General features: G+C 61.8%; 108 protein-coding genes, 1 tRNA gene and 1 riboswitch (1 of these 110 only partly in view). Of the genes, 42 read left to right on the top strand and 67 right to left on the bottom strand.

Translation table 11 applies throughout. The features are described 5' to 3' along the window. The first annotated feature begins 28 nt into the window (after positions 1-28). The 5 genes from purB (at position 29) to ACR0NB_RS02750 (ending at position 4,463) form a co-directional block, all read left to right on the top strand. The gene (gene purB, locus ACR0NB_RS02770) at positions 29-1,333 is read left to right on the top strand and encodes an adenylosuccinate lyase (protein ID WP_480774882.1); all 1,305 of its coding nucleotides are present in this window, start codon (positions 29-31) and stop codon (positions 1,331-1,333) included. A 127-nt stretch (positions 1,334-1,460) separates the two neighbouring features. Then, on the top strand, positions 1,461-1,613 hold the full coding sequence (locus ACR0NB_RS02765) for an adenylosuccinate lyase (RefSeq protein ID WP_141138470.1): 153 nt from the start codon (positions 1,461-1,463) through the stop codon (positions 1,611-1,613). 101 nt (positions 1,614-1,714) lie between these two features. Then, on the top strand, positions 1,715-2,254 hold the full coding sequence (locus ACR0NB_RS02760; protein WP_093962431.1) for a tetratricopeptide repeat protein: 540 nt from the start codon (positions 1,715-1,717) through the stop codon (positions 2,252-2,254). Positions 2,255-2,320: 66 nt separating this feature from the next. Continuing rightward, a complete protein-coding gene (locus ACR0NB_RS02755) occupies positions 2,321-3,421 on the top strand; it encodes a flagellar motor switch protein FliG (RefSeq protein WP_480774881.1) in 1,101 nt (366 codons plus the stop codon). 118 nt (positions 3,422-3,539) lie between these two features. Continuing rightward, on the top strand, positions 3,540-4,463 hold the full coding sequence (locus ACR0NB_RS02750; RefSeq protein WP_480774880.1) for a lysophospholipid acyltransferase family protein: 924 nt from the start codon (positions 3,540-3,542) through the stop codon (positions 4,461-4,463). Positions 4,464-4,471: 8 nt separating this feature from the next. Here ACR0NB_RS02750 and ACR0NB_RS02745 read toward each other — a convergent pair whose 3' ends face one another. After that, a complete protein-coding gene (locus ACR0NB_RS02745; protein WP_480774879.1) occupies positions 4,472-5,173 on the bottom strand; it encodes a DUF1223 domain-containing protein in 702 nt (233 codons plus the stop codon). Positions 5,174-5,399: 226 nt separating this feature from the next. Here ACR0NB_RS02745 and acnA point away from each other — a divergent pair, with 226 nt between their 5' ends. After that, entirely contained in the window at positions 5,400-8,090 is a 2,691-nt protein-coding gene (gene acnA, locus ACR0NB_RS02740; protein WP_170358713.1) for an aconitate hydratase AcnA, read from the top strand. Positions 8,091-8,200: 110 nt separating this feature from the next. Then, positions 8,201-8,902 carry an SDR family NAD(P)-dependent oxidoreductase gene (locus ACR0NB_RS02735; RefSeq protein WP_480774878.1) on the top strand — a complete coding sequence of 234 codons (702 nt, stop codon included), beginning with the start codon at positions 8,201-8,203 and terminating at the stop codon, positions 8,900-8,902. Between the two features lie 8 nt (positions 8,903-8,910). Here the strand turns inward: ACR0NB_RS02735 and ACR0NB_RS02730 are convergent, their stop codons facing one another. The 10 genes from ACR0NB_RS02730 to yajC form a co-directional block, all read right to left on the bottom strand. Continuing rightward, positions 8,911-9,450, bottom strand: a complete 540-nt coding sequence (locus tag ACR0NB_RS02730) for a DsbE family thiol:disulfide interchange protein (protein WP_170432023.1) — start codon at positions 9,448-9,450, stop codon at positions 8,911-8,913. After that, entirely contained in the window at positions 9,443-9,601 is a 159-nt protein-coding gene (ccmD, locus tag ACR0NB_RS02725; RefSeq protein ID WP_005982370.1) for a heme exporter protein CcmD, read from the bottom strand. Before ccmD ends, ACR0NB_RS02730 begins: the two co-directional genes overlap by 8 nt. Next, positions 9,598-10,371, bottom strand: coding sequence for a heme ABC transporter permease (locus tag ACR0NB_RS02720; protein ID WP_170438863.1), 774 nt, complete (start codon positions 10,369-10,371; stop codon positions 9,598-9,600). The genes ccmD and ACR0NB_RS02720 overlap by 4 nt, the downstream gene beginning before the upstream one ends. A gap of 59 nt (positions 10,372-10,430) precedes the next feature. Next, positions 10,431-11,087 carry a heme exporter protein CcmB gene (ccmB, locus tag ACR0NB_RS02715; protein WP_260063188.1) on the bottom strand — a complete coding sequence of 219 codons (657 nt, stop codon included), beginning with the start codon at positions 11,085-11,087 and terminating at the stop codon, positions 10,431-10,433. Continuing rightward, positions 11,084-11,698 (bottom strand): heme ABC exporter ATP-binding protein CcmA, encoded by a 615-nt coding sequence (gene ccmA, locus ACR0NB_RS02710; protein WP_480774877.1) that lies wholly within the window; start codon positions 11,696-11,698, stop codon positions 11,084-11,086. Before ccmA ends, ccmB begins: the two co-directional genes overlap by 4 nt. 94 nt (positions 11,699-11,792) lie before the next feature. Continuing rightward, positions 11,793-12,146, bottom strand: coding sequence for an Mth938-like domain-containing protein (locus ACR0NB_RS02705; protein WP_170599460.1), 354 nt, complete (start codon positions 12,144-12,146; stop codon positions 11,793-11,795). 8 nt (positions 12,147-12,154) lie between these two features. Next, a complete protein-coding gene (locus tag ACR0NB_RS02700; protein WP_480774876.1) occupies positions 12,155-12,901 on the bottom strand; it encodes a TSUP family transporter in 747 nt (248 codons plus the stop codon). Next, a complete protein-coding gene (gene secF / locus ACR0NB_RS02695) occupies positions 12,894-13,862 on the bottom strand; it encodes a protein translocase subunit SecF (RefSeq protein WP_475144332.1) in 969 nt (322 codons plus the stop codon). The genes ACR0NB_RS02700 and secF overlap by 8 nt, the downstream gene beginning before the upstream one ends. Position 13,863: 1 nt before the next feature. After that, complete coding sequence (gene secD / locus ACR0NB_RS02690) at positions 13,864-15,525, bottom strand: protein translocase subunit SecD (protein ID WP_170338516.1); 1,662 nt, start codon at positions 15,523-15,525, stop codon at positions 13,864-13,866. Between the two features lie 33 nt (positions 15,526-15,558). Next, a complete protein-coding gene (gene yajC / locus ACR0NB_RS02685; RefSeq protein ID WP_093962445.1) occupies positions 15,559-15,846 on the bottom strand; it encodes a preprotein translocase subunit YajC in 288 nt (95 codons plus the stop codon). A 203-nt stretch (positions 15,847-16,049) separates the two neighbouring features. On the opposite strand from yajC, the gene ACR0NB_RS02680 reads away from it, so the two are divergent. Both ACR0NB_RS02680 and serS read left to right on the top strand, forming a co-directional pair. Then, positions 16,050-17,711 carry a mechanosensitive ion channel family protein gene (locus tag ACR0NB_RS02680; RefSeq protein WP_480774875.1) on the top strand — a complete coding sequence of 554 codons (1,662 nt, stop codon included), beginning with the start codon at positions 16,050-16,052 and terminating at the stop codon, positions 17,709-17,711. A gap of 85 nt (positions 17,712-17,796) precedes the next feature. Next, entirely contained in the window at positions 17,797-19,089 is a 1,293-nt protein-coding gene (serS, locus tag ACR0NB_RS02675; RefSeq protein ID WP_480774874.1) for a serine--tRNA ligase, read from the top strand. A 57-nt stretch (positions 19,090-19,146) separates the two neighbouring features. Here the strand turns inward: serS and ACR0NB_RS02670 are convergent, their stop codons facing one another. The 5 genes from ACR0NB_RS02670 to ACR0NB_RS02650 form a co-directional block, all read right to left on the bottom strand. Further along, positions 19,147-19,677 carry a helix-hairpin-helix domain-containing protein gene (locus tag ACR0NB_RS02670; RefSeq protein ID WP_480774873.1) on the bottom strand — a complete coding sequence of 177 codons (531 nt, stop codon included), beginning with the start codon at positions 19,675-19,677 and terminating at the stop codon, positions 19,147-19,149. Positions 19,678-19,767: 90 nt separating this feature from the next. Then, positions 19,768-20,754, bottom strand: coding sequence for a fatty acid desaturase (locus ACR0NB_RS02665; protein ID WP_170366361.1), 987 nt, complete (start codon positions 20,752-20,754; stop codon positions 19,768-19,770). Between the two features lie 163 nt (positions 20,755-20,917). Further along, positions 20,918-22,372, bottom strand: coding sequence for a ribosome biogenesis GTPase Der (gene der, locus ACR0NB_RS02660; RefSeq protein ID WP_170358691.1), 1,455 nt, complete (start codon positions 22,370-22,372; stop codon positions 20,918-20,920). A 48-nt stretch (positions 22,373-22,420) separates the two neighbouring features. Further along, positions 22,421-23,743 carry a PQQ-like beta-propeller repeat protein gene (locus ACR0NB_RS02655; protein WP_480774872.1) on the bottom strand — a complete coding sequence of 441 codons (1,323 nt, stop codon included), beginning with the start codon at positions 23,741-23,743 and terminating at the stop codon, positions 22,421-22,423. A gap of 46 nt (positions 23,744-23,789) precedes the next feature. After that, positions 23,790-24,461, bottom strand: coding sequence for a hypothetical protein (locus tag ACR0NB_RS02650; protein ID WP_480774871.1), 672 nt, complete (start codon positions 24,459-24,461; stop codon positions 23,790-23,792). Between the two features lie 226 nt (positions 24,462-24,687). Here ACR0NB_RS02650 and ACR0NB_RS02645 point away from each other — a divergent pair, with 226 nt between their 5' ends. Beyond that, positions 24,688-25,914: an efflux RND transporter periplasmic adaptor subunit gene (locus tag ACR0NB_RS02645; RefSeq protein WP_480774870.1), complete on the top strand. Its 1,227-nt coding sequence runs from the start codon at positions 24,688-24,690 to the stop codon at positions 25,912-25,914. Further along, positions 25,911-29,687: an efflux RND transporter permease subunit gene (locus ACR0NB_RS02640; RefSeq protein WP_480774869.1), complete on the top strand. Its 3,777-nt coding sequence runs from the start codon at positions 25,911-25,913 to the stop codon at positions 29,685-29,687. Before ACR0NB_RS02645 ends, ACR0NB_RS02640 begins: the two co-directional genes overlap by 4 nt. A 63-nt stretch (positions 29,688-29,750) precedes the next feature. On the opposite strand, the gene ACR0NB_RS02635 is transcribed toward ACR0NB_RS02640, so the two are convergent. Then, positions 29,751-31,556 carry an ABCB family ABC transporter ATP-binding protein/permease gene (locus ACR0NB_RS02635; protein ID WP_480774868.1) on the bottom strand — a complete coding sequence of 602 codons (1,806 nt, stop codon included), beginning with the start codon at positions 31,554-31,556 and terminating at the stop codon, positions 29,751-29,753. Positions 31,557-31,632: 76 nt separating this feature from the next. Further along, the gene (locus ACR0NB_RS02630; RefSeq protein WP_480774867.1) at positions 31,633-33,048 is read right to left on the bottom strand and encodes a LysM peptidoglycan-binding domain-containing protein; all 1,416 of its coding nucleotides are present in this window, start codon (positions 33,046-33,048) and stop codon (positions 31,633-31,635) included. A 126-nt stretch (positions 33,049-33,174) separates the two neighbouring features. Between ACR0NB_RS02630 and ACR0NB_RS02625 the strand changes: the two genes are divergently transcribed. Beyond that, positions 33,175-33,726, top strand: a complete 552-nt coding sequence (locus ACR0NB_RS02625) for an LOG family protein (protein WP_480774866.1) — start codon at positions 33,175-33,177, stop codon at positions 33,724-33,726. A gap of 48 nt (positions 33,727-33,774) precedes the next feature. Here the strand turns inward: ACR0NB_RS02625 and ACR0NB_RS02620 are convergent, their stop codons facing one another. The 3 genes from ACR0NB_RS02620 to ACR0NB_RS02610 form a co-directional block, all read right to left on the bottom strand. Further along, positions 33,775-34,236 carry a host attachment family protein gene (locus tag ACR0NB_RS02620; RefSeq protein WP_093962458.1) on the bottom strand — a complete coding sequence of 154 codons (462 nt, stop codon included), beginning with the start codon at positions 34,234-34,236 and terminating at the stop codon, positions 33,775-33,777. A 216-nt stretch (positions 34,237-34,452) separates the two neighbouring features. Further along, positions 34,453-35,334, bottom strand: coding sequence for a metallophosphoesterase (locus tag ACR0NB_RS02615; protein ID WP_480774865.1), 882 nt, complete (start codon positions 35,332-35,334; stop codon positions 34,453-34,455). Between the two features lie 3 nt (positions 35,335-35,337). Beyond that, complete coding sequence (locus ACR0NB_RS02610) at positions 35,338-35,937, bottom strand: superoxide dismutase (protein WP_170358674.1); 600 nt, start codon at positions 35,935-35,937, stop codon at positions 35,338-35,340. Positions 35,938-36,034: 97 nt separating this feature from the next. On the opposite strand from ACR0NB_RS02610, the gene ACR0NB_RS02605 reads away from it, so the two are divergent. Further along, positions 36,035-36,796 carry an FkbM family methyltransferase gene (locus ACR0NB_RS02605; protein WP_480774864.1) on the top strand — a complete coding sequence of 254 codons (762 nt, stop codon included), beginning with the start codon at positions 36,035-36,037 and terminating at the stop codon, positions 36,794-36,796. A 105-nt stretch (positions 36,797-36,901) separates the two neighbouring features. Further along, positions 36,902-37,291: a hypothetical protein gene (locus tag ACR0NB_RS02600; RefSeq protein WP_480774863.1), complete on the top strand. Its 390-nt coding sequence runs from the start codon at positions 36,902-36,904 to the stop codon at positions 37,289-37,291. A gap of 52 nt (positions 37,292-37,343) precedes the next feature. Here ACR0NB_RS02600 and ACR0NB_RS02595 read toward each other — a convergent pair whose 3' ends face one another. The 4 genes from ACR0NB_RS02595 to ACR0NB_RS02580 form a co-directional block, all read right to left on the bottom strand. Then, positions 37,344-37,910, bottom strand: a complete 567-nt coding sequence (locus ACR0NB_RS02595) for a sarcosine oxidase subunit gamma (protein ID WP_480774862.1) — start codon at positions 37,908-37,910, stop codon at positions 37,344-37,346. Further along, positions 37,903-40,917 (bottom strand): sarcosine oxidase subunit alpha family protein, encoded by a 3,015-nt coding sequence (locus tag ACR0NB_RS02590; protein ID WP_480774861.1) that lies wholly within the window; start codon positions 40,915-40,917, stop codon positions 37,903-37,905. The genes ACR0NB_RS02595 and ACR0NB_RS02590 overlap by 8 nt, the downstream gene beginning before the upstream one ends. Positions 40,918-40,984: 67 nt before the next feature. Then, on the bottom strand, positions 40,985-41,314 hold the full coding sequence (locus ACR0NB_RS02585) for a sarcosine oxidase subunit delta (protein WP_480774860.1): 330 nt from the start codon (positions 41,312-41,314) through the stop codon (positions 40,985-40,987). Between the two features lie 214 nt (positions 41,315-41,528). Then, positions 41,529-42,773 carry a sarcosine oxidase subunit beta family protein gene (locus ACR0NB_RS02580; RefSeq protein WP_170372272.1) on the bottom strand — a complete coding sequence of 415 codons (1,245 nt, stop codon included), beginning with the start codon at positions 42,771-42,773 and terminating at the stop codon, positions 41,529-41,531. A gap of 175 nt (positions 42,774-42,948) precedes the next feature. Here ACR0NB_RS02580 and ccmI point away from each other — a divergent pair, with 175 nt between their 5' ends. From ccmI to ACR0NB_RS02565, 3 genes are read left to right on the top strand one after another with little or no spacing between them, the layout of a single operon-like run. Further along, positions 42,949-44,178, top strand: a complete 1,230-nt coding sequence (ccmI, locus tag ACR0NB_RS02575; RefSeq protein WP_480774859.1) for a c-type cytochrome biogenesis protein CcmI — start codon at positions 42,949-42,951, stop codon at positions 44,176-44,178. After that, a complete protein-coding gene (gene ruvX / locus ACR0NB_RS02570; protein WP_480774858.1) occupies positions 44,175-44,639 on the top strand; it encodes a Holliday junction resolvase RuvX in 465 nt (154 codons plus the stop codon). Before ccmI ends, ruvX begins: the two co-directional genes overlap by 4 nt. Positions 44,640-44,657: 18 nt before the next feature. Then, entirely contained in the window at positions 44,658-44,891 is a 234-nt protein-coding gene (locus tag ACR0NB_RS02565) for a DUF1289 domain-containing protein (protein WP_170337967.1), read from the top strand. 36 nt (positions 44,892-44,927) lie between these two features. Here the strand turns inward: ACR0NB_RS02565 and ACR0NB_RS02560 are convergent, their stop codons facing one another. From ACR0NB_RS02560 to ACR0NB_RS02515, 10 genes are all read right to left on the bottom strand, one after another. Continuing rightward, entirely contained in the window at positions 44,928-45,113 is a 186-nt protein-coding gene (locus ACR0NB_RS02560) for a hypothetical protein (protein ID WP_480774857.1), read from the bottom strand. 351 nt (positions 45,114-45,464) lie between these two features. Continuing rightward, complete coding sequence (locus ACR0NB_RS02555) at positions 45,465-46,193, bottom strand: SpoIIAA family protein (RefSeq protein ID WP_480774856.1); 729 nt, start codon at positions 46,191-46,193, stop codon at positions 45,465-45,467. Between the two features lie 33 nt (positions 46,194-46,226). Further along, positions 46,227-46,946 (bottom strand): hypothetical protein, encoded by a 720-nt coding sequence (locus ACR0NB_RS02550; RefSeq protein WP_480774855.1) that lies wholly within the window; start codon positions 46,944-46,946, stop codon positions 46,227-46,229. Positions 46,947-47,005: 59 nt separating this feature from the next. Then, complete coding sequence (locus ACR0NB_RS02545; protein WP_170337959.1) at positions 47,006-47,830, bottom strand: sulfite exporter TauE/SafE family protein; 825 nt, start codon at positions 47,828-47,830, stop codon at positions 47,006-47,008. 33 nt (positions 47,831-47,863) lie between these two features. Then, complete coding sequence (dusA, locus tag ACR0NB_RS02540; protein WP_480774854.1) at positions 47,864-48,901, bottom strand: tRNA dihydrouridine(20/20a) synthase DusA; 1,038 nt, start codon at positions 48,899-48,901, stop codon at positions 47,864-47,866. A 108-nt stretch (positions 48,902-49,009) separates the two neighbouring features. Continuing rightward, positions 49,010-50,053: an ACR3 family arsenite efflux transporter gene (gene arsB / locus ACR0NB_RS02535; RefSeq protein ID WP_480774853.1), complete on the bottom strand. Its 1,044-nt coding sequence runs from the start codon at positions 50,051-50,053 to the stop codon at positions 49,010-49,012. Further along, on the bottom strand, positions 50,050-51,327 hold the full coding sequence (gene arsJ, locus ACR0NB_RS02530; RefSeq protein WP_480774852.1) for an organoarsenical effux MFS transporter ArsJ: 1,278 nt from the start codon (positions 51,325-51,327) through the stop codon (positions 50,050-50,052). Before arsJ ends, arsB begins: the two co-directional genes overlap by 4 nt. Beyond that, positions 51,324-52,322: an ArsJ-associated glyceraldehyde-3-phosphate dehydrogenase gene (locus ACR0NB_RS02525; RefSeq protein ID WP_480774851.1), complete on the bottom strand. Its 999-nt coding sequence runs from the start codon at positions 52,320-52,322 to the stop codon at positions 51,324-51,326. Before ACR0NB_RS02525 ends, arsJ begins: the two co-directional genes overlap by 4 nt. Further along, positions 52,319-53,164, bottom strand: a complete 846-nt coding sequence (locus ACR0NB_RS02520) for an arsenate reductase/protein-tyrosine-phosphatase family protein (RefSeq protein WP_170390461.1) — start codon at positions 53,162-53,164, stop codon at positions 52,319-52,321. The genes ACR0NB_RS02525 and ACR0NB_RS02520 overlap by 4 nt, the downstream gene beginning before the upstream one ends. Before the next feature lie 139 nt (positions 53,165-53,303). Next, positions 53,304-53,390: transfer RNA gene (locus ACR0NB_RS02515), tRNA-Leu, on the bottom strand. Between the two features lie 142 nt (positions 53,391-53,532). On the opposite strand from ACR0NB_RS02515, the gene ACR0NB_RS02510 reads away from it, so the two are divergent. Further along, positions 53,533-54,192 carry a DsbA family oxidoreductase gene (locus ACR0NB_RS02510; protein ID WP_170390462.1) on the top strand — a complete coding sequence of 220 codons (660 nt, stop codon included), beginning with the start codon at positions 53,533-53,535 and terminating at the stop codon, positions 54,190-54,192. A 39-nt stretch (positions 54,193-54,231) separates the two neighbouring features. Beyond that, positions 54,232-54,888 (top strand): lipoyl(octanoyl) transferase LipB, encoded by a 657-nt coding sequence (gene lipB / locus ACR0NB_RS02505; RefSeq protein WP_480774850.1) that lies wholly within the window; start codon positions 54,232-54,234, stop codon positions 54,886-54,888. Positions 54,889-55,202: 314 nt separating this feature from the next. Here lipB and ACR0NB_RS02500 read toward each other — a convergent pair whose 3' ends face one another. Continuing rightward, positions 55,203-56,156, bottom strand: coding sequence for a cation diffusion facilitator family transporter (locus tag ACR0NB_RS02500; RefSeq protein ID WP_170366413.1), 954 nt, complete (start codon positions 56,154-56,156; stop codon positions 55,203-55,205). Between the two features lie 77 nt (positions 56,157-56,233). Between ACR0NB_RS02500 and ACR0NB_RS02495 the strand changes: the two genes are divergently transcribed. Next, a complete protein-coding gene (locus ACR0NB_RS02495) occupies positions 56,234-56,680 on the top strand; it encodes a MerR family transcriptional regulator (protein ID WP_170366415.1) in 447 nt (148 codons plus the stop codon). On the opposite strand, the gene ACR0NB_RS02490 is transcribed toward ACR0NB_RS02495, so the two are convergent. Further along, a complete protein-coding gene (locus ACR0NB_RS02490) occupies positions 56,661-57,080 on the bottom strand; it encodes an HIT family protein (RefSeq protein ID WP_170366417.1) in 420 nt (139 codons plus the stop codon). The two genes, ACR0NB_RS02495 and ACR0NB_RS02490, sit on opposite strands and share 20 nt — an antisense overlap. Positions 57,081-57,372: 292 nt before the next feature. Here ACR0NB_RS02490 and ctaD point away from each other — a divergent pair, with 292 nt between their 5' ends. The 3 genes from ctaD (at position 57,373) to ACR0NB_RS02475 (ending at position 60,321) form a co-directional block, all read left to right on the top strand. Next, positions 57,373-59,031, top strand: a complete 1,659-nt coding sequence (gene ctaD / locus ACR0NB_RS02485; protein ID WP_480774849.1) for a cytochrome c oxidase subunit I — start codon at positions 57,373-57,375, stop codon at positions 59,029-59,031. 155 nt (positions 59,032-59,186) lie between these two features. Continuing rightward, positions 59,187-59,786, top strand: a complete 600-nt coding sequence (locus tag ACR0NB_RS02480) for a 2-hydroxychromene-2-carboxylate isomerase (protein WP_170337940.1) — start codon at positions 59,187-59,189, stop codon at positions 59,784-59,786. Between the two features lie 43 nt (positions 59,787-59,829). Next, positions 59,830-60,321, top strand: coding sequence for a DUF2244 domain-containing protein (locus ACR0NB_RS02475; protein WP_480774848.1), 492 nt, complete (start codon positions 59,830-59,832; stop codon positions 60,319-60,321). A gap of 6 nt (positions 60,322-60,327) precedes the next feature. Here ACR0NB_RS02475 and ACR0NB_RS02470 read toward each other — a convergent pair whose 3' ends face one another. Then, on the bottom strand, positions 60,328-60,813 hold the full coding sequence (locus tag ACR0NB_RS02470; protein WP_170434947.1) for a GatB/YqeY domain-containing protein: 486 nt from the start codon (positions 60,811-60,813) through the stop codon (positions 60,328-60,330). Between the two features lie 183 nt (positions 60,814-60,996). On the opposite strand from ACR0NB_RS02470, the gene carA reads away from it, so the two are divergent. After that, positions 60,997-62,163: a glutamine-hydrolyzing carbamoyl-phosphate synthase small subunit gene (carA, locus tag ACR0NB_RS02465; protein ID WP_480774847.1), complete on the top strand. Its 1,167-nt coding sequence runs from the start codon at positions 60,997-60,999 to the stop codon at positions 62,161-62,163. 89 nt (positions 62,164-62,252) lie between these two features. Further along, the gene (locus ACR0NB_RS02460) at positions 62,253-64,172 is read left to right on the top strand and encodes a glycosyltransferase family 2 protein (protein ID WP_480774846.1); all 1,920 of its coding nucleotides are present in this window, start codon (positions 62,253-62,255) and stop codon (positions 64,170-64,172) included. Here ACR0NB_RS02460 and ACR0NB_RS02455 read toward each other — a convergent pair. Then, a complete protein-coding gene (locus ACR0NB_RS02455) occupies positions 64,129-64,776 on the bottom strand; it encodes a GntR family transcriptional regulator (RefSeq protein WP_480774845.1) in 648 nt (215 codons plus the stop codon). The genes ACR0NB_RS02460 and ACR0NB_RS02455 overlap by 44 nt on opposite strands. Before the next feature lie 101 nt (positions 64,777-64,877). Here ACR0NB_RS02455 and ACR0NB_RS02450 point away from each other — a divergent pair, with 101 nt between their 5' ends. The 3 genes from ACR0NB_RS02450 to ACR0NB_RS02440 all read left to right on the top strand — a co-directional run bounded on the left by ACR0NB_RS02450 (position 64,878) and on the right by ACR0NB_RS02440 (position 67,164). Continuing rightward, positions 64,878-65,522 (top strand): pyrimidine 5'-nucleotidase, encoded by a 645-nt coding sequence (locus ACR0NB_RS02450; protein WP_480774844.1) that lies wholly within the window; start codon positions 64,878-64,880, stop codon positions 65,520-65,522. A gap of 122 nt (positions 65,523-65,644) precedes the next feature. Next, entirely contained in the window at positions 65,645-65,893 is a 249-nt protein-coding gene (locus ACR0NB_RS02445; protein WP_093962490.1) for a hypothetical protein, read from the top strand. A 74-nt stretch (positions 65,894-65,967) separates the two neighbouring features. Then, positions 65,968-67,164: a UbiH/UbiF family hydroxylase gene (locus ACR0NB_RS02440; protein ID WP_480774843.1), complete on the top strand. Its 1,197-nt coding sequence runs from the start codon at positions 65,968-65,970 to the stop codon at positions 67,162-67,164. Positions 67,165-67,177: 13 nt separating this feature from the next. Here the strand turns inward: ACR0NB_RS02440 and ACR0NB_RS02435 are convergent, their stop codons facing one another. Then, complete coding sequence (locus ACR0NB_RS02435; protein ID WP_480774842.1) at positions 67,178-68,305, bottom strand: aminotransferase class V-fold PLP-dependent enzyme; 1,128 nt, start codon at positions 68,303-68,305, stop codon at positions 67,178-67,180. Positions 68,306-68,536: 231 nt separating this feature from the next. Here ACR0NB_RS02435 and ACR0NB_RS02430 point away from each other — a divergent pair, with 231 nt between their 5' ends. Beyond that, entirely contained in the window at positions 68,537-69,238 is a 702-nt protein-coding gene (locus tag ACR0NB_RS02430) for a GntR family transcriptional regulator (RefSeq protein WP_170363152.1), read from the top strand. Positions 69,239-69,241: 3 nt separating this feature from the next. Here ACR0NB_RS02430 and ACR0NB_RS02425 read toward each other — a convergent pair whose 3' ends face one another. Beyond that, complete coding sequence (locus ACR0NB_RS02425) at positions 69,242-69,700, bottom strand: Lrp/AsnC family transcriptional regulator (RefSeq protein WP_170363151.1); 459 nt, start codon at positions 69,698-69,700, stop codon at positions 69,242-69,244. After that, the gene (locus ACR0NB_RS02420; protein ID WP_170366436.1) at positions 69,697-70,152 is read right to left on the bottom strand and encodes an Lrp/AsnC family transcriptional regulator; all 456 of its coding nucleotides are present in this window, start codon (positions 70,150-70,152) and stop codon (positions 69,697-69,699) included. Before ACR0NB_RS02420 ends, ACR0NB_RS02425 begins: the two co-directional genes overlap by 4 nt. A gap of 131 nt (positions 70,153-70,283) precedes the next feature. On the opposite strand from ACR0NB_RS02420, the gene ilvC reads away from it, so the two are divergent. Together ilvC and ACR0NB_RS02410 are read left to right on the top strand one after the other, a co-directional pair. After that, positions 70,284-71,306, top strand: a complete 1,023-nt coding sequence (ilvC, locus tag ACR0NB_RS02415; RefSeq protein WP_170390472.1) for a ketol-acid reductoisomerase — start codon at positions 70,284-70,286, stop codon at positions 71,304-71,306. Positions 71,307-71,378: 72 nt separating this feature from the next. Continuing rightward, positions 71,379-72,281, top strand: coding sequence for a DMT family transporter (locus tag ACR0NB_RS02410; protein WP_480774841.1), 903 nt, complete (start codon positions 71,379-71,381; stop codon positions 72,279-72,281). Here ACR0NB_RS02410 and glmM read toward each other — a convergent pair. From glmM to ACR0NB_RS02360, 10 genes are all read right to left on the bottom strand, one after another. Next, positions 72,275-73,621 (bottom strand): phosphoglucosamine mutase, encoded by a 1,347-nt coding sequence (gene glmM, locus ACR0NB_RS02405; protein WP_480774840.1) that lies wholly within the window; start codon positions 73,619-73,621, stop codon positions 72,275-72,277. The two genes, ACR0NB_RS02410 and glmM, sit on opposite strands and share 7 nt — an antisense overlap. Before the next feature lie 35 nt (positions 73,622-73,656). After that, on the bottom strand, positions 73,657-74,655 hold the full coding sequence (folP, locus tag ACR0NB_RS02400) for a dihydropteroate synthase (protein WP_480633296.1): 999 nt from the start codon (positions 74,653-74,655) through the stop codon (positions 73,657-73,659). Next, on the bottom strand, positions 74,652-75,572 hold the full coding sequence (locus tag ACR0NB_RS02395; protein ID WP_170358592.1) for a dihydroneopterin aldolase: 921 nt from the start codon (positions 75,570-75,572) through the stop codon (positions 74,652-74,654). Before ACR0NB_RS02395 ends, folP begins: the two co-directional genes overlap by 4 nt. Before the next feature lie 102 nt (positions 75,573-75,674). Beyond that, positions 75,675-77,051 carry a multicopper oxidase family protein gene (locus ACR0NB_RS02390; protein WP_480774839.1) on the bottom strand — a complete coding sequence of 459 codons (1,377 nt, stop codon included), beginning with the start codon at positions 77,049-77,051 and terminating at the stop codon, positions 75,675-75,677. 79 nt (positions 77,052-77,130) lie between these two features. After that, the gene (locus ACR0NB_RS02385) at positions 77,131-77,772 is read right to left on the bottom strand and encodes a cell wall hydrolase (protein ID WP_170418097.1); all 642 of its coding nucleotides are present in this window, start codon (positions 77,770-77,772) and stop codon (positions 77,131-77,133) included. A gap of 186 nt (positions 77,773-77,958) precedes the next feature. Continuing rightward, complete coding sequence (locus tag ACR0NB_RS02380) at positions 77,959-80,520, bottom strand: putative PEP-binding protein (RefSeq protein WP_170358587.1); 2,562 nt, start codon at positions 80,518-80,520, stop codon at positions 77,959-77,961. Between the two features lie 66 nt (positions 80,521-80,586). After that, a complete protein-coding gene (gene glyS, locus ACR0NB_RS02375; RefSeq protein ID WP_480774838.1) occupies positions 80,587-82,806 on the bottom strand; it encodes a glycine--tRNA ligase subunit beta in 2,220 nt (739 codons plus the stop codon). Positions 82,807-82,815: 9 nt separating this feature from the next. Beyond that, the gene (gene gltS / locus ACR0NB_RS02370; RefSeq protein WP_480774837.1) at positions 82,816-84,027 is read right to left on the bottom strand and encodes a sodium/glutamate symporter; all 1,212 of its coding nucleotides are present in this window, start codon (positions 84,025-84,027) and stop codon (positions 82,816-82,818) included. Positions 84,028-84,036: 9 nt separating this feature from the next. Then, entirely contained in the window at positions 84,037-84,561 is a 525-nt protein-coding gene (locus tag ACR0NB_RS02365; protein ID WP_480774836.1) for a DUF6446 family protein, read from the bottom strand. A 31-nt stretch (positions 84,562-84,592) separates the two neighbouring features. Next, complete coding sequence (locus ACR0NB_RS02360; protein WP_170455807.1) at positions 84,593-85,522, bottom strand: glycine--tRNA ligase subunit alpha; 930 nt, start codon at positions 85,520-85,522, stop codon at positions 84,593-84,595. 206 nt (positions 85,523-85,728) lie between these two features. On the opposite strand from ACR0NB_RS02360, the gene ACR0NB_RS02355 reads away from it, so the two are divergent. Next, positions 85,729-87,474, top strand: coding sequence for a serine protease (locus ACR0NB_RS02355; RefSeq protein ID WP_480774835.1), 1,746 nt, complete (start codon positions 85,729-85,731; stop codon positions 87,472-87,474). Positions 87,475-87,528: 54 nt separating this feature from the next. On the opposite strand, the gene ACR0NB_RS02350 is transcribed toward ACR0NB_RS02355, so the two are convergent. The 5 genes from ACR0NB_RS02350 to metZ all read right to left on the bottom strand — a co-directional run bounded on the left by ACR0NB_RS02350 (position 87,529) and on the right by metZ (position 93,982). Beyond that, positions 87,529-89,109, bottom strand: coding sequence for a thiamine pyrophosphate-binding protein (locus tag ACR0NB_RS02350; RefSeq protein WP_480774834.1), 1,581 nt, complete (start codon positions 89,107-89,109; stop codon positions 87,529-87,531). After that, entirely contained in the window at positions 89,109-90,557 is a 1,449-nt protein-coding gene (locus tag ACR0NB_RS02345; protein ID WP_093962508.1) for a TrkH family potassium uptake protein, read from the bottom strand. The genes ACR0NB_RS02350 and ACR0NB_RS02345 overlap by 1 nt, the downstream gene beginning before the upstream one ends. A gap of 52 nt (positions 90,558-90,609) precedes the next feature. Continuing rightward, positions 90,610-91,218 (bottom strand): hypothetical protein, encoded by a 609-nt coding sequence (locus tag ACR0NB_RS02340; protein WP_170402257.1) that lies wholly within the window; start codon positions 91,216-91,218, stop codon positions 90,610-90,612. 277 nt (positions 91,219-91,495) lie between these two features. Then, complete coding sequence (folE2, locus tag ACR0NB_RS02335) at positions 91,496-92,599, bottom strand: GTP cyclohydrolase FolE2 (protein WP_170363134.1); 1,104 nt, start codon at positions 92,597-92,599, stop codon at positions 91,496-91,498. 192 nt (positions 92,600-92,791) lie between these two features. Further along, complete coding sequence (metZ, locus tag ACR0NB_RS02330; RefSeq protein WP_170438746.1) at positions 92,792-93,982, bottom strand: O-succinylhomoserine sulfhydrylase; 1,191 nt, start codon at positions 93,980-93,982, stop codon at positions 92,792-92,794. 67 nt (positions 93,983-94,049) lie between these two features. After that, a riboswitch (SAM riboswitch) is annotated at positions 94,050-94,127 on the bottom strand. A gap of 105 nt (positions 94,128-94,232) precedes the next feature. Here metZ and ACR0NB_RS02325 point away from each other — a divergent pair. Together ACR0NB_RS02325 and ACR0NB_RS02320 are read left to right on the top strand one after the other, a co-directional pair. After that, entirely contained in the window at positions 94,233-94,931 is a 699-nt protein-coding gene (locus tag ACR0NB_RS02325; protein WP_480774833.1) for a glutathione S-transferase N-terminal domain-containing protein, read from the top strand. Positions 94,932-95,060: 129 nt separating this feature from the next. Continuing rightward, complete coding sequence (locus ACR0NB_RS02320) at positions 95,061-96,128, top strand: Hint domain-containing protein (RefSeq protein WP_480774832.1); 1,068 nt, start codon at positions 95,061-95,063, stop codon at positions 96,126-96,128. Positions 96,129-96,178: 50 nt separating this feature from the next. On the opposite strand, the gene ACR0NB_RS02315 is transcribed toward ACR0NB_RS02320, so the two are convergent. The 3 genes from ACR0NB_RS02315 to ACR0NB_RS02305 all read right to left on the bottom strand — a co-directional run bounded on the left by ACR0NB_RS02315 (position 96,179) and on the right by ACR0NB_RS02305 (position 97,884). Next, on the bottom strand, positions 96,179-96,991 hold the full coding sequence (locus tag ACR0NB_RS02315; RefSeq protein ID WP_170402245.1) for a class I SAM-dependent methyltransferase: 813 nt from the start codon (positions 96,989-96,991) through the stop codon (positions 96,179-96,181). A gap of 38 nt (positions 96,992-97,029) precedes the next feature. Further along, positions 97,030-97,467 (bottom strand): OB-fold nucleic acid binding domain-containing protein, encoded by a 438-nt coding sequence (locus ACR0NB_RS02310; protein WP_170358563.1) that lies wholly within the window; start codon positions 97,465-97,467, stop codon positions 97,030-97,032. Positions 97,468-97,569: 102 nt separating this feature from the next. Then, positions 97,570-97,884 carry a hypothetical protein gene (locus tag ACR0NB_RS02305; RefSeq protein WP_093962513.1) on the bottom strand — a complete coding sequence of 105 codons (315 nt, stop codon included), beginning with the start codon at positions 97,882-97,884 and terminating at the stop codon, positions 97,570-97,572. Between the two features lie 262 nt (positions 97,885-98,146). On the opposite strand from ACR0NB_RS02305, the gene ACR0NB_RS02300 reads away from it, so the two are divergent. Together ACR0NB_RS02300 and ACR0NB_RS02295 are read left to right on the top strand one after the other, a co-directional pair. Beyond that, entirely contained in the window at positions 98,147-98,470 is a 324-nt protein-coding gene (locus ACR0NB_RS02300; RefSeq protein ID WP_170338356.1) for a 2Fe-2S iron-sulfur cluster-binding protein, read from the top strand. A 32-nt stretch (positions 98,471-98,502) separates the two neighbouring features. Further along, a complete protein-coding gene (locus ACR0NB_RS02295; protein WP_480775617.1) occupies positions 98,503-99,249 on the top strand; it encodes an FG-GAP repeat domain-containing protein in 747 nt (248 codons plus the stop codon). Between the two features lie 79 nt (positions 99,250-99,328). Here ACR0NB_RS02295 and purD read toward each other — a convergent pair whose 3' ends face one another. Then, positions 99,329-100,591: a phosphoribosylamine--glycine ligase gene (purD, locus tag ACR0NB_RS02290; RefSeq protein WP_480774831.1), complete on the bottom strand. Its 1,263-nt coding sequence runs from the start codon at positions 100,589-100,591 to the stop codon at positions 99,329-99,331. 74 nt (positions 100,592-100,665) lie between these two features. On the opposite strand from purD, the gene xseA reads away from it, so the two are divergent. Then, the gene (gene xseA / locus ACR0NB_RS02285; RefSeq protein ID WP_480774830.1) at positions 100,666-102,159 is read left to right on the top strand and encodes an exodeoxyribonuclease VII large subunit; all 1,494 of its coding nucleotides are present in this window, start codon (positions 100,666-100,668) and stop codon (positions 102,157-102,159) included. A gap of 13 nt (positions 102,160-102,172) precedes the next feature. Here the strand turns inward: xseA and ACR0NB_RS02280 are convergent, their stop codons facing one another. Continuing rightward, the gene (locus tag ACR0NB_RS02280) at positions 102,173-102,565 is read right to left on the bottom strand and encodes a hypothetical protein (RefSeq protein WP_480726027.1); all 393 of its coding nucleotides are present in this window, start codon (positions 102,563-102,565) and stop codon (positions 102,173-102,175) included. Between the two features lie 127 nt (positions 102,566-102,692). Between ACR0NB_RS02280 and ACR0NB_RS02275 the strand changes: the two genes are divergently transcribed. The 5 genes from ACR0NB_RS02275 to ACR0NB_RS02255 all read left to right on the top strand — a co-directional run bounded on the left by ACR0NB_RS02275 (position 102,693) and on the right by ACR0NB_RS02255 (position 106,942). Further along, positions 102,693-103,328, top strand: a complete 636-nt coding sequence (locus ACR0NB_RS02275; RefSeq protein WP_170437992.1) for a lysoplasmalogenase — start codon at positions 102,693-102,695, stop codon at positions 103,326-103,328. A 57-nt stretch (positions 103,329-103,385) separates the two neighbouring features. Then, positions 103,386-104,537, top strand: a complete 1,152-nt coding sequence (gene ftsY, locus ACR0NB_RS02270; protein WP_480774829.1) for a signal recognition particle-docking protein FtsY — start codon at positions 103,386-103,388, stop codon at positions 104,535-104,537. A gap of 79 nt (positions 104,538-104,616) precedes the next feature. Next, entirely contained in the window at positions 104,617-105,519 is a 903-nt protein-coding gene (locus ACR0NB_RS02265) for an EamA family transporter (protein WP_093963009.1), read from the top strand. Positions 105,520-105,536: 17 nt separating this feature from the next. Beyond that, positions 105,537-106,142, top strand: coding sequence for an inner membrane-spanning protein YciB (locus tag ACR0NB_RS02260; protein ID WP_480774828.1), 606 nt, complete (start codon positions 105,537-105,539; stop codon positions 106,140-106,142). A 131-nt stretch (positions 106,143-106,273) separates the two neighbouring features. Further along, on the top strand, positions 106,274-106,942 hold the full coding sequence (locus ACR0NB_RS02255) for a Crp/Fnr family transcriptional regulator (RefSeq protein ID WP_093962520.1): 669 nt from the start codon (positions 106,274-106,276) through the stop codon (positions 106,940-106,942). A gap of 241 nt (positions 106,943-107,183) precedes the next feature. On the opposite strand, the gene ACR0NB_RS02250 is transcribed toward ACR0NB_RS02255, so the two are convergent. From ACR0NB_RS02250 to gor, 5 genes are all read right to left on the bottom strand, one after another. Beyond that, positions 107,184-108,677, bottom strand: coding sequence for a Do family serine endopeptidase (locus ACR0NB_RS02250; RefSeq protein ID WP_480694815.1), 1,494 nt, complete (start codon positions 108,675-108,677; stop codon positions 107,184-107,186). A 130-nt stretch (positions 108,678-108,807) separates the two neighbouring features. Continuing rightward, entirely contained in the window at positions 108,808-109,002 is a 195-nt protein-coding gene (locus tag ACR0NB_RS02245; protein ID WP_093962522.1) for a DUF2065 domain-containing protein, read from the bottom strand. Continuing rightward, the gene (gene hflC, locus ACR0NB_RS02240) at positions 109,002-109,898 is read right to left on the bottom strand and encodes a protease modulator HflC (RefSeq protein ID WP_170338336.1); all 897 of its coding nucleotides are present in this window, start codon (positions 109,896-109,898) and stop codon (positions 109,002-109,004) included. Before hflC ends, ACR0NB_RS02245 begins: the two co-directional genes overlap by 1 nt. A gap of 3 nt (positions 109,899-109,901) precedes the next feature. Then, the gene (hflK, locus tag ACR0NB_RS02235) at positions 109,902-111,050 is read right to left on the bottom strand and encodes an FtsH protease activity modulator HflK (protein ID WP_170366476.1); all 1,149 of its coding nucleotides are present in this window, start codon (positions 111,048-111,050) and stop codon (positions 109,902-109,904) included. Between the two features lie 72 nt (positions 111,051-111,122). Beyond that, positions 111,123-112,399, bottom strand: the 3' portion of a protein-coding gene (gor, locus tag ACR0NB_RS02230; RefSeq protein ID WP_480774827.1) for a glutathione-disulfide reductase. It continues 82 nt past the right edge of the window; the window shows 1,277 of its 1,359 coding nt (coding positions 83-1,359); its start codon lies beyond the right edge, outside the window — the gene reads right to left on this strand; the stop codon is at positions 111,123-111,125.

The following is a 112,399-nucleotide window of genomic DNA, read 5'->3' as shown; positions in this document are numbered from 1 at the left end:
TTGCCAACCGAAAAAGGTGCCGCCGCCCATGATTCCCCGCTATTCCCGCCCCGAAATGGTTGCCGTCTGGTCGCCCGAGACCAAGTTCCGCATCTGGTACGAGATCGAGGCCCACGCCTGCGACGCGATGGCCGATCTGGGCGTCATCCCGCGCGAAAACGCCGAGGCCGTCTGGAAGGCCAAGGACGTGAAATTCGACGTGGCCCGCATCGACGAGATCGAGGCCGTCACCAAGCATGACGTCATCGCCTTTCTGACCCATCTGGCCGAGCATGTCGGCAGCGATGAGGCCCGTTTCGTCCACCAGGGCATGACCAGCTCGGACGTTCTGGACACCTGCTTCAACGTGCAGCTGACCCGCGCCGCCGACATCCTGATCGCCGATCTCGAAGGCCTGCTGGCCGCGCTCAAGCGCCGCGCCTACGAGCACAAGGACACAGTCCGCATCGGCCGCAGCCACGGCATTCATGCCGAACCCACCACCATGGGCCTGACCTTCGCGCGCTTCTACGCCGAGATGGACCGCAACCTGTCGCGCATGCGCGACGCCCGCGCCGAGATCGCCACTGGCGCCATCAGCGGCGCGGTCGGCACCTTCGCCAATATCGACCCGCGCGTCGAAGAGCATGTCTGCGAAAAGCTGGGTCTGGTGCCCGAGCCGATCAGCACGCAGGTCATCCCGCGCGACCGCCACGCGGCCTTCTTTGCCACGCTGGGCGTGATCGCCAGCAGCATCGAGAACATCGCCATCGAAGTCCGCCACATGCAGCGCACCGAGGTTCTGGAGGCCGAGGAGTTCTTTTCCAAAGGCCAGAAGGGCTCGTCGGCGATGCCGCACAAGCGCAACCCGGTGCTGACCGAAAACCTGACCGGCCTGGCTCGGCTGGTGCGCATGACCGTGATCCCGGCGATGGAGAACGTGGCGCTGTGGCACGAGCGCGACATCAGCCACAGCTCGGTCGAGCGCAATATCGGCCCTGACGCAACCGTAACGCTGGACTTCGCCCTGTCGCGCCTGACCGGGGTGATCGACAAGCTGGTGGTCTATCCGGACAACATGCTGGCCAACATGAACAAGTTCCGCGGTCTGGTCATGAGCCAACGCGTGCTGCTGGCCCTGACCCAGGCCGGCGTCAGCCGCGAAGACGCCTATCGCCTGGTGCAGCGCAACGCGATGAAGGTCTGGGAAGAAGGCAAGGACTTCAAGACTGAACTGCTGGCCGACCCGGACGTGACCGCAGCGCTGAGCAAGGAAGAGATCGAAGAAAAATTCGACCTTGGTTATCACACCAAACATGTCGACACGATCTTCGAGCGGGTGTTCGGCGAGTAACCCTCGACGCAGGAACGGCTTTTGCCGGGGCCCGGGGCGCGCTGCGCGATCCGGGCCCCTGTCTTTTGCGGAAACGTCCGAAATCGGCTATGCTGGATGGGCAATTTCCGTTCAAGGAGAGCCCATCATGATCCGCACGACCCTCTGCGCACTGGCCCTTGCCCTGTCCGCCTCGTCCGCATTCGCCTGCCAAGGCCACAGCAAGCAATCGCAATCCTGTGCGCCCGGTACGACTTGGGATTCGGCCTCGGAAAGCTGCGTGAAAAACGCCAGCAGCTGAATTCTTGTCCTACTTGTGAATAAAAGCGAGCCCTTGGCTGTTAGCTTTTTTGAAGAACGCACTATGCTTCTTGCGAGCAGCCCTTGGAACGGAGTAGGACAATGCGCCTTTTGATGGCCACGGCACTAGCCCTTCAGACCTTTGCCTTTGCCCCCGCGGTCAGTGCCGCCGGCGGTGACAGCAGCCCCCCAAAACCGACGAATACCACCAAGAAATGCCTGTTCGGCCGCGTCTATGACGAAGCAGCCGGCCGTTGCGTCAAGCCGAACAAGACCAATTTCAGCGAAGAGCAATTGTATCAGGCCGTGCGCGAGCTTGCTTATGACGGCCAGTTCGAAAATGCGCAGAACGTGTTGCGGGTCATGGATCAAGACGATGATCGCGTTTTGACGTATTGGGGTTTCACCTACCGCAAAATGGGCGAAGCCGAGCTGGCCAACACCTATTACCAACGCGCAATCGAAACCAATCCTGACAACATTCTGGCCCGCAGCTACATGGGTCAGGGATATGTCACCGAAGGGAAAACCGAACTGGCCATCGCGCAATGGCGCGAGATCAAGGCACGTGGAGGAGAAGGCACGTGGGCCGAAGCGTCTCTGCGCGAGGCGATCCGCACGGGGCTGACTTACAGCTACTAGGTTCAGTCTTTCTTTACTCGACTCTCGCTAATCTTCCTGCGGAACAAAAATTGACACCGCAGGCAGATGCAAGATTCACATGCTTTGGTACAGACCGCGCCGGGCAATTCTGCTCCGGCCGAGAAACAGACGGATGACGCCCCTCGCGTCGTACCTCGCCAACTCACGCCCGGCCAGAAGGCCGCCATCATCGTACGCCTGCTGTTGAACGAGGGGGCCGATCTTCCGTTGGAGGAGTTGCCCGACGAACTGCAGGAACGGCTGACCCTCCAACTGGGCCGGATGGGGCTGGTTGACCGCGTAACCCTCGCAGCGGTCGCGCAAGAATTCGCAGATGCGCTGGACAGCGTCGGGCTTGCCTTTCCGCACGGCTTGGCCGGGGCGCTGGACGCGGTAAATGGCAAGATTGCCCCGGCGACCGCGGCCCGGCTTCGCAAGGTCGCGGGTGTGCGCCAGGTGGGTGACCCATGGCTGCGCCTGCGTGACACCCCTGCAGAAGACCTCGCGCGTATGGCTCAGTCGGAAAGCACCGAAGTTGCAGCCGTCATGCTATCCAAGCTCGATACGGCAAAGGCAGCAAAGTTGTTGGCGCAATTGCCCGGGCCGGTGGCCAGACGGATTACATATGCCGTTTCAAAAACCGCCAACGTGACGCCCGAGGCGGTGGAGCGGATCGGCTGGTCACTAGCCGCGCAACTCGATCAACGCCCGGTTCCGGCCTTCACCGATTCACCCGACACGCGCGTCGGGGCGATCTTGAACCAATCCCCCCCATCTACGCGTGACGGGCTGCTGGACGCGCTTGACGAGGAGGATTCTGAGTTCGCCAGCGCTGTTCGCAAGTCCATTTTCACCTTTGCGCACATCGCCATGCGTATCGCTGCACGGGATGTGCCTGCCATCCTGCGCGAAGTCGATCAATCACTTCTGATAACCGCTCTGGCTGGCGCAAGAGCCGAGGATGACAAAGCCTCGGTCGACTATCTGTTGTCCAACGTATCCGCACGGATGGCCGACAGCCTGCGCGAAGAAATTGCTGAACGCGGCAAGGTCAAGCAGGCCGAAGCAGAGGAGGCCATGACCCAGATCGTCGGGGCGATCCGCACACTCGTGGACGCCGGCACAATCACCTTGGTCGAAGCGGACGCCGATGGCAACGACGACTAAGGGCTGCCTGCCGCTGGCTCGGATGCCGTAGAACCCGGGATCGGGACAATACTTGTGGTTGTTGCGCGCCGGCTGTATGTCTGAATCCGCAATTCACAACACCCGGTGAGATCCCCCGATGCCCGTCGAAAAGTCGGAACTGAGCCGTTTTGAGCTTGGTCAATACTATGTCGCCAACCTGTTCCTAAAAGGCATGATCGGCGCAATGCGTCTTTTGCCCTATGAGCGGCGCATTGCGACGATGGGGGCGTTCGTGCGCGGGTTGGCTCCGGCGGTGGGGTTCACCAAACGCGTGCGCAGCAACCTGAAACTGACCTGCCCTGACCTGCCCGAGACCGAAGTGAAACGCATTTGCCGTGCGGTGCCCGATAACGCGGGCCGCGCGATCATGGAACACTTCTCGCCCGAGGATTTCACTGAACGGCAGAAGAACGCAAAAGTATCAGGTTCAGGAATCGCCGCCTTTGAACAAGCGGTGGCCGAAGGTCGGCCGGTGATGATGATCACCGCACATTTCGGCCACTACCTTGCTGCGCGGATCGCATTGCAGGCGCGCAGCGGCAAGCCGATTGGCTGCCTGTACCGCCGCATGGCCAATCCGTATTTCAACGAGATGTATGTCGACGCCTTCCACAAAACCGGCGAGCCGATGTTCGAACAAGGCCGGCGCGGCATGGTGGAAATGGTTCGGTCCCTGAAAAAGGGCGGCATCATCGCCATCGTATCTGACCTGCACGCCCATGGCGGTGAAGAGCTGACGTTTTTTGGCAAACCCGCAGTCACGTCGGTTTTGAACGCGGAATTGGCAATGAAATACGATGCCGTTCTCATTCCTTGTTATGCGGTGCGCCAAGCCAACGGTATCGATTTCGAGATCGTTTTGCATGATCCGGTGCCGCATACGGACCCCAAGACCATGACCCAGTTCATCAACGATGATCTGGAAGGCATAGTGCGGAAACACATGGGCCAATGGTTCTGGATTCACCGACGGTGGAAAGCCTGGAATGGGCTGGGTGTTCAGCCTCAGGACATGCCCTGAGTCGCCGTCTATTTTACCCTTGTTGAGGCGATGATCGGGCCATTGCCGGTACCCTGAATCAGAACCACCGCAGGCAGGTCCGCAGACAGTTCGATCTGAAAATCCTGTTCAGCCGACCCGTTCCATCGGCCCGCATTGTGCCATTCCTCAACGACATTCGCGTAGTCCAGATCGTGTCCGGCCAGCTCGCCCCGTCGAATCGACGCGTGGCGCAAGGGCGTGTATTGCACGACCACGACGTCATAGTTTTTCGCGTCGACGAGGTCGACCGGGGCAACGCGGACCGTAACCGTGTTCCCGGACCTCTGCGCCGAAACCGACGCGGTGGGCGCAGCAGTCAAATGCGCGTCGATCAATCGGTTCAAGTCACGGGATTTGGCACCAACGACATCCTGCTGTCCGTTGATCACCATCTGAGGGGTATAGATCATCGAACGGCCGCCGCGCCGCGCATACGCTCGTTGACGGTCCGTATGCGCCGGATCGGCATACTCGTCCTTCCAACCGATGTAGTCCCAATAGTCTACGTGCAGCGCCAAGCCGATCACGTCGTCGCGCTTGGCGAGATCGTGCATGATCGCATCTGCCGGCGGGCAGGACGAACACCCCTGCGAGGTAAACAATTCGACCACCACCGGGCTGTCCGCCCAGGCCGAAGACGCCGACAGGAATACGGTCGCAAGAACTGTGGTCAGGGCTGATCTTTTCATTTCACTCTCTGTTTGAGGAGCCTGCAAGCACCGGTGTACTCCGCCACCGGATCAAGCGCCAATCAAGGTTTCTTGAGACAGGTTTCGGCGGCAATTCGCAAAAATGTGTGCAATGGTATACAAAAATTGCCGCACCCGCCCTGTTGGACCTTGAACCGCAGGCCATGGTGATGCAGATACCGCTCAGCGAATCCCAATTCCACGTCATTTGAGAGGGAGGCCACAGATGCCCATCAAAGTCGGACAGGATACCGCCAAGACACGCCGTAGCCTGAGCGTGAATGGCAAGTCCATCTCGTATTACTCGATCCCCGCCGCGCAAGAGGCCGGCCTGGGCGATTTCTCCAAGCTTCCCGCCGCGCTGAAAGTGGTGCTGGAAAACATGCTGCGGTTCGAGGACGGCGGTTTTTCGGTTTCCGTCGATGACATCAAGGCCTTTGCCGAATGGGGCGCCAACAACGGGAAGAACCCGCGCGAGATCGCTTACCGCCCTGCCCGCGTGCTGATGCAGGACTTCACCGGCGTTCCGGCCGTTGTCGACCTGGCCGCGATGCGCGACGGCATCAAGGCGCTGGGGGGCGATCCGCAGAAGATCAACCCGCTGAACCCCGTAGACCTGGTCATCGACCACTCGGTCATGATCGACGAATTCGGCAACCCGCGCGCGTTCCAGATGAACGTGGACCGCGAATATGAACGCAACATGGAGCGCTACCAGTTCCTGAAATGGGGCCAGAGCGCGTTCAACAACTTCCGCGTGGTACCGCCGGGCACCGGCATCTGCCACCAGGTGAACCTGGAATACCTGGCCCAGACCGTCTGGACCGACACCGACCAGAACGGCGAAGAAGTCGCCTACCCCGATACACTGGTCGGCACCGACAGCCACACCACCATGGTCAACGGCATGGCCGTTCTGGGCTGGGGCGTCGGCGGGATCGAGGCCGAGGCCGCGATGCTGGGTCAGCCGATCTCGATGCTGATCCCCGAAGTGATCGGGTTCGAACTGACCGGCGAGATGGTCGAAGGCACCACCGGCACCGACCTGGTTCTGAAAGTCGTCGAGATGCTGCGCGCTAAGGGCGTGGTGGGCAAGTTCGTTGAATTCTACGGCGAAGGCCTGGACCGTCTGCCGCTGGCCGACCGCGCAACCATCGCCAACATGGCGCCGGAATACGGCGCGACCTGCGGCTTCTTCCCGATCGACAACGAAACCCTGCGCTACCTGCGCAACACCGGCCGTGACGAGGACCGCATCGCGCTGGTCGAAGCCTATGCCAAGGAAAACGGGTTCTGGCGTGGGGCGGACTATGCTCCGGTCTACACCGACACGCTGTCCCTGGACATGAGCACGATCGTTCCCGCGATCTCGGGCCCCAAGCGTCCGCAGGATTATGTGCCACTGACCAACGCCAAGGCCGCTTTCCGCCAGGAGATGGAAAACACTTTCAAGCGCCCGATGGGCAAGGAAGTGCCGGTCAAAGGCGAAGACTACACCATGGAATCGGGCAAGGTCGTGATCGCTTCGATTACGTCGTGCACCAACACCTCGAACCCCTATGTGATGATCGGTGCGGGCCTTGTCGCACGCAAGGCGGCGGCTTTGGGCCTGGACCGCAAACCGTGGGTCAAAACCTCGCTGGCGCCGGGATCGCAGGTCGTGTCCGCATATCTTGAGGCCGCTGGCCTGCAGGAAGATTTGGACAAGGTCGGCTTCAACCTCGTTGGTTACGGCTGCACCACCTGCATCGGCAACTCGGGCCCGATCCAGAAAGAGATCTCGGAAGCCATCGCCGAGGGTGACCTGGTGGCGACCTCGGTCCTGTCGGGCAACCGCAACTTCGAAGGCCGGATCTCGCCGGACGTGCGCGCCAACTACCTGGCTTCGCCGCCGCTGGTGGTGGTCTATGCGCTGGCCGGTACGCTGGACATCGACCTGACCTCGGAACCGATCGGTCAGGACAAGGACGGCAACGACGTCTACATGAAAGACATCTGGCCGACCCAGAAAGAGATCGCCGAACTGGTCGAGGCAACCGTAACCCGCGAGGCATTCCAGTCGAAATATGCTGATGTCTTCAAAGGCGACGAGAAATGGCAATCGGTCGAAACCACCGATGCCGAGACCTATGACTGGCCGCCGACGTCGACCTACATCCAGAACCCGCCCTACTTCCAGGGTATGGGAGCACAGCCGGGCACCATCTCGAACATCGAAGGCGCCAAGGTTCTGGCCATTCTGGGTGACATGGTCACCACCGACCACATCTCGCCGGCTGGTTCGTTTGCAACCACCAGCCCCGCGGGCAAATACCTGCTGGAGCGCCAGGTGCAACCACGCGAGTTCAACTCGTACGGATCGCGCCGCGGCAACCACGAGGTCATGATGCGCGGCACCTTCGCCAACATCCGCATCAAGAACGAGATGCTGGACGGTGTCGAGGGTGGTTACACCAAAGGCCCCGATGGGCAGCAGACCTCGATCTATGACGCATCGATGGCCTATCAGGCAGAAGGCACTCCGCTGGTCGTGATCGGCGGCGAGCAGTATGGCGCCGGTTCCTCGCGGGACTGGGCGGCCAAGGGCACCGCGCTGCTGGGTGTCAAGGCCGTGATCGCAGAAAGCTTCGAGCGTATCCACCGCTCGAACCTAGTGGGCATGGGGGTCATCCCGTTCGAGTTCACCGCCGGCGACAACCGCAAGACGCTGGGCTTGAAAGGCGACGAGACCTTCTCGATCCACGGTCTGGACACGATCCAGCCGCTGCAAGAGGTGCCCTGCACCATCACTTATGCGGACGGGACCGAGAAAACTATCACACTCAAGTGCCGCATAGATACCGCGCCCGAGATCGAATACATCGAAAACGGTGGCGTGCTGCACTATGTGCTGCGGAACCTGGCCAAGGCCAGCTAAGCCGGCACAAAGCCAAGAACGCAAGGGCGCCCCGACCGGGCGCCCTTTTTCGTTTCAGGTCTGGCCACTATCGCGTTGTGTTCCGTGCAGATAAGCGGTCTGCTGGGGACATGGAAAAAGTTGCCTTGATAACGGGTGGTGCTCGCGGAATTGGCCGGGCTATCGCGGTTGATTTGGCCGTGGATCATCGCGTCGCCCTGACGTGGCACAAGACCGAACCGCAGCCCTTGCCCGATGACCGACCGGCCCTGACCCTGCACAGCGATCTCACGCAAGAAGGTCAGCCCGAAGACGTGGTGCGCCGCGTCATCGACAGGTTCGGCCGGCTGGATGTGATCATCAACAATGCCGGGCTGGTTCAGGCCACGCCGAAGGACCGGTTCAGCCAAAAGGATCACAGGGCTATTCTTGATCTCAACCTGCTCGTTCCGGCCGCGCTTCTGGCTGCCGCGTTGCCTCACCTTCGGCGCGGGGCGTCGATCGTCAGTATCTCGTCAGTCAACGCCGAACTTCCCCCGCGCGACGCCGCGACCTATGGGGCCAGCAAGGCCGCGCTGAACTTGTGGACCCGCGCCATGGCGAAAGAATTGGGCCCGAACGGCATTCGCGTCAACGCGGTGGCGCCCGGAGCGATCAACATCCCCGAAGCCCCAAGGCCCGACGATCTGACCGACCTGTTCGTTCAGAACACAGCGCTGGGGCGTGTTGGGATACCCGAGGACATAGCGCGCGCAGTTCGCTTTCTAGCATCCGAAGACGCGTCCTTCATCACCGGAGAGGTGCTGACCGTCTCAGGCGGGTATCGCCTTTAACCCCGGCGTTACTGCGCGGCGGCTTTTTCCAATGCGGGTCGGATAGTGCTCTCGATCACGCGCTGGGTGATCGGGCCGGCAAACCGCAGGATGATCGTGCCGTCACCGTCGATCACATAGGTCTCGGGCACGCCGTAGACGCCCCAGTCCAACCCCATGCGGCCATTTTCATCGCGCCCGATGGCGGCGTAGGGATCGCCCAGCTCAGCCAGGAACGCATCGGCATTCGCCAGTTTGTCTTTGTAGTTGATGCCGTAGACCGGAATGCCTTCCTGCGCCAGTTTCTCGAGGTTCGGATGCTCGGCGCGGCAGGGAGCACACCAGCTGGCCCAATAGTTCACCAGCTTGACCTGGCCGTCGCGCAGGGTTGCGTCGTCGAACCCCTGTTTGCCCGGAAACTCGACCAGCACAACAGGCGGCGCGGGCTGGCCTTCGCGGGCCGAGGGCAGCGCGTTGGGATCTTCGCGGAACATGCCAATGGCCGCCAGCACTGCAAAGGCTCCGAAAATCAGTGGTGGAGCAATCATCAACGGCGAGATCTTAGCCATTGCGCGACATCCTCTGTTCGATCTTTTCCATCTCGGCCCGAACCTTGCGACCACGCAGGATGCTGAAAACCACCAGTGCCACCAGCAAAACGATCGAGGCCGCGTAGGAAGACAGAACCGTTTCCGCGTATTTTCCCAGATCAGGCATCATCCGTTTACCCTTTCCCGTGCCAGCAGCGCCTTGATGCGCCGCGCGCGGATTTCGGTGCCGGTCCGGTACAGGACCAGCGCGATGAACAGCAGCACGAAGCCGATGATGCAGGTCAGCAGCGGGTAGAAGTACACGTTGCTGACCTTCTCGGTGGTGTCCGTGCCGGTTATCGCCCCTGCGCGCATCACCGATGCGCCCTGATGCAGGCCCTGGTTCCAGAAGTTCACCGCATAGCGGCTGAGGATGGCAAAGACCGAGCCCACGATGCACAGGACCGAGGTCAGGTCCGCCGCCGTATCGGGGTCTTCGATCGCCTCCCACAGGGCGATGTAGCCCAGATAGAACAGGAACAGGATCAGGAACGAGGTCAGGCGCGGATCCCAGGCCCACCAGGTGCCCCACATGGGCTGCCCCCAGATGGCGCCGGTGGCCAGCGCGATCAGGGTCATCACGATGCCGATCGGCGCTGCGGCGCGTGCGGCAAGGGCACTGACATGGTGCCTGCGCACCAGCCAGACCAGCGAGGTGACCAGCATCATCAGCCAGCAATTGATGGCCATCAGCGCCGATGGCACATGCAGGTAGATGATCTTGACGGTAGACCCCTGCTTGTAGTCATCCGGCGTGAAGAAGAACCCCCACACCAGCCCGACGACCAGAAACAGGGCCGAGCTGATCCAGAAGAACGGCAGGACCCGCTCGCTGGTGGCGAGGAACTTGCGCGGGTTGGCGTATTCCCACAGGGCGTTGGCTTTGGCTGCTATCGACATGGGCCTTATCTAGTCCGAGTCGGGGGCGTTCTCAATTGACATCGGTCAACGTGCCCCAATCATCTGAGGTTGATGCGCAGCACCGCCGCGCTGGCAAAAGGCAGAAGGGCGACCGTGGCGGCGGTGATCCCGGCCAGCATCAGCAGCGGGGTCTGGACCTCCATCCCGGTGGCACCACGGCGCGCGACCTCGGCCCCGAAGATCAGCGTGGGCATATATAGCGGCAGCACCAGCAGCGACAGCAGCAGGCCGCCGCGCTTGAGCCCCACGGTCAGGGCTGCGCCAAAGGTGCCGATCACGCTGAGCGCGGGCGTGCCGATCAGCAGCGAGACGACCAGCCAGCCAAAACCGGGGCCGGGCAGGTTCAGCAGCACACCCAGCACCGGCGCGGCCAGCACCAGCGGCAGGCCGGTGGTGATCCAATGCGCCAGCGCCTTGATCGTGACCACCGATTCCAGCGGCAGCGGCGCGGTGGCCAGCAGATCGAGCGACCCATCCTCCCAATCCAGTGCCAGCAGGCGATCCAGCGACAGCAGGCAGGCCAGCAATGCGCCCAGCCACAGCACCCCCGGCGCGATGGTCGCCAACAGCGAGGATTGCGGACCCACCGAAAACGGCACCAGAACGGTGACGATCAGGAAGAAGGCCAGCCCGAGGCCGAACCCTCCGCCCGCGCGGAAGGACAGTTTCAGGTCACGCAACAGCAGGGCGATCACAGGAAGCCTCCGTCGAAGTCATCCAGCGCCTTCGGGCGCGCCTTGTTGGGGCCGACATCCAGGACCTCACCATCGAGACCCAGGTCGATATGGGTGGCAATCAGGGCCGAGCCGCCGTGCCCCAGATGCGCCCGCACTGCATCGGCGAACATTGCCACGGCGGTCTTGTCCAGTGACACGGTGGGTTCGTCCAGCATCCAGATCGGTCGGCCGGTCACCAGCATTCGGGCCAGACCCAGGCGGCGTTTCTGGCCCGCCGACAGGTTGCCTGCGTGACGATCGGCCAGTTCGTTCAGGGCGAAGGCCTCCAGCGCCGGCTGTATGTCACGCGTGCCAAAGACCGAGGCCCAAAAGGTCAGGTTCTCGGTCACGGTCAGGGTGGGTTTCAGCCCGTCGGAATGGGCGGCATAGGCGATCCGGTCCTCGGCCCCTTCGATCCGGCCCGAGAGCGGCGGTTGCAGACCGGCCAGCGTGCGCAGAAGGGTGGTCTTGCCGATCCCGTTCGGGCCGCGCAGGATCAGCGCCTTGCCCGGGGGCAGCGCGAAACTGAGGCCTTCGAGCACGGGCACACCCCCTCGGGCGATGGCAAGGTCGGTCACGGTCAGTGTCATGAGACCCGCTTATCCGATTGGTTGCGGGGGAAAAAGGACGGATTTGCCGCAGGGCCTGTTGGCGGGGCGAGATGTGAGGGGCCAGATGAAGCGGTCAGACCGGCAACAGGGCCAGAGCGATGCGGCGGCCTTCGGACAACAGCACGTTGTAGGTGCGGCAGGCGGCGGGCGAGTTCATGATCTCGACCCCGATGCCGGCGTCTTCGAGGGTCGACCGCAAATCAGAGGGTATGTGAGACAGATCAGCGCCGGTGCCGATGAACAGAACGTCAACCTGATTGGCCAGCCCTAGAAGGCTCTCGCTGTCCGCAAAACCGCCCCACGGTCCCGTGCCTCCGGGCCCTGTCAGAACACTGCCTTCGTGAACCTCGCCGCCTATCCGGAAAAATCCCGGCCCATAGCCATCAATCGGAACTGCGTTGGTATATGTGATCTCGTTCAGGCGCATGTGATCTTCTATCCCCAAAGCGGCAAGCCCGACAAGGCCGCAGCAGCGATGACTGCATACGCGATCACGCGGTAGACCCGCTCCCTGGCAGGCTGAAACATCCAGCCGCCCAGCCAATTTCCTGCCAGATTCGGAACGGCAAGCGCCAGCCCCAGCCCAACCGTTGACCAGGTCAATTGCCCGAACACAGTGAGATACCCAAAGATCAGAAAATCAAACGCCAGAAGGAACAGCAGGATGGTGGCCCGAACAACTGCCACAGGCAACGGGCGAGACATGTAGAACAGGATTACCGCCGGACCCGGGATGCCTGCAACGCCCCCCAAAAAGCCGGCCGCAGCGCCGATGGCAGTTACCATGTTGCGCCGGACTGCGCCGTTGTACCGCAGCCCCGAAATCAGCACGACCAGCATGAACAGGGTCACGAGGCTTACGGCGTAGCGGAAAACCTCAGGCTGGACTCGGGTCAATATCGACAGTCCGACCGGCAGCAAAATTGCACACCCGACGACAAGTCGTACGAGATCGCGTTTGTCGACATCAACCCAGGCGCGGCGCAGATTGGGAAGTGGCCCGAAGACATCCATGCAGGTCAACGCGATCAAAGCCCCGAACGGACCAAGATAAGGCGTCGACAGCGGCAGAAAGATCAGCGCGGTGCCGAACCCGGAAAACCCTCGAACGATTCCACCCGCGAGGGCTGCAAAAATGATGACGGCCAATCCCGTTGGGGATTGGCCGAACACATCAGGCATCAATGTTGGCAAACTGGTTGCCGGCCGTGTTCGACGGCTTGGACCAATCGCGTTTGACCCCCAGCCACAGCAGGATGGTCGAGGCCACGAAGACCGACGAATAGGTCCCCACGATCACGCCCCAGATCATCGCGAAGACGAACCCGCGGATCACGTCACCGCCGAGCACATACAGCGAGACAAGCGCCAGCAACGTGGTGACCGAGGTCATGACGGTTCGGCTGAGCGTTTCATTGATCGAGAGGTTCAGAACCTCTTTCAGGTCCTTCTTCTTGTATTTACGCAGGTTCTCACGCACCCGGTCGAATACGACCACGGTATCGTTCAGCGAGTAACCGACGATTGTCAGAAGCGCGGCGATAATCGCGAGGTCGAACCGGATCTGCAGCTCGGAAAAAATACCGATCGTCAGCAACACGTCGTGCACCAGCGCGGCGACCGCCCCCAGCGCGAACTGCCATTCGAACCGAAGCCAGATGTAGACCAGCACCGCTCCGATCGCCAAAACCACGGCAATCACGGCGGTTTGGATCAGCTCGCCCGAGACTTTCGGGCCGACGGATTCCACCGAAACGAACTGGATATCTGGGATTACCGCCTGCAAGGCGCCTTCGACTGCCGCGATGGTGTCGGCCGTAACCGACTCGGCACCGTCCTGCGCTTGAATGCGGATCATGGCCACGTTCTCATCAGGCCCGAATGTCGGGTCGAAGATTTCGGTGATGGTGACATCTCCGAGGCCCAGCGGCGCAATGGCGTCGCGGTAAACACCGACGTCCAGCTCCTGCGTGCTCTGGGTCCGGATCGTGGTACCGCCCCGGAAGTCGATCCCGAAGTTCAAACCCTGCAGCATGAACGAAGCGAATGCGACGACCATCATCAGGCCCGAAATGCCCAGCCAGACCTTCCAGCGGCTGAAGAAATCGAACGAGGTGTTTTCGGGTACGAGTTTCAGTCTCATGTCAAACCTCGATCGTTTTCGGGCGGCGCCGTTCGAACCACATGATGATCATCAGTCGCGTCACGAAGATCGCGGTGAAGACCGACGTCAGAATGCCCAGGCCAAGCGTGATGGCAAAGCCGCGAACCGGGCCGCTGCCGATAGCGAACAGGATAACGGCGGTGATGAAAGTCGTGATGTTGGCATCCAGAATGGCCGACAGGGCCTTTTCATAGCCCAGGTCGATTGCCCGCGCGGGGCCTTTGGCCGATTTCAGCTCTTCTCGGATACGTTCGAAGATCAGCACATTGGCATCCACCGCCATACCGACCGTCAACACGATCCCGGCAATGCCCGGCAACGTCAATGTCGCGCCAATCAGTGACAACAGCCCAAAGATCAGCCCGACGTTAATCAGCAAAGCGATGTTGGCGAAGATGCCAAAGAGACCATAGCTGAGCGCCATGAAGATCAACACTGCTGCAAAAGCGACCGTGGTGGCGACCTTACCCGCGTCGATGCTGTCCTGGCCCAATTCCGGGCCGATCGTACGTTCTTCGAGGAACTCAAGACCCGCCGGCAGCGCGCCTGCACGCAGCAGAACAGCAAGGTTCGTGCTTTCTTCGACGGTGAAGTTGCCGGTGATGATGCCGGAACCGCCGGGGATATGGCTTTGGATCACCGGGGCCGAGATCACCTCGTCATCCAGTACGATCGCAAACGGAGCACCGATATTGTCACGGGTGTAATCGCCGAATTTGCGGGCGCCGGATGTGTTGAACCGGAAGCTGACCGCCGGGCGTCCGTTCTGATCGAATGAAGGCTGTGCGTCGACCAATTCCTCGCCCGTCACGACGGGTGCGGATTCGATGGTGTAGTACACGCCGTTTTCGTCGATCGACGGCACGACCTCTTCACCGACGCCAGGCACGACGTCCGGATCGGTGCCGCGGGCCACGACCGGATTGAAGGTCAGTTGCGCTGTGGTACCGATAATGTCCTTCAACTCGCTGGCACTGCCAATCCCGGGCACCTGAATCAGGATCCGGTCGGTGCCCTGACGCTGGATGGTCGGCTCACGAGTGCCGACCTCGTCGATCCGGCGGCGCACGATTTCCAGAGCCTGACGCACCGTGCGATCATCCGAGGCCAGTTTCTCCGCCTCGGATAGTTTTACGATCAGGGTGTCACCGTCTGCGCTGACTTCGATATCCGTGGCGCCGACCCCGGTCAGCGTCTGCACCTGACGGGCCAGCCCGCGCACCGCTTCCAGAGCGCTTGGCATCCCGTCCGGCTGGCTGATGCGAACACGAATCTCATCCGGGGCCGAGGGTTGGCGGCGGATGGTTCCGACCGTCGCCCGTTCGTCCCGCAGGGCGTCACGAACTTCGGGCCACATGGCCTCCATCCGTGTCTCGTAGACATCGCCAACCTGAACTTCGGCCAACAGATGCGCCCCACCGCGCAGATCAAGCCCCAGGTTGACCAATGACGACGGCAGCCAATCGGGCCATTGCCCCGCTTGCGCCTGCATCTCGGGCGTGTCGATGCCCAGTTCGATGGCGGCCTTGGCGTCGTTCGATTGTTCGACCCGCGTGTAAAACGCGTTCGGCAGGGCCATCAGCAGGCCAACCACGCAGACCAGCCAGATCAGGACCCGTTTCCAGGTATCAATTTGCAGCATTACCCTGCCTTTTCAGGAAGTTGCGACGCGAAGTTACTTCGCCGGTTCGGTCTTGTTCAGCACCTGAGCGATGGTCGACTTGACCACACGAACCCGGACGCCGTCCGCGATCTCGACCTCGATCTCGTTTTCGCCTTCCTTGACCTTCGACACTTTGCCGATGAGGCCACCCTGAGTGACGACCTGATCGCCGCGGCGCACTGCCTCGACCATGGCCTGATGTTCCTTCATCTTCTTCTGCTGCGGACGGATCAGCAGGAAGTACATGATCGCGAAGATCAGGATGAGCGGGAGAAACTGGGCGATTGCGCCACCTTCCATGGGACATTCCTTTTTTCTTGAGGTCGCGGAGTGAGCACCGCGAATTTGCCGGGAAACTATGCCTTGAAATCAACCTTTGCAAGCGATGGCCGACTTGGCATGCCGTGCAACAGTGTCACGATCCCCGAAGATGATGAATTACACCGCAGATATCCACTAGGATGGTGCGGGGCTTTGGGTATAGTCAAAGTCAGGGAGGACCCATGCGGAGTTTCGTCAAGTCCCCATTTCCATTGGGTGTTTTGCTGTCCATGCTGTTCGCGGCTTGGGCCTTTTCGGTGCCTGTCTTGGCGCAGGATGCCCCGCAGGACGTACCCGAAGCCGACAGCGCCGCCGCCGAGACTTTCATGGCTCCGGTCATCGTTGACGGCGACACCTTGTTCCACATTCGAGGCTCCAGCGCCCTGCCCGCGCCGGAAAGGGCCGAGAACATTCAGGATGCGATCATCAAGGTCGCCGAATCCTCGGATGCCACGGATGTCGACATCACCTATCAGGACACCGAGATAGGCACCCGCATTCTGGCGGACGGGCAGATGGTCACCATCGTCACCGAGGCCGATGCCGAGCTGGAGCAGATGGAACTGAGCGTCCTGACGGTCTTGCATGGCGACGCCATCCGTGACGCGATCATGGCTTACCGGGCAAACCGCACGGACGAGGCGCGTGTGTCCGGTGCGATCGAAGCGGCGGCGTGGACGTTGGGGTTCATCGTCTTCGTCCTGGTGATCCTGTGGCTGCACAGGCGCATTCGGCGACGCACGCTGATCTTTGTCCGGCGATACCTTAGGGACGTGGAGGAAGCCACCGCGAAAAGTGTACAGGCCGAGGCGATTGCCGCACTGATCCGATACGGGCTGAATTTTGGCCTGCTGATCATCTTCTTTCTGGGTTTCTATTACTATCTGTCGTTCGTTCTGCTGGCATTTGCCGAGTCGCGGTACTTTGCGCAGCTGCTACTGACCTACCTGACCGAACCGGTTCTGCTGATCTTCCGGGGTATCCTCAGCTACATCCCGAACATGATCATGCTGGCGTTGATCGCCTGGGTGACGATGTACATCATCAAAGGCATGCGGGTGTTCTTCGACGCGGTCGAGGCCGGCACTTTCGACATGGGCGATTTCGAGAAACACTGGGTCAATCCCACGTTCAATATCGCGCGTGTCGTGGTGATCCTGATCGCCCTTGTCTTTGCGGTTCCCTACATTCCGGGCTCGGATTCGGCGGCCTTTCAGGGGCTGACCATCCTGGTTGGTGCAATGCTCTCTCTTGGCGCGAACTCGGTTGTCAGCAACATGCTGGCTGGACTGTTCGTAATCTATCGCCGGTCGACCTCGATCGGTGACCGCATCCAGATCGGTGACCACATCGGTGATGTCGTGCAGATCAAACTCATGGAAACCCACCTGAAGTCCATCAAGAACGAGCTGATCTCGATCCCCAACGCCCAATTGATGAACTCGGACGTGGTCAATTTTTCCAAGCAGACCGACGGAAAGGGCCTGCTTTTGCACACGACGGTCGGGATCGGCTATGAAGAGCCCCCCGAAAAGGTCGAAGCCATGCTGATCGAGGCAGCCCGTCGCACCGATGGCCTTCGCGCCCGCCCCGAGCCCTTTGTCCTGTGGACCGCGCTGGCCGATTACGCGATCAATTACCAGATCAACGCCTACACGACCCGTGGCAACTCGATCCCGCGGATCAAGTCCGACCTGCACCGCAACATCGTTGAAGTGTTCAACGAGAACGGTGTTCAGATCATGACGCCGTCCTACGTTGCCGACCCTCCCGAGCCGAAGATCCCGACCCATCCATGGGACGGTCGACTGGCACATGACACGGTTGAAGACGCGGACAACTAGGCCGTTTTTCCAACCCGGTGCTACACCCTGCCCGTCAGATGGTGCATAAGCGGCCCTAGTGATTCATTTGCCAAGGATCTGACCTATGCACGACATCCGCGCAATTCGCGACAACCCAGCAGCTTTCGACGCCGCGCTCGCGCGCCGGGGGGAAACTCCGGTATCGTCAGACCTGCTGCGCCTGGATGAAAGCCGTCGGGCCAAGATCCTGGCAGCCGAAACGGCGCAGGCCGAACAGAACAAGGCCAGCAAGGAAGTCGGCGCAGCCAAGGCGCGCGGCGACGAAGCCGAGTTCGAGCGTCTTCGGGCACTTGTGGCCGAGAAAAAGGCCGAAATCGCCCGTATGCAGACCGAGGCCAAGGATATCGACGCCCTTCTGACTGACCAGTTGGTTCGCATCCCGAACCTGCCGGCCGAGGACGTACCCGACGGCAAAGACGAGAATGACAATGTCGAAGTCAAACGCTGGGGCACGCCGCGGGACTATGACTTTGAACCGAAAGAACACTTCGAGATCGCCTCGGTTCAGAACGGCATGGATTTCGAAACCGCGGCCAAACTGGCAGGATCTCGTTTCGTGCTGCTGTCGGGCGGTGTGGCGCGCATTCACCGGGCGCTCGCGCAGTTCATGCTGGATACGCATACCAACGAGAACGGTCTGACCGAAGTGAACGGCCCGGTTCTGGTGCTCTCCGAGATGATGCAGGGCACCGGCCAGCTGCCGAAGTTCGGCGAAGACAGCTACCAAACCCGCGAGGGGTGGTGGCTGATCCCGACCTCCGAGGTGTCGCTGACCAACATCGTCAACAATTGCGTCATCGAGGAAAGCTATCTGCCGCGCCGCTACACGGCACATTCGCTGTGCTTCCGCTCCGAGGCGGGCTCGGCCGGCAAGGACACGCGCGGCATGCTGCGCCAGCACCAGTTCGAAAAGGTCGAAATGGTTTCGGTCACGCATCCCGACAAATCGGACGACGAACAGCAGCGCATGCTGCGCTGTGCCGAAGGCATCCTGGAAAAGCTGGGCATTCCTTATCGTACCGTCGTCTTGTGCACCGGCGACATGGGGTTTGGCGCGCGCCGGACCTTCGACATCGAGGCCTGGCTGCCCGGCCAGAACACCTATCGCGAGATCAGCTCGGTTTCGACCTGCGGAGATTTCCAGGCCCGTCGCATGAATGCGCGCTTCCGGCCTGAAGGTGGGGGCAAACCTGAATTCGTGCACACGCTGAACGGATCGGGCCTGGCGGTGGGGCGCTGCTTGATCGCGGTTCTGGAAAACGGCCAGAACGTCGATGGCACCGTGACCTTGCCCGAGGTTCTTTCGCCGTATCTTGGCGGCAAGCTGACCCTGCAGGCTGACGGCACGCTGGCGTAACCTTTGGCGGTCACCCCAGCCGCGACCGCATTGCTTCAGATCAAGGCAAGGAAGTGACTAATTCTTTGCCTTTTTCTTGGCCTTCTTGTCCTTTTTGTCTTTCTTGGACTTACCGTCGGCCTTCTCTTTTGCCTTCTTGGACTTCTTGTCTTTTTTCGACTTGGCCTTGGATTTTATCTTTTCCTTCGCCTTCGAGATCGCCGCTTCCATCTCTTTCTTTTTCTTTGCTGCCTTTTCGGCCTTGGCTTTGGCCTTGGCCTTCTTCCGGGCCTTGGCCTCTGCTTCGGCTTTCTCGGCTGCCACCTTGGCTTCTGCCTCGGCCTTGCGCGCAGCAGCTGAGGTCCGAGATTGCGCCGTCTTGCGCGTTGGGGCCTTCGGTGGGCGGGTCTTGGCCACGAGTGCAGCGCCGGAGGTGGCCTGTTTGGCGGCGGCGATCAATCCGGGCCCCCGGCGCGCTCCGATACCGGGAATGGCGACCAGCGCAGCCGGCTTGGCCTTGGCCAGGTCCTCGGCCGTCTTGAAGCCATTGTCGTTGAGAGCGCGGCCAAGTGCTTCTCCGATGCCGCGAACCTTGGTCACCGCTGTCATTCCAAAACTCCTAAACGATCCAACTTAAAAACTACGTCCGACAGGCCGCAAGACAAGGCTTCGGTCTGCACAACCTTTGGAAAACCGTCCTTAACTGCCCCGGGCCAGCTCACCGGTTTCACCCTGCCGCGGAAAGGGAACCAGCCGCTTGGCATCTTCATCCCACAGCTTCAGGTTCAGCGCGGCCACCGCCTCGGGAAACTTGATCCGGCGGGGTGTGTATTCGGGTGGCAGGTTGTAGTGACAGGCGCGCAGCCGGTAGGACGGGATGCGCGCATTGAAATGGTGGATGTCATGCAGCGTGATGCAGGCGACCGCATTGTCAAACCACCATCCGAAATCCAGCGCTGACGAACCCTGAAGCGCCGCCAGTTGCGGGTCCAGATCCGGGCGGCGATCCCAGTAGGTGTCCTCGAAATTGTGCTGAAGATACACCAGAAACACACCCAGCATTCCGCCGAGAAACGAGAAGGCCAGCCAGACGAGTATGCCTGTCATGCCAGCAATCCAATACAACAGCCCGAGGAAAACCACGATGGACAAGTTGTGCAGCACGACCCCACGGACGCCGAACCGCACCGTGTTTTTGGGCCAGCGATAGCGGATGAAGTACGTGAACAGGGCCCCGACCGGCACCAGGATGAAGGGATTGCGGTAAAGCCTGTAGAACAGACGGGTTTTCCAATCCGCTTCATTCCATTCCCGCAAGGTCATCGTGTTGATTTCCCCGGTCTCCCGATGCTCGAGATTGCCAATGCCCGCGTGATGCAGGTTGTGGTTCTGTTTCATCACTTCGAACGGAGCGAAGGTGAACGGCGACAGCACGTGGCCAGCCCATTCATTCTGCCGTCGGGTTTCGAACAGAGAATGATGACCGCAATCATGCTGCAGAACATAGAGACGCACTGCCGAAAAGGCGAACACGATCCCGGCCGGGATCATGATGAACCACTGATCCACATAGACGATCGCCAGCGTCAGCGATGCGAAATACATCACGAACGTCCCGAAATAGCTGAGCGCGGCCAGCCGATTGTCCTGCACCGCGTACTGTCTCGTATATTCTCTCAGGTCCATCCAGCCAGCTCCCCACGATGGTCCGGTTCAATAGTCCTTGCGAAATTTTGCACGTCACAGGTACGCGCAAATCGCGCGCGAAATGAATGCACGCATGCGAATGCTAGCGCGATGCTTGGGGGCTGTCACGCCCCAAGCCCGAAAATGCTGAAAATTGGCGCAGTTACGCCTTGCCCTTGAGATGTTTGGCCAGCGCACCCGCGTTTTTCTTTCGCCGCCCCTTGTAGGGGTTCTTGTCCCCCTGGCCGCGCAGCGTCAGCCGGATCGGTGTTCCGGGCATGTCGAAATCCTCGCGCAGACCGTTGACCAGATACCGCGAGTAGCTTTCCGGCATCTTGTCCGGGTGCGAGCACATGACGACAAAGCCCGGCGGGCGCGTCTTTGCCTGGGTCATATAGCGCAGCTTGATCCTGCGCCCCTGGGGGGCTGGCGGTGGGTGCTGCTCCAACATGGCCGTCAGCCAGCGGTTCAGGGCCGCGGTGGGAACCCGACGGTTCCAGACATCGTGGGCGCGCAGGATCGCATCCCGCAGCCGCTCCAATCCCCTGCCCGTCTTTGCCGACACGGTCACCAGAGGTGCGCCGCGCAGTTGGGGAAGCAGACGTTCGAACGAGGTTTTGAGCTCGCGCAACTTCTCCTGCTTGTTATCCTCGACATCCCACTTGTTCACCGCGATCACTACGGCACGGCCCTCACGCTCGGCCAGATCGGCAATGCGCAGGTCCTGCTGCTCGAACGGGATCGCCGCATCCAGCAGGACAACCACGACTTCGGCGAACTTGACGGCGCGCAGGCCGTCCGACACCGAGAGTTTCTCGAGCTTTTCCTGTACCTTGGCCTTCTTGCGCATACCGGCGGTGTCAAAGATGCGCATGGGGGTGCCACCCCAGTCCAACTTCAGACTGATGGCGTCACGGGTAATGCCGGCCTCGGGACCGGTCAGAAGACGATCTTCACCCAGGATCTTGTTGATCAGTGTGGACTTGCCCGCATTCGGACGCCCGACAACGGCCACCTGCAACGGCTTTTCCGCAGTAATCGCAGGGGTTTCGCCCTCGGTTTCCCCATCCTCGTCCAGATCGATATCCGTTTGCGGAACGTCCTCTGGCTGCTTTTCTTCCATGGCGTCAGCCAAAGGCATCAACGCCGCATAAAGGTCAGTCATGCCTTCGCCATGCTCGCCCGACAGGCGGATCGGCTCGCCCAGACCCAGGTTGTACGCCTCGAGCACACCGGCATCCGCCGCCGCCCCCTCGGCCTTGTTGGCCGCCAGGATCACATGCTTGGACCGCTTGCGAAGAATCTCGGCAAACATCTCGTCGGTCGGGGTCAGGCCCACACGGGCGTCGATCATGAACAGGCAGACATCGGCCATGTCCACGGCACGCTCGGTCAGGCGCCGCATCCGGCCCTGAAGGCTGTCGTCGGTGGCATCCTCCAGCCCGGCCGTGTCGATCACGGTAAAGCGCAAGTCACCCAGCCGCCCTTCGCCCTCACGCAGATCGCGGGTAACGCCGGGCTGGTCGTCCACCAGCGCAAGGCGCTTGCCCACAAGGCGATTGAACAGGGTGGATTTGCCCACATTGGGGCGCCCCACGATGGCGAGGGTCAAAGACATGATACTCAACTTTCAAGACTCAGACGCGCCCTTTAACGCATCTCGTCGTCAACGGAAAGCGTGCAGTTGCCCTTTGGTCGAAACCACGTAGAGGGTCTGGTTCGCAACCACCGGTGCCGTTGTCGCCCCGCCCGGAACCTCGACCTGATGCACTAGCGTGCCGTCGACAGGGTTATAGAACCGCAGATAACCGTCGTTCGAGCCGATGACGATGCGTCCACCCGCCATGATGGGGCCGTAATGCGCAAAGATCGGTCCGCGACGGTTGGGCTTGTCCTTGACGAAGCCCGGCAGGTCGATGGCCCAGACCACAGACCCGTCTGACACGTCCAACCGCACCAACTGGCTGCGGTCGCTGATCAGGAATACGCTGTTGCCGACCGGCCAGACGGTATCGACCGCGCCTTCGAAAGCGGTCCAGATCCGTTCGCCCGAGCTGGCGTCGAAGGCGACCGTGCGTCCTGAGTGGTTGCCGATGTAGATCGAATTTCCGGATACGATCGGGCCGCCCGTCACATCCACGATCTGCGCTGCGGCCCGCCCCCTGCGGCCGCCGGCGACCGACGCGTTCCAGCGACGGATACCGCCTTTGCGGAAAGCGGCCGCCACATCACCGGACCCAAACGCAAAGACTGCAAACTCGTTCGCCAATACCGGCGCCGGAGCTCCCAGGACATTGCCGACGCTGGGCGTGCCCTCGATCTGCCAGGCAATGCGCCCGTCCTTTGCATCAACCGCCCAGCCAGTCTGATCCCCCGCCACAAGGTAAAGCAGGCCGCCAGATACCAGCGGCGCTCCGCTACCGGTCGCGTTTAGTTTCTTTTGCCAGCGAATACCGCCGGTGCGCGCATCCAGAGCGGTCAGACGGCCGAAACCGGACGAAACGTACAACGTGTTGTCTGCATAGGCGATGCCGCCCCCGGTTGCCTGCTCTTCGCCATCCGTGGCGGGGACCAGGTTTGTGCTCCAGACCAGTTGCCCCTGAGGAGAAACCGCGGAAACGGTTGCCGCCGCGTCCAAGGTGTAGATCAGGCCACCTGCGACAACCGGATCAGCAGTGATCCTTTGTTTGCGCCCGTCGCCGGCCCCGATCGAGGTTGACCAGATGCGCTGCGGCGCGGGGCTGAGCGCCGCGTTGGTGGTACGGAAAGCCGCGGTTCCCGGGCTCTGCGACCATTCGGCATTGCGCTTTGCGGCCGGCAGGCTGATCGGTTTGGCACCGGTTGTCTGAACGGTTTCCAGATCCTGGGCCGGGCGAATGTCTTCACGCTCGCCAGGCAGGATCACTTCGGGTTCCTCGCAGGCGCTCAGCGCCGTCAGCGCCAGGGCTGCGACCGGCAAACCAAATCGGAAAAATAGTCTTTTTGCCATGAAACTCCGAACTCGCCTGTCTTGGTTCACTGAAATGGGCCGCGTATCAACCCTGCTGTGCGGTGATCGGTTCGGGCGTTCCGCCCAGCGCGACGATCAATTGGGTTGCACGCTGCTGGATGTCGGCACTGACCTCTGCATCCTGACGGATGGCCTGCAGACGTTCCAGCGCAGCCTGAGTGTCACCATCGGTGAGGTCGATCAGGGCCAGTTGCTCTTCTGCCAGCAGACGCAGCGGCGCGCCCGGAGCGGCCAGCGCCTCGAACTGTTGCCGGCGCTCGGCGGCGGGCATGGTTTCGGACTGCAACAACAGGGCCTTGAATGCAGCGATCGAGCGGTAGATTTCCGGCAGATCACCCTGAACCGCAATCGCGTTCAGCTGTTTAACCGCCTGTTCGGCCGATCCCGACTCGGACAATGCGCCCGAGAGGAGAAAGCCCAAAACAGCCTGCTCGCCGGCCGAATTGGCCGTGACCTGCGCCAACGCTTCCGCACGTGCGGAAGCGTCGTTCAGCTGCATCGCGGCCAGAATATCGTCGCCCAGCTTCTGGGCCTGACTGGCGTCGCGCGCCTTGCGGTATTCATTGAAAGCCGCACCGCCCACGATCAGAACAACGGCCAGAACACCGACCCAGCCCCATCGACGCAGCTGCAGGTAGAGCCGGTCGCGGCGCACCTCTTCGGTGACCTCATCAATGAAACTGTCGACGTCGCTCATTCCTGCCCCCGGGCGTTGCATTCAGCTTTCTGGCGCCATGTCATACCTCGGCGCCATCAGCAAGCCAAGTACCCGAAATGCACAATTGCTCAGCGTCAGGGCGCTCTTGCGAAAAAAAATAAACCGAACTATTCAGTTCAGTATGGACTTCGCGCACGCACGCCCCCATGTCATTGCGTGCTCACCGGCATTTGTGCGGACATAATATTTTAAGGAGAATGACGGCATGCGATTGATATCCCTCGTCAACGCCGTATTGGTCATCGTTGCATTGTATTTCGTGGTTTTCGAGCGCGATGCCCTGTTTGTATTTGCCGGTCGCGAAGATGCTGCGAGCCAGTCTGACGCTGGCGCTGAGGCAAGCGACGCCTCCGCCGTGCAGGCCGTTGGGGTTGTCGCGTTGCGCTCCACTGCGCGCGAAATCGACAGCGCCGTTCTGCTGCGCGGTGAAACCAAAGCAATCCGTCAGGTCGAAGTTCTGGCGGAAACCACGTCAACCGTCATTTCGGAACCCAAGCGCAAAGGCACCTTCGTCGAGGCCGGCGATCTGCTGTGCGAATTGGATCCCGGCTCACGCCCGGCACAGTTGGCCCAAGCCAAGGCCGCCAAGCTGGAGGCGGAAAGCCGTGTGCCCGAAGCCGAAGCACGACTGGAGGAAGCGCATGCGCGCGTTGCCGAGGCCGAAATAAACCTGATTGCAGCCCGCAAACTGTCGGAAACTGGCTTCGGCTCCGAAACCCGGCGGATCGCGGCAGAGGCCGAGATGAGTACCGCAAAGGCCGGTATCAAGGCGGCCGAGGCCGAGTTGAAGGCCACCGAAGCCGGCATCGAGGCGGCGGAGGCGGCGGTTGCGGCTGCCGAACTGGAATTGGACCGCATCACCATCGAGGCCCCGTTTCAGGGCCTTCTGGAAAGCGATGCCGCCGAATTGGGCAGTCTGATGCAGCCCGGATCGTTGTGCGCGACCGTGATCCAGCTTGATCCGATCAAGCTGGTTGGCTTTGTTCCCGAAACCGAAGTGAACCGTGTCACCGTCGGCGCTCCGGCGCAGGCACAATTGGTGACCGGATTGCAGGTCGAGGGCCGCGTGACCTTCCTCAGCCGTTCGGCGGACGAAACCACACGCACGTTCGAGGTGGAAGTCACCGTCCCGAACCCCGAGCTTCTGATCCGGGACGGGCAGACCGCAAGCATCCGCATCGCGGCCGAAGGCGCCAAGGCTCACCTGCTGCCGCAATCGGCGTTGACGCTGAACAACGAAGGCCAGCTAGGCGTTCGGACGGTCGGAGCCGGTAATATCGTCGATTTCGTACCCATCCGCCTGTTGCGCGATACGGCCGACGGTGTTTGGGTCGGCGGTCTTGCGGAAACCGTAGACATTATCGTGGTCGGACAAGAGTTCGTGACTGCGGGTGTGGTCGTAGCGCCCACCTACAAGGACGTTTCCCAATGACGGGCATAGTCAGCTGGGCCGCCGACAGGGCCCGAATGGTTCTGGCATTCATTGCCATCTCGCTGATCATCGGCGGGTTTGCCTATGTCAGCCTGCCCAAAGAAGGCGAGCCGGACATCGAGATTCCGGCCCTGTTCGTGTCGGTTCAGTTTCCGGGCATCTCGGCCGAAGACAGTGAAAACCTGCTGATCAAGCCGATGGAAACCGAGCTTGCGGATCTGGACGGCCTGAAGGAGATGACCGCCACTGCCGCCGAGGGCTATGCCGGGATCGCGCTTGAGTTCGACTTTGGCTGGGACAAGACAGCCATTACCGCTGACGTGCGCGACGCGATGAACAGTGCGCAGGCAGACTTCCCCGAAGGCGCCGAGCAATACACGCTGACCGAGATCAACTTCTCGGAATTCCCGATCGTCATCGTGAACCTGTCGGGTGCCGTGCCCGAACGCACGATGGCGCGGGTCGCCAAGGATCTCCAGGACGAGCTCGAGGCGCTGGATTCGGTCCTTGAGGCCGGGATCGCCGGCAACCGCGATGAAATGCTGGAAGTGGTCATCGATCCGCTGCGGCTTGAGGCGTACAACGTCACCGCGGCCGAGCTGATCAACGTCGTGCAGAACAACAACCAGCTGATCGCCGCTGGTGAGGTCGAAACCGAACAGGGTGCGTTTTCGGTCAAGATTCCTTCGTCCTTCAAGACCGCACAGGATGTCTATGGACTGCCGATCAAGGTCAATGGCGACCGGGTCGTGACCTTGGGCGAACTGGCCGAGATCAACTACACCTTCGAAGACCGCGAAGGCACCGCCCGGTTCAACGGCGAACCGACCGTGGCGCTGCAGGTCGTCAAACGCAAGGGTTTCAACCTGATCGACACCGTGGCCCAGGTGAAAGAGACCGTCGCCAAGGCCGAGACCAAGTGGCCGGCCGAGCTGCAGGCTGCCGTGAATGTCGGCACGTCGAATGACCAGAGCCGCATCGTCGGCTCGATGGTCAGCCAGCTGGAAGGCTCGGTTCTGACAGCCATCGCGCTTGTGATGATCGTGGTACTGGCTTCGCTGGGTACCCGCGCGGCGCTGCTGGTGGGCTTCGCGATTCCGACCTCGTTCCTGTTGTGTTTCGCGTTCCTGGCCATCATGGGCGTCAGCATCTCGAACATCGTCATGTTCGGCCTGATCCTGGCTGTGGGGATGCTGGTCGATGGCGCGATCGTGGTCGTGGAGTATGCCGACAAACGCATCAAGGAAGGCGTCGGCCCGATGCACGCCTATGTCGAGGCAGCCCAGCGGATGTTCTGGCCCATCGTCTCGTCAACCGCCACGACGCTGTGCGCTTTTCTTCCCATGCTGTTCTGGCCGGGCATTCCGGGCGAGTTTATGGGTATGCTGCCGGTCACGCTGATCTTCGTTCTGTCGGCCTCGCTGATCGTGGCGCTGATCTACCTGCCGGTGATGGGCGGTGTCTCGGGCCGGTTGAGCCGCGTGTTCGACCGCAGCTCGGATTGGTTGCGCGCGCGGACGCCCTGGTGGGTGCGTGCCATCATGGTTCCACCGTCGGTCTACATGATCTTCCTGGGCGCAATGCAGCTGCTGAACCCCACGTATCTATTGCCGGAAGGCGCAGGCGGTGGGTTCTTGCTGGGCGCGGTTCTGTTCCTGTTCGGCGCCTTCGCCGGATCGGTCACGCTGAGCGCAGCCCGAATCGAGCGCAAGCCGGACGAACGTGTCCACACAGCCAAGGAACATACGCCCTTCGGCTATGTCATCAAGTTCCTGGTCGGCAATCCGATCATGCCGATCGTCTCGATCGTGGCGGTAGGCTTTGCGGTGATGACGGTGATGACCATGTATGGTCAGAACAACCGCGGTGTCGAATTCTTCGTCGAAAGCGAGCCGGAACAGGCCACCGCCTATGTCCGTGCGCGGGGCAACCTGTCGCTGGCCGAAAAAGACGCGCTGGTCTTTGAGGCCGAACAGGTGATCAGCCAGCATCCGGCGGTGATCAACGTGTTCTCGTTCGCCGGTGAAGGCGGCCTTAACCAGAACAACGGCGGGGCGCAGGCTCCGGCGGACACGGTGGGCCGCGTGCAGTTCGAGATCATCCCGTGGGAGGATCGCCCGAACGTGTCAGAACCTGTCGCAGGCGGATTGTTCGATAAGCACACCGTCGCGCCCGAGTATGACGGCGACTTCGTGATCGAGCAGTTGAACGCCGAGCTTGCCAAGCTGCCGGGTTTCGTTGTCGAGATCCTGCCGCTGGAACAAGGTCCGGCCTCGGCCAAGCCCGTGCACCTGCGGATCAAGGGCGACAACTGGGATGACCTGACCCGCGCCACGCTGACCGCGCGCGAGGTGTTTGAAAACACCCCGGGCCTGATCAAGATCGAGGACACCCTGCCCTTGCCCGGTATCGACTGGCAGATCGACGTCGACGTGGCCAAGGCAGGACGGTTCGGGGCCGACGTGGCAACCGTGGGCGCGATGGTGCAGTTGGTGACCCGTGGCATCCTGCTGGGCGAAATGCGCCCCGAAAGCGTGGATGAAGAGATCGAGATCCGCGTCCGCCTGCCCGATCAGGATCGGGTCCTGTCCACGTTGGATACGCTCAAGGTGCGTACTCCGGACGGGCTGGTGCCCTTGTCGAACTTCATCACCCGCAAGCCGGTGGCAAAGCTGGCCGAAATCAACCGCGTGGATCAAGAGCGCTATTACGACGTCAAGGCCGACGTGGAGTCCGGTCTGAGCAAAGTGGTGATCGACACCCCGGATGGAGAACAGCGGCTGGCCGTGGTGCGCGAAGTGACCGAAGGCTCGGAACCCGAAGGTGCGACGATCAATGGTGCCGATGGAACGGCTTATACTCTGGTTCAGCTGACCGGTGAGGACAGCTTGCAGGAGGTGCAGGCCGCCATTGATGACGGCGACGCCCGCCTGACGCTGATCAATCCGAACGAGCGGATCGCGGTATTGACCGAGTGGCTGGAGACTCAGCCCTTTGCCAACACGATCACCTGGGAATGGACCGGAGACCAGGAAGACCAGGTCGAAAGCCAGGCCTTCCTCTCCAGCGCCTTTCTGGCGGCGCTGGGTCTGATGTTCGTGATCCTCCTGGCGCAGTTCAACTCGTTCTACAACTCGGTGCTGGTGCTGCTGGCGGTGGTTCTGTCCACCACCGGGGTGCTGATCGGGATGATGGTGATGCAACAGCCCTTCTCAATCATCATGACCGGGACGGGCATCGTGGCGCTGGCGGGGATCGTGGTGAACAACAACATCGTTCTGATCGACACCTATCAGGAATACAGCCGCTACATGCCCCGGATCGACGCCATCGTGCGCACGGCCGAGGCGCGGATCCGTCCGGTTCTGCTGACCACCCTGACCACGATGGCCGGCCTGACACCGATGATGTTCGGCCTGTCGCTGGACTTCATCAATGGCGGCTATTCCATCGACAGCCCCACCGCTCTGTGGTGGAAACAGCTGGCGACGGCGGTGGTGTTCGGCTTGGGCATCGCCACGGTTCTGACGCTGATCGTGACGCCCTCGTTCCTGGCGTTGCGGGTGTGGGTGACCACCTACGCCATATGGCTGGGCAAGCTGTTGGCCCGCTTGACCGCCGGCCGTTCCAGCCAGATCGCGCAGGATATGGCGATCGGAGACTCGGCCCGCCGCATGCAGGCGACGGAAATCGTCTGGACCGAGGATGAGGCTGCTGATGCCGAGGAAAGCCCGGGCGACACACCGGGGCATCCGCTGAAAGCGGCGGAGTAACACCACAGGAAACGGGCCGGTACTGCCGGCCCGTTTTCATTTGGAACCCTAGCTGACGAGGTTTCAGGCCGCCTGCGTATCCGATTGTTGGCGGTTCCACAGTTGGGCATAACGCCCTTCACGGCGCAGCAGCTCATCATGGGTGCCCTGCTCGATGATTTCGCCCTTTTCCAGAACGACGATCTGATCGGACTCGGCAATCGTGCTCAGGCGGTGGGCGATGGTGATCACCGTGCGCCCTTCGCCTGCGCGGGCCAGGGCATCCTTGATGTCCTGCTCGGTGTCGGTATCCAGCGCGCTGGTGGCCTCGTCCAACAGAAGGATCGGCGGGTTCTTCAACAGCGTCCGCGCAATGCCCGCGCGCTGCTTCTCGCCGCCAGAGAGCTTCAGGCCACGCTCTCCCACCTTGGTCTCGTACCCCTCGGGCAGAGAGATGATGAAGTCGTGGATTTGGGCGGCTTTTGCGGCGGCTTCGATCTCGGCCTGCGAGGCCCCCTCGCGGCCATAGGCGATGTTGTACCGGATAGTGTCGTTGAACAGCACTGTATCCTGCGGCACCACGCCGATGGCGGCGTGCAGGCTTTCCTGCGTCACGTCGCGCACATCCTGCCCGTCGATCCGCAACGCGCCCTTGGTCACGTCGTAGAACCGGAACAGCAACCGCCCGATGGTGGATTTGCCCGAGCCGGTCGCGCCCACGATGGCAACGGTCTGCCCCCCCGGCACCACCAGAGAGACACCGCGCAGGATCTCGCGGTCCGGATCATAGCCGAAATGCACATCGTCCAGTTCGACCCGGCCTTCGGTGATCTGCAGAGGTTTTGCGTCTGGCTTGTCCACCACCTCGGCCGGCTGCTCCAGCAGCTGAAACATCTGGCCCATATCCACCAAGGCCTGCCGGATCTCGCGATAGACGGTGCCCAGAAAGTTCAGCGGCACGGTGATCTGGATCATGTAGGCGTTGACCATCACGAAATCGCCCACCGTCAACTGCCCGTTCTGAACGCCGATCGCGGCCAGAACCATTACTCCGATCAGGCCACAAGTGATCAGGAAGGACTGACCAAAATTCAGGAAGGCCAGCGAGTATGCCGTTTTCAACGCGGCCTGCGCATAGGCCTTCATCGACACGTCATATCGTTCAGCTTCGCGCCGTTCGGCGTTGAAATACTTGACGGTTTCGAAATTCAGCAGGCTGTCGATGGCGCGCTGGTTGGCCTCGGTATCCTGGTCATTCATCTCGCGCCGCAGCTTCACGCGCCATTCGGTGACCGTGAAGGTGAACCAGATGTACAGCGCGATGGTGACGGCCACCACGACCAGGTACCAGACGTCGAACAGCCACATCAGAACCACCGCTACCAGCAGCAGTTCAAGGATCAGAGGGCCGATCGAAAACAGGAGAAAGCGCAGCAGGAACTCCACACCCTTGACCCCGCGCTCGATGATCCGGCTGAGGCCGCCCGTACGGCGGGTCACATGATAGCGCATCGACAGCTGGTGGATGTGCTGGAAGGTTTCCAGCGCCAGCGCCCGCAGCGCGCGTTGCCCCACCGGCGCGAACAGCGCATCGCGCAACTGCTGGAACCCCACCGTCATCATCCGCGCCACGCCATAGGCCACGGTCAGCCCTACGGCGCCCAGCGCCAAAGGCGGCACGCCCTCGCCCGCCAACGCGTCAACCGCGCCTTTGTACAGGATCGGCGTATAGACCGCGATCAACTTCGCCAGAACCAGCATGGCCATCGCGAAGACCACCCGCCGTTTGACCCACGGCTCATCTTCGGGCCACAGGTACGGAGCCACTTTTCGGATGGTCAGCCAACCCGACTTGCGTTCGTCCATCTGTGGCATGTCTGCGGAATGCATAGGCGCAAGTCTTCTCATGTCTGACCCGGAAAGCTTCGAGGCCGGGCGAAAACCCGGCCCCGCAAGACCTAAGCCTTTATTCCGGGATGGTGAAGACCTGGCCCGGATAAATCAGGTCGGGGTCGCGGATCAGGTCGCGGTTCGCATCGAACAGGCGGACATACAGAACACCGTCGCCAAAACGCTCTCGCGAGATCGCCCACAGGGTATCGCCCTTTTGCACGGTAACGGACCGGATCGGCGTGCTCTGGTCGGCGCCCGGCACCGCATCCTGCGCCTCGGCCGCCTGCAGAACTTCAACCGGCTCGCGCTTGAACGGCGTTTCCAGACGGCTCAGCACCGTTCCGTCCGTGTCGACTTCGTCAACGCGCAGCGTATAGACACCGGGATCGACTTCTTGGATTTCCCCGCGCCAATCACCGTCCTGCCCTGGCGTGATATCGGCCACCAGCTTGTTGTTCAGATAGAGCCGAACCGCAGCACCCTCGGACACACGGCCGGACAATTGGACATCGCCAGCGTCGGAATAGCCGATCGTATCAAGCGCAACCTGCTCGGGCGACGCGTCTTCGGACGACGGCGACTGGACAAGCTCAACCCCTTCCTCACCGGACCGCAAAACGGCCACCTGCTGGCTTTCGCTGGATTGAGTCTCGGTCGTGGCCTCGGGTGAGGTTGCTTCTTCGTCCTGCGCCCCGGAAACGGTCTCGTCCGCTTGCGCGACCTCGGTGTCCTCTGCGACTGCGGCCACAGACGGCTGTTCCGCCGTTTCGTCCTGCGCTTCGGTGTCCGTGCTGGCGACTTGCTCGTCCTTAGCGGGTGGCGCAGGCGGCTTGGGCAACGCGGCGATCAGATAGTCATCCGATTGCGCAGACCGGGTACCGTCACCGGCTTCAAGAACCAGACCTCGCGCGGCCTCGCTGAAGGGGATGGTGACGAACTCGGCGAACTGGCCGCTGCCATCGACCGTGAAGCTGTGGATCGGCTCGCCATCCAGCAGGATACGAATTTGACTGCCCGGGTCGCCTTTGCCGGACAGCAGCGCATTGCCGTCGGGCTCCACGAATATCTGGTCGAGCGTCGGAGCAGTTGCGGCCGCGTTAGCCTCGGGTGTGGGAGCAGCCTCTGCCGGCTGTTCTTCAACCGTCGCGTCCTGCGCAGTCTGCTCGTCGGTCGCAGTTTTCTCTTCGGCTTCCGGCGCTGTTGCTTCTTCGGTCTCGGTCGAGGTCTGAACCTCGTCCGCGTTGTCAGGTTCCGCAACGACCTGCGAGTCCTCTGCATCCGGGCTTGGTGCCGGTGCAGCGGCTGGCTCAGTCGTCTCTTCGCTGGCGCTTTCGGCGACGGCCTCTTCCGTAGTGGACTGTTCAGACTGCGGCGCAGGACCGAAGACACCCGAAAGATACAAGCCCCCGGCGCCAATCACAGCCAAGATACCCGCAAGGATACCCCAGACGAATGCACCCGACCTACCGCTTCCCGATTTGGCGTCCATGTTTTTTCCTTCACTCCGCAGCGCAAATGCCTTGACTCAAAAGCTTTCCGCCGAACGGTTGAGCCAATTTACCAATCCCGCTATCACGGGTCAAAACCTCTGACACAACCCCGGAGTCGCTGTTTGATGTCCCAGAAATCGATCTGTGTGTATTGCGGGTCACGCAATGGCGCGAATTCGGCCTACACGAAGGCCGCTGGCACCTTTGGACGGCTGCTGGCCGCCGAAGGCTGGCGGCTGGTCTACGGTGCGGGTGACGTGGGCCTGATGGGCGAAGTCGCGCGGGCCACGCAAGCGGCCGGAGGCGAAACCTTCGGCGTGATACCGGTTCATCTGCTCCGGCGGGAAGTGGGAAAAACAGATCTGACGCGTTTCGTGGTCACCGAAACGATGCACGAGCGCAAGAAAGTCATGATCATGAATGCGGATGCCGTGGTCGTGCTGCCCGGCGGACCCGGGTCGTTGGACGAGTTGTTCGAGGCACTGACCTGGCGCCAGTTGGGCCTACATGACAAACCCATTCTGGTGATGAATGTGGACGGATACTGGGACGCGCTTCACACGCTTTTGGATCAGGTGATCGACGCAGGTTTTGCGGATGCCTCCTTGGCCCGTTTCATCACATGGGTAGACGACGCCGATTCCGCGATGAACGAATTGCGCAAGTTATTGAAATAATAGACGTCACGGGCGTCTTCCCCGCCCGTGAGTCCCGAACCAGCAAGATCAGGCGGTCGAGGTGCGCAGCTGACGTTGCAGCACCTTTTCGACCTTGTGCAGTGGATGATTGGTCAGGGTCTTGTCGACTTCGGCTACGACTTTGGCCAGAACTTCGCTGTGAAGGCGCCGGCGCAGCAGACCCAGGACCTGTGGGCTGGCAACCAGAACAAGCCGCTTGTACGCGCCCTTCAGCCCTTTTTTGTTGAGCAGGTTGGCCACGTCCTGAACGAACAGGGATTTGGCATGGGTGCGCCAGGTGTCTTCTTCCACCGCAGATTTCTGGTTCGGCCCGGTATCATTTCGCCGTCCCGCCCGATCCGAGGGCTTGCTCCGCGCGGCGAGATGATCCTGTTCCTCAACCGATACGACCACCAGATTGGGGTTCTCGGCATCCGTCACGTTTTCCGTGAACAGCGCTTTTTCCCCGTCGGCGATGATGACCCAAGTACCCTGTGCAAGTGCGACCATTGCGATCTCCCGTTGTGGTTTTCGTGGCCGTCCCCCGCCCGAACAAGAACAGCCAACATCTTGCACCCACGGCACAATTCGGCAGCTATTCCCTCATTGTTTTGGTTTTGGCGGTTCTCTCCTCCCGCATCTACCAACTAATCACTCTTTGGCGTCTTGCAACGGCGCATGCGCGCAAAAGTTGACGTATCGGCAAGTTTCCACCCGAAGCGCGGATCAGGCAGAAATCTCGACAAGCGTAATCTCGGGTGTAACACCAAACCGGACCGGAAGGATCGAGCACCCGATGCCGCCGGAAACTACCAGATCCCTTCCACCTTCACGCACAGGGCCATAGGCATAGCGATTGCCAAACCGCGAGGGCACCACGGGCGACCACCCAAACAGTCTGATTTGCCCACCATGCGTGTGACCGGACAGTGTCAAGGCAACGCGATCTGGCACTTGGGGAAATATGTCCGGTTCATGCGCCATCAGGATGACGGGCGCGTCATCGGTAATCTGCCGCAACGTGCCGGACAGATCGTCCAGGCCGCGGTATCGCCCATTGCCCTCCACGATGGCCAGTTGGTCTTCGAGGCCCGCCAGCCAGATTCCCGGACCATCCAGTTTCTGCGCAGAATTGGATAGGACCGGGATGCCACTCGCGGCCAACGCATCGGCATATAAGTTGGGCCCACCGCCCCGGCGTTGAGCGGCCGTATCATCCCACCAGTCATGGTTTCCCAGCACCGCGAAAACCCCATGGCGCGCGGTCAGTCCGGCAAGAACCGGGGTGATGTCCGCCATCGCGACAGGTTTCGAAACCATCCTGTGGCTGGCGGTGAAATCCCCCAGCAGCAAGACCAGATCGGCATCCAGCGCATTTGTGCGCCTTACGACCTGCTTGATACGCTTTACGGTAACGAATGGCTCGCCGGCATGAAGGTCGGCGATGACCGCGATCCGCAGCGGAGGCGCCGTCCAGTCCGCGCGCTTGAGCTTCCATTTGCGAACCCGCAGCCGCATAGCCGGTTCGATAAAGAACCCGTACAGCGAAACAACAAGGCCTGCCAGCGTCACCGCCAGCAGGCCCTTGATGAACCCTCGTCGGGTCAAGAGTTACATCCGCGATGCAACGTTTTCCCAGTTCACCAGGTTGTCGAGGAAGTTCGAGAGGTAAGCCGGGCGCTTGTTGCGGAAGTCAATGTAGTAGGAGTGCTCCCACACGTCGCAACCCAGCAGTGCCGTCTGGCCGAAGCACAGCGGGTTCACACCGTTTTCGGTTTTGGTAACCGCCAGCGAGCCGTCGGCATTCTTGACCAGCCACGCCCAGCCCGAACCGAACTGACCGGCTCCCGCCGCGCTGAACTGCGATTTGAACTCCTCGACCGAACCGAAGCTTTCAACCAACGCCTTTTCCAGCTCGCCCGGCATCTTCGACTCGCCCGGACCCATCATTTCCCAAAACTGGTTGTGGTTCCAAAGCTGGCTGATGTTGTTGAAGATCCCGTTCTGTGCGACGGCCGACTTGTCATAAGTCCCGACGATGATCTCTTCCAGCGTCTTGCCGTCCCACTCGGTCCCGGCGATCAGCTTGTTGCCGTTGTCGACATAGGCCTTGTGGTGCAGATCATGGTGATATTCCAGCGTTTCCGCCGACATGCCCTTGGCTGCCAGCGCGTCATGTGCATAAGGAAGATCAGGAAGTTCAAAAGCCATCTCGGCCCCCTGTAAATTTGTGTTGCGTTCCCAAGGTTAAATGCTTTGGCAACCGCCGCAGGTCAAGGCCCGAGCGCAGAAAACCCGGAGGTCCGCGATGCTGACGCAGGCGCGCAAGATGTTCTACCGTGCCCGCGGTCATTATGCAGGCAACCTGAATGGCGAGGTGTTCCGGCTGGACCCCTACCATTCGAAATTCTGGCGCAAGGCCTCGGCCGGCAACTGGGAGCCCGAAACCTTCGCCGTGCTCGACCGCCATCTTTCGCCAGACCGCGACTATCTGGACATCGGCGCATGGATCGGGCCGACGGTTCTGTATGGCGCGCGCAAGGCCCGGCATGTCTGGTGTTTCGAACCCGACCCGACCGCCTATCGCCACCTGGCCTGGAACCTCGATCTGAACGACATCCGCAACGTCTCGGCCTTTGGCGTGGCTTTGTCCGACCGGTTCGGCGTGGCCCGCATGGCCTCGGTCAGGGGCGAGCGTGGCGATTCCACAAGTTCGCTCTTGCATGACGGCGCGCATGGAACCGACGCGCTGACCATCGCCTGGGATCTGTTCGCCACAGCGACCGACCTGTCGGGCGTGTCGCTGGTCAAGATGGATATCGAAGGGGCGGAGTTTGCGGTTCTGCCAACGCTCTCTGACTGGCTACGGGACCAAAAGCCAGCCCTGTATCTGTCGCTGCACGCGCCCCTACTGGACAAAAACAACCGCGCCGAACGGGTCGAAGCCCTGCTTGCGACGTTGTCTTTCTACTCGAACATGCACGATGAAGCCGGGCGCCCAATCTCGGCCCAGGACTTGCTGGACCCGAGCGCTTTGACCCAGTACCGCAGCGTCCTGTTCACGGAATAGAGTTCCGTAACGGAAACTCTACCCAAACGAGAGTTTGCCCTTGAACACCCGACGACGCGGTGTTCATTTTCCTGTATTGATCATTGAAATTACAGGAAAATTGACTTGCGACTTATTCCATTTCTCGCTGCGGTCCTGACAGCACAGGCGGCTGCCGCATCCCCCACGGCTTACAAGTGCACAATCACGAAAAAGGATAGCCACGGCTGGGTTGCACCCGAATATGCCTTTCAAATCGACCCCGAGGCCGGCACGGCCCAAGCCGCCAGCAAATACCATGACTGGGCCAACGCGCAGCTTCGGGATCGTGGGTCCAAGGGCTATCGGATGATCTGGAACGTGACGCTCAAAAGCACCGAAGGTCAGGCCATTCGCATGCGCTATCAGGCGAATCTTGCGGCAGATGGCGGGCTGAAGGTGAGCGGCAGTTTCGTGAATGTCGGGGCATCGAACAAACCTTACGGAACCGGCAGATGCGAGGCCGTCAAAAAATGAAACGCCCCGGTGATGTCCGGGGCTTTTTCTGTCTGCCAAGGTGGGGTCGGGTTCAGTAGTATCCGACCTCGCTGCCGGGCTGCGCCGCAACCTTCAACAGCTTGAACACGTAATCCGCAACTGATCGGAAGCACACCAGGCGAAAGGATTCCGCGTCGTCCATCCAGAACGCCCCCGCAACCTGCGCCAGGCGCGTGCGCCGGATCTGGCCGGGCTGGAAGGCATCGGACGAGAAATCGACGGGCGCAACCTTGCCCAGCACCTCACGCGCGGTCGCCCCCGAGACCCGGAACACCGCCCGCGCGTCCGAGACGTTGACCGCCAAGGCATGCACACCGCTCAGCGCGTCCTGCATGGCGGCCAGTTTGGCCTCGACCTCGGCGTAGGGAACAAGCACCAGCAGCTCGTCCGGCGACATCCAGCAGACGCCGGTCTCGCCATCGACGAAAGCCTCGCGCTGGCCGGGCATCTTCTGGCCGGTGGCATCCTTGACCGCCTTGGTCACCAGCTTGTCGGACAGATCTCCACGCAGGGTTATCATCCCCTGCAGGCCGCATTCCTCGATCCGGGCGATGCCGTCAAAGCTTGCGTGGTTCAGTGCGCTGATGGGTTCAGACATTCTGCTTCTCCCCGTCCTTGTCGTAGAACACAGGGTCCACGATCTTGGCCTTGTAGATTTTGTTGTCGGTGCCCGGGAATTCGATCACCTCTCCCATTCGGTTCGGTCCATTCTTGACCAGCCCCATGGCGATGCCCCGGCCCAGGTTGGCCGAGTAATAGGTCGAGGTGACGCGCCCGATCACGTTGCGCTGACCGTTGGCGTTCACGCCCTCGCCCACTGCATAGGCGCCGTCGGGCAAAACGGAACCATCCACAGTTTCCAGACCCACCAGCTTCCAGCGGTCCGGATCGGTCATGTGAGAGCGTTCCTGCGCGCGCTTGCCCAGGAAATCCTCTTTCTTTTTTGAGATCGCCCAGTGCAGCCCCAGATCCTGCGGGATCACGGTGCCGTCGGTCTCGTCCCCGATCATGATGAAGCCCTTCTCGGCCCGCAGAATGTGCAGACATTCCGTGCCATAAGGCATCACGCCGAACTCTTTTCCGGCTTCCATCAGAGCGTCCCAGAACGCCTGCCCCTGGCTGGCGGGCACCGCGATTTCATAGGACAGCTCGCCCGAGAACGAGATGCGGTAGGCCCGGCAGTCAAAGCCGCCGATCTGGCCGTCACGCCATTCCATGAAGGGCAGCGCCTCGCGGCTGACATCCATGCCGCCGAGCTTCTCCAGCACCTTGCGGGCGTTTGGGCCCACTACGGCGACCTGGGCGTATTGCTCGGTCACGTTGGCGACATAGACCTTCCAGTCCCACCACTCGGTCTGCAGCCATTCCTCCATGTGGGCATGGATGCGCTCAGCCCCGCCGGTGGTGGTGTGGCACAGCCAGGTGTCCTCGTCGATGCGGGCGACAACGCCGTCGTCGATCAGGAAGCCGTTTTCCGAGCACATCAGGCCATAGCGGCATTTGCCGACCTTCAGCGTGGACATCATGTTGGTGTACATCATGTCCAGAAACTTGCCGGCGTCCGGGCCCTTGACGATCAGCTTGCCCAGCGTCGAGGCATCCAACAGCCCGAGGTTTTCACGGGTATTCTTGACCTCGCGGTTCACCGCGTCATGCACGGTTTCCCCGGCTCGGACATAGGCGTAAGGGCGACGCCAGTGGCCCACCGGCTCCCAATCGGCACCATTCCGGTCATGCCAGTCATGCATGGGCGTGCGGCGGATCGGCTGGAACACCTCGCCGCGCGCCTCGCCCGCGATGGCGCCCATCGAGATGGGCGTGTAGGGCGGGCGGAAAGTGGTGGTGCCGACCTTGGGAATCTCCGACTCCAGCGCATCAGCAAGGATCGCCAGACCGTTGATATTGCTCAGCTTACCTTGATCCGTCGCCATGCCCAGCGTGGTATAACGCTTGGTGTGCTCGACGCTTTCATAGCCTTCGCGCGCGGCCAATTGCACATCCGAGACCTTCACGTCGTTCTGGAAGTCCAGCCACGACTTCATGCGCAGCTGCACCTCGGCCTTGGCGGGCATCAGCCAAACGGCCGGCATGGGCGCTTCGGTCTCGGCCTCGCCCTGCGGTGCCTTGGTGTTCTTCGGCTTGAACCCGGCGACCTTGGCTGCGGCCTTGCCCGCGGCGTGGGCATCGGCCAGCACCTCGCCCAGCGCCAGCGGCCCGCTTGCCGAGCCTGCGGCCACAACAAAGCCTGCGCCATCCGCGCCCAGCGGCGGACGGTCGGGGTCGGGGCGGAAATGGGCGTTGGCTTCGTCCCAGATCAGCTTGCCACCGCAATGGGACCACATGTGCACCACCGGAGACCAGCCGCCCGACATGGCGACCGCATCACATTCGACCTCTTCCCGAGCGCCGCCGATGCCTTCCTGGTTGCAGATCGCGACCTTCTTGACCCGCTTGCCGCCCTTGACCTTGGCGATGGCCTTGCCGGGATCGACCCGGATACCGAGGCTGCGCGCCTCGTCCGCCAGCGGCCCGGCCGAGGGACGGGCATCGACGACGCGCAACACATCCACCCCAGCCTGTTTCAGGATGATCGCGGTTCGGTAGGCGTCGTCATTGTTGGTGGCGACGATCACCCGCTCGCCCGGAGTCACGCCCCAGTTGACCACATAGTCGCGCATGGCCGAGGCCAGCATCACCCCCGGCACGTCATTACCGGCAAAGGACAGCGGGCGCTCGATCGCGCCGGTGGCCGTAACGACCTGCTTGGCGCGGATGCGCCACAGGCGGTGGCGCGGGCCCTGGGTGCCGGGTTTGTGGTCGGTCAGACGCTCGTATCCCAGCACGTAACCGTGGTCATAGACCCCGGCCCCCATGCAGCGTGACCGCAGGGTGACGTTATCCATTGTTTCGAGTTCGGAAACCAATTGTTCCACGAACTTATCCACAGGCTCGTCGTTGACGGTGCCGCCGTCGACAGGCGCGCGGCCACCCCAATGGGCGGTCTGTTCGATCAGCATGACCTTGGCGCCCGATTGCGCCGCGGCCTTGGCCGCCTGCAGGCCCGCAACACCGCCGCCGATCACCAATACGTCGGTGAAGGCATAGAAGTGTTCATAGGTATCCGCATCGCGGCTGTCCTTATCGGGCGCCTTGCCCAGACCGGCGGACTGGCGGATGAACGGCTCGTACACATGTTTCCAGAACGGCTTGGGGTGGATGAACGTCTTGTAGTAGAACCCCGCCGGCAGGAACCGCGCCAGAGCCGTGTTCACCGCGCCGATGTCATATTCCAGGCTGGGCCAGTGGTTCTGCGAGATCGCGGTCAGGCCGTTGAACAGCTCGGTCGTAGTGGCGCGCTGGTTCGGCTCGAACCGGTTGCCCTGCCCCAAACCGACCAGCGCGTTGGGCTCCTCGGCGCCGCTGGCCACGACGCCGCGCGGACGGTGGTATTTGAATGACCGGCCGACCATCATCTGATCGTTGGCCAGCAGGGCCGAGGCCAGCGTGTCGCCCTGATAGCCTTGCATCGCGGTACCGTTGAATGAAAACGTGACCGGTTTCGATCTGTCGATCAGGCGACCTTGATTTGCGAGACGGGTGCTCATGTTGCGGACCTTTCGCAGGTGGAGGCACCAAGGCCTCCGGCGGATGTGTTCTTGAAAAGACGAAGCATCAGGAGAACTCTCTCCACTTCCAACCCGGCCGTTTGGCCGAAATCGCATCGCGGATCTCCTGCGGCGGCTCGGTGACCTGGGCCGAATAGGTGCCGAACACCTCGAGCGTCGCGGTGCAGCGCGCGGCATGGAACCACTTGCCACAGCCGTTGCTGTGGCGCCAGCGTTCAAAATGCACGCCCTTGGGGTTTTCGCGCATGAACAGATAGTCATGGAACTCTTCGTCCGACGAGCCGGGACCGAAGCGTTTCATATGCGCTTCGCCGCCGGCAGTCAGTTCGGTCTCTTCGGCGTCGACGCCGCAATAGGGGCAACTCAGGATCAGCATGATGCCACTCCTCGCTTGAAAAATAGGGACCACACGCCCAGATTTAGCGCATGGATATTTTGACCATTGTTTTGACCGTTGCTGGCACGCTTGCCGTTTTTGGACTGATCGCCTTCGTCATTTTCCGATCGGAAGAAAGGAAAACGATCAAACCAAGATCCGACAGGGCGAACAGTTCCGAAACCATTCACGGGTCGCATTGGGGCGACTGACATCAGTGTGCCACCCCGGCGGCGACGCTTTCGTCGATGAAGCGGCCCTCTTTGAACCGGTCCAGCGAGAACGCCTCGGTCAGCGGGGAATGCCCGGTGGCCATCAGCTGCGCCATGCCCCAGCCCGAACCGGGGATGGCCTTGAACCCGCCGGTGCCCCAACCGCAGTTGATGAAGCAACCGCCCAGCGGCGTCTTGGACAGGATGGGCGACCGGTCGCCGGTCATGTCGACGATCCCGCCCCATTGCCGCAGCATCTTGAGCCGCGAGATCATCGGAAAGGTCTCGACCAGGGCCCGGACGGTTTCCTCGATATGGTGGAAACTGCCGCGCTGGGTGTAGTTGTTGAACCCGTCGGTGCCGCCGCCGATCACCATCTCGCCCTTGTCGGATTGCGACATGTAACCATGCACGGTGTTGGCCATCACCACCACATCCATGCAGGGTTTGATCGGCTCGGACACCAGCGCCTGCAGGGCCAGCGCCTCGACCGGAAGACGGAAGCCCGCCATCTCGGCCAGTTGGCCCGAATGGCCCGCGACCACTATGCCCAGCTTGTCACATTCGATGGCGCCCTTGGTCGTCTCGACCCCTGTGACGCGACCGTTTTCAGACCGGACGCCCGTAACCTCACACTGCTGGATGATGTCCATACCCATATTCGAACAGGCACGCGCATAGCCCCAAGCCACCGCATCGTGGCGTGCGGTGCCGCCGCGCTCTTGCCACAGCGCACCAAGGACCGGATAGCGCGGGCCGTCGATGTTGATGATCGGGACCAGCTGCTTTACGCGCTCGGGCTCGATCCATTCGGTCTTGACCCCCTGAAGCGCGTTGGCATGCGCCGTACGCTGATAGCCGCGCACCTCGTGCTGGGTTTGCGCCAGCATCATTACGCCGCGCGGGCTGAACATCACGTTGTAGTTCAGATCCTGGCTCAGATCCTCGTACAGGCCGCGCGATTTTTCGTAGATCGCAGCCGACGGGTCCTGCAGATAGTTAGAGCGGATGATGGTCGTGTTCCGCCCGGTATTGCCGCCGCCCAGCCAGCCCTTTTCGATCACTGCAACGTTCTGGATACCGTAATTCTTGCCCAGATAATACGCCGTCGCCAAACCGTGCCCGCCGGCACCGACGATGATCACGTCATACCGTTTCTTGGGTTCTGGCGAACGCCACGCGCGCTCCCATCCGGTGTGATAGCGCAGCGCCTCTCGCGCTACGGCAAAGGCTGAATAGTGTTTCATGAGCGAATCCGTCCGGTTCGTGATTGGCCGAAGATATGCCGTGCGGCGACAGATTACCCCTGCCGTGCAGCGCCGCAATATCGCACTATTGCGACATGTAGGCCATTCGCGGCCATTTGTCCCTTTTTTCCGGGCGCGCGCAGGTCTAAGTGAGGGCAACAATTCCGGAGAGATCATGACATTCTGGGTTCTGCTTCTGCTCTTTGCGCTGTCGATCACCGCATTCCTGGCCTTTGGCCTGACCCGAACCCGCCGGCGACAGGAACATCCGGCGGCCTACGATCTGCGGGTTTACAAGGAACAGCTGGCCAGCGTTGACCGCGATCTGGCCCGCGGTGTGATCGCCAAAGCCGACGCCGAGCGGGTCCGGACCGAGATTTCGCGCCGTATCCTGGCTGCCGACGCGCAAATCCGCACGGGTGACGCGGCGACCGGGCCGTCGACCACTGTTCGGGTGACCGCCATCGGGTTCGTTGCCCTGGTTCTGATCGGCGGAGCGTTTGCTCTGTACCGCCAGCTGGGTGCTGCCGGATACCCTGATCAGCCGCTTTCAGCGCGCATGGAAATGGCCGCCGAACTGCGTGAGAACAGACCCGGCCAGGAAGAGGCCGAGCAGATGGCCCCACCCGTCGAAGCGCCTCAGCTTGAAGACAGCTATGCCAACCTTCTGAACCAGCTGCGCACGACCGTGGCCGACCGACCGGACGATCTTCAGGGTCACATTCTATTGGCGCAGCACGAAACCAACGCGGGCAATTTTCAGGCCGGTTATGCAGCCCAACGCCGTGCAATCGAGTTGATGGGGGATGAGGCTCCGGCGGACGCCTATTCGAACCTGGCAGAAATGCTGATCCTGGCGGCAGGGGGCTATGTCTCTCCCGAAGCCGAAGCGGCCTTGCGACAGGCACTGGAACGCGACCCACAATCGGGACCGGCGCGCTATTACTGGGGACAGATGCTGCTGCAGATCGGACGGCCGGACCAGGCCTATCGCGTCTGGATGGACACGCTGCGCACGTCGCCGCCGGGCGCGCCTTGGGCCAACGCCATTCGCGCCCAGATCGACGAACTTGCCTGGCGCGCCGGCGTCTTCAACGCGCCCGAAATGGCAGCTGCTCCGGCAGGTGCCGGCCCCAGCCAGTCGGATATGGAAGCTGCGGCGGAATTGACGCCCGAGGAGCGTCAGGAGATGATCCGCGGCATGGTTGACGGATTGTCGGACAGGCTGGCGACCGAAGGTGGTTCTCCGCAGGAATGGGCTCGACTGATCTCGGCGCTTGGGGTGCTGGGAGAAACCGAGCAGGCCGCCGCGATCCGCGATGAAGCCGCGACCAAGTTTGCCGAAGACCCTGCCGCGCTTGAACTGATCAACTCGGCCGCGCAGCAGGCTGGCCTGTCGCAATGATCCAGGACGTGTTCGATGATTTCGCAGCCGCACTGCCCCCGATGCAGGCGTTGATGGGTCTGGACCTCGGCGAAAAGACGATCGGCGTGGCTGTTTCCGACCGCATGCGCGGTGTGGCGAGCCCACTTGAGACCGTGCGCCGCAAGAAATTCAAGCTGGACTCTGCCCGCCTTCTGGAAATCGCTGCCGACCGCGGGATCGGAGGGATCGTTCTTGGCCTGCCCATGAATATGGACGGATCCGAGGGTCCAAGGTGCCAATCGACCCGCGCGTTTGCCCGCAACCTGTCCCAACTGACCGACATCCCGATCGGGTTCTGGGACGAGCGTCTGAGCACAGTTGCGGCAGAAAAGGCACTTTTAGAGGCGGATACGACACGAAAACGTCGCGGACAGGTTATCGACCACGTCGCGGCGGGTTATATCCTGCAAGGAGCGCTGGACAGGCTGCGCTTTCTTTAACGAGCCCGGAGACCGGCGATGACGAACATGATTTGGAAAAGGAACGAGGTCGAAAGCCCCTGTGTCCAGATCTGCGTCGTGCATCCGACCGAGCGTATCTGTACGGGCTGCTATCGCACCATCGACGAAATCACGCGCTGGTCGAAAATGGACAGCTCGGAACGCGCCGAAATCATGAATGACCTGCCTGCCCGCAAGCCTCGCTTGGCCAAGAGACGGGGTGGTCGCGCGGCCCGTCTGGACAAATCCTGACAATCAAAGGGCTTTGTCGGTCTTCCGACCGTCTTCTTAATCTTTCGCAGTGTCTGCGCATGTCTTCACACCGGACCGTTGCCCGGCCTTCAATTCACTGCGGAACAAACGGGTGATTTCCGACTTGCTGGTCTGCGCCCGCCGAAGAGTGGATGCCTGGAAATCAACTTCGACAGCCGCGCTGGTCATGGATTTTCTTTTCAAAAACTTGATCAGCCGCATACGAGCCTTCCTGAATAAATCTGCGTCGCTGCGGGCCGGTCGAGAGCTCGGGAAAAGGGGGATCGAGCCGTATGACTATGCGTGAGTGAGTGGCGGCCCGCAGCGACGATTTGCGCATACCGGAGTCAGGCTTTTGAGAAAGGGGGAAAACCTGCCGTCGCGCTTCAATTTTTTTACCAATTAGACAAATCAGCCGGAGAGACTCAACAGTTACAATGCCTTCGCGCCTCGCGGTTGGGCAAAAAGGACGTAACGTAACAAGTTGGACCGGCCCGCGACAGCGTCATGTGTCAATCCAGGATTTGCCCCGGACGCGCAGCGCGGCCCAATCATTCGGGCCGCGCGCCATCGTCATCCGGCAGCCAGCCACGCTTTGGCGTTTTCAATCTCTTCGGACGGGAAAAACTGGGTACGTGTACCCAGAATGTGGCCACCCACGCGCTGCGCGATGTTCTGCCATGCCTTGTCGCCGACGATGGCTGCCCGATCCAGCATTCCAACGTGACCGCGGGCCAGACGGAAATGCGCGGCCAGAGCGGTCAGCCCTTGCCAGCCATCAAACTCCCTCAGATCGATCAGCAACCGGAACGCATCCCGGTCGCCCAGGATGGCATCCAGATCGGCTTCGGCCTTTTCGTATTCCTCGGGATCCAGCTTACCCATCAGGCTGACCTGCACGCATGGCCCGCCCAAATCCACAATGTGGATCACGCCCAGGGATTCACGGATCCAGCGGCGCGCTTCTTCCAGCTCGGCCAGCTCGAATACCTGTACCGGACAGGGCATAAGCGGCGCAGCCAGACGCACGCTGGTCTGGACCCAGCCCTTGTCTGCGACGACCGCGGCGCGATCGAACCCGCGCCAATGGCTTAGGCCCAGCTTGGTATCTTCCCAAGCAGCGCCCAGATCGTAGCCTTTGAACTCGGGGCCGACGATAACCAGCAGGCGGACGGCGTCATGTTCCGACAGCGCAGCCTCGATTGCAGGAACCAGAGTGCTTGTGTAATCGGCGCTGGTTACTTCGCCGGACAATTCGATTTCGATCAATGCGCCGTCGGAATTCTTGTGGACCGTAATCATTTTGAGCCTCCAAAGCCAAAGAATGGCAGAAGGTTACGGGGATTCGACCCATTCGGCCACACCGCCCGGCAGCTCGGGCCGGAAATAGGCAATCATCCGTCCGTCCGGCCCCGCCGTTGCCCCTGCCCCCCAAGGCGCGACCCCATGCAAACAATGGCGATGCAACACGTAGGTTTCGCCGGGCGAGGCCGACACTTCGATACGCGGGCAGGCTTCGAACACTTTGCGGCGAGCCGCCTGATAAGCCTCGGTGATATCAGTCTGCGCCCACCGGGTACGCGGGACACTGGCCAACGCAGCCCGGAATGCCGCGCCCATGATTTTGTGGCTGCCATCCCAAACGACCAGAGGCGCGGCGTTTGCGCTCGCCTGTGTCAGCGGGATACCCAGGACCCATGCGTGAGGCTCGTCGATCTTGCGCCGGCGGTCCGGACCGCCGGGTTTCAGACCATCCACATGCGCCGCATCGCGCTTGGCCCGGTATCGGGCCGCCGCCTCGTTCTCGCCCCTGCGCGGGCGCGGATAGCCGGGATAAACGACCGAGACCTGCCCCTTGTGCAATTCGATCGACCCATATTGTTCAACCAGAAACTCGACGGCCTGCCCACTCAACGGGGCTGAGGCGCCGACACGCCCTGCGCCGTCATTGGGCAGTGCATCGACGCCGATGAACCAGGTGCTTTCGCAATCCAACCACTGCCGGTGGGCCGGGTCACTGGCGGCCTGCTGCGCCAATGGTAGGGCGTGGGTCACCCAGTCGGCTACGGGCTTGTCGTAGGGGAATACTTCCCAACCCCGCGACCAGAAAGGCCTTACCACCCCACTGCCTTGCGCAGCATGTTGAGCGCCACCAGCGTGAGGAACACGGCAAACACCCGTTTGAGCGGCTTGGGGTCCATCGCATGGGCCAGTTTCACCCCCCAGGGCGCGGTGATCATCGTCATCGCAACAACCACACCAAAGGCCACAAGATTGACGGCGCCGATTGTCAGCGGCGGACGGTGTTCAGCTGCGATCGGCAGAAACAGAAAGCCCAGTACCGAGGGTACGGCGATGATCACGCCAAACCCCGCGGCCGTCGCAACGGCCCGATGGATCGGTGTGTTGTAGAGGCTCATCAGAGGCACCCCAAAGCTGCCGCCGCCAATTCCCATCAGCACCGACAGAAACCCGACCAACGGCGAAATCACCAACCGCTTCAGCCCGCCGGGCATGGCATCACCCAATCGCCATTCGGACTTGCCAAGTCCCAGATAAGCGCCAATCACCATTCCAAGGATACCGAACAGCGCCTGCAACGCTTCCGTGCGCAGGGCCGAGGCGACCAGTACGCCAACAATCGCACCGACTGCGATACCCGGACCCCAACCGCGTAGAATATCCCAATCGACGGCGCCTTTCTTGTTGTGACTCAGCACCGAACGAACCGAAGTCACGATGATCGTGGCAAGTGACGTCGCAAGACACAGCTGCATCAGCTGCGGGCCACCATATCCCAGCGTTTGAAAAGCGTAGAAGAAGGCCGGCACCAGAACGATCCCGCCACCGACTCCCAAAAGGCCAGCCAAAACACCGGCCAGCGCGCCGATCACAAGCAAAAGGCCCAGCATCTGGGCCAGCAACATCGTATCGGGCATCCGTCCCCCTTGGTCCCCGGCCCTTGGGCCGTCTTAAACTACCTGCGCCGCCTCGGCATCCGGTGTCACGCGGGACAGCGCGCCCAGAACCACCTCGGGTCCGGCATGGTCTTTGACCGCGCCTTCGGACAAAGCGCGCCTCCAACCACGAGCACCCGGGCGTCCTGCGAACAATCCCAGCATATGTCGCGTGATCTGGTGCAACCGCCCCCCGCCGGCAAGATGCCGATCGATATAGGGCAGCATTTTCATCACGACTTCAACCGGATCCGCCTTTTGCCCCGACCCGTAGATCAGCGGGTCGGCATCGGCCAGAATATCGGTTGGCTGATGATAAGCAGCCCGGCCGATCATCACCCCGTCCAGTCCGGCGTCCAGATGCACTTGGGCTTCGGCCAGTGTCGTGATGCCTCCGTTGATCGAGATGTGGAGATCCGGAAAATCGGCTTTCATCCGGTGAACCAGATCGTAGTCCAGCGGCGGTATTTCCCTGTTTTCTTTGGGGCTAAGCCCCTGAAGCCAAGCCTTGCGGGCGTGGATCGTCACGCGCCGACAGCCGGCGGCGCGAATCCGATCCAGAAAGTTAGGCAATATGTCCTCGGGGTTTTGGTCATCCACGCCGATCCGACACTTGACCGTGACATCGACGTCAACAGCATCCCGCATGGCGGCCAAGCAATCGGCGACACGACCCGCCTCTTTCATCAAGACGGCCCCAAACGTTCCTGATTGAACCCGATCCGACGGGCAGCCGCAGTTCAGGTTGATCTCGTCATATCCGGCCTCAGCCCCCAATGCGGCCGCCTTAGCCAGCTCCTGCGGGTCAGATCCGCCCAATTGCAGAGCGACGGGATGTTCCTCGGGGCTATGGTCCAGAAGATGCAGCGCTCCACCCCGTACCAGAGCAGGGGCCGTCACCATTTCCGTGTACAAAAGCGTTTCAGCACTGAGCAAACGGTGCAGATACCGACAGTGCCGATCGGTCCAATCCATCATCGGCGCAACCGACAAGCGCGCAGCGCGAGTGACTTCGCTGCGATCAGCAAGTGCCCGAGATTGAGACCCCGCCATCAGTGCACGTTCCTTTTTGTGGCCCAGACAAAAGTGCGGCGCCCGGTCAAGCCGGGTCCGCGCTAGGCGTCTACCACTGTTTGACGCCGGACTTCCACCGTCGGATTGCTAGGCCCGGACGTCCTTTGGAGATTGTTCCGAACGCTGGGCAAAACTGCCGCGCGTCCGGTTGGCGAAAGCCACCAGCGACAGCATCACCGGCACCTCGACCAGAACACCCACCACCGTGGCCAGAGCCGCCCCCGAATTCAGGCCGAACAGGCTGATGGCGACGGCCACCGCCAGTTCAAAGAAGTTCGATGTGCCGATCAGCGCGCAGGGCGCCGCAATCCGGTGCGGCACGCGCAGGGCAAAGGCCGCCGCATAAGCCACCGCAAAGATTCCGTAGGACTGGATCAGGATCGGCACGGCGATCAGTGCGATGACCATCGGGCGGTCCAGGATCACCTGCCCTTGCAGGCCGAACAGGATGACGACGGTGGCAATCAGGCCGACAACGCCCCACGGCTTGACCCGGTCGCGGAACGCCTCGATCCGCTCGGCCGAGCCCAGCCGGTTGCGCGTCCAGACACCTGCCGCCAGGGGCAGCGCCACGAACAGGACAACCGACAGGACCAGCGTCTGCCACGGAACCGAAATGTCGGTCACACCCAGCAGGAAGGCCACGATCGGAGCGAACGCAAAGACCATGACGATGTCATTCACCGACACCTGCAGCAGGGTATAGTTCTCGTCCCCCTTGGTCAGATGCGACCAGACGAACACCATTGCCGTGCAGGGCGCCGCACCCAGCAGGATCAGCCCCGCGATATATTGCTGGGCATCGGCGGGCGCGATCAGGTCGGCGAAGACGTATTCGAAGAACAGCACGCCCAGCGCGGCCATGGTGAAGGGCTTGATCAGCCAGTTGACCACCAGGGTGATCGCCAGCCCCTTGGGCTGTTTCACCACGTCGCGCAGGCTGCTTGGGTCGACCCCCACCATCATCGGATAGACCATGGCCCAGATCAGCACCGCCACCACCAGGTTGACATTGGCCACCTCGGCCGCGGCGATGGCCTGGACCAAACCCGGCGCGAATGAGCCGATGGCGATCCCGGCGACCATGGCCAGCGCGATCCACAGGGACAGATACCGTTCAAATACACTCATGCAGAGATCTCCGAAGTTGTGTGGGGCTGCAAGCGCCCCGCAGCCAAGGCGGAAAGCGCGACCATGGCGGCCGCCGTCCCGAGCATCAAGGGCAACCCGCCCCATTGATAAGTCAGGCCGGACAGCAGCGTACCCAACAGCCGCCCGCCCGCATTGGCCATGTAGTAGAAACCCACATCCATCGTCACCCGCTCGGCCCGGGTGAAGGCCAGGATCAGATAGGAATGCAGCGAGGAATTCACCGCAAAGACCGCGCCAAAGGCCAGCAGGCCACCCACCAGCGTCAGCGTCAGCCACGGCGCGGGCCCAGAGGACATCAGCGCAGCCACCGTCAGGACGGCCGGCACGCAGGCCAGCCCCCAGGCCCAGCTGCGCGCCGCTGCGACCAGATCGGCCTCATCCCGCGCCCCTGCCCGCAGCAGACGCGGGGCGGCAGCCTGAACAATGCCGTACAGAATGATCCACAAGGCCATGAACCCGCCGATCAGAAAAAAGGCCGAGCGGTTGCCCGCTTCGCTGCCATCCGACAGCACGGCGTAGAAATAGATCGGGATGCCGACGACGAACCAGACGTCGCGCGCCCCGAACAGGAAGACCCGCGCCGCGGACAGCCAGTTCACATTGGCCGATTTCGAAAAGACCTCGGAAAATTTAGCGCCCTTGCGGCCCTTGGGCAGCCCCGGCGGCATCGCCAGCAGCACCGCCACCAGGATCAGGAACAAGACCCCCGCCATGCCCAGCACGGCGCCGGCAAAGCCGAACCCGGCCAACAAGGCCGCCCCCAGCAGGAAGCCCAACCCCTTGACAGCGTTCTTCGACCCGGTCAGCACCGCGACCCAGCGGAACAGCCCGCCGCCCTCGGTGGGGGCCAACAGCTTGACCGCCGATTTCGACGACATCTTGGTCAGGTCCTTGGCCACGCCGCTGGCGCCCTGCACGACCATCACGAAGGCGACCGACACACCGATGGTCCAGCCCGGATCCAATTGCGCCAGCGCCAGCAATGCCAGCACCTGTATCGTCAGCCCCGCGTACAGGGTCGCGGTCAGACCGAACCGCGCGGCGATCCACCCGGCGGCCAGGTTGGTGGCCATCCCGGCGATCTCGTACAGCACGAACAGATAGGCCAGCTGAACCGGCGAAAAGCCCAGCGTGTGAAAATGCAGCAGCACCAGCATCCGCAGGGCGCCGTCGGTCAGCATGAAGGCCCAATAGGCTGCCGTGACGGAGATATAGGCCGACAGCCCGTCCGGACGTTGGGAAGCGCTGGTCAAAGTGATGCCCCGACCATCATCGCGACATCCACCAGACGGTGCGCATAGCCCATCTCGTTGTCGTACCAGGCATAGACCTTTACCTGCGTTCCGTTCACCACCATGGTCGACGGTGCATCCACGATGCTGGACAGGGTGTCATTGGTATAGTCGGTCGAAACCAGAGGACGCTCCTCATAGCCCAGAATGCCGACCAGAGGCCCTTCGGCCGCGGCCTTGAACAGGGCGTTCACTTCTTCGGCCGTGGTTTCGCGTTCAACCTCGAACACGCAATCGGTCAGCGAGGCATTCAGCAGCGGCACCCGCACCGCATGCCCGTTCAACCGCCCCGTCAGTTCGGGATAGATCAGGGTGATCGCCGTGGCACTGCCAGTGGTCGTGGGGATCAGCGAATTCAGCGCCGACCGGGCACGGCGCAGGTCCTTGGCCGGACGGTCCACGATCGTCTGCGTATTGGTCACGTCATGAATCGTGGTGATCGAGCCGTGCCGGATGCCCAGGCTCTCGTGGATGACCTTGACCACCGGGGCCAGGCAGTTCGTGGTGCAGCTGGCCGCGGTCACGATGCGGTGGCGGGCCGGATCATAGGTGCCTTCGTTCACGCCAAAGACGATATTGGCCGCATCACCATCCTTGACCGGCGCCGAGACCACCACCTTCTTCACACCGGCGTCAAAGTAAGGGGTCAGTTTTGCCTCGGTCTTGAAGACCCCGGTACAGTCGATGACGACGTCGACGCCTTCAAGCGGCAGATCAGACAGGTTGCGGGTCCCGATGAAGGGCAACCGAACGCCGTCGATGGTGACCGAGTTTTCGTCATGACTAAAGTCGGCGGCCCAGCGGCCATGCACGGTGTCGAACTCCAGCAGATGCGCGTGCATCGCGGGGTCCCCCACCGCGTCATTGATCCAGGCGATCTGCGCGCCTTTCTCAAGCAGGGGTTTCAAGGCCAGCTTGCCGATGCGGCCAAGGCCGTTAAGAGCATAAACGGTCATGCGGTTTCTCCGGTATGGGTCTGGCCGATGTCATCCACGGCCTTCTGAAGGGACATACGGTCTAGGGTTTCGAACGGCAGCGACGAAAAGGTCAGGATCCGGTTGCGCAACGCGCCGTAGGCCTGCTGGAAGGCAAGGCGTTTTTGGGCCTCTGTTCCCTCGGCCTTCACCGGATCGGGCATACCCCAATGCGCGCTGACCGGCTGCCCGGGCCAGGCGGGGCAGTCTTCGTTCGCAGCCTGATTGCATACGGTGAACACGAAATCGAACTTCGGCGCGCCCGGGGCCTGGAACTCGCTTACATTCTTGGCGCGCAGGTCCGAGATGTCGTGCCCATTCTGCCGCAGCACCTCAAGCGCCGCTGGGTTCAACTGGGACCGCGGACGTGTACCGGCAGAAAACACGTTGAACCGGTCGCCGCCAAGCTGCTTCAACAGGGCCTCGGCGAAAATCGAACGCGCGGAATTCCCGGTACATATGAACAATACGTTGTAGGTACGCGGGGCCTTGGCCGCATGCGCGTCAACGCCGTTGAGTGGACTGGGCGCGCAGAGTTCCGGACGCCCACGGCAGCAATCCAGCAGAAGGTAATCGAACGTCTGCCGCACGGCGTCCATATCCACCGAGTAGCGCAAGGACGTCCCGACCCTTTCCTGCGTCACAAGGCCGGCCTGCATCAGCGCGTTTACGTAGTTGGACAGCGTATTCGGCTTGAGGTCCAACGCCATGGCAATCTCGGTCGCGGGTATGCGATCGGGATACCGGCGCATCAACAGCCGGAAAACGGCCAACCGAGCCGGATGACCCAAGGTGGACAGGCGGTCGGGAATCACTTTTTCCATAATTCATGGATATTCGAATTACAGACGAAATCAAGTGCCCGTTTTTGGCGCGTTTAAACCGCAGGCAAGATTTTACGATTGGCCACAAAGATGCCCCTCGCCCAAAATGGAACGACGGGTGAATTGATATTGAAGAAAATGGTGCGGCCGAGAAGACTCGAACTTCCACGGGTGTTACCCCACAGCGACCTCAACGCTGCGCGTCTACCAATTCCGCCACGGCCGCACTGCCTGTGACTTGGTAGGCGGCGTATAGACGCTTGGCAAAAGGATGTGAAGAGGCAAAAGCAACCGCATTGGAATTCCCGGCCTGCAACCATATCTGTGGGGTCATGAAACCCGATGCCACATCGCAGCAGGAGCATCCGATGACCACACCCGATCCCCGCCCCGTCATCCAAGTCGACATCGTATCCGATGTCGTATGCCCGTGGTGCATCGTCGGGTTTCGCCAGCTTGATCTGGCGCTGGAGCAGGAGAACGTGCTGGCGCAGCTCCGGTGGCACCCGTTCGAGTTGAACCCCGCAATGGGGCCAGATGGCCAGAACCTGCGAGAGCACATCATGGAGAAGTACGGCTCGACCGCCGAGCAGAGCCAGCAAGCCCGAGACCGGCTGACCGCGCTGGGTGCGGATTTGGGTTTCACGTTCAATTTCAATGACGACAGCCGCATAGTGAACACCTTCGCTGCACATCAACTTCTGGACTGGGCCGAAACGCAAGGCAGGCAACACCCTCTGAAGCTGGCCTTGTTCAAGGCCTATTTCACAGATCAGCGGGATGTTTCGAAAGTTGAGGTATTGCTGGATGCCGCTCAGACCGCCGGCCTCGACCCAGACGCCGCCCGCGCGGCGTTGGAGTCGGGCGCGCATGCAGGCCCGGTAAGGCAAAAGCAACAATTCTGGACCAGCCGAGGCATCACCGGAGTTCCGGCAATGGTTTTTGGCGGCAAGTACCTGCTGACGGGTGCGCAGGGCACCGAGACCTACGCCCAGATCCTGCAGCGATGCCTGGCCGAGGCCGCCTAACCTCTTTCGCTTGGACAGCAGGACGGCTATGAGGCGCGCATGGAATGGAAGATCACCGACGGACTGACCGACTATGACAGCGCCGTCGCCTTCATGGAGGCGCGGGTAGCCGAGATTGCGGCCGGAACTGCGGACGAGTGCATCTGGTTCTTGGAGCATCCGCCGCTCTATACGGCCGGGACATCAGCCAAACCCCAAGACCTGACCGACCCGGATCGATTTCCGGTCTACGCCAGCAAGCGCGGGGGTGAATACACCTATCACGGACCCGGCCAGCGGGTCGTCTATGTCATGCTGGATGTCGGGAAGCGCGGCCATGATGTCCGCCGCTTTGTCAAACAGCTGGAAACCTGGGTGATCTCGGCACTGGCCGAGTTCAACGTCCACGGAGAAATCCGCGAAGGCCGTGTCGGTGTGTGGGTGCCGCGCAAGGACAAGCCGCTGACCGTCAGCGGCGAACCGGCCGAGGACAAGATCGCTGCGATCGGCATCCGCTTGCGGAAATGGATCAGCTTCCACGGCATCTCGATCAACGTTGAACCCGACCTGGAGCATTTTTCGGGCATCGTTCCCTGCGGCATCCGGGAGTTCGGCGTGACCTCGTTGGTGGATCTGGGATTGCCGGTGACAATGGCCGATGTCGATGTGGCGCTGCGCAAAACCTTTACTGAGGCTTTTGGCCCTGAGGCGGCCTGAACCCCTCGCATCGACCATGGTCTCGAATCGCAGAACCTGACCCTGCGGAACGACAATCCTCGATGCAGGGTTCTTCTGTTTCTCAATACGGTCGCAAATTTCCGAAGATTGCCGCGAATTGCCTTAAAATTTAAGGAATCTCCTTCTTCCTTCCACACAACAGCCGCAGTTTGAGGTATCATGAATATACCGTTCAAGAGTGAGTGGTATGTTAACCGGTGATCGCGGCCAGCCCGCGAAAATCGATCAAGTGTTTGGTTACGAGTCTGCCGTTCCGACCCCATATCGGAACGGCAATTCTCGTTTTTGGGGCCTCAGTTTTCGCCTGATTGGTTCGTGGCATGGCCGAACCGCATGGTCTGTGGGCAGGCCCGACCAGCCATTTCCACCTCAAGCGTCAGGTGGCCGATCCCAAAACTGTCGCGCATTGCCTGTTTTACCAGACCGCGCACCTCTTCAGCCTGCGACCAGGCCCAGTCTTCGACCACCAGATGCGCGGTAAGAGCGGGCTGGTTTTCCTGCATGCTCCACAAGTGGACATGGTGAACTTCGCGCACGCCGTCCATTGCCTCAATGGCCGAGGCGACCTCCTCGGGGTCCAGATCGGGCGGCGCGCCAAGCATGAGAACCCGGATCGTTTCTCCGATCTCGCTCTGGACATGCCACAGGATGTAGAGCGAAATCAGAATGGTGACGGCCGGGTCGACCCAGGTCCAGTTGAATAGGATCACAGCCACCCCGGCCACGATCACTGCAACCGATCCCAGCGCGTCAGCAACGTTGTGGATAAAAGCCGCGCGGATATTCATGCTGGTTTTGGCCATGCTATAGGTCAAAAGCGCGGTGATCAGATCCACCACCAACGCCAGCATGGCTATCCAGACCACAAGCCAGCCGTCAATCGGCTCGGGCTGAAAGAACCGGGTCACACCTTCGTACATCAGGTACACGGCGATGACGATCAGTGTGGTATAGTTGACCAGCGCCGCGACCACTTCGACCCGACCGTATCCGAAGCTCATGCGCGGGTCGGCTGGGCGTCGCGCGATCTTGCGGGCAAAGAACGCGATGATCAGTGCAATCGCGTCGGAAAAATTGTGCAGAGCGTCAGCGATGAGCGCCAGCGACCCCGAAAAGATCCCGCCGACCACCTGTGCCAGCGTCAAAAACATATTGACCGCGATGGCCCATGCCACCCGCGCGTCTCCGGCATCGGCGTCGATTTGGGCGTGGTGTTTGTGTCCGGCGTGGGAATGATCATGCGCCATGATGTCGTGTCCTTGTCTGGGTCATGGTCCATACCTAATTCCTCTAGTGACTAGAGGTTCAAGGGGGATTGCAGAAAATGTTCTCGATCGGGGATTTGTCCCGGCGCACAGGCGTCAAAGTCGCCACGATCCGGTTTTACGAAGAAAGGGGCCTGCTGCAACCGCCGGAACGGACCGCCGGCAACCAAAGGCGTTATGACCGCGCCGCGCTCGAGCGGCTGCACTTTGTCAAACACACGCGCGATCTCGGACTGCCATTGGCCGATGTCGAGGCCCTGCTGTCATTGGAAGGCGCCCAGGGCGCCGATCTGAACCGGGCACACGAAATCGCCGAGCGGCAACTGGCGGACCTGCAGGATCGGATTGCAAAGCTGCGCCGGCTCGAGACCGAGCTTGCCCGGATCGCGGCCGCCTGCGACGGGCAGCACGACCACGTCTGCTCAGTCTTGCAGGCGTTTGGGGATCACGATGCCTGTTCAGGGACGCATCAGGCGCCCCCACCCGTCACGCCAGCGCAGCCCTGATGCGCTCGGCGTGTTTGGCGATCTCGTCGAAATCGCCCATCTTTCCGGGCGGGCGCAGAGAGACGCCCTCGTGCCGGGGCAGGACATGGAAATGCAGGTGAAACACCTCCTGCCCTCCGGCCGCCTCGTTGAACTGCTGGATGGTCACCCCTTCGGCGTCAAAGGCGCGCATGACCGCACGCGCCAGTTTCTGAACCGTGGTCATGACTGCGGCCAGTTGCTCGGGTGTGGCATCCAGCACGTTGCGGCAAGGCGTTTTCGGGATCACCAGAAGGTGCCCGTCCGCACGCGGCATGATATCCATGAAAGCCAGCGTGTCCGCATCCTCGTAGACGCGGGTCGAGGGGATCTCGCCCCGCAGGATCTTGGCAAAGATGTTTTCGGGATCATAAGCGGTCATGGTGGGTCTCCGACAAAGGGGCTGCGTGTTGTTCTGCGGCCAAGCCCGCAGCGGGTCAAGGCGTGATTCCGCCCTTGGACAGCCCCTGTCCTTGCAATTCGCCCGATCATCCCCAGATACCGGTCATCCAAGGCCGATATCGCGTGGGTGACCTCCTGCCCCGCGACAATTAATCTTGATCCAGATCAAACTCGGCCATTGAAGGCCGCCCCCTTGCATTCTAAAACCAGCAGGAATCCCGCGCGCCGGAGAGGTCCGGCTGCGCGGTCTATTTGCAACAGGAGGCACCTAAATGGCAGACGCAGCCATTCATGGTCACGATCATGAAGACCAGCGCGGATTCTTTACCCGGTGGTTCATGTCGACCAACCACAAGGATATCGGGATCCTTTACCTGATCTTCTCGGCCTTTGCCGGGTTCATCTCGGTCGCGATGACCATCTACATGCGGCTTGAACTGATGCATCCGGGCGTTCAGTACATGTGCCTGGAAGGCTTCATGGCCGACCCCTGCACTCCCAACGGACACCTTTGGAACGTGATGATCACCTATCACGGTGTCCTGATGATGTTCTTTGTGGTCATTCCCGCCCTGTTCGGCGGTTTTGGAAACTATTTCATGCCGTTGCAGATCGGTGCACCGGACATGGCGTTCCCGCGGATGAACAACCTGTCCTTCTGGCTGTATGTCGCCGGCACCTCGCTGGGCATCGCGTCGCTGCTGGCCCCCGGCGGCAACGACCAGGCCGGCTCGGGCGTGGGCTGGGTTCTTTACCCGCCGCTGTCGACGACCGAAGGCGGCATGTCCATGGACCTGGCGATCTTTGCCGTGCACGTATCGGGCGCCTCCTCGATCCTCGGCGCGATCAACATGATCACTACCTTCCTGAACATGCGTGCCCCGGGCATGACCCTGTTCAAGGTTCCGCTGTTCAGCTGGTCGATCTTCGTCACCTCGTGGCTGATTCTGCTGTCGCTGCCGGTTCTGGCGGGCGCGATCACCATGCTGCTGATGGACCGCAACTTCGGCTTCACCTTCTTTGATCCGGCCGGTGGCGGTGACCCGATCCTGTACCAGCACATCCTGTGGTTCTTCGGTCACCCCGAAGTGTACATCGTGATCCTGCCAGGCTTTGGCATCATCAGCCACGTAATCGCCACCTTCTCGCGCAAGCCGATCTTTGGCTATCTGCCGATGGTCTGGGCGATCATCGCAATCGGCGCGCTGGGCTTTGTCGTGTGGGCACACCACATGTACACCGTGGGCATGTCTCTGCGCCAGCAGGCCTACTTCATGCTGGCCACGATGGTCATCGCGGTTCCGACGGGCGTGAAGGTGTTCTCGTGGATCGCCACCATGTGGGGCGGCTCGATCGAGTTCAAGACGCCGATGCTGTTCGCCTTCGGCTTCCTGTTCCTGTTCACCGTCGGCGGTGTGACCGGTGTGGTTCTGTCGCAGGCCGGTATCGACCGGGCCTACCACGACACCTACTATGTCGTCGCGCACTTCCACTACGTGATGAGCCTGGGTGCAGTCTTCGCCATCTTTGCAGGTGTGTACTTCTACTTCTCGAAGATGACGGGCCGTCAGTATTCCGAGTTCTGGGGCAAGGTTCACTTCTGGATGTTCTTCATCGGTGCAAACCTGACCTTCTTCCCGCAGCACTTCCTGGGCCGTCAGGGCATGCCGCGCCGGTACATCGACTATCCCGAAGCCTTCGCTCAGTGGAACTTCGTCTCGTCGATCGGTGCGTTCATCTCGTTCGCTTCGTTCCTGCTGTTCTTCGGCATCGTGATCTACGCCCTGCTGCGTGGCGCCAAGGAAACGCGTCCGAACCCGTGGAACGAATATGCGGATACGCTGGAATGGACCCTGCCCTCGCCGCCGCCCGAGCACACGTTCGAGCAGCTGCCCAAGCAGGAAGACTGGGACAAGGGCCACGCGCACTGATCCCTTCCCGAAAACAGGAAACCCCGCCTTCACGGCGGGGTTTTTCTTTTTCTGTTCGCGCTCTACCGGCCATCGCATTCCGCGGGCGGTCGCAATATCGTTGAAAATCGGGTATCCTTGGCGCGCCGCATGTCCGGCCAATCTCCGAGGTCACCATGCCCGATATTGATTTCTGGTACTCCATCGGCAGCACTTACAGTTTCCTGACCATCATGCGTCTGGACGATTGGTGCGCAGAACATCAGGCGCAGGTTAACTGGCGCCCTTTCGACGTACGCGCGGTCATGTCTGAACAGAAGAACATTCCGTTTGCGGGCAAACCCGTCAAGTCGGCCTACATGTGGCGCGACATCGAACGCCGCGCAGCCAAGTACCATATCCACGCCAAGCTGCCCGCCCCCTATCCGATTTCGAACCTCGAATTGGCCAACCAGGTCGCGCTGCTGGGAATCCGGGAAGGATGGGGCAAGAGCTTTACCCAAAACCTTTACAGGATCTGGTTTGAGGACGGTATCGAAGCCGGCAGTGAAAACGCCATCTCCGAGGCTCTGTTCCGCTGCCAGCTGGACCCGCTGCCGGTCATGGCCCGCGCGCGCAGCCCCGAAATCGAAACCGCGTTGAAAGCTGAAACCGAAACGGCAGTAGCCCTGGGCGTATTCGGCGCGCCAAGCTTTGTTACGCGGGGCGAAGTGTTCTGGGGCGACGACCGGCTTGAAGACGCGCTGTCCTGGGCGCGGGTCGGACACGTCGTTTAAAATTGGCAATCGACACCGGATCAGCAGGCGCTATTTTTGCAATATGCCCTACCATTGGAACATCAGCTCGAACTCGGAACAGGAATTGCGCCTTTGGCCGCACAATTCCCTGCCACCGCGCGGCGCAATGGCCGTCGTACTATCGGTTTTCCTGTTTGGACTTATACCCCTACTGGCAGTTCTGGGATCGGTTCTGCTGTGGGGGCTATTGCCGTTCCTTCTGTTGACGGTGGCGGGCCTATGGCTTGCGATCCAGTCAAACTATCGGTCCAGAAACGTGTTTGAGGTACTGACCCTTACCGGAACCCAAGCACGCCTGATCCATCACAGCGCCCGGACCGGGCAGCAGGAATGGAGTTGCAATCGATACTGGGCGCGTCCGGAAATGCACAAGGCCGGCGGTCCGGTCCCGAACTATGTGACCCTGTCGGGTGAAGGACGGGTGGTCGAGATTGGCGCGTTCCTCTCAGAGGAGGAACGCATTTCCTTGTATGATGATCTGGTAAAGCGGCTGCGGGAACCAGCACCCGAATAAAGTGCGTCAGCAGTCGCCGTTCGACGCGGCGCACAGGTGGTCTTTGACCAGCGGCCCCACCTTTCCAAAGTCCATCTGGCCTGTGTAGTTGGCCTTGAGCTCGCCCATGACCTTGCCCATGTCCCGGATCGACCCGGCACCGGTCGCGGTGATCGCCGTCTGGATGGCCTTTGCGACCTCATCATCATCCAACTGCTTGGGCAGGAATTCCTCGATGATCTTCACCTCGCGCAGTTCGCGCTCGGCCAGGTCCAAACGACCACCTTCCTCATAGGCCCGCGCGCTTTCTTTGCGCTGCTTGCTCATTTTCCCAAGAATCTCAAGAACATCTGAGTCATCACAGCCCTTGGCCTCTTCGTTTCCAGCCGCACGCAGCGCGATGTCCCGATCCTTGATCGCGGCATTGACCAGCCGCAGCGTCGACAGACGCTCGGCATCCTTGTCCTTCATTGCTTGCTTCAGGGCAGTGGTCACCCGAGTTCGCATATCCATCTGTTCTGTCCATCCCCATGGCAACGGAACCCCGAACATATCTAAACAAAATCCGAGGCACAACAGCAGACACATAAGGCTAAATCATTGAAAAACAACAATAGCCCAAAATTTGAACAGGGTTGACCCGAGACCCCAACCCCCTTAGTTATGCGCCGATTTACCCGATAGGAGAGTCGCGCCATGGCCCATCAAGCCACGTCCAAGCCCACCGCATGTCTGGCTCTGGCCGACGGAACGCTCTTCTTCGGAACCGGGTTCGGCGCCACGGGACAAACCGTGGCCGAGCTGTGTTTCAACACCGCGATGACCGGATATCAGGAGATCATGACCGACCCGTCCTATGCCGGGCAGATCGTGACCTTCACCTTCCCGCATATCGGCAATGTCGGCGTCAATCCCGACGATGACGAAACTGCCGATCCGGTGGCCGCGGGCATGGTCGTGAAATGGGATCCGACCGAGCCGTCAAACTGGCGCTCGGCCGAGCGGCTGACCGACTGGCTGGCCCGCCGCGGCCGGATCGCCATCGGTGGGGTCGATACCCGCCGGCTGACCCGTGCGATCCGCCAGCAAGGCGCTCCGCATGTCGCGTTAGCCCATGACCCGCAAGGCAACTTCGACATCGAAGCCCTGGTTGCTGCAGCGCGTGGTTTCGCCGGGCTGGAGGGCATGGATCTGGCCAAGGATGTGACCTGCGCCCAGAGCTACCGCTGGGACGAGATGCGCTGGGCCTGGCCGGATGGCTACCGGCGTCAGGAAGCGCCCGTGCACAAGGTCGTCGCGTTGGACTACGGCGCAAAACGGAACATCCTGCGCTGCCTGGCTTCGGCCGGTTGCGACGTGACGGTACTGCCCGCAACCGCAACCGCGGCTGAGGTGCTGGCGCACGAACCTGATGGCGTGTTCCTGTCCAACGGCCCGGGAGACCCGGCTGCCACTGGCACTTATGCTGTGCCGATGATCAAGGAAATTCTTGAAACCACGGATCTGCCGATTTTCGGGATCTGCCTTGGTCACCAGATGCTAGCACTGGCGTTGGGCGGCAAGACCATCAAGATGAACCACGGACACCACGGCGCGAACCACCCGGTCAAGGACCTGGAAACCGGCAAGGTCGAGATCACTTCGATGAACCACGGATTCGCGGTCGACGCCCAATCGTTGCCTGCGGGGGTGGTCGAAACCCACCGGTCGCTCTTCGATGGCTCGAACTGCGGCATCCGCATGTCCGATCGCCCGGTGTATTCGGTTCAGTATCACCCCGAAGCCTCGCCCGGCCCGCAAGACAGCTTTTACCTTTTTGAACGGTTTGCCGCGGCCATGGCCGACCGAAAAGTGCGCGCTTGATCCCGCAGGTTTGCGGACCGCGTCAACGTTAACCCGGAATTAACCTTGATTGAGCAACTCTGACCCGACATCTCGGGCAGGGTTTTCTTATGGTTGAATTGAATTTTCTGGGTCACGGGCCCGCGACCCCGGTTTCTGGCATTGGCCCCCGCAAACCTTTGGGCACTTGCCTGATCGACTTGGGGGTGATCACCCCCGCTCAACTGGATCACGCCCTGAAACTGCAGGAGCGGCAGGACGCTCCTCTGGGCGAAATTCTGGTTGGCGAGCATATGGCCTCGCGCAGCGATGTGTTGTTGGCGCTGGGCCAACAACATGGGCTGCAGATCGCCGATCTGGAAAACACGCCGCCACCCGCTGACCTTTGCGCGCTGCGCCCGATGCAGTTCTGGCTGACGCACAACGCCATTCCGTGGCTGCGAGTCGGACCCGTGCTTTTGGTCGCGACAGCCTACCCAGACCGCTTTGATGAAATAAGGTCCGGGTTGGCAGATTGCGCCCAGACCGTCCTGCCGGTTCTGGCCGCACCCGATAACATCGACCAAGCCATTGCCCGACACTACGCAAAACCTTTGGCCGAGGCGGCGGAAACACGGGCGCCGCTATCGCAAAGCTGCCGCTCATGGACTGCGAGTTCACGTCTCCTGCCTACCCTCTTGGCGCTGGCTGCGCTTGTGGGCTTGGGTCTGCAACCGAATGCCGGGCTATCCCTGCTGTTCTGGGCAGCAGTTTCAACGCTGATCCTGTTCCTGATTCTTCGGCTGGCCGGGTTGATATCGTATCTCTTCCCCAAAAAGGCCGAGAAACCAGACGGTCTGCTTGCGCAACAGCGCCTGCCCTGCGTGTCCATCCTGGTACCGCTGCACAAGGAACGGGAAATCGCTGGTGCGCTGATCCAACGGCTGAAACGCCTGACCTATCCAAAGGCGCTGTTGGACGTGATTCTGGTCTTGGAAGAGCATGATGACGTCACCCGGTCAGCGCTTGCGCAGACCACCCTGCCCAGCTGGATCCGAACGCTGGAGGTGCCCGATCTTGGCAACCTGACCACCAAGCCAAGGGCGATGAACTATGCGCTGGATTTCTGCCGAGGAGAGATTTTGGGCGTCTGGGATGCCGAGGATGCGCCTCTGCCAGACCAAATCGAGACCGTGGTGGAGCAATTCGCCCGCGCGCCCGATGATGTGGTCTGCCTGCAGGGTGTTCTGGACTACTACAACCCGCGCACCAACTGGCGCTCGCGTTGCTTCACCATCGAATACAGCGGTTGGTTCCGCGTGATCCTGCCCGGAATCGCGCGGTTGGGTCTTGTGGTGCCGCTGGGTGGAACGACGTTCTTCTTCCGCAGGGACAAGCTGTTGGAATTGGGGGGCTGGGACGCTCACAATGTGACCGAGGACGCGGATTTGGGGGTTCGGCTCAGTCGCGCGGGCTATCGCACCGAAATCGTGAATACCGCCACGTATGAAGAGGCCAATTTCCGCGCCTGGCCTTGGGTGAAGCAACGCTCACGCTGGCTCAAAGGGTTTATGGTCACGTACCTTGTCCACATGCGCTCGCCCCTGGCATTGATGCGCGATCTGGGGATGTGGCGCTTTTTGGGAGTCCAAGCCTTTTTCCTGGGGACGGTCGGACAATTCCTGCTTGCCCCGGTGCTGTGGGTCTTCTGGCTGACCTTTTTGGGGCTGACGAACCCTTTCGAAGCTGTATTGGCACCGCAAATCTTGAACGCCTGTGTCTACCTATTCCTGACCGCCGAGGCCGCGAACATCCTAGTTGGAGGCTTGGGCGTGATCGCCGGAGGGCGCCGTTTCCTGCTGCCGTGGGTCCTGACCATGGCACTCTATTACCCCTTGGGTGTGGCGGCAGCTTACAAGGCGCTGTGGGAACTGGCGGTCAGACCATTCTTCTGGGACAAGACCCAGCACGGACAGGCCAGCGAAGAAGTGCAGCCGGACGAGGAAGCTATTTCTCGCGCCGGATTGCATCCTGCTTCAGCCGGGTCATGAACGCGACCGAGATATGTTCCTTCAGGGCTCGGTCGGCGGCTTCTTCGTCATGAGCCGCGATTGCCTCGACGATCCCCTTATGCTCACTCTGAGCGATCTCACCGCGGCCCTGCGCGGCCAATGAAGTCGTTGCCATCAGAGCCATGGTGCGATGGACAAGGTCCAATTGCTGCACAAGGTAGCGGTTGTGCGACGCAAGGTGGATCTGCTCGTGGAACCGCCGGTTGGCCCGGGACAGCGCCACTGGATCATCCACAAGCGCGTCATCGGCTTCGACCATATCCTGCAGGACTTTGATTTCCTCATCCGTGGCATGGCGCGCGGCCAGTCGGGCCGCCAGCCCTTCCAATTCGCGCCGCACGACATACAGCTCGGCCATCTGGTTGTGGTCCAGCGAGGCCACGATCAGCGAGCGCCCGTCACGTTCCAGCAGCGACTGCGTCTCGAGCCGCTGCAGCGCCTCGCGGATCGGGGTGCGCGACACGCCGAACCGCTCGGCCAGTTCGCTTTCCACCAGCCGGTCGCCGGGTTTGTACACCCCCACGTCAATCGCTTCGAGGATCAGGCTGTAGGCATCGGTCTGCGGCTGTTTCGTCTGGTTCATCGGGTGCTGTCTCTCCTCGTTCGGACATGTCTATCCGCGCCACGGGTCTGCAATCAAGTGCGCCATTGAAAACCCGGTGGCCGCGGCCTAAACCCAAGCCTATGGTCAAGCCTGCATTTTCACATGTCACCCAATGGGTGTTCGATCTGGACAACACCCTCTATCCGCCACAGATGCGCCTGTTCGATCAGATCGAGGTTCTGATGACGGAATACGTGGTCGAAGCCCTGCGCGTCGACCGGGCCGAGGCTGACCGGCTGCGCCAGCACTATTGGCGCGAACACGGCACCACGCTGGCCGGACTGATGGCCGAACATCACTTGGACCCCGAGCCCTACTTGCACGCGGTTCATCAGGTCGACCTGAGCCACATGGAACCCGACCCTGCGCTGGCCGCGCATATCCGGGCCCTGCCCGGGCGGCGCATCGTCTACACCAACGGCAGCGCGCCCTATGCCGAGCGGGTTCTGGCCTCACGCGGATTGGACGGGCTGTTCGACGCGATCTATGGGGTCGAACATGCGGGGTACCGGCCCAAACCGGACAAGGCCGCGTTTGAAACGGTCTTTTCCCGCGACGGCATCCACCCCGACCGCGCTGCGATGTTCGAAGACGAGCCTCGCAACCTGAAGGCCCCGCATGACATGGGCATGCGTACCGTGCATGTTGCCCCCGATCCGCATGACGCGGATCATATCCACCACCACACCGATGACCTGACCGCCTTTCTAGCGCGCCTGATCTGAACCACCCGAGACTGCGACGAAATGCACCTGCGCGCGGCCTGAAACTGCGACGATCCGCGCATTCTGCGGGTGCACAGTCGTTCCTACATCAGGCCCAGCGACGAACAGAACTGGAGACCCTGATGACCGCGATCGAGATGCCCGGCCGCCTGCCCTTTTGGCAGCGCCTGCTTTTTGCAATTCCCCTGTTTGGCTGGCTGGCCCGCGATGCGGCCAATGGCAAGCCCGAGGATCTGGGCTATACCGTTGCGGCGCTGGTCAGCATGTGGGGCTGTTCGGCCCTGTTGTTCGGCCTGCCGGGCCTGTATCTGCCGGCCCTGGCGATGGTGCCGGTGATGTTCCTGATTCTGGTCCTGATCTCACGCGGCTAGACCACGGGACAGGATGTCACTTGGCGCAGGCCCCAGAACCGCACTAGGGTCCGCAGGCAACGGAGAGTGACGCGATGACCGACAGTTGTGACATCCTGATTTCCGGCGGCGGCATCGCCGGGTTGACCGCGGCGGCCGTATTCGGCGCCGCAGGGTTCGACGTGATCTGCGTGGACCCGACCCCGCCCGTCACCGACCGCGACGCCGACGGATCCGACCTGCGCACCACCGCGTTTCTGCAACCGGCGCACGGACTTTTGCAGCACTGCGGTTTGTGGGACCGGCTTGAACCGCACGCCGCGCCGCTGCAGATCATGCGCATCGTGGACGCGGGCGGTGACATCCCCGAGCCGCGCGTGGTGCGCGATTTCAACGCCGCCGATATCTCGGATCAACCCTTTGGCTGGAACCTGCCCAACTGGCTGCTGCGGCGCGAGATGGTGGCCCGGCTGCACGAACTGCCGAACGTCGATTTCCGCCCCGGCACCGGCACCGTCAGCCTGTTCACCCGCACCGCCGAGGCGCGTGTGGGCCTGTCGGACGGTACGCGCATCCGCACCAAGCTGGTGATCGCCGCCGATGGCCGCAACTCGCCCATGCGCGAGGCTGCGGGAATTAAGGTCCACACTACGCGTTACGGGCAAAAGGCACTGGCCTTTGCGGTGACGCATCCGTTCGCCCATGAAAACGTCTCGACCGAGATCCACCGGTCCGGCGGGCCGTTCACTCTGGTCCCCCTGCCCGACTGGCAGGGCCAGCCCTCGTCGGCGATCGTGTGGATGGAGCGCGGCCCGCGCGCGGTCGACCTGCAGAACCTGCCCGAGGCTGAGTTCGAGGCCGCGATGACCGAGCGGTCCTGCGGCCTGTTCGGACCGCTGAAACTGGCCTCGCGCCGGACGATCTGGCCGATCATCAGCCAATCGGCCGAGCGCCTGTCGGCCCAGCGCGTGGCCCTGATGGCCGAGGCCGCCCATGTGGTGCCCCCGATCGGGGCGCAGGGGCTGAACATGTCACTGGGGGATCTACGCAGCCTGCTGGACCTGGCCCAGGCCCGACCCGAGGGTCTGGGAGATGCCCAGATGCTCGATGCCTATCACAAGTCCCGCCATGCCGAGATCGAACTGCGCGTCAAGGGGATCGACCTGCTGAACCGCGCCTCGATGGTCGAGGCACGGCCGTTGCGCGATGCACGCGCTGCCGGGCTGAACGCGCTTTATTCGATGCCGGTGGTGCGCAAGACGCTGATGCAGATGGGCCTCGGCGTGCGCTAAGGCCCGTTCCGGCCTACAGCACCTGATCCAGCACCCGCTTGAGCCGAGCCACCGTGCCGTCGACGTCATACAGCTTGTCCAGACCGAACAGGCCCAGGCGGAAGGTGCTGAACCCTTCGGGCTCGTCACATTGCAGCGGCACACCGGCCGCGATCTGCATGCCCAGCGCGGCGAATTTCCTGCCGTTCTGCACCTCGGGGTCGTCGGTATAGCTGACCACCACCCCCGGCGCGCCAAAGCCTTCGGCCGCGACCGAAACGACCCCCTTGTCGCGCAGCATTGCCCGCACAGCATTCCCCAGCCGCCATTGCGCATCGCGCAGCTTTTCGAACCCATAGTCACGGGTCTCCTGCATCGTATCACGGAACGCCCGCAGCGCATCGGTGGGCATGGTGGCGTGATAGGCATGGCCGCCGCCCTCATAGGCCTGCATGATCTGGCGCCATTTCTTCAGGTCCAGCGCGAAACTGTCCGAGGTGGTCTCGGCCAGCCGCGCCTCGGCGCGGTCGGACAGCATGACCAGACCGGCACTGGGCGAGGCGCTCCAACCCTTTTGCGGGGCCGAGATCAGAACGTCCACGCCGGTGGCCTTCATGTCGATCCAGGCACTGCCCGAGGCGATGCAGTCGAGCACCATTAACGCGCCGACCTCGTGCGCTGCGGCAGCCATCGCGGTGACATAGTCATCCGGCAGAATGACCCCGGCCGAGGTTTCCACATGTGGCGCGAACACCACGCTGGGTCGTTGGCTGCGAATGGTTTCGACCACCTGGTCGATCGGCGCCGGCGCAAAGGGCGGCGGGCTGGAATTCCCCGTTTGACGGGCCTTCAACACGGTGGCCGAGGCCGTCAGCCCCCCGGTTTCGATGATCTGGCTCCAGCGATACGAAAACCAGCCGTTGCGCACCACCAGCACGTCGGCGCCGCGGGCGAACTGACGGGCCACGGCCTCCATCGCGTAGGTTCCGCCACCCGGCACCACGGCCACGCCGTCCGCGCCATAGACCTCACGCAGCATCCCTGAGATGTCGCGCATCACCTGCTGGAACGCCTGCGACATGTGGTTGAGCGAGCGGTCGGTGAACACGACCGAGAATTCTTCGAGCCCGTCCGGATCGACTGTATTCAACAATGCAGGCATGCTGTCTCCTTTTCTGGGTTGCTCACTTTCTGAAGGCTTTGCATCTGTTGGTAAAGTGCTCATTGACCCTCATGCGCTTCCCTTAAGTCAACGGTCAGAAGCCTGGCTGCACACCCGATTCAATAGCCTGATAGGCCGAATTGACGCCAATTAGTGTCACCTCTCCCTTTACACCTTGACGTGTTTCTGAACAGATACACACATCTTGAGCTTGAAAGGATATTTTAGACCGTGAACGTTCAAAAGCGGATCAGTTTTCAATTCGTTCGGGACGAAGTGAAGCGGCGGATCGAGACACGGGTCTGGCCCCAAGGTTCCTTGCTGCCGACCGAAACCCAGCTTGCCGAAGAGTTCAACTGCGCGCGTGCAACCGTCAACCGTGCGCTGCGCGAACTGGCAGAGCAAGGGTTCGTCGAGCGCAAGCGCAAGAGCGGAACGCGGGTCAAGAAATCACCCAGCAAACAGGCCAAGCTGGAACTGTCGCTGGCCCGTCAGATCGTCGAAGACCAGAACCAGACCTACCGCTATGCCCTGGTCGAGCGCAGCATCGACAAGAGCCCGGGCTGGCTCAGCTCGCAACTGGGTCTGCCGCCGCAATCGCAGATCCTGCATCTGGTGTGCATGCACTATGCCGACAACCGCCCGTTTCAGCACGAAGAACGCTGGATCAACATTTCGGCCGTCCCCGAGGTTGAAGATGCCAATCTGGAAGAGGTCGGGCCGCATGAATGGCTGTTGAATGCGAACCCCTTCATTGACGCCGAGCTTGCACTCTACGCCATTTCCGCCGACAGCCACTTGGCAGATTATATGGGAACGACGACCGGGGCCGCGATGATTCAGCTTGAGCGCACGACATGGAAAGACGGACAGCCGGTTTCGTTTGCCCGCCTGACCCACCATCCTGGCTATTGCATCCGTACCCGCTACTGACCGCTAGCCTATCGGCCCGGGCAGGCGTTCTTCGCTCAGCAGTACATTTGCTTCGACGTCCCCGGCCCCCGGCAGGGTCATGATACGCCGACGCAGAACACGCTCGAAATCTGCCAGATCGCGTGCCACCACCCGCAGTCGGTAGTCATACAGGCCCAGTACGTGTTCCACGGTTTGGACTTCGGGAATGGCGCTAACGGCGCGTTCGAAATCCTCGAGGCTGACCTGGCCTTTGCGCGCCAGCTTGACGCCCAGAAATACTGTGACACCGAACCCCAGTGCCTCGGCGTTCAAGCGCAGCCTGCGCCCCTTGATGATGCCCGCCTGCTCCAGCCGCCGGATCCGGCGCCAGGTGGCAGGCTGCGACAGACCGAAACGCCGCCCCAGCGCACCTGCACTCTGCGTCGCGTCCTGAGCCAAAGCGCGCAGCAGTTTGCGGTCCAGTTCATCCAGTTCGATCATACCGGCAGCACCTCGTCCCGCTTGACCCGCGCGATGTGCATCAGGGCCTCGATATCGGCGATATGCGGCAGGGTCAGGATACGATCGCGATAGACCTGCTGATAATGCGCCATGTCCCGCGCGATGACGGACAGGCGGACATCCACCCGCCCCAGAAAGGTCTGGATCTCGATCACCTCGGGCACTTTGCGGGCGGCTTCGGTGAATTCGTCGAAGGCGCGCGGCTGGGTCTTGTCCAGGGTCACCCGCAGCGACACCTCGACCGCATAGCCCATGGCGGACCAGTCGATCACGGCCTCCTGCCCCTGAATGATCCCGGCGGCCTGCATCTTCTCGATCCGCCGCCAGCACACGCCATTGCTGATCCGGCACCGCTCGGCCAGTTCGGCGGTGCTCAGGCTTGGGTCGGCCTGAAAATGGCGCAGGATGCGGCGGTCGATGTCGTCAAGCATGACTTTTTCAAGTTTTCCGGTTTCTAAGAATTATTCTTCGCTTCTGTCGTCAATATCCAATGCCATCGCTCTCGCCAATAGCAATCACTGCAGATAGAACCGCAGCAATCGAAACAGAAAGGACCGGCAAAATGCGCGTCTATTACGATCGCGATTGCGACATCAACCTGATCAAGGACAAGAAAGTGGCCATTCTGGGCTATGGCTCTCAAGGCCACGCCCACGCGCTGAACCTGCGCGACTCGGGCGCCAAGAACCTGGTCGTCGCCCTGCGCGAAGGCTCGCGCTCGGCCAAGAAAGCCGAAGCCGAAGGCCTGCAGGTGATGGGCATCGCCGAGGCCGCGGCCTGGTGCGACGTCATCATGTTCACCATGCCCGACGAGCTTCAGGCCGAGACCTACAAGAAATACGTGCATGACAACATCAAGCCCGGCGCGGCAATCGCCTTTGCCCACGGCCTGAACGTGCATTTCGGCCTGATCGAGCCGAAAGAGGGCGTGGACGTCATCATGATGGCCCCCAAAGGCCCCGGCCACACCGTACGCGGCGAATATGTCAAAGGCGGCGGCGTGCCGTGCCTGGTGGCCGTTCACACCGACGCGACCGGCAAGGCGCTGGAAATCGGCCTGTCCTATTGCTCGGCCATCGGCGGCGGCCGTTCGGGCATCATCGAGACCAACTTCCGCGAGGAATGCGAAACCGACCTGTTCGGCGAGCAGGCCGTACTGTGCGGCGGTCTGGTCGAACTGATCCGCTGCGGCTTTGAAACCCTGGTCGAGGCCGGCTATGCACCCGAGATGGCCTATTTCGAGTGTCTGCACGAGGTGAAGCTGATCGTGGACCTGATCTATGAAGGCGGCATCGCCAACATGGACTACTCGATCTCGAACACCGCGGAATACGGTCAATACGTGACCGGCCCGCGCATCCTGCCTTACGAGCAGACCAAGAAGGCGATGAAAGAGGTTCTGAACGACATCCAGCAGGGCAAGTTCGTGCGTGACTTCATGCTGGAAAACCAGGTCGGTCAGCCCACGATCAAGGCTTCGCGCCGGGCCAATGACGAACACCAGATCGAAGAAGTCGGCAAAAAGCTGCGGGGCATGATGCCCTGGATTTCGGCCGGCAAGCTGGTCGATCAGGAAAAGAACTAAGCCCGAACGGCTTGGACCCAAGGGCGGCCCCGGTGGCCGCCCTTTTCATGCGGAACGGATGAACGGCCAGCAATGGTGCCTCAACCCAACATACGCGACTGGAGCGGCGTCATTGCCCTGGGCCTGATCTGGGGCGGCACCTTCATGGTCGTCGCGATGGCGCTGGAAGGCTATGGCCCGATCACGGTGGCCACGGCGCGGACGACGCTGGGCGCGGTGATGCTGCTGGCCTTGATGGGGCTGACCCGGCGGCGCATTCCCAGCCTGACACCAAGTCTCGCGTGGTCGGTAATCCTGATCGGCATCCTGTCCACCGCGCTGCCTTTCGTGCTGCTCAGCTGGGGGCAGCAATATGTACCCTCGGCCTTTGCCGGGCTGTCCATGGCTGCAATTCCGCTGATGGTTCTTCCGCTGGCGCATTTCTTCTCGGATGAACCCCTGAACGCACGTCGTTTCGTCGGGGTATCGCTGGGCTTCACCGGAGCGCTGGTGCTTACCGGCCCAGGGCTGGCGCAACTGGGCAGCGGGGCCGAGCCGCTGGCACAGCTGGCCTGCATCGGGGCGGCGTTCTGCTATTCGGTGGCGTCGATCCTGACCCGGCGATGCCCGCCGATCGACCCGGTGGTTCTGGCCGCACTGACATTGGTGGTGGGCGCAGTGATCCTGGTGCCCATCATGCTGGCGACCGAGGGCGTGCCCGCACCGCAAGGCCTGCGCCCCACGCTTGCGCTGATCGTGCTGGGCCTTGTGCCCACGGCCTTTGCCACCCTGCTGCGGGTGTCGATCATTCGCAGCGCCGGGTCGGTCTTCATGACTCTGGTGAACTATCAGGTGCCGGTCTGGTCGATGATCTTCGGCGCGTGGATCCTGTCCGAGGCACTGCCGCTGCGGTTCTACATAGCATTGGCGCTGATCCTGACAGGCATGGCCATCAGCCAATGGTTCAGCCTGCGCAAGTTGCTGTTGGGCTACTGACGCGCGGCGGCTTCGACCTCGGCCACGATCCCATCGACCACCTGTGCCAAAAGGGCGTCATCCTCGCATTCCGCCATCACGCGGATCAAGGGCTCGGTGCCCGACTTGCGGATCAGCAACCGCCCCTGCCCGTTCAGCCGCGCCTCGGCATCAGCAATCGCGGCCTTGACTGTCTCCGCTTCCAGCGGGGCCTGACCTTCGCCATAGCGCACGTTCTTCAACAGTTGCGGCACCGTCTCGAACTGCTGCGCCAGATCCGAGGCCTTGCGCCCCGAATTCACCATCTCGGCCAGGAAATGCAGCCCCGCCATCAGGCCATCACCCGTGGTGGCATAGTCGCTCATGACGATATGGCCGGATTGCTCACCGCCAAGGTTGAACCCGCCGTCCCGCATACGCTCGACCACATAGCGGTCACCGACCGCCGTCCGTTCCAGCCGCAGCCCGCGCGCGCCCAGAAACCGTTCCAGCCCCAGGTTCGACATGACGGTCGCAACAAGCGCGCCGCCTTTCAGCCGTTCGGAAGAGGCCCAGGCGGTGGCCAGAAGGGCCATCAGTTGATCACCGTCGGCGACCTGCCCGTTCTCATCCACGATCACCACCCGGTCGGCATCGCCGTCGAGGCAGATGCCCACATCCGCCCCATGCGCCACGACGGCCTCGGCCGCAACGCGCGGCTGGGTCGAGCCGCAACCCAGGTTGATGTTCTTGCCGTTGGGCGCAGTTCCAACAGGGATCACCTCGGCCCCCAGTTCCCACAACACCTCGGGTGCGGTGCGGTGCGCGGCGCCGTTGGCGCAGTCGATCACCACCTTGAGGCCATCCAGACGCAGCTCGCGCGGCAGAGATGACTTGACCCGCTCGCCATAGCGGAACCGCGCGTCATCGACACGCCGGGCGCGCCCGATATTCTGCGCCTGCGCGGGTTTGACCCCCTCTTCGATCAGCTGTTCGATTTCAAGTTCGGCCTGGTCGGACAGTTTGAACCCATCGGGTCCGAAGAACTTGATCCCATTGTCTTCGGCCGGGTTGTGGCTGGCCGAGATCATCACACCCAGATCGGCCCGCATCGACCGGGTCATCAGCCCGACCGCCGGTGTCGGCACCGGCCCTAGCAGCAGCACGTTCATGCCGGTCGACGTCAGACCCGCCGTCAGCGCGTTTTCCAGCATATAGCCCGACAGGCGCGTATCTTTTCCGATCACCACCCGGTGAACGCCCGAGCCATCCCGGCGGAAGTACCGCCCCACCGCCGCGCCGATCCGCAACGCCATCTCGGCCGTCATCGGATAGGTGTTGGCGGTGCCCCGCACCCCGTCGGTTCCGAACAGCTTGCGCATACCTGTTACTCCACAAAGTCCTGCCTGCGACCCGATTACCGGACAGCGGCCCACAGGCGCAAGGCCTGAGCGGTCTCGGCCACGTCATGCACCCGGATGATCTGCACACCTTGCGACAATCCTGCCAACGCAACGGCGATTGATCCCGGCGCGCGGGCATCCTTGCGCGGTTCCGCACCGATCCGGCCGATGAAGCCCTTGCGTGACACTCCTAGGAGGATCGGGCAGCCCAACCCGTGAAACAGGCTGAGATTGCGGAGTAGGCTTAGGTTGTGTTCCTCAGTCTTGCCAAAGCCTATGCCCGGATCAACGATGATCCGGCCCCGATCCAGCCCGAGGCCTTCCAGCCGGGCCACCTGCCCGGACAGGAAATCGTAGACGTCCAGCAGAACGTTGTCATAGGTCGGGTTGTCCTGCATCGTGGCCGGGTCGCCTTGCATGTGCATCACGCAGACCGGCGCATTGATTTCAGCGCAGAAAGCCCCAAGCGCGGGATCGAAGGTAAAGCCTGAAACATCGTTGATCAGCCCTGCCCCGGCCTCGACTGCGGCCCTGGCCACGGCGGATTTGCGCGTGTCGATCGAGATCAGCGCCGGTGTCTCGGCCCGGATCGCGCGGATCAAGGGCTGGGTGCGGGCGATCTCTTCGTCCTCGGGTACAAAATCCGCACCGGGGCGAGTGGATTCACCACCGATGTCCAGAATGGTCGCACCGTGCGCGACCATTTCCCGGGCTGCTGTACACGCGGCGTCGGGGGTGTTGTGCTTGCCACCGTCGGAAAAGCTGTCGGGCGTGGCGTTCAGAATGCCCATGATCTGCGGCTGCGCCATATCCAGTCCGGCAATCGCGGCGCGCGGTTGCGTCAGCCGGTCCAGCCACGTTTCAGGGATATCGGCAGCCGCAACGATCCGGGGTGCCGCGTCACGCTGCAGACATTCGGCATGGGTGAACCACAGGTCCTGCCCCGCCAGCAGCAAGGCCCCGTCCGGGCGCACAGGCCCGTGTTGCACCAATGGGCGATAGTAGCTGGTCACAGTTGCGCCTGCTCCACCGGAACCGCCCGAAGCGGCGTTTTGGGCGACTCGGGCAGTTCCCCGCCAATGACCAGCATTTCGCTGGCCTCAAAGGTGGCGGCGAACCAGGCGGCCAAGGCCACCGCATCGGACGGCGCCGCCGAAGGCCCATCGACCGCATCCAGCACGATCTTGGACGGTGCCCAGACACAGATCTGACCGTTCTTCATGGCCCAGTCCAGTTCGGTCCGGGTCGAGACGACGACGCAGCGATGATCACGCGCGGCCAGCACCCAAGCGTTCTGCTCGATCGCCAGCAGGTCGATCCGGCGCTGGGTCATGGCATGGCCGGTCTGCGGCACCGGCAGATCGGAGGCGCCCACGCAAAGAATCAGCGGTCGCTGCCGGTTTTCCAACTGGTCGATCCAGCCCGACAAATTTTCGGACTCAATCGCTGCGTTCGACAGAAAGACCAGCCGGGGTTGTGGGCGCTTTTCTTCGATGACATCGTGATGGACGGCATCCTTGCCACGAACGATTTCGACGCCCAAAGCACCCGGACCGCGATCCAGTTTTTCAATGCGTACAAAAGCTCTTACCGCCTGAGGTTCAAGCAAGATCCGCTCAGCTATTCGATCCGCCAGCGTTTCGAGCAAGTTCAGACGCTCGGCCGCCAGTTCATAGGCGATGGCCTCGGTCACCCGGTCATAGGACAGGATGCGATCGACATCATCGTCGATGTTTTCGGTCAGCGGACGCACTTCGACCACAATGTTGAAACAGATGCGCTGGGTGGTGCCCCGTTCGGCCTGAAAGGCGCCGATCTCGACCTCGACAATGTGGTCGCGCAACGAGATACGATCCAGCGGCCCGCGTGGCGCAGTCGCCTCGGACCGTTCGGACGGGTGCGCAAAGGCAAGGCGGATTTCAGTACTCATGGCACGGGCCTTTTCGGGCAGCTTGGACAGGTTTGCCCAATTTAGTGGTTCCGCGCGGCTATAGCATTCAAGCAAACGCCATTCCAGCCGCCGAATGCGGCGTCAGGTGACGCGGTACCAACTCATCATACCCGATGCGGCGTGTCCAAGCATATGGCAATGCAGCAGCCAGTTGCCCGGGTTATCGGTGACCAGCGCGATCTCGCGAGTCTCGCCACGTTCGACCAGAACCGTATCGCGCCATGGCCCAAGACTTCCGTCCGGCAAGATCAGCCGAAAGTGGTGACCATGCAGGTGCATCGCGTGCGGGAATACCGTTTCGTTCACGAAGGCGATCCGGTGAACGCTTCCCAAGGGCGCGTCCATAAACGGGTCATCGAGTCGCTCGGCGAAGCCATTCAGCGCCCAGAACCGCCCCAGCTGAGCCAGCTCCCGACCCGAGAGCTCGGTCTCGCCAATCCGCGCGCTTTCAAGCCAGCGCATGGCACCGCCCTGCAGCCTCATCTCGTGCCGCGGTACGTTGTTGATATCCGTCAATTCCGGAAGCGGGTTCGGCGGCAATTGCCGAACTCCCGACCGGGGAGTAGAAGCCGCCTGCCCTGCCACAGAAAATCGGGCCAAACCAAAGGCGCCGTCACGTTCCTGACTGAACAGGTTGGCCGTTTCCGCATCCGCAGCCAGCACATCCACCAACAAATCCGCACGTTGTGCCGGGGCCAGCGGGAACGTGTCCTCAATCGGGATCGGCTCGGCCAAAGGCATTCCATCCAGCGCGACGATCCATCCGGACATTCCGTCGAGGCCCACGGTGAAGACACGCGCATTCGCGGCGTTGACCAACCTCAGACGCAGGCGTTGGTTTTGTTGAACAGGAAAGGATGGGTCGAATGCTCCATTGACGGTAGTGAGGTTTCCCAGCCGACCAGCATGGCTGAGGTCATGACCGTTGTCGAAGTCTTGGGTAATCTGGGCCGTTTCCGGATCAAGTCGCCAGTCATCGAGCATCAGCACCAGATCCTGCTCCACATCCGGCGCTTCGGACTCGTGCACGATCAAAGGGCCATACAGGCCACGGGCCACCTGTTCGACTGACTTGTTATGCGCATGATACCAATAGGTTCCGGCGTCCGGCACGATGAAATCATAGTCGAAGGTCGCGCCGCTTGGAACCGCTTCCTGAGTAAGACCCGGCACGCCATCCATAGCGTTGTCGATGCGGATACCATGCCAATGAACCGAGGTGGCTTGCGGTAATTCGTTCACCAAGCGGCGCTGAACCCGCTCGCCTTGCTGCAGATGGATTGGGCTGCCTGGCACCGACCCATCAAAGCCCCAGATATCGGTTTCCGGAAACCCCGGAGGGGCAATCAACTGAGCGCCCTCGCGCGCAGTCAGGGTCAGCGGCGCGGAGCGCGCCAGCGTTGGAAACACCGCAAGCGCGGCGGCAGATTTCAAAAGGCTTCGGCGGCTCAGATTCATTGCGGATCTCCTTGACCGCAATATAGCCCTTGGTTTCACCCGCGCCATCAACGTTCCAGCGCGGGTGCGTCAATGCGCGCTAGTTGCTCGCAGTGCGGTAGTTGTGGCGGTAGAAGATATGCACACCGATGCGCGCAGTTTCCTTGTAAACGCGCGACCACGACGGGCGCACCGCCTTGGTGTGGTAATGCGTGGCCCCCGACGTCAGCGGGTCGCTGACCCCCTCGATCGCCGCCTTGGCAACTTTGGCCACGCGCTCATAGGCTTTCTTCTCGTGAATGACTTCCTTGCGGCCGTCACAGGTATAGGTGAACTGGCACTGATATTTCTTGCCTGTTCCCTGACGGATCACGCCGCAGACGGTGTTCGGGAAACGGGTGCTTTCCACCCGGTTCAAAATCACCTCGGCAACCGCGAATTGGCCGCGCACGCTCTCTCCGCGCGCTTCGAAATACAGGGCCTCGGCCAAGCATTTCAGATCTTCGCCACCGCTGGCTTTGGGCTGTTGGTCCAGCCAGGCCTTGGTGTAGGAAATCTCAACCGGTTGGACCTCTTTCCTAGGTTGGAACAGCTTCAGATAGTCGCGAAAGCTTTGTCCCGGCACCTGGTTGCGCGACACCAGTTCGCGCTTGGCAGTCTCGGTGGCTTCCCTCTCGGCAACGGACGCACTCGGCATCACGGTTGCCGCCGCAATGGCAACAGCCAGTATATATCGTAGCATCAGATAACCTCGCACAGGCACTTCACGCGCCATACCCTCCCCCGGCGGGCGCGACGGGGTCATAACGCAGAAGGCGCGAAAGGTCCAGTTCTGAGGAAAAAGCAAGAAAAATCTTGCCCGCGGGGCCAAAATTAATCAGCCACAGGTCCATCCCGAAACCACTATTCCTAGGGCTTTGACGGCCTGTCAACCCCCAAGTTTTGACGAAATCGCCAACTGAGCGGCAGCCAGCCGAGCGACCGGGACTCGGAAGGGTGAACAGGACACATAATCGAACCCCAAATCCCGACAAAGGGCGATTGATTCGGGGTTGCCGCCATGTTCACCACAGACCGAAAGCGTGACATCGGGCCGAGCTGTACGCCCCCGCTCCGAGCCCAGCTTGAGCAGTTCGCCGACCCCATCGGCGTCCAGAACATGGAACGGATCCTCGGTGAACACCCCCTGCCGAACATAGGCTGACATGAAGCGTCCCGCGTCGTCGCGTGACAGACCATAGGTCATCTGCGTCAGGTCATTGGTGCCGAAACTCAGGAACGAGGCATGAGGAGCGATTTCCTCGGCGCGCAAACAGGCCCGGGGCGTTTCGACCATCACACCCAACCGGTATTCGAACTCCTGACCACGCTCGGCCGCAACGGCTGCGGCAACCGTGTCCACCCGCGCCTTGATCAGTTCGACCTCGCGCTTGGCCGAAACCAGCGGAATCATGACCTCGGGCACCACCGGCGCGCCATTTTTGCTGGCTTCGAGCGTCGCCTCGAAGATCGCGCGGGCTTGCATGTCATAGATCTCGGGCACCGTGATACCAAGGCGTACGCCCCGCAACCCCAGCATGGGGTTGTATTCGCTCATTTCGTCCACCCGACGCTCCACATCCGAAACCGGAAGATCCAGCGCTTCGGCCAGTTCGCGCTGCCCGCTGCGCGTGGTCGGCAGAAACTCGTGCAGAGGCGGATCGAACAGTCGGATGCAGACGGGTTGCCCTTCCATGATCCGGAAAAGCTGCACAAAATCATCGCGTTGCATCGGAAGCAACCGCTCCAGAACCGCCGCGCGTCCCGATGAAGTCTGAGCGAAAATCATCTCGCGCATCACGATCAGACGACCGGGGTCGAAAAACATATGCTCGGTTCGGCACAACCCAATCCCCTGCGCCTGGAAGTTTCGCGCAGCCTGCGCGTCGGCAGGAGTGTCGGCATTGGCACGAATTGATATGTCTCGCTCGGCGTCGGCCCAGCTCATCAAGGTCTGAAAACAGTCATCCAGTGCAGCTTCGAGCATCGCCGGCTCGCCCGCCAACACCTGGCCCGAGCTTCCGTCAATCGTCAGAATGTCGCCTGTGGTGAAAACGCGGCCGTCCGGAACGGTAAGCTGCTTTTTCTTGGTCTGGAACCGCATCTCGGACGCGCCGACGATACAGGGCAGCCCCAGCCCACGCCCGATCACGGCCGCATGGCTGGTCATGCCACCCTTTTCGGTCAGTACGGCGACCGCGGCGTGCATGCCGCGCACATCCTCGGGCGAGGTTTCACGGCGCACCAGAATGCAGGGCTCGCCGCGCGCCGCGCTGGCCTGTGCCTCGGCCGAAGTGAACACGATCCGGCCGGTGGCCGCCCCGGGACTGGCCCCGATACCCGTGGTCAGCACGTCACGCTTGGCCTCGGGATGCACCTGACGGTGCAGTAACTCATTCAGAGAATGCGGGTCGATCCGCATGACGGCTTCCTGCGGGGTGATGATGCCATCCTCGGCCAATCGAACAGCGATCCGCATGGCGGCGCGGGCGCTGCGCTGAACGCGGACCCCGTCCAGAATATGCACCTTGCCGTTTTCGATCACGAATTCGACCTGCATCTCTTCGCGCAATTTGCGCCGCATCAACGCCGCATGGGCCTTGAGGTCGGCAAAGGCCTGAGGCGCAACATCCTCGAGCGCTTGCCCGCGCGGGTCCTTTTCAAGGTAGAGGGCCGCAACCCCCTCGCCCAGCGCATCGCGCCCTTGGCTTTGGCTCAGGTAGCGGCCTGTGATCTGCGGCATGCCGGTCGAGGTATCCACCAGCTGCAGCACACCCGATCCGCATTCGCCCTGACCGACGCCCGGGATCATCTCCTGAATGACAAGGCCCAGTCCGGCATCCGCCGGAGCGCCCTTGGCCTGCCGCAGCAGACGGGCGGACGTACCATCCCACGCCCGCGCCATCGAGCGCAGGACCGCCAGCAACTGCTCGCCCCGGTCCTGGGGGAACGCTTCGTCCGTTTCGTCCTCATAGGCGCGCAGGGTCTGGCGCAGGCCTTCGCGACCATCGGCTTCGATGTCGTCGAAAACGTCCGCGTCCAGTCGCGCAACGTGGATCGCATAACTTTGGACGAACCGCAGATACAGTGCGGCAGCGGCCTCGGGACCCATCTTGTCGGACAATTCCACGAAACGGGCATCGTTCATCCCGATGTTCAGAACCGCGCCGGGGCCACCCCAGTCAGGGTCCTCGGAACTGGGGCGAACGCACAGCAACGCCGATGCGTCGAACTGTTCAAGTATGGCTTCGATTGCCGGGATATCGCCGTCAGCGATCCGCCGCACCTGATCGAAGGACAGGGCCACCGTACGCGGTACGGGAAGGTCCAACCGCACAAGGCGCTGCAGACATTTCGCCCGGCCGCCATGGGTGTCGGCGGCGACAGGAGCATCAGGAGTGATGAGCGTGGTATGCGGATTATTCTGCACTGCGGCACCTTTTGGTTTCACCGCAGCATAAGCGCCCCAGCCTTCCGCGCAAGGGCCTTGTGGGCGCGCCAGAGCGCGCCCTTTGGGTCAGCCTTCGATCTTGGTCAGGTCCGCGACGCTGGAGCAGATCTGGCGGATCTGGCTCAGCAGATTCAGGCGGTTGCGGCGCAGCACGGCATTGTCGGAATTGACCTGGACGTCCTCGAAGAACGCGTCGATCGGCCCGCGCAGCGCGGCCATGGCCGCCATCGCCGCCGGGAAATCCTCGGCCTTGAGTGCCGGTGCAATCTTGGCCTGTGCCTGATCCAGCGCGGCGAACAGGGCCTTTTCGCTGTCGGTCTCGGCGAATTTCAGGTCGGCACCGAAAGAGTATTCGACCCCGTCCTTCTCCTCGGCCTGGGTCAGGATGTTGTTGGCGCGCTTGAAGCCCTGCACCAGGTTTTCGCCATCTTCGGTCGCGATCACCGCATTCAACGCGCGGGCGCGTTTGACCAGCAGGTTGAGGTCGTCATTGCCGTCCATCGCGATGCAGGCGTCGATCACGTCGTGGCGAATGCCCTCGTCGCGGAGGAAGACTTTGAGGCGGTCGTGGAAAAAGGAGAGGAGATCGTCAGATGCGTCTGGGACCTTTTTTTCAAGTTCAAGAAAGGCCGTGGCAGGCAATCCTCCGATTTTGTCCTTGACCGCTTGGAATGCAGCACCAAAGACACCTCGCTCTGCAATTTCTTCCAACAGATCAAGAACGTTAGCTTCCGGCAACGCCTCATTGATTACGCTTTCTGCTCGAATAAGTTGGCTGTCAAAGAAGCGATCCAACGACAGCCGCAGATCGTTTTCGAGAACCAATCGAGAGATACCCAAAGCAGCGCGACGCAAAGCAAACGGGTCTTTTGAGCCGGTGGGCTTTTCATCAATCGCCCAGAACCCGGTCAGCGTGTCCAGCTTGTCGGCAAGCGCCACGGTCACCGAGAGCGGCGCGGTTGGCACGTCATCCGACGGGCCCAGCGGCGAGTAGTGCTCCTGCGCCACGGCGGCCACGGCGGCGTCTTCTCCAGCCGCCTCAATGTAATACCGCCCCATAAGCCCCTGAAGTTCGGGGAATTCATAGACCATCTCCGAACTCAGATCGGCCTTGGCCAGCCGCGCGGCCTTCTCGGCCTGGTCCGGGTCGGCGCCCGTGACCGTGGCCAGTTCGCGGGCCAGCGCGGCAATGCGGTCGATCCGCTGCGCCTGGGTGCCCAGCTTGTTGTGGAAGGTCACGTTTTCAAGTGCACGGGTCCATTGCGTGATGTCTGCCTTGGCAACCCGCAGGTCGTTCTCCCAGAAGAATTTCGCATCGGCCAGACGCGCCGACAGCACCTTCTGGTTTCCAGCCAGGATGGTCGCGCCATTGTCGGTGGTCTCGCGGTTGGCCACGGTGATGAACCGTTCAATCCGCCCCGTTGCGGGGTTGCGGACCGAGAAGAATTTCTGGTGCTCTTTCATCGAGGTCTGCAGTACCTCGGGCGGCAGGTCGAGGAATTCATCGTCGATCTGCCCCATCAGCACCACCGGCCATTCGACCAGCCCGGCCACCTCGGCCAGCAAGCTCTTGTCCTCGACCACCTCCAGACCGGCGGCAAAGGCCATGTTCTGTGCGTCGTTCCAGATGTGCTCGGCCCGTTCCTCGGGCGACAGCACGACGAAGGCGCGCTTCAGCTTGGCGGCGTAATCCTCGAACCCGGTCACGGCAAACCGGCCCGGCGCCATGAAGCGATGGCCCTCGGTGGTGTCGCCGGCGGTGATCCCGTCGATCTCCATCGGCACGACCTGCGCGCCGGCTTCATCGCTGAGGATGCACAGGATCGAATGCAGAGGGCGCACCCAGCGCAGGGAGGAGCTGCCCCAGCGCATGGATTTCGGCCAGGGGAAGTTGCGGATCGTGTCGGCCAAAACCTCGGCCACGATCCCGGCCGCCGGGCGGCCCGGTTTCTCGATGGTGGCGAAATAGACCGCACCTTTGGGCGTGTCCCGTTCCTCCAGCTGGTCGCGGCTGATCCCCGCGCCACGCAGGAAACCTTCGATGGCCTTGTCCGGCGCGCCAACCTTGGGGCCCTTGCGCTCCTCACGGATGGTGGGGCTTTCGGCCAGTAGCCCCTCGACCGCAAGCGTCAGGCGGCGCGGCGTGGTCAGGGCATGGGCATGGGCATAGGTCAGACCGGCCTCGACCAGACCATCGGTGATCCGTTTTTTCAGATCCTCGCCGGCGCGGGTCTGCATGCGCGCGGGGATTTCCTCGGAAAACAGTTCGATCAGCAGGTCGGGCATTTTCGATCCTTAGAAATAGACGATCGTCTGGATGACGATGGCATTGGCGATATCCACGAAGAATGCGGATACAAGGGGGAGCACGATAAAGGCAATAGGCGAAGGCCCGTATCGCTTGGTTACGGCGGTCATATTGGCAATTGCGGTCGGTGTCGCGCCCAGCGCGAAGCCGCCGAACCCCGCCGCCAGCACGGCTGCGCGGTAGTTGGCGCCCATGACCGGGAACAGAACCCAGATCACGAAAGCCACCGCAAACAATGTCTGCGCCATCATGATCACCACGATGGACAGGCCCAGATCGGCGATGGTCCACAGCTGCAGGCTCATCAGCGACATAGCCAGAAACGCGCCCAGCGCGAATTCCGAGATCAGCGCCAGCGACGGCGTGCGCGACACTGGCGCGGCGCGCGGGGCCAGCAGCGGGCGTAGGTTGCCAATTACGATGCCCATGATCAGGCAAGGCACGAACAGCGGCAGTTTCAAACCCGCCGCCAGGATCACCTCGGACAGAGCATAGCCCGCGATGATGGCTATGTTCAGGTACAGCAGCACCCGCATCACCGTCAGGTGGTCGATCTTCGCGGCCGCGTCTGACGGCTCGTCGGGTACGCCGATCGTGTGTTCCTCGTCCGGGCGGTTTGGCGACAGGTCGCGCCCTTCGATCAACAGACGCGCGATGGGGCCACCGACCAGCGCCGCCAGAACCAGGCCCAGGGTCGCCACGGCCACCCCCAGTTCGGTCGCGCCCTCAAGCCCGGTCACCTGCCCGACCTCGGGCGCCCAGGCGATGGCGGTGCCATGGCCGCCGATCAGGGCAGCCGAGCCGAACAGAACGCCGGACTGCGCCGGATAGCCGAAGGCCGCCGCCCCAGCTGCGCCGATCAGGTTCTGCGCCACGATCGTCACCAACGTCAGGATCAGCAGCAGCAGCAGAGGCTTTCCGCCTGCGATCAGATCGGACAGCCGGGCATTCAGGCCGATCCCGGCAAAGAACAGCACCAGCAGGAAATCCCGCGCGGTCAGGTCGAACTCCAGCTCCATCCCGAACAACAGATAAAGCGTCAGAACCACCAGCGAGGCCAACAGACCTCCGGTTACGGGTTCGGGAATGTTGAATCGGCGCAGAACCTCTGTGCGGGCGTTGATCTCGGCGCCCATCAGGTAGACGGCAAAGCCCAGCGTTGCCGTCAGAAATCCTGGGATTTCAACGATGAACCCCATCCCGCCCACTCAGTTTTCCAGTCGGGGCGGACACTCTTCGCCGACAACCGTTCCGTCATAGGCCTTTTCGCCGCAGTTGTTCAGAGCATGCCAGGCAAAGCCCGAGCCGTCCTGCATCACCGCGACGATCCGATCAACGCCGTAGTGGACGTTCTTGACCCCTATGAAAGCGCGGGCGGATCCGTTCGCCAACGCCTCGGCCAGAGCAGCCGCATCATAGCAGTCGAACCAACCCGGGGCCGTCAGCGGCTCGGCCTTTTCGGCGCTCATGTAGCGGACGGCCAGCTGTTCCGGCTTCAGATCTGTCTGAAAACACGCCCGGTACCGGATCGGAGAGCTGTCGGCGTCGATCGCCTGAAACGCGCTGTAGGCTATGGGCACAGGTTGGCCGGTCGCGGTTTCGGTCAGAACAACATCCTGACCGGGTGAGGGTTCGACCTCATAGTAGTAACCGTAGACCTGAAGGTAATACATGCTGACGCCAGCAATGACGGCGCAAGCGACCAACAGAATTGCCAGCATTTTCCCGGTCATGCGCGATCCTCCTGTGGGGTGCGACGGGCCATCAGGCCTCAAAACCTGCGGCTTCGGTCTGCACGAAGGCATCGGCGCATTGCTTGGCCAGCGCGCGCACCCGCCCGATATAGGCCTGCCGCTCGGTCACCGAGATCACGCCGCGCGCGTCCAGGAGGTTGAAGATATGGCTGGCCTTGATGCACTGGTCATAAGCAGGATGCGCCATGATGATGCGCTTGCCCGTTTTGGGGTCAACGTTTTCCTGGCTCAGGATCGCGGCGCATTCTTCCTCGGCCTCTTCGAAGTGGCGCAGCAAAACCTCGGTGTTGGCCACGTCAAAGTTCCAACGGGCGTATTCCTCTTCGGTTTGCTTGAAGATGTCGCCATATGTCAGCGGGCTGGGTGATTGTGGGTCGTTGAAGGGCATGCCCATTACGTGGTCGATGCCCAGCACATACATCGCCAGACGTTCCAGACCATAGGTCAGTTCGCCCGAGACCGGCGCGCAGTCATGGCCGCCGACCTGCTGGAAATAGGTAAACTGGCTGACTTCCATGCCGTCGCACCAGACCTCCCATCCCAGGCCCCATGCGCCCAAGGTCGGGCTTTCCCAGTCATCCTCGACGAAACGGATGTCGTGCAGGTCCATGTCGATGCCAATGGCCTGAAGGCTGCCCAGATACAGCTCCTGCAGGTCCGGAGGGCTGGGTTTGATCAGCACCTGGTACTGATAGTAATGCTGCAAGCGGTTGGGGTTTTCACCATAACGGCCATCGGTCGGACGGCGCGACGGCTGAACGTAGGCCGCAGCCCACGGTTTGGACCCCAAAGCCCGCAGGGTGGTTGCAGGGTGGAAGGTACCGGCACCGACCTCCATGTCGTATGGCTGCAGGATGGCACAGCCCTTCGAGGCCCAGTAGTTCTGAAGCCGCAGGATGATTTCCTGAAATGAACGTGGTGCGCTGGACGGTTCGGTCATGACATTCCCTTTGGGCGCGGATTTGCCCGGTTCCGGTCGGTTTTGCCCTTCCTATGCAAGGGGCCAAGGGGCGTCAACGGGCCAATGCCCGCCTGCTGTCACTGTGCCGCCACACCAGAAATTCCCCGTATCGTGGGCATAGCGTTTTCACCCCTGAATCGCGTAAGTTGGGGCAAAGCCAAAACGCTGCATAAAACGGGCAGAAAATGACACGCATATTCGTTGCAATTCTTTTACTGATTACAGTCGGCCTGCGCGCTGCGTATGCTCAACAGGGGGCTGACGCAGGGGTCTGGGTTCAGGTCGAAGCGCAACCATCGCTGCGCGAGGCGCAGGACCGGGCGCAAGTCTATGCCAATGCCCTGCCCGACGTGAACGGGTTCCGCCTGAACAGCGGCTGGTACGCCATCGTCATCGGCCCCTATCTGCGGGCCGACGCCGAGCAGGTGCTGCGCGTCTACCGGGCCGAACGGCAGATCCCCTCAGACAGTTTCATCACCTTTTCAGGCGCCCTTGGGCAGCAGTTCTGGCCAATTGGCGCAAATGTCCTAAACCGCGGGGCGATCACAGCGCCCGTTCAGCCCGAGCCGCAGCCAGAGCAGCCACAGGCCGGTCTGACGCCGCAACCTTCGGACGAGACGAGATCACAGGCCCTGCAGTCCGAGCGGCTGCTGAGCGGACAGGAACGAAAAGACCTGCAAACCGCATTGCAGGCTGCCGGGTTCTACAGTTCGACCATCGACGGGGCATTCGGCCAGGGCACACGTCGGTCGATGGCTGAATGGCAGCGATTCAATGGCTTTGAACCGACCGGTGTCCTAACGACGGCACAGCGCAAGGCTTTAATGGATGACTACAATGCTCCACTGATCAGCGTCGGCATGGCCCGTCACGTCGATGATCGCGCCGGAATTTCCGTCGATCTGCCGCTTGGGGTAATTGCCTTCGACCGATACGAGGCGCCGTTCGCGCATTTCAATTCCAGCGGGGATCTGGACGCACGGGTGGTATTGATCAGCCAAGAAGGCGGCAAAACCACTTTGCGTGCGCTGTTCGAGGCGATGCAATCGCTCGAGATCCTGCCGCTGAACGGTCCGCGTGAGCTGCGCGGCGACAGGTTTACCATCGAAGGCCGTGGCAACGGGATCGTATCCTATACACAAGCCAATCTGAGCGACGGCAAGATCAAAGGCTTCACCCTTGTCTGGCCCGAAGGCGATGACGCACGCCGCGCCCGGGTTCTGGCCGCAATGACCGCCAGCTTTGACACCACCGATGGTGTTCTTGATGCTGCGGCTGGCGCCAATGCCGAGCAAAGCATCGACTTGATGTCCGGTCTCCAACTCAGAAAACCACGGTTGTCGCGGTCGGGCTTTTTCGCCGATCCCAACGGTCTGGTCCTGACCGTGGCCGAGGCGGTGCAGAACTGCACCCGCGTCACCCTTGAGGACGGTCAGGAACTGCAAACCGCGTGGAGCGATCCCGAACTGGGCGTGGCGGTCCTGCGCCCCAACAAGACGCTGGCACCGATGGCCGTTGCGGCCTTGAACGAAGCCCAGCCTCGCCTGCAATCCGAAGTGGCCGTCGCGGGATACTCATATGAGGGCGCTTTGGGGGCTCCGACGCTGACCTACGGCAAGATCGCCGATATCCGCGGGCTGAACGGAGAGGCCGGCGTGACCCGCCTGAGCCTGACCGCACAACCCGGAGACGCCGGCGGCCCGGTATTCGATGATCACGGCAACGTGGTCGGAATGCTGCTGCCTGCGCGGACCGAGGGGCGCACCCTGCCCCGCGATGTCAGCCTGGCTGCCGCGGCCGACCGCCTTCACGAGATCCTGTCAAAGGCCGGGGCAACGGCTCAGACCGCGCAGGAAACCGGGCAAGTTTCGCCTGACGAGTTGAACCGCCGCGCGACTGGCATGACCGTGCTGGTGAACTGCTGGGGCTGACCGAAAGTCGCGAACAGAATTTGAAGGCGCCGCAGGATGTTGCGGCGCCTTTTCTTAGCCCTTCAAGATATCGGGCGTGACGTGCACAAGGGTCGGCACGGGCGCGTCAAAGGCCGCGCGAACGGCAGCCTGCATTTCCGGCAGCGAGTTCGGAGCGGCCGACCGCGCACCGAAAGCCTCGGCCAGCTTGCAGAAATCCGGGTTGCGCGCGACAACCGCATTCGGAGCGATCTGGCTGCCGACCATGCTGTCCTCGATCTCTTTCAGCTTACCGTTGTCCCAAAGGATGATGGGCAGCGACAACCCCAGCTCGACCGCCGCACCCAGTTCCTGCATCGTATAGTGGAACCCGTAGTCACCCGCGATCACGGCAGTTGGCTTTCCGCGCCGCGCAACCGCGCCGCCGATCCCGGCCGGCAGCGCATAGCCCAGAGTGCCGAACCCGGTCGGGTGGTGCCAGTGGTATGGGCGCGCCATGTCCCAGACTTCTTTCGCGACATAGGCGAACTGGGTCATGTCGGAATAGATCATGGTGTCGGCGGGCATCGCTGCACGCAAGGCGTCGGCAACCGGCACGATACCCGGTCTTTCCGCGTCGACCTCGGCGCGCCAGCGCGCTCGGGCTTCGGCCACCTCTTCCGGCGACCAGCCGGTGGCCGGTTTGCAGTCTTGGGTCGCGGACCACAGTGAATGGGCAAAACTTTCGCCGTCGGCCTGCAGCTTGACCGCCGCCCGGTGCCGGTCGGCCAGCACCTCGGGGTCGAGGTCAACCCGCACCAAGGTCGCCTTGTGGCCCAACCGGTGGCGCCAAAGGTCGACCTCACCCAATTCGGCACCGACCGCGATGACCAGATCGGCCGACCCAATCACCTCGGCACTGCCGGGTCGCGGCAAGGTCGCGCCGAAATCCAGGGTATAGCCGGTGCCGACCAACCCACGCCCCGCATAAGTGGTGAAACAGGCCGCACCGAGCTGAGACAGAATCTGGCGCCACAGGTTAGACCTCGACCCACCACCCAATATGAACAGCGGCCGCCGTGCGATGTTCAGCAGCGACAGAACCGGCGCAATGTCCGGCGCCAGAGCCTTGACCCGCACCGCGTCCTGGTTCGGAAAAGGAGCGGGGTCGGCCTCGGCCTCCAACTGCGCGATCGGGACCTGGATATGCTTGGGGCGCGGACGTTTCAGCGCGAACTCCTCAAAGGCGCGTTCGATCAGGCCATAGGCTGATTGCGCGTCGTTTGCCTGGCAGGACCAGTCGGTCACGCATTCAGCGGCCGCGCGCTGGTCTTTCATCTGGTGCAACTGGCCGCGCTGTGCCTGCGTTTCGCTCAGACAGGAGGACAGAACCAGCATCGGAACCGAGTCGGTATAGCCCTGCCCCATCGGCGTCATGACGTTGCACAGGCCAGGACCGGTGATCACGTAGGCCACGCCGGGCTTGCCCGTCGCCCGTGCATAACCGTCAGCCATGAAGCCCGCGCCCTGCTCATGCCGCGCCAGCACATGAGTAATGCCCGCTTCTTCGATTCCACGGTACATTTCCTGATTGTGCACACCGGGAATGCCGAAAATGACTTCGACCCCCCGATCCTTGAGCATGTGCGAGATTTGGGCGCCCAATGGTCTTTTCATCAGCCTCTCCAGAACCGAATGGTGAACAGGACATACACGGCCATCAGCTCCAGCCGGCCGGTCAGCATTCCGAAGGTCAACAACCACTTGGCCGTGTCGTTCAGCCCGGCAAAATTCCCTGCGGGGCCGATCTGATCACCCAAACCGGGGCCGACATTTGCAAGCGCCGTCGCTGCACCGGATACCGCTGTGATGAAATCCAGACCAGTCAGCGCCAGCGCCCAGGACAGCGCCCCCAGCGACAGCGCGAAGAACATGAAAAAGCTCATGACCGATGTCAGGACATCGCGGCTGATGGCTCGGCCATCATATTTGGGCACGAACACTCCGTGCGGAGACCGAATCCGGCTGATCTGAGCCTTGATGGAAGCAATCAGCAACTGATACCGGAAGATCTTGATGGAGCAGGCCGTCGAACCGGCGCAACCACCGATCAGGCCGATCATGAAGAACATCATGATCGGAAAACTGCCCCAGGTCATGTAGTCGACACTGGCATAGCCGGTGCCGGAAATGATCGAGGTGATGTTGAACAGCGACTCGCGCACCGCCTGTTCCCAGTGATGCGGAAAGACCGATGTCAGAAAGACCGCCATGATCACCACCAGAACGGCAATCGTGGCCAGAAAGGCCCTGATCTGGCTGTCTTCCAGGATCGAGCCTGTCCGGCCGTTGACGAACTGCACATACCGCACGAACGGCAGAGCAGCCAGGATCATGAATACGGACGCGGCGTATTCCGCGGGCCCCGAAAACGTTCCGAACGAAGCATCATAGTTCGAGAACCCGCCAGTGGACACGGTTGTGAACGCATGAACGACAGCGTCGAAAAAGTTCATGCCCAAACCGGCATACACCAAGGCGCAAGCTACGGTCAGGAAAACATAGATCAGCGAAATCTGGCCCGCGATCTCTTGCGCGCGCGGAAGGATTTTCCCCATGGTTTCAAACCCTTCCGAGCGGAAGATCTGCATACCGCCGACCTTGAGCTCGGGCAGGAAGACCATGGCCACGACGATGATGCCGATCCCGCCCAGCCATTGCAGCAAACCGCGCCACAAAAGCAGGCCACGCGGCAGATCATCCAACCCGGAAATAACGGTCGAACCGGTGGTGGTCAGCCCGGACATGGCTTCGAAATAGGCATCGACAAATCGCAGTTCGGTCTCACCGAACACGAAGGGGATTGCCCCGAAAAGCGGCAGCGCGACCCAGACGCCAGTGGTCAGCAAAAAGGTCTGACGGATGGTCAGCCCCTCGCCCACACCGTTCGAGCAGCTCATGGCCAGAACCACGCCGGTCAGGATCGTGATGACACCGCTTTCAAAGAAAACGTTCCACTCGCCCCGACCCTCGATGATGTCCGCAAGCATCGGCAATAGCATGGTCGCCCCAAGTATGGCGACCAGCAAGCCAATCACATATCCGACCGGGCGAAGATCCATCATGACGGGCAGCGTTGGCGCGCCGGCCCGAAAGTGTCAAGCAGATGATCTGTGATCAGTCGTCCATTTTTTCAGCCACGGGTGGCATGGCCGGTGGCTTGGACGGCGCACGCGTGCGGCGCGTGGCCGGTTTCGGTGCCTCGGCGGGTTTGGTTGTTGCAGCCGCTACGGGCTTTTTGGCCCTCGCTTCTTCGGTTGAAGCCGCGGGTTTTGCCACGCTGGGCTTGACCTTGGGCGTCACGGCCGTTGCGGGTTTCTCCGATGCGACCGGAGTGACGCGCTGTGCAGGGGTGGCCGTTGCGACGGGCTGCGACGGTTTTTGAGGCGTTGCGGGCGGCGTTTTGGGCTTGGCTGTGGCCTTCGTGACCGGTTTCGGTGCGGCTTTTGCGGGTGCCTTCGGCTTCGGAGCCGGCTTTGCGACCGTCTTGGCCTTGGCCCGGACCACAGGTTTCGCCTTCTTCGCGGCGGGTTTGGCCGTGGCTCGCGCCACCGGTTTCTTGGCCGACTTCACGGCCGGCTTCGTTGGTTCGGTGACCGACGCAACCGGGATCGGGAACACGGTTTGAGCAAATGCCTGCATCATTTTCATCTGGCTGGTCACGGCATAGCCGGCCAGACGCACGGCGGCGGCCTGCAGCTCAAGCTGTTGGGCAATGGGATTCATTCCAAGTCTCTCCTGTAGCAATGAAGCAGCCCGATTTCCGAGGTAGAAAAGCCCTTGCCGTTCCGATCGCGCGGACGGACGAAGGTGTATTGCAGTCCAAGGCGTAACACGTCCCGGCTTCCTTTCGGGGTGGTGCGCCACAACTGACATGGCGCGCCACAGCTGCATTCATCTTCAATGTATGCAAATAATCGCGCGCATGCAGCATTTTCCGCTGCATTGCGGCAAAAAGGCGCCTACCGCCCAATATACGCCGGTTTTCGCGGCGTTTTTTGGGTCAGCCGACGTGGAACAGCGTCGTGAACAGGCGCGGGTCCAAGCTGGTGGATGCAAATGTCGGCCCCTCGGTCAGAATCGACACCGCATCGTGGCTGTGCAGACTTTCCTGATGGCTGGCGATGACGCGGAAGTCACCCACGTGATGATCGGCCAGCAGCTCGGCACAGAACAGACGCGCGGCGTCTTCGACAAAGATGGGGTTGGCGGCGTTCAGCTCAGCAAAGGCCTGTTCGTCTTCGCGCTTGACCATCACCTGGGTTTCGGTGGGGACGGCACGGCGGCACAGGGCGATCAGATCCTCGAACCACAGGCAATCGGCGTCACAATCGACCACGACCGAAATGCGCGCCACGGAACGCTGCGAATGCGGCGTCGCAAGCTGTCCGCGCACCGACCGGGCGTGTTCGCTGAGTTCCAGCGAGCATGGGCAGGTCGAAGAATAGACATAGTCGAGATGCATGATCTTCTGACGCACGCCGCCCTGTTCGACCAGTTCAAGCGCGATGTCGTAATACTGATATCCCTCAAGACCCGAACGCAGGCTTTTGACCCGATCGGGATAGGAGAAGCGCATCTGAAGCCTTGCATCGAAACTGTCGAGGTCGGTCAGATAATCGCTCAGCGCAGATTCCATCACCTCGAAACTGAACGTACGCTCGGCATGCTTGTAGAAGGACCGCATGATCCGGGACATGTTGATGCCCTTTTTCTCGGCTTCGAGGCTGACGGTGCCCGTAACCGAGGTTTCCAGCGTCAGGTCCGGACCGTTCTTGCTGTGAAATCGGATCGGCAGGCGGAAATTCGAGATGCCCACATGCTGGATCTGCTGTTTCGCACCGCGGATCAGGCTGGACGGGCCGTTCTGGAGATCGGGCAACGCAGATTTGTAGGCTTCGTCGACTTTGAAGTCTTCGGGGTATTCACGCGACATCGAAGGGTAGTTGTCCGGAATCAACCCGGGCACCAGGCGGGCCACCGCCGGATCAAGCTGGCTGATCTCGGCCTCGCTGGCGCCCTTTGCCCATTTCCGCAGAACCTTGAGAGCCTCAGCGGCCTCGTTCCGATCTGGTTTTTCGTCAATGTCGCGCGAATGAATGTTCATTGGCTGCGTATCCTCGGTGTGTCGTCAGGCTATCTCTGACTGCGGCGGAAACCGCAGTGTAACCCAATACGGGTCAGATAGCAGCCCGGATCGAAAAAACCATCGCAAAACCGCCATTTCCGAACGGATTGCGCCCTTTTACCCGGGCGACATTGCGCGGTTGCCGATGTGTTCAACGGCGCGTGTCCGCCGTCACACCGCAGCAGCCGACAATGCCTGCCGGATATCCTCCAGCAGATCGTCGGCATCTTCGAGTCCGACAGAAAAGCGGATCAAACCGGGCGTGATGCCCAATTCGTCTTTCTGCGCATCGCTCAACCGCTGGTGCGTGGTCGTTGCCGGATGGGTTGCGATGGACTTGGCATCGCCCAGATTGTTCGAAATTACCGGGATCGTCAGCGCGTTAAGGAACCGGAAGGCCGCGTCCTTACCCCCCTTGATGTCCAGCGACAGGACCGTACCGCCCTTGCCCCCCAGTTGGCTCTGCACCAGAGCGTTCTGAGCATGAGATTTCAGGCCCGGATACATGATCCGCTCCAGCGTCTCATGGCCTTCCAGCGCGTCGGCCAGTTTCTGCGCCGTCTCGGCCTGGGCATTGACTCGCAGGGCCAACGTTTCCAGCCCCTTGAGCATGATCCAGGCGTTGAACGGGCTGAGTGCACCGCCCGTGTGTTTGAGGTACGGTTCGACCGTTCCGCGAATGAACTCCTTGGTGCCCAGGATCACGCCGCCCAGCGCGCGTCCCTGCCCGTCGATATGCTTGGTGGCCGAGTAAACCACCACATCCGCGCCCTGCGCGATCGCCTGCGAGAACACCGGGGTCGAGAACACGTTGTCGACGATCACGGTGGCCCCCACCGCATGGGCCAGTTCTGCCACCGCGCGAATGTCGATCACTTCGAGCGTGGGGTTCGACATGGATTCGAAGAACACAGCCTTGGTGTCGGGCCGGATCGCGGCCTTCCATTGGTCCATGTCCGTACCGTCGACAAAGGTCACCTCGACACCATAGCGGGTCAGGATATTCTCCAGAATGTACAGGCACGACCCGAACAGGGCCTTGGCCGAAACCACGTGGTCGCCCGCCTTCAGCATCGAGGTCAGCGCCCCGTTCACGGCCGCCATACCGGACGCCGTCGCAAAACCATCCTCGGCCCCCTCAAGCGCAGCGATGCGCTGCTCGAACATCGCAACCGTCGGGTTGCCATAGCGGGCATAGATGAACTCGTCCGGGCCAGTCTCGATGAACCGAGCTTCGGCCTGCTCGGCGGTGTCGTAGACGAACCCCTGCGTCAGGAAGATCGCCTCGCTGACTTCGTTGTACTGGCTGCGACGGATACCGCCGTGGACGGCTTGGGTGCGTTTGTTCCAGCTTTCGCTCATGTCTTTACCTTTCGGCCCCGAAACCCGAGGGCAAATCAAAAAAACCCCAGACGCGGTCAAGCGAAAGGGGTCTTTCATCCTGACCTTTTAGCGGTGTTGTTTAGCGTGGCCCGCAATCCGGTAACAAATCGCCACGTGGTTTCTGGATTGCGCATACGCCTCGGGCGCGCGGGCGTCAAGCCGCGACATCCACCGCGCACTTGCCCTTTGCGGCGAATGGCTCATGATCGTCCCACAACACGGAGGCCCCATGACACACTCGATCGACCTGTATTTCTGGCCCACGCCAAATGGCTGGAAAGTATCCATTGCCCTTGAAGAGATGGGGCTGCCCTACCAGACCCACCTCATAAACATCGGCAAGGGCGATCAGTTCGCGCCCGAGTTTCTGAAAATTTCGCCCAACAACCGGATGCCTGCGATCGTCGACCCAGACGGCCCGGATGGCGCACCGATCTCGGTTTTCGAAAGCGGCGCGATCCTGATGTATCTGGCCCGCAAGACCGGCCGGTTCTACGGGTCGACCGAGCGTGACCGGATCGCGGTCGAGGAATGGCTGATGTGGCAGATGAGTGGCGTCGGACCGATGGCCGGACAGGCACACCACTTTCTGAAATATGCCCCCCAGTTGGACCCGCCGCAGGACCTGCCCTATGCCAAGGACCGCTATCGCACCGAGGTTGCACGCCTGTACGGCGTTCTGGACCGGCGCCTTGCCGACAACGAGTATGTTGCCGGCGACTTCTATTCGATCGCCGATATGTCAATTTGGGGCTGGGCGAGCCTGTGGGAGGGTCAGCAGCAGACGCTGGAGGACAAGCCCCACTTTGCCCGGTGGCTGGAAACCGTGGGAGCCCGCTCCGGAGTTCAGGCGGGACGTGCCCTGCATTCCGAACTACGCGGAGACCATCGCAGCAAAGACGCGCAGAACGTTCTGTTCAAACGGTAGTGTTCACCAAATGCTGAAATTTCAGGCAACTTGGAGCGTATCGCACCTCTTTCTGCATCAAGACCCTGACGACAGTTGAATTGCGCGTTTGTCGCTCTGTAACTTCAAGCGGTATCAAGGAGTTAAGGTTTGGCGACATTCAATTTCACGGTTCCGATTTACGGGTTCGACCAATGGACCGGCGCATCGACGAACAACACAGTCGGCTATCCTGTCGGAACGACCTTTTCCTTGAATGCCGGTGCCGCACTGACCGTCATCAACGTTCAGGATGACGACGGCACGGGCAGCCAGCTGTTTTCGGACGGTTACATCGACACGCCCGGAGACGGGTCGTCGCCCAGTACGGCCAACAACGACCAGGTATTGAGCCAGGCGGTGACGATCAACGGACAGACCTTTCAGCCCGGCGATCAGGTCGAGCTTGAGTTCGGTTTTACGACAACCTCCGGCGACACGTTCTGGGTCATTCGCATCGACGGTGTGAATGTCGGCATCAGCGGTCCCGTCCTGCCAACGCCCGGTACGACCTATGAGGTTGCGGGCAGCAGTGACGGTCAGGCATCGCCGATTTCGAATGTCCCATGCTTTACCGCCGGCACACTGATCACCACCGAGAGCGGGACAACAAGGATCGAAGACCTGTCGGTCGGAGATCTGGTTCTGACCTACGCCGGCAGCTATGAACCGATCCGCTGGATCGGGCGCCGTGAGCTGGACAGCGTCGACTTCTCCGCCAATCCGAAACTGGTTCCGATCCGGATTTCCGCCAGCGCGCTCGGCGCAGGGCTGCCAACGCAGGACCTGACCGTTTCACCCCAGCACCGCATTCTGGTGCGGTCAAAGATCGCGCAGCGCATGTTCAACACCAACGAGGTGCTGGTTTCGGCCAAGTCGCTGCTGCCGCTGGACGGCATTGACCGGGTCTGTGCCACGGAATCCGTTTGCTATTTCCACCTTCTTTTCGACACGCATCAGGTCATCTTTGCCAACGACACCCCAAGCGAAAGCCTCTTCGCCGGTCCCGAAGCGCTGAAATCCATCCCTGAGGCGGCCCGCGCCGAGATATTGGCCCTGTTTCCCGGGCTTGAGGACCCCGGCTTTGAACCTCGGCCAGCCGCCCTGATCCCAAAGGGTCACAAGCAGCGCGGTCTGATTTCGCGTCACCTCAAGAACGGTCAGGCGCTGTTGACCTGATCGTCATTGGGTTTTTTTCTGACCCGGGTCGGAGTGTGCGCGACCTACCGTCAGGTCTTTCGGCAGACGAACGTGGTCGCTGACAGTGGCATCGTCATGCCCTGCGGACCAAAGACGCGCTTCAATTCAGAGAACATCCGCGCCGCCACGTCCGTGGGATCCACGCCGCCGCGCTCTCGTATTTCATCGACCAACGGGTTGCCGAAAACCAGAGCGTGGGCAAAGGCTTCCGGGTTGACGATGGTCTTCGTCAACCGGATCGTTTCGTGTTCGATATCCGTCCAGCCTGCGGCCCTCAGATCAGCCCGGACAGCCTCTGGGTCACCATAGTGAAACGGTACCTTGTAGAATCCAGGTGGATCCTGCGGAAAGAAATGCGCCCCCACATCGTGCGCCACCTGCGAGAACGGGTTTTCGGACATCGGGCTCCACACGTTGAAAACATAGCGCCCACCTGGTCTGAGCACCCGCGCCGCCTCGAGGAACGAGGCGGGTTTGTCGGGAAAGAACATGACCCCGAACTGGCAGGTAATCAGGTCGAACGCGCCGTCTTCGAACGGTAGATCCATCGCGTTGACGACCGCGAACTCGACGTTGTCCGCCGCCGTGAACTTGGCCTTTGCAACCTCCAGCATGGGCGCGTTCAGATCCGAGATCAAAACTTTGGCCTCACTCGGCAGCACATCGCACAGCTTGCGGCTCAGGATCCCCGTACCTGCGGCCAGTTCAATGGCCTTGGCCACCGGCTCTTCGGCGCAACGGGCGGCAAGTCTGTCTGCGTAGTCAGTGAAGATATTCGGGCCCAACCCCGCGTCGTAATGACTTGGAATATTGCCCACGAAACCAGCCGAATTTGTTGACATCTGCGCTCCCCCCCCCGGCAACCGCATGATGCAAAAGACTAGCCGAAATTGCGCGTTTTGGCGAACTCATTGTGCTCTGCAGTCGGCTGGGGCCGGTAGGCATCCGCCCCGTCACCCCGCACCAGCAGGTCCAGCATGCCCGATATGTCCTCGATCTCTTCCGCGATCACATGGGTCACCGCATGGGCCCGCTGCATCCGCCCGGTTACCCGCAGCAACCGCCCCGAGATCACCGCTCGGCGGAACCGCTCATAGATCTTGCGCCAGACAATCACGTTCACGATGCCGGTCTCGTCTTCGAGCGTGATGAAGATCACCCCTTTGGCCGTACCAGGCCGCTGCCGCAGGATCACCAATCCCGCCACAGCAACCCGCGCACCCTCGGGCGGGTCGTCCAGTCGGTCGGCTGGAAGGCAAGCCGGTGGTCTGGGCCATGGGCGGCCCGAACTGGGCTGTGGTGTCGATGCGATACGCATAAGAACAAAAATAGAACAAATGCCCTGAATGTCCAGATGCAGGGGACCGAAACCACAGCCAGAAAGGTCATGCGCTACGCGCGACCGCAGCGCAGACAAGGGTCACTTGGCGTCATGCGCGTTGAACGTGGCCAAACCTTCCCGCAGAACCGCCTTGGCCTTGGCCAGGTCATCCCCGTCCAACGCATCCAGCGCCCGCAAAACGTCACTGCGCAACCGCAGAGCCTTGGGGCCCGGTGCTCCGACCGGATGAAGCTCATCGTCATTCGCTGCTGCCAATGCACCATGGCTGATCCCGTCGATCACCTCCACGATTTTCGCCTGGCTTTCGCCAAACCACGCGGCAATGTCATGCTCGGCATCGCCCCGCTCGTTCATCCCAACCACAATCTTTGCGTCCTGAACCGTCAACGGCATCTGCTCACTCCCTTATCAAATCACGGTCACACGACCAGAACACAAATCCATGCACGCAACAATCGAAACCGCTATCCGAGCCTCAACCTTTGATGGAATAAACCGGTCAAACCACTCGGTTGCGGCGCGAACGCGTGGAAATTGGGCGACAATGACGGACCGTTTGCCCGATCACGCCTCGATTGGTCGCAAATGGCACTGGAAAGACCTAAATCCCTTGACTAATGAGGAACCTGAACACCGCAGAAGGAAGACGCGAGCAATGGCAAAGATCACCTATGTCGAGCATGGCGGCAACGAACACACAGTCGAGGTCGCCAACGGCCTGACCGTCATGGAAGGCGCCCGTGACAACAACATTCCCGGCATCGAGGCCGATTGCGGCGGCGCTTGCGCCTGCTCGACCTGTCACGTCTACATCCATCCCGATTGGGTCGAGAAACTGCCTGCCAAGGACGACATGGAAGAAGACATGCTGGACTTCGCCTACGAGCCCGACCCGGCCCGTTCGCGACTGACCTGCCAGATCAAGGTGACTGACGAACTGGACGGGCTGGTCGTCCAGATGCCGGAAAAGCAGATCTGATGCGACGACGCATGCCCCGCTCGTCCGGCGGCATGCGCTGCGGCTTCAAAGCGCCGCGTCCGGCGGTGCGCTTTTGGCCATGCCGGGTGCGCGGCGCGCTGATGGCTGCATGCCTGTGGCTAGCAGGTCCTGCCTTGGCCGCCGAAACCATAGCGACCGCCCGCTACACGGATCCGACCACCCGCTATCCCCACGGCGTTCTGGGTGACCAGATCGAATGGGGTTCGATTGAACTCACGCTTTCAGATGGTAAACACCGCAGCTTCACGCTGCCCGATCATCTGGTCTTCGAAGACCTCGCGCCCCGCGTGATCGACGTCACGGGCGACGGGCTTCCAGAAGTCATCGCGGTGGAGAGTGACGCGCGACGGGGCGCTCGGCTTGCCATCTACGGCCCGCAGGGCCGCATGGCGGCGACACCGCATATCGGCAGCCGTTTCCGCTGGCTAGCTCCGGTCGGAGCGGCAGACCTAGACGGCGACGGAAATATCGAAATTGCCTATGTCGATCGTCCCCACCTAGCCAAGACCCTGCGCATCTGGCGCTTCTCAGACGGCCAACTGACGGAAATCGCCGCGCTCCCCGGCCTGACCAATCACCAGATCGGAGAGGATTTCATTTCAGGCGGGCTTCGCTCCTGCGACCGCCAGCCTGAGTTGATCGTCGCCAGCGGCGATTGGCGCCGGATCATTGCCGTCCGCTACGATGGCGGCTGGCAAACCCAGGATCTTGGCCCGTTGAAAAACCGACAAGCCCTTATGAGCGCGCTGAACTGCTGATCCGGGGATTCATCTGGTCAAGAAATCCCAAGGTGAGGCCGCCGGCCGAGCCCCCATTTTCCAACGGGCCCTCAAACCGTCAAAGCGCCCGCCACCCGATATCGCGGCGATAGAAGCCGCCCGGCCAGTCAATGGCCTCGACCATCGCATAAGCGTTGTCACGCGCCTCCTGCAGTGTCGCTCCGCGCGTCGTCACGTTCAGAACCCGCCCCCCTGAGGCCACAATCTGCCCGTCCTGCGCTTTGGTGCCTGCGTGAAAAACCATATGGCTGCTGTCCTCGGGCAAGTCATCCAGCCCGTTGATCACGCTGCCTTTTTCATACGCCCCGGGATAGCCCAGCGCGGCCATCACTACGGTCAAGGCGTGATCGTCGGCCCAATTGACCCGCACCTCGCCCAGCCGTCCCTCGGCCGCCGCATGCATCAGGTCCAGCGCCTGCGCTCCCAACCGCATCATCAGCACCTGACATTCCGGGTCGCCAAAGCGGACGTTGTATTCCACCAGCCGCGGTTGCCCATCCTTGATCATCAACCCTGCATAGAGAACGCCCTGAAATGGCGTGCCGCGCCGTTTCATCTCGGCCATAGTCGGGCGCACGATCTGTTCCATCGCACGCTCCTCAATCTCAGAACTCAGAACCGGTGCCGGAGAATAGGCGCCCATGCCGCCGGTGTTCAGGCCGGTATCGCCCTCGCCAACGCGCTTGTGGTCCTGAGCGGTGCCGACCGACAGGATGTTCTCGCCGTCGCACAGCACGAACAGCGAGGCTTCTTCGCCGTCCATGAACTCCTCGATCACCACCTCAGCCCCGGCCCCGCCGAAAGCGCCGCCGAACATGTCGTCCACGGCCTCCAGCGCGGTCGCCTCATCCATCGCCACGATCACGCCCTTGCCCGCGGCCAGACCGTCGGCCTTGACCACGATCGGCGCGCCCTGCTGACGGATATAGGCCTTGGCGGGCTCGGCCTCGGTGAACCGGGCATAGGCGGCGGTCGGTGCACCGGCCGCATCGCAGATTTCCTTGGTGAAACTCTTCGAGGCTTCCAGCCGCGCCGCCTCGGCTGAGGGACCGAACACCAGGATGCCCGCCTCGCGCAGCCGGTCGGCCACCCCGGCGGCCAAGGGCGCCTCGGGGCCGATGATCACGAAATCAATCGCGTTTTCCTCGGCGAAACCGACCACCGCGCCGCCATTCTCGATATCCAGCGCGGCACAATCGGCGATCTGCGCGATCCCGGCATTGCCGGGCGCCACGATCAGGCGGTCGCATTTGGGGTTCTGCATCACCGCCCAGGCCAGGCTGTGTTCGCGCCCGCCGCTGCCGAGAATGAGGATGTTCATGAAAGTCTCCGATCTGCTTGGCCTTGCCTGCGCGGCGTTCTAAGCTGCGCGGGCAATCGAAACAAGGCGCTGAAATGTCCGACCTGCTTGACGATCCGATTCCCGGCCAGAATACCCCCGAATACTCCGTGTCCGAGATCTCGGGCGAGGTGAAACGCACGCTGGAAGGAACATTTGGCCGAATCCGCGTGCGGGGCGAGGTCGGGCGCGTGTTCAAGGCGCGCTCGGGGCATTTGTACTATGACATCAAGGACGACCGGAACGTGCTGGCCTGCACCACGTGGAAAGGCCAGATCGCGGGCCTGTCGGTGGTGCCGGAAGAGGGGCTCGAAGTCGTCGTCACGGGCCGCCTCACCGCTTTTGGCGCGCAGTCGAAATACAACCTGAACGTCGACGAGGTGGCCGTAGCCGGGCAAGGCGCGCTGATGGCGCTGCTGGAAAAGCGCAAGAAACAGCTTGAATCCGAAGGGCTGTTCGCGCCCGAGCGCAAGAAACCCCTGCCCTTCCTGCCGCATATCATCGGCGTCGTCACCTCGCCCTCGGGCGCGGTGATCCGCGACATCCTGCACCGGCTGCGCGACCGCTTCCCACGCAAGGTGCTGATCTGGCCCGTGGCCGTGCAGGGCGCCAATTGCGCGACCGAGGTCGCCAACGCCATCCAGGGTTTCAACCGCCTGACACCCGGCGGCGCTCTGCCCCGCCCCGACCTGATCATCGTCGCCCGTGGCGGTGGCTCGATCGAGGATCTGTGGGGTTTCAACGAGGAAATCGTGGCCCGCGCGGCCGCCGCGTCCGAGATCCCGCTGATCTCGGCTGTGGGGCACGAAACAGACACAACCCTGATCGACTATGTCTCGGACCGCCGCGCGCCGACCCCCACAGCCGCCGCCGAACTGGCGGTGCCGGTACGGATGGAGCTGCTGGCCTGGACCGGCGAACAGGGCGCGCGCCTGTCCCGCGCGGCCACCGACGCGGTACAACGCCGGGCGCAACGCCTGCGCGATCTATCGCGCGCCTTGCCGCGCCCCGAGACCCTGCTGGACGGTCCGCGCCAGCGACTGGACCTTATTGCCGATCGTCTGGCCCCGGCGTTGCAACGCGGTGTGCAGAACCGCCGCTTGCAGGTGGTGGAACTGTCGGGGCACCTGCGCCCGTCAACGTTGCGCAACCTCGTGGCCGCGCGGCGCGACACGCTGCGCAACCTGTCCTCGCGCCTGTCGATCCGCCCGATCCAACGCGACATCCAGCAGCAGCGCGACCGAGTCAACCAACTGGCCCAGCGCATGACGGCCGCGCAGACTCTGCGGGTGGACCGGCTCCGCCAGCAACTAGATGCGACTGACCGGTTGCGCGAGACGCTCAGCTACAAAGCCACGCTTCAACGCGGCTACGCCGTGGTGCATTCCGAAAGCGGCGTGGTCACCACAAAGGCGCAAGCCAGCAAGCACGCTGCTCTGACCATCGAGTTTGCCGATGGAGAACTGAAGACCGCACCGCTGTCCGGGACGACCTCGACCGCCAAGAAACCGTCCAAGCCAGCAGCCCCGGATCAAGGATCGTTGTTCTGACGAAGGCACACGTTCACACGCCGACCTCGGGCCCGTAACAGACCATATCTTCGTCGACGTCGGCTGCTTCGTACAGTTCGGTGGCTTCTGGGTTGCCCTCGAACTGCGCGATTAACCCCTGGGACGAGCGGGTAAAGACCCAGCATTGCGGGTCTGGGCGATCTTCGTAAACAAAGCAAATCTGGCCGTTCTGTTCGTACCAGATGCCCTCCTTGCAGTCGCCATCCAAAAACGACCAGACTACGCGCCGGTTGGGCAAATACCGTTCGACGCCATAGGTCGTTCCACCGAAGCCGTAGAACAGGGTTTTGCCGCGTGTATAGGCATCGAATTCTGCCCCTGACAAAGTCTGCGCGACGACCGGCTGGGCCAGCAAAGATCCGAGAATCAACGAACGTATCCACATCGTTTCATTCTGGCAGATGCCACGGCCGCGCGCCAATCTTGGAACGCCCTGCCCCAACGTTATGGGTTGAGCGTGAACTCAGTTCGCGGCGACACTGAATCGCATCGGAGCCATCGGAAGGCAGGACATGACGATACTCGTACTCGCAGCGCTGGCCTGTGCCCTGGCCTACCTGGCCCTGACGGCCCGTCCGGCCAGCCTGCTACGCACGGCGTTGAAAACCGCCAGCGTCGCCCTGCTGGCGGTCGAGGCGGCGGTGCAGTCCGGCCCTCTGCTTCTGATCCTCGCGCTGTCTCTCTGCGCCTTGGGCGACGCCCTTCTATCGCGTGAGACCGAAGGCACCTTCATGGCCGGCATCGGGGCGTTCGCCGCCGGGCATCTGGTATACATCGCCCTGTTCCTGACCCATCCGTCAAGCGACACCGACCTGATCCTGGACAAACCCGGATACGCCTGGACGCTGGTCATTCTGGGCATCGTGATGGCCACGCTGCTGGCCCAGCGGGCCGGTGATCTGCGCGGACCGGTCCTGGCCTATATCCCGATCATTCTGGGCATGGGCATCACCGTTCTGGCCCTGCCCGAGGCCGGAGCGCTGCGATGGGCGCTGCCGGCCGCGATGGCCTTCATCGCCTCGGACCTGATCCTGGCAACCGAAAGGTTCCTGCTGCCGTCCGGCCACCCGGCCCTGCGGCTGACGCCCTATCTGGTCTGGCCGCTCTACTGGGGCGCGCAGTTCGGCTTTTTCCTGGCCTTCACCTGACCCTTTGCAACTGCCGCCAATCCGCATTAGGTGAAGGGAACACCTGCGGAGACCAAGATGGCGTTTTTTACCAAGCTCAAGGACCGGCTGTTCAAATCCTCGTCCCGCCTCGAACAGGGGCTTGAGGCAATCGTCGAGGACGGCGGTGAAGAAACCGCCGCCCCTGACCCGGTCATCCCCCAGCCCGAGCCCGAGCCGCAACCCGTTCCGGAAATCCCCGAACCCGCGCCCACACCGCAGCCGGTCGAGACACCGTCACCCGAGCCGGCCGACCCAACGCCCGCCCCGCCTCCGCCGGAACTGCCGGAACAGGCGCAATCCAAGGGCCTGATCGGGCGTCTCTTCGGTCGCGGCGATGCCGGGCCGGTGGTGCGCCGCGCGCTGGACGACGACATGCTCGAACAGCTCGAGGAACTGCTGATCGCCTCGGACATGGGTGTCGACACCGCTCTGCGCGTGACCGCCAACATGGCCGAGGGGCGCTATGGCCGCAAACTCTCGACCCAGGAAATCAAGCAACTGCTGGCGCAGGAAATCGCCCGCGTAATGGAGCCGGTTGCCAAACCGATGCCCCTCTACCCCAAGCGCCCGCAGGTGGTGCTGGTGGTGGGCGTCAACGGCTCGGGCAAGACCACGACGATCGGAAAGCTGGCCAGCCAGTTCAAGGCCGCGGGCAAGAAGGTGGTCATCGCCGCGGGCGACACTTTCCGCGCCGCCGCCGTGGAACAGCTGCAGGTCTGGGGCGACCGCGCCGGTGTGCCGGTCCTGACCGCGCCCGAAGGCTCCGACCCCGCCTCGCTGGCTTTCGACGCCCTGACCAAGGCGCAAGCTGAAGGCGCCGACCTGCTGATGATCGACACAGCCGGCCGCCTGCAGAACCGCGCCGACCTGATGGAAGAACTGGCCAAGATCGTCCGCGTCATCCGCAAGATCGACGAAACCGCGCCCCACAACACCCTGCTGGTGCTAGACGCCACCACCGGCCAGAACGCGCTCAGCCAGGTGGAAACCTTCCGCAAGCTGGCCGATGTCTCGGGCCTCGTGATGACCAAGCTCGACGGCACCGCCAAGGGCGGCGTGCTTGTGGCGCTGGCCGACAAGTTCGGCCTGCCGATCCACGCAATCGGCGTCGGCGAACAGATCGACGATCTCGCCCCATTCGACCCCGAGGAATTCGCCGCCGCCCTGACCGGCCTCGACAGCAACTGACCTTCATCTGGCCCCAAATATCCTCGGGAGTCTGGGGGTGGAAAACCCCCAGCCTCTCCACCAGCGAAAGACCCGCAGAGTGAGCGACTGGCTGATCTCCCTCGAAGGCACCGAGGCCGGGCACAGGCTGGCCCTTGGCCTCGCCCTGATGGCGGCCTTTCTGCATGCGGTGTTCGGCGCGCTGCAGAAGGGTCGGCACGACCCCTGGCTGTCGCGCGGCGCGATCGACGCCTGCTATTGCCTGATGGCCGCGCCCTTTGCGTTCTTCGTCGTGCCCTGGCCCGAACCTTTCATGTGGCCGATATTTGCCGTGGTCTGGCTGATCCATGTCGCCTACAAGACGCTGCAGGCGATGGCCTATACCAAGGGGTCCTACACCGTGGTTTACCCGGTGGTGCGTGGCACCGGCCCGCTGTTCACCGTCATCGGCGCCTATCTTCTGTTCAACGAAACCTTCTCGCCCACCCAATGGCTGGGCGTTGCCGTGCTGCTGACCGGCATCTTCGGGCTGGCCGCCTACAATTTCCGCTTCCTGGAAACCAACCGCGAGACTTTAGGCATCGCATTGGCCCTTGCGGTTGCAACCGGCCTCTTCGTGGCGCTCTACACCACGTATGACGCCTACGGCATCCGCGCCACGGCCGATCCGTTCACCTTTCTGGCCTGGTTCTTCATGATCGACGGGGCGACAATGCCGATCTACGCCTTCCTGCGCTGGCGGGCGATGGTTCACCGTCCGGCAATCGGGCCGTTGATGCTGCGGGGGCTTGCAGGCGGGCTGATCGCCCCCATGTCTTTCGGAGCGATCATGCTGGCCACCCGGCTGGACAAGGTCGGCGAAGCCGCGGTGCTGCGCGAAACCTCGACCGTCTTTGCCGCCCTGATCGGCTGGCTGGCCCTGAAAGAGACCGTGGGGCCTCGGCGCATAATCCTGATGGCATTGATTGCATTGGGCGCGGTAATAGTTGAAATGGGCGGGTGAACAGCAGGACGACAGGCATGGCAGACAAGAAAGAGATCAATCCGTTTCTGAAACAGGTGCTGGAACTGGGACCACCGCTGGCCTTCTTCTTCATCTACCTGCGCCTGCGCGACGACAGCTTTCTGATCGGCGGCACCGAATATTCCGGCTTCATCGTGGCCACCATCATTTTCGTTCCGCTGATGCTGGGGGCGATGGGCGTCCTGTGGTATCTGACCGGCAAGCTCAGCCGGATGCAGATCTTCACCGCCATCATGGTCATCTTCTTCGGTGGCCTGACCGCCTGGTTCAACGACGAGCGGTTCTTCAAGATGAAAACCACGCTGGTCTACGGGTTCTTCTCGCTGATGCTGGGCATCGGCCTGCTGCAGGGAAAATCCTACCTCGCCTATGTTCTGGACGAGATGCTGCCCATGCGCCACGAGGGCTGGATGATCCTGACGCGCCGCCTGTGCGCCTGTTTCGCCGTGCTGGCCGTGGCCAATGAACTGGTCTGGCGCACCCTGTCCACCGATCTGTGGGTCAAGATCGAAACCTTTGGCTTCCCGATCGCCTTGATGGGGTTCCTGATGCTGCAATTCAGCACCCTGCAAAGCTATATGGACGATCCGGACAAGCAGTAATGCGTCCCTGACACGGGCCGGCGAACCTTGGGGAAACCTTCGGAAAACCGGATAAAATCCTTGGCTAAGCTCCAAAGCTGTGGAAAGCTGGGAAACCACCCACACCACTCATCCGGAGAACCGTGTCTTCCATGACCGCCTTTCCGAACAGCGGGTTCCTGTCCGAAGCTTCAGACCGGCTTCGTGATATGCTCACTGCGCTAGCCACTTCTGTCTCGCTGGACCGCGGCGAGGTCTTGTTCGAACAAGGCGACGAGGGTGACGCCCTCTACGCTTTGCTGGAAGGCGCTTTGGAGGTGTCCTTCCTGGCCATGAGTGGGCGCAAGTTGGCGCTCAGCCTGATGCGCCCGGGAGAAGTGTTCGGCGAAATCGCCCTCTTCGACAGCGGCCCGCGCACCGCCACCATCACCGCAGCCGAGCCGTCGCGTGTACTGCGCGTGCGCCGCAAGGATCTGATGGAACAAATCCGCAAGCACCCCGAACTGGCCGAGGACATGATCCGGCTGGCCGGACTGCGCATGCGCTGGATGGGGGCGCAGTTGAACGAGCAGGTGTTCCTGCCGATGCCTGTGCGACTTGCGCGAAAGCTTCTGCTTCTGGCCAACCAGCAGGACGCGCCGTCCGAACGCATTGCCCTGTCGCAGAGCGAGCTTGCGGAATTTGTCGGCGCAACGCGCGAGGCGGTATCCAAGACGATCTCGACGTGGAAGCGGTCGAACGTGGTCGAGGCTTCGCGCGGTGGGCTGCAGATCCACGACTTTGACGCCCTGCGCCAACTCGCCGAATCCGATCTGATCTGACCTGCTGCCCGGAAAATGGCCCGGATGTGATCCGCTTCACATACAACGGGATTCGCTTCCATTAGGTAATGAATTGTTACCGTAGGGTGCCAGAGTATCATCCCCGATATCTGTCCACTGGCATCTCCCTGCACCAGAGCCACGCGCCTCCCCGGCGTGTGGCTCTTTTGATTTGCGCAGCCAAAACGAAAATCGGCCGGAGCATCTGCCCCGGCCGATCATGTTGACCAAACTGGCTGTCCTACTCTTCGAGGCTCAGCGCGACGAAGCGCGGATCGCCACCGCGGCGCACCAGCAGCAGCAGCGACTTGCGCCCCGCCTCCCGAGCCTCGTCCATCCGATCCTCGAGATCGGAGATCGACGACACTTTCTGCTGACCAGCCTCGGTGATCAGGTCGCCTGCCCGCAGGCCTTTGGCGTAGGCTTCGGAGGCTTCATCCACATCCGTCACAACCAGACCATCCGCGTCCGCGTCCAGACCCAGATCCTCGCGCAACGCGTCGGTCAGAGGCGAAATCGTCAGGCCAAGGATGTCGGCATTCTCGTCCAGCGGCGCCTCTTCCGCACCATCATCATCGCCGGTTTCCGCACGCTCGGCATCCTCGCGACGCCCCAGAGTGACAAGCACGGTCTGAGTGCTGCCGTCCCGCTGAACGACCACGCGCACGGACTTGCCGACCGGCGTCTCACCGACCTGCCGCACCAATCCGCGCGTGTCCTTCACCTCAACACCATCAAAGCTGAGAATCACATCGCCTGCGAGCAGACCCGCCTCTTTGGCAGGGCCGTCCGGCACATCGCTGATCAGAGCACCGCCCGGCTTGTCGAGGCCCATCGCCTCGGCCATATCCTCGGTCACATCCTGAATGCGGACACCCAGCCAGCCGCGGCGGGTTTCGCCGAATTCCCGCAACTGATCGACAACCTTGGACACCACGTTCGACGCCATCGAGAACCCGATGCCGATCGACCCGCCATTCGGCGACAAGATAGCGGTGTTCACACCGATGACCTGACCGTCCATGTTGAAGAGAGGACCGCCCGAGTTGCCTCGGTTGATGGCCGCATCCGTCTGGATATAGTCGTCATAGGAACCGCTGAGCTCGCGATTACGCGCCGACACGATCCCAGCCGACACCGAGAAGCCCTGGCCCAGCGGGTTACCCATGGCAACCACCCAGTCCCCCACAAGCGCTGTGTCGCTGTCGCCGAAAGTGACGTATTTCAGCGGACCCGACGCCTCGACCTTGAGCAACGCAATGTCCGTTTTCTCATCCGTTCCGATGACCTTGGCCGGCAGCTCTTTTACCGGCTGACCATCGCCGGGGAAGAACTCGATCAGAATTTCATCCGCCTCTGCGATGACGTGATTGTTGGTGACGATGTAGCCATCCTCGGAAATCACGAACCCCGATCCCAAGGCATTGCTGCGGCGCGGGCGATTGTCCTGGTCGCCATTGCGGTCCTGGAACTCGCGGAAAAAGTCCTCGAAGGGGGACCCTTCGGGAACGATCCCCTGCGCGCCCGACTGCCCCTCGATCAGGGTCGTCGTGGTGATGTTGACCACGGCCGGGCTGATCCGGTTGACCAGCGGCGCCAGGCTTTCCTGACGGGCCTGTGCAGCCAACGTCTGGAGCAACAAAAGGGAAACCGCGGCAAAGGCCAGCCACAAAAGCCGCGCCATCGTCACCACATCGTCCCGGCGGACGGATACACTGCGTGCTACTGCCTGCACTTGGTCTCTCCTTGTCGACATTGTTCTGTTGGTGGCTGCCTGAGCAGCTTGCTGGGAAACAATGTAGTCAGTTTGTGACCGCCCGCAACTCGGGAAGTTGAGGAATTCACTGCCAGTTTACTTCAACCGATCAAAACCCCAGCCGATTGGCCGTCCACAACAGGACGAAGCCACTGACCACACACAGAAGTCCGACCAGTCTGCGGGCCGGTTCGGGGATGCTGCGCAACGCCTCAAGCATCCGCTCGACAAGCGAAGGGGCCAGCGCATAGGCCAGCCCCTCGACAATCAACACCAGCCCGAAGGCCAGCAGGATCATACCCATTACTGGGAGGCCGGCGCGGCGGGCGCCGAACGGCCTTGTGGAGATCCGAGGTAGTTGAAGAACTCGGAATCCGGGCTGAGCACCAGCGAGCTGTTGCCGCCTTTCAGAGCGTTCTCATAGGCCGAAAGCGAGCGGTAGAACTCGAAGAACTCCGGGTCCTTGCCATAAGCTTCCGCAAAGATCGCGTTCCGTTCGGCATCAGCCTCACCGCGAACGATCTCCGCCTCACGGCGGGCCTCGGAGACCAGTTCGACCACGGTCCGGTCAGCCTGGGCACGGATCCGCTGTGCAGCTTCTTCACCGCGCGCCACTTCGTCGGCCGCCTCACGTTCGCGCTCGGCGCGCATCCGGGCAAAGGTCGCTTCGAGGTTGGCCTGCGGCAGGTCGGTACGTTTCAGGCGAACGTCGATCACCTCAAGGCCCAGATCGCGGGCCTCGGCGATCGCGCCGTTGCGAATGCGCAGCATCAGCGCCGCCCGGTCCGAGCTGAGAATGTCATTCGAGCTTACCGAACCCAGAACCTCGCGGGTTTTGGCGCGCAGGATCGAATCCAGACGCTGCTCCGCTGTGTCGATGCCACCGGCACCCACGGCCTCACGGAACTGCCGCACATCGGTGATCCGATAGCGCGCGAAGGCGTCGACCACCAGGCGGCGGTCATCCAGCGGCGTGACTTCCAGCGGCCCGACCTCGCGGCTTAGAATACGGTCATCGTAGCGCACGACCTCCTGAATGACCGGAATTTTGAAGGCCAGGCCCGGGTCTTCCTTGACGTCGATCACGCGACCGAATTGCAGAACCAGCGCTTTTTCACGCTCGTCCACGATGAAGATCGCTGAGAGGGCGATCACAATAACCACGAAAATGGCAGGTAGGAGAAAGGTTGATTTACGCATGTCTTAGTTCCCCTCACCCGAGTTGCGGCGCAGTTCGTTCAGCGGCAGATAAGGCACGACGCCCTGCCCCTGGCCTGTTGCGCTGTCATCCAAGATGATCTTGTCCACGTCGCCCAGAACCTGCTCCATCCGTTCAAGGTACAGACGTTTGCGGGTCACATCCGGAGCTTTCGAGTATTCTTCGAGAACCGCGCCAAACCGGCTGGCCTCACCCTGAGCTTCGTTCACGACCTGTGCCCGATAGCCTTCGGCCTCTTCCAGCACCTGCGCGGCTTCACCACGCGCGCCGGCCAAAACCCGGTTCGCATAGGCATCGGCCTGCTTCTCCAGCCGGTCGCGTTCCTGTCCAGCCGACTGAACCTCGCGGAAGGCATCCTTTACCGGTTCCGGTGGGTCGGCGCCGTCAAAGTTCACACGGACGATGTTGATACCCGAGTTGTAGCTGTCCAGAGTCGACTGGATCAGTTCCTCAAGCCGTTCGGCGATGATAGCACGGTCGCGGTTCAGGATCGGCGCGAGGTCCGACTGCGCGATGATCTCGCGCATGGCCGACTCAGACACGGCCTGGATAGTTTGTTTCGGGTCGCGCAGGTTGAACAGGTAGTCCGCAGGATTCGAGATATTCCAGACCACCTGGAAATCGATATCGACGATATTTTCGTCGCCCGTCAGCATCAGCCCGGCGTCCGAACCGCGCCCGCCCGATCCGATGGTTTCGGTCTGCTCGACCTTCACCGGGATGACTTCGGCCGTGACGACAGGCCACGGGGCAAAGTTCAGACCTTCGGTGCCGATTCCGGTAAAGCGACCGAACAGCAGCTCAACCGACTGCTCTTCGGGCTTGACCGTATAGGCGCTGGCAAAGCCCCACAGAACCAGAGCGGCAACCCCGCCCAGCAGGATGGTGCCCTTGGTAATCGCAGGGCCGCCACCGCCGCCCTGACCGGATCCGTTGCTGCCTCGGCCACCGCCGCCGCGCCCGCCCATCAGCACGCGCAGCTGCTCCTGGCCTTTTTTCATCAACTCGTCGATCTCGGGGATCTGCGGCCCGTCGCCTTCGGGCGGGCGTCGCCCGTCCCCATTGTTTCCCCGGTTTCCTCCGCCACCGGATGAGCCTCCGCCCCCCCAGGGGCCTCCGCTGTTGCCCGCCATGTGTTTCATTTCCCTTGTTTTGGCCCGTGTGCTTACGGGATCACTTGTAACCTGTGTGCGCGCGCTTGCAAATCAAGCGGTACGCACGGGTTGCCGCATGGTTACCAGTTCTTCGGCCATCACCGGATGAACCGCAACCGTGCGATCGAAATCTTCCTTTGTCGCGCCCATTTTGACCGCGATGCCCGCCAACTGGATCATTTCGCCCGCGCCGGGGGCGACAATGTGACAGCCCAGCACCTTGCGGGTGGCCTGGCTGACGATCAGCTTCATCAACACCCGTTGCGTGCCGCCCGCGAACGCCTTCTGCATCGGCTTGAACGAGGTCGCGTAGACCTCGATCGGCTCCTGCTCGGCGGCCTGCTCCTCGCTCAGGCCCACGGTTCCCATCTCGGGCTGGGTGAAGATCGCGGTCGGGATCAGCTCATGATCCACCGGGGTGGGGTTGCCCTTGAATACGGTCTCGACAAAAGCCATGCCCTCGCGGATGGCGACCGGCGTCAGGTTTACCCGGTCGGTCACGTCCCCGATGGCATAGATCGAAGGCACCGCGGTCTGGCTGTATTCGTCCACGACAATCTGCCCTTTGCGGCCACGTTCGACGCCCAGCGCCTCAAGGCCCAGATCATCCGCATTTGGCGCCCGGCCCGTGGCATACATCACCACATCGAACAGCTGTTCAGACCCGTTGGTCGCCTTGACCCAGATCTTGTCACCCTGTTTTTTCATCTCGAGCACATTGGTGCCCAGATGCACGTCGATCCCGTTTTGGCACATCTCTTCGCAGATCAGCCCGCGCGCCTCGTCGTCGAAACCCCGCAGGATTTGCGCGCCGCGATAGAACTGAGTGGTCTTGACGCCCATGCCGTTCATGATCCCTGCGAATTCGCAGGCGATATAGCCGCCGCCGACGATCAGCATGGTCTCGGGCAGCTTCTCAAGGTGGAAGATTTCATTCGAGGTGATGGCCAGATCTGAACCGGGGAATTCCGGCACCACCGGTCGCCCGCCGGTGGCGATCAGGATGTGCTTGGCCGTCTTGCGAGTGCCGGCGGCCAGTTCAACCGTATGCGTGTCGACCAGTTTCGCACGCTGGTCAAAGGTTTCGACACCGTTGTTCTTGAGGATATTGCGATAGATGCCTTCCAGTCGGTCGAGTTCGGCATGCAGCTTGCCGCGGAACTGCGGCCAGTCGAAAGCGCCCGGCTGAATATCCCAACCATAGGCACGAGCGTCCTCGACCATTCCCGCGTATTCGCTGGCAAACACCATCAGCTTTTTGGGAACGCAGCCACGGATCACGCAGGTTCCGCCATAGCGGTCCTCTTCGGCCAGCGCGACCTTCGCGC

The organism is Ruegeria sp. CG3 (assembly GCF_056537205.1).
The sequence above is the reverse complement of the archived record's forward strand: the minus strand, read 5'-3'. Positions and strand labels throughout refer to the sequence as shown.

What these genes read in the sequence shown, in the direction of transcription:
- gltS (WP_480774837.1), bottom strand. Translation starts at nt 84,027, where the DNA reads ATGGGGTTCATCGTTGAAATCCCAGGATTTCTGACGGCAACGCTGGGC.
- ACR0NB_RS02325 (WP_480774833.1), top strand. Translation starts at nt 94,233, where the DNA reads ATGACACACTCGATCGACCTGTATTTCTGGCCCACGCCAAATGGCTGG.
- arsB (WP_480774853.1), bottom strand. Translation starts at nt 50,053, where the DNA reads ATGAGTGTATTTGAACGGTATCTGTCCCTGTGGATCGCGCTGGCCATG.
- der (WP_170358691.1), bottom strand. Translation starts at nt 22,372, where the DNA reads ATGTCTTTGACCCTCGCCATCGTGGGGCGCCCCAATGTGGGCAAATCC.
- ACR0NB_RS02300 (WP_170338356.1), top strand. Translation starts at nt 98,147, where the DNA reads ATGGCAAAGATCACCTATGTCGAGCATGGCGGCAACGAACACACAGTC.
- ACR0NB_RS02365 (WP_480774836.1), bottom strand. Translation starts at nt 84,561, where the DNA reads ATGACCGGGAAAATGCTGGCAATTCTGTTGGTCGCTTGCGCCGTCATT.
- ACR0NB_RS02525 (WP_480774851.1), bottom strand. Translation starts at nt 52,322, where the DNA reads ATGACCGTTTATGCTCTTAACGGCCTTGGCCGCATCGGCAAGCTGGCC.
- ACR0NB_RS02760 (WP_093962431.1), top strand. Translation starts at nt 1,715, where the DNA reads ATGCGCCTTTTGATGGCCACGGCACTAGCCCTTCAGACCTTTGCCTTT.
- ACR0NB_RS02395 (WP_170358592.1), bottom strand. Translation starts at nt 75,572, where the DNA reads ATGAGTACTGAAATCCGCCTTGCCTTTGCGCACCCGTCCGAACGGTCC.
- ACR0NB_RS02345 (WP_093962508.1), bottom strand. Translation starts at nt 90,557, where the DNA reads ATGATGGATCTTCGCCCGGTCGGATATGTGATTGGCTTGCTGGTCGCC.
- ACR0NB_RS02410 (WP_480774841.1), top strand. Translation starts at nt 71,379, where the DNA reads ATGGTGCCTCAACCCAACATACGCGACTGGAGCGGCGTCATTGCCCTG.
- ACR0NB_RS02260 (WP_480774828.1), top strand. Translation starts at nt 105,537, where the DNA reads ATGGCAGACAAGAAAGAGATCAATCCGTTTCTGAAACAGGTGCTGGAA.
- ACR0NB_RS02310 (WP_170358563.1), bottom strand. Translation starts at nt 97,467, where the DNA reads ATGCGTATCGCATCGACACCACAGCCCAGTTCGGGCCGCCCATGGCCC.
- ACR0NB_RS02455 (WP_480774845.1), bottom strand. Translation starts at nt 64,776, where the DNA reads ATGAACCAGACGAAACAGCCGCAGACCGATGCCTACAGCCTGATCCTC.
- ACR0NB_RS02440 (WP_480774843.1), top strand. Translation starts at nt 65,968, where the DNA reads ATGACCGACAGTTGTGACATCCTGATTTCCGGCGGCGGCATCGCCGGG.
- ACR0NB_RS02720 (WP_170438863.1), bottom strand. Translation starts at nt 10,371, where the DNA reads ATGTCGATAGCAGCCAAAGCCAACGCCCTGTGGGAATACGCCAACCCG.
- ACR0NB_RS02630 (WP_480774867.1), bottom strand. Translation starts at nt 33,048, where the DNA reads ATGGACGCCAAATCGGGAAGCGGTAGGTCGGGTGCATTCGTCTGGGGT.
- ACR0NB_RS02585 (WP_480774860.1), bottom strand. Translation starts at nt 41,314, where the DNA reads ATGCTGATCCTGAGTTGCCCCTATTGCGGCGTCGACGCCGAAGAGACC.
- metZ (WP_170438746.1), bottom strand. Translation starts at nt 93,982, where the DNA reads ATGAGCGAAAGCTGGAACAAACGCACCCAAGCCGTCCACGGCGGTATC.
- ACR0NB_RS02730 (WP_170432023.1), bottom strand. Translation starts at nt 9,450, where the DNA reads ATGGCTAAGATCTCGCCGTTGATGATTGCTCCACCACTGATTTTCGGA.
- ACR0NB_RS02385 (WP_170418097.1), bottom strand. Translation starts at nt 77,772, where the DNA reads ATGCTACGATATATACTGGCTGTTGCCATTGCGGCGGCAACCGTGATG.
- ACR0NB_RS02470 (WP_170434947.1), bottom strand. Translation starts at nt 60,813, where the DNA reads ATGGATATGCGAACTCGGGTGACCACTGCCCTGAAGCAAGCAATGAAG.
- folE2 (WP_170363134.1), bottom strand. Translation starts at nt 92,599, where the DNA reads ATGAACATTCATTCGCGCGACATTGACGAAAAACCAGATCGGAACGAG.
- ACR0NB_RS02545 (WP_170337959.1), bottom strand. Translation starts at nt 47,830, where the DNA reads ATGCCCGATACGATGTTGCTGGCCCAGATGCTGGGCCTTTTGCTTGTG.
- ACR0NB_RS02315 (WP_170402245.1), bottom strand. Translation starts at nt 96,991, where the DNA reads ATGTCAACAAATTCGGCTGGTTTCGTGGGCAATATTCCAAGTCATTAC.
- ACR0NB_RS02580 (WP_170372272.1), bottom strand. Translation starts at nt 42,773, where the DNA reads ATGAAACACTATTCAGCCTTTGCCGTAGCGCGAGAGGCGCTGCGCTAT.
- ACR0NB_RS02435 (WP_480774842.1), bottom strand. Translation starts at nt 68,305, where the DNA reads ATGCCTGCATTGTTGAATACAGTCGATCCGGACGGGCTCGAAGAATTC.
- ACR0NB_RS02390 (WP_480774839.1), bottom strand. Translation starts at nt 77,051, where the DNA reads ATGAATCTGAGCCGCCGAAGCCTTTTGAAATCTGCCGCCGCGCTTGCG.
- ACR0NB_RS02490 (WP_170366417.1), bottom strand. Translation starts at nt 57,080, where the DNA reads ATGACCGCTTATGATCCCGAAAACATCTTTGCCAAGATCCTGCGGGGC.
- ACR0NB_RS02420 (WP_170366436.1), bottom strand. Translation starts at nt 70,152, where the DNA reads ATGCTTGACGACATCGACCGCCGCATCCTGCGCCATTTTCAGGCCGAC.
- carA (WP_480774847.1), top strand. Translation starts at nt 60,997, where the DNA reads ATGGCCCATCAAGCCACGTCCAAGCCCACCGCATGTCTGGCTCTGGCC.
- ACR0NB_RS02305 (WP_093962513.1), bottom strand. Translation starts at nt 97,884, where the DNA reads ATGCCGTTGACGGTTCAGGACGCAAAGATTGTGGTTGGGATGAACGAG.
- secD (WP_170338516.1), bottom strand. Translation starts at nt 15,525, where the DNA reads ATGCTGCAAATTGATACCTGGAAACGGGTCCTGATCTGGCTGGTCTGC.
- ACR0NB_RS02560 (WP_480774857.1), bottom strand. Translation starts at nt 45,113, where the DNA reads ATGCGGCTGATCAAGTTTTTGAAAAGAAAATCCATGACCAGCGCGGCT.
- ACR0NB_RS02475 (WP_480774848.1), top strand. Translation starts at nt 59,830, where the DNA reads ATGCCCTACCATTGGAACATCAGCTCGAACTCGGAACAGGAATTGCGC.
- ACR0NB_RS02565 (WP_170337967.1), top strand. Translation starts at nt 44,658, where the DNA reads ATGACGAACATGATTTGGAAAAGGAACGAGGTCGAAAGCCCCTGTGTC.
- ruvX (WP_480774858.1), top strand. Translation starts at nt 44,175, where the DNA reads ATGATCCAGGACGTGTTCGATGATTTCGCAGCCGCACTGCCCCCGATG.
- ACR0NB_RS02360 (WP_170455807.1), bottom strand. Translation starts at nt 85,522, where the DNA reads ATGACCGAACCGTCCAGCGCACCACGTTCATTTCAGGAAATCATCCTG.
- ACR0NB_RS02255 (WP_093962520.1), top strand. Translation starts at nt 106,274, where the DNA reads ATGACCGCCTTTCCGAACAGCGGGTTCCTGTCCGAAGCTTCAGACCGG.
- ACR0NB_RS02680 (WP_480774875.1), top strand. Translation starts at nt 16,050, where the DNA reads ATGCGGAGTTTCGTCAAGTCCCCATTTCCATTGGGTGTTTTGCTGTCC.
- ACR0NB_RS02635 (WP_480774868.1), bottom strand. Translation starts at nt 31,556, where the DNA reads ATGCATTCCGCAGACATGCCACAGATGGACGAACGCAAGTCGGGTTGG.
- xseA (WP_480774830.1), top strand. Translation starts at nt 100,666, where the DNA reads ATGTCCGACCTGCTTGACGATCCGATTCCCGGCCAGAATACCCCCGAA.
- ACR0NB_RS02745 (WP_480774879.1), bottom strand. Translation starts at nt 5,173, where the DNA reads ATGAAAAGATCAGCCCTGACCACAGTTCTTGCGACCGTATTCCTGTCG.
- ACR0NB_RS02590 (WP_480774861.1), bottom strand. Translation starts at nt 40,917, where the DNA reads ATGAGCACCCGTCTCGCAAATCAAGGTCGCCTGATCGACAGATCGAAA.
- ACR0NB_RS02625 (WP_480774866.1), top strand. Translation starts at nt 33,175, where the DNA reads ATGTCCCAGAAATCGATCTGTGTGTATTGCGGGTCACGCAATGGCGCG.
- ftsY (WP_480774829.1), top strand. Translation starts at nt 103,386, where the DNA reads ATGGCGTTTTTTACCAAGCTCAAGGACCGGCTGTTCAAATCCTCGTCC.
- ilvC (WP_170390472.1), top strand. Translation starts at nt 70,284, where the DNA reads ATGCGCGTCTATTACGATCGCGATTGCGACATCAACCTGATCAAGGAC.
- ACR0NB_RS02480 (WP_170337940.1), top strand. Translation starts at nt 59,187, where the DNA reads ATGCCCGATATTGATTTCTGGTACTCCATCGGCAGCACTTACAGTTTC.
- ACR0NB_RS02755 (WP_480774881.1), top strand. Translation starts at nt 2,321, where the DNA reads ATGCAAGATTCACATGCTTTGGTACAGACCGCGCCGGGCAATTCTGCT.
- glyS (WP_480774838.1), bottom strand. Translation starts at nt 82,806, where the DNA reads ATGCCCGACCTGCTGATCGAACTGTTTTCCGAGGAAATCCCCGCGCGC.
- ACR0NB_RS02610 (WP_170358674.1), bottom strand. Translation starts at nt 35,937, where the DNA reads ATGGCTTTTGAACTTCCTGATCTTCCTTATGCACATGACGCGCTGGCA.
- secF (WP_475144332.1), bottom strand. Translation starts at nt 13,862, where the DNA reads ATGAGACTGAAACTCGTACCCGAAAACACCTCGTTCGATTTCTTCAGC.
- ACR0NB_RS02605 (WP_480774864.1), top strand. Translation starts at nt 36,035, where the DNA reads ATGCTGACGCAGGCGCGCAAGATGTTCTACCGTGCCCGCGGTCATTAT.
- ACR0NB_RS02645 (WP_480774870.1), top strand. Translation starts at nt 24,688, where the DNA reads ATGCGATTGATATCCCTCGTCAACGCCGTATTGGTCATCGTTGCATTG.
- ACR0NB_RS02705 (WP_170599460.1), bottom strand. Translation starts at nt 12,146, where the DNA reads ATGCGCCTGAACGAGATCACATATACCAACGCAGTTCCGATTGATGGC.
- ACR0NB_RS02275 (WP_170437992.1), top strand. Translation starts at nt 102,693, where the DNA reads ATGACGATACTCGTACTCGCAGCGCTGGCCTGTGCCCTGGCCTACCTG.
- purD (WP_480774831.1), bottom strand. Translation starts at nt 100,591, where the DNA reads ATGAACATCCTCATTCTCGGCAGCGGCGGGCGCGAACACAGCCTGGCC.
- ACR0NB_RS02245 (WP_093962522.1), bottom strand. Translation starts at nt 109,002, where the DNA reads ATGGGTATGATCCTGCTGGCCTTCGGGCTGGTGTTGATTGTCGAGGGG.
- ACR0NB_RS02500 (WP_170366413.1), bottom strand. Translation starts at nt 56,156, where the DNA reads ATGGCGCATGATCATTCCCACGCCGGACACAAACACCACGCCCAAATC.
- serS (WP_480774874.1), top strand. Translation starts at nt 17,797, where the DNA reads ATGCACGACATCCGCGCAATTCGCGACAACCCAGCAGCTTTCGACGCC.
- lipB (WP_480774850.1), top strand. Translation starts at nt 54,232, where the DNA reads ATGGAATGGAAGATCACCGACGGACTGACCGACTATGACAGCGCCGTC.
- ACR0NB_RS02510 (WP_170390462.1), top strand. Translation starts at nt 53,533, where the DNA reads ATGACCACACCCGATCCCCGCCCCGTCATCCAAGTCGACATCGTATCC.
- purB (WP_480774882.1), top strand. Translation starts at nt 29, where the DNA reads ATGATTCCCCGCTATTCCCGCCCCGAAATGGTTGCCGTCTGGTCGCCC.
- ccmD (WP_005982370.1), bottom strand. Translation starts at nt 9,601, where the DNA reads ATGATGCCTGATCTGGGAAAATACGCGGAAACGGTTCTGTCTTCCTAC.
- ACR0NB_RS02735 (WP_480774878.1), top strand. Translation starts at nt 8,201, where the DNA reads ATGGAAAAAGTTGCCTTGATAACGGGTGGTGCTCGCGGAATTGGCCGG.
- ACR0NB_RS02640 (WP_480774869.1), top strand. Translation starts at nt 25,911, where the DNA reads ATGACGGGCATAGTCAGCTGGGCCGCCGACAGGGCCCGAATGGTTCTG.
- ACR0NB_RS02650 (WP_480774871.1), bottom strand. Translation starts at nt 24,461, where the DNA reads ATGAGCGACGTCGACAGTTTCATTGATGAGGTCACCGAAGAGGTGCGC.
- ACR0NB_RS02355 (WP_480774835.1), top strand. Translation starts at nt 85,729, where the DNA reads ATGACACGCATATTCGTTGCAATTCTTTTACTGATTACAGTCGGCCTG.
- ACR0NB_RS02295 (WP_480775617.1), top strand. Translation starts at nt 98,503, where the DNA reads ATGCGCTGCGGCTTCAAAGCGCCGCGTCCGGCGGTGCGCTTTTGGCCA.
- ACR0NB_RS02765 (WP_141138470.1), top strand. Translation starts at nt 1,461, where the DNA reads ATGATCCGCACGACCCTCTGCGCACTGGCCCTTGCCCTGTCCGCCTCG.
- ACR0NB_RS02700 (WP_480774876.1), bottom strand. Translation starts at nt 12,901, where the DNA reads ATGCCTGATGTGTTCGGCCAATCCCCAACGGGATTGGCCGTCATCATT.
- acnA (WP_170358713.1), top strand. Translation starts at nt 5,400, where the DNA reads ATGCCCATCAAAGTCGGACAGGATACCGCCAAGACACGCCGTAGCCTG.
- yajC (WP_093962445.1), bottom strand. Translation starts at nt 15,846, where the DNA reads ATGGAAGGTGGCGCAATCGCCCAGTTTCTCCCGCTCATCCTGATCTTC.
- ACR0NB_RS02520 (WP_170390461.1), bottom strand. Translation starts at nt 53,164, where the DNA reads ATGGAAAAAGTGATTCCCGACCGCCTGTCCACCTTGGGTCATCCGGCT.
- ACR0NB_RS02595 (WP_480774862.1), bottom strand. Translation starts at nt 37,910, where the DNA reads ATGTCTGAACCCATCAGCGCACTGAACCACGCAAGCTTTGACGGCATC.
- ACR0NB_RS02555 (WP_480774856.1), bottom strand. Translation starts at nt 46,193, where the DNA reads ATGATTACGGTCCACAAGAATTCCGACGGCGCATTGATCGAAATCGAA.
- ACR0NB_RS02280 (WP_480726027.1), bottom strand. Translation starts at nt 102,565, where the DNA reads ATGTGGATACGTTCGTTGATTCTCGGATCTTTGCTGGCCCAGCCGGTC.
- ccmA (WP_480774877.1), bottom strand. Translation starts at nt 11,698, where the DNA reads ATGACACTGACCGTGACCGACCTTGCCATCGCCCGAGGGGGTGTGCCC.
- ACR0NB_RS02460 (WP_480774846.1), top strand. Translation starts at nt 62,253, where the DNA reads ATGGTTGAATTGAATTTTCTGGGTCACGGGCCCGCGACCCCGGTTTCT.
- hflC (WP_170338336.1), bottom strand. Translation starts at nt 109,898, where the DNA reads ATGCGTAAATCAACCTTTCTCCTACCTGCCATTTTCGTGGTTATTGTG.
- dusA (WP_480774854.1), bottom strand. Translation starts at nt 48,901, where the DNA reads ATGGCGGGGTCTCAATCTCGGGCACTTGCTGATCGCAGCGAAGTCACT.
- ctaD (WP_480774849.1), top strand. Translation starts at nt 57,373, where the DNA reads ATGGCAGACGCAGCCATTCATGGTCACGATCATGAAGACCAGCGCGGA.
- ACR0NB_RS02750 (WP_480774880.1), top strand. Translation starts at nt 3,540, where the DNA reads ATGCCCGTCGAAAAGTCGGAACTGAGCCGTTTTGAGCTTGGTCAATAC.
- ACR0NB_RS02495 (WP_170366415.1), top strand. Translation starts at nt 56,234, where the DNA reads ATGTTCTCGATCGGGGATTTGTCCCGGCGCACAGGCGTCAAAGTCGCC.
- ACR0NB_RS02445 (WP_093962490.1), top strand. Translation starts at nt 65,645, where the DNA reads ATGACCGCGATCGAGATGCCCGGCCGCCTGCCCTTTTGGCAGCGCCTG.
- ACR0NB_RS02665 (WP_170366361.1), bottom strand. Translation starts at nt 20,754, where the DNA reads ATGGACCTGAGAGAATATACGAGACAGTACGCGGTGCAGGACAATCGG.
- glmM (WP_480774840.1), bottom strand. Translation starts at nt 73,621, where the DNA reads ATGCGCAAGCTGTTCGGAACCGACGGGGTGCGGGGCACCGCCAACACC.
- ACR0NB_RS02340 (WP_170402257.1), bottom strand. Translation starts at nt 91,218, where the DNA reads ATGAATCCCATTGCCCAACAGCTTGAGCTGCAGGCCGCCGCCGTGCGT.
- ACR0NB_RS02670 (WP_480774873.1), bottom strand. Translation starts at nt 19,677, where the DNA reads ATGACAGCGGTGACCAAGGTTCGCGGCATCGGAGAAGCACTTGGCCGC.
- ACR0NB_RS02620 (WP_093962458.1), bottom strand. Translation starts at nt 34,236, where the DNA reads ATGGTCGCACTTGCACAGGGTACTTGGGTCATCATCGCCGACGGGGAA.
- ACR0NB_RS02450 (WP_480774844.1), top strand. Translation starts at nt 64,878, where the DNA reads ATGGTCAAGCCTGCATTTTCACATGTCACCCAATGGGTGTTCGATCTG.
- hflK (WP_170366476.1), bottom strand. Translation starts at nt 111,050, where the DNA reads ATGGCGGGCAACAGCGGAGGCCCCTGGGGGGGCGGAGGCTCATCCGGT.
- ACR0NB_RS02350 (WP_480774834.1), bottom strand. Translation starts at nt 89,109, where the DNA reads ATGAAAAGACCATTGGGCGCCCAAATCTCGCACATGCTCAAGGATCGG.
- ACR0NB_RS02655 (WP_480774872.1), bottom strand. Translation starts at nt 23,743, where the DNA reads ATGGCAAAAAGACTATTTTTCCGATTTGGTTTGCCGGTCGCAGCCCTG.
- ACR0NB_RS02425 (WP_170363151.1), bottom strand. Translation starts at nt 69,700, where the DNA reads ATGATCGAACTGGATGAACTGGACCGCAAACTGCTGCGCGCTTTGGCT.
- ccmI (WP_480774859.1), top strand. Translation starts at nt 42,949, where the DNA reads ATGACATTCTGGGTTCTGCTTCTGCTCTTTGCGCTGTCGATCACCGCA.